The organism is Undibacterium sp. Ji49W, assembly GCF_049340205.1.
Lineage (GTDB): Bacteria > Pseudomonadota > Gammaproteobacteria > Burkholderiales > Burkholderiaceae_D > Undibacterium.
Window position 1 is genome coordinate 57,672 of sequence record NZ_JBMPOW010000014.1, and the last position, 115,343, is coordinate 173,014.

Consider the following 115,343-nt stretch of genomic DNA (forward strand, 5'->3'; position numbering starts at 1 on the left):
GGAAACAATCAAGAAATTGACTGCTGGCTGTGGAAACAGGAAAAATCTCCGGCATGACCGGAGATTTCTGCATAGCTTTCCCTCGTCAGGCTTACAGCATGTCCAAAGCATCAAAAGCAAATGCCGGACTCAGGTAAGTGGTGCCGCTGGAACCGGATACCACACTGATAGTCATGGTATTGGTGCCAGTCACAAAAGCACTGGCGGGAACACTGAAGCTGTACATGGTGTTGTTACCCCGGTAGCTGCCTGTCGTCAGGCTGCGTGAATTAGGCTGGGTGGATGCGCCCTGTGCCGTTGCTGTCCATGCGTTGATCTTGATATTCGGCCGTCCACCAGCGTAGGCTCCTGTTATACCTATCCTGACGGTATGATTTGCCACCTGGGCAGCGCTGAGGTTGAAGGTGACGGTAGTCGGGCTGTTCAGGTCTTTCCATTGCGCAGCCGGAAAGCTATTGGTTGCCGCACCGATGTTGTAGGTGACAGGCCCCCAACTGGCGTTACGTACGTCGGAAGGATGACGCACATTAAATGTCTGACCGTTTTTCAACTCTCTTGGTGTGCCGTCCCAGTCACCGATGCGCCATACCGCCGTATCTGCCGAAGGATCGCCCTGTATGGTGCGGGTATTCAGGGTGGTAGTGCCGCCAGCGCTGACAGCTACTGTTTCTGTATACACAGCCAATTCGCCCTTGTAGACAGACATGGTGTAGGTGCCGGGTTTCATGCCCGACCGGACAAAGTTGCCGTTAGTCGTGCTGGCCGCTGTCCAGTATTGTGCGGTGGCATTCGCAAAGCCTACGGTGTACGCATAATTGCCATCCATGCCTGCCAGTCCGTTGCCGACCACTTTGCCGCGTCCGCTGGCGTCGATCCAACCAGACAGGTTATAACTGCCCATCCAGCTCATGTCGGGTATGGCTGGTGTCGCCCCGGTCGTGAACATGACAGCATAGGGGCCGTGGAAACCCATGCGGTCGGCTTCTGTCTGGTTGTGGCCAGAGTTCATGTAATTGTAGACTTCGGTATCGCCACCGGTCTGGTTTTGAATGTCGCGATAGAACGGGCCGCCGGAGCTGCTCTCACGATTGCCGTAGACCATGAAGATGCCAATATTTGACCCCGTCACACCCCGTATAGACAGGTCAATGGCACGCTGATTGCCATAATATTTCGAACGGGTTTCACCGTTCGCCAGTCCAAAGATATCGGTACTTTCTATGGCGCCGGTGTTGTCAGCAATTCTTGATTCCGTTGGTACATTGGTCAGCACCGTGGAATTCAGGCGGGTGATCCAGCGTAATTCACCTACGCTGGGTTCGGCGGTGACATACGTTCCCATGTAGATATTGTTTTCATTCGCACGCACCAGCAGATAGTGGATCAGGGTAGACGTAGTCAGCGTGATTTTTGCCACCGAACCCGATACCGAGTAAGACACCGTGGCACCCAGGCCAGATGCAATATGCGAGCCCTTGGTCTGCGACTGTAATTCCGGGCCGTCATTGTATTTGATGGACGTGATGTTGCCGCCGTTTTCATCCACTTTAAATACCAGACCCGCACCGCTGGTTACGGTCAAAAAACCGCCACTATCGGTAACCCCAAAAGCTGCAGGCGGCGGGCTGCCACCGGCACTTATTTTTCCTGCCAGGCTATTGCCGGCGTTTGCACTATCCTGTGAACCGCCGCCGCATGCGCTGGTCAGCATCGTTACCGCAAGGCTGACCAGAATGGTCCGCCAGTTGAATACACTCATGCTATCTCCTTGATATTGTTGTGAGAGGCCGCTGTAAATAGAAACTGACTTGATACTGACTCGATGCTGCTCTGACAGACACGTCATGTGATGCATAGTAATGACACAGTAATGAAGTAGCTGATGGAACGATGCACCATTCTGTTTTCTTATAGCGGCTTGTGGGCTCAGGCGTTATGTATCGCCACTGACATCATAGATACCACTTTTTTTCATTCCATATCATTTGTATAAGTATGATCAAATAATCATTTTCCTGCTTGATTCAGGAAGGCATCAATTTTGATTGAAAATTGCTGGATTTCAGAGGGGAAAATACCAAAAATGGACAGCGATACCGATGATGGGCGTCGAGTTGACGCTGGTCGTTGATGGCGCTAGCATTTATCCGTTGCCCATTGTTCAAATACCAGTCGCAGTTTGCTAGTGCGATGGGCGATGTGTGCTTTCCTCTGCACCACAGTTTTGACAGGTTTGGTTTGCACGCTGCAAACCTATGATTTGCAAATACCTGAGTGTTGTTCACAGTCCACCAATTCCCTTTTTTCGGGATAGGCATGACGGCGATGTGATCAGGCATCTGCTTCATTGACAGCACAATTCTTCATGCTCCAAAGACGGAGCATATGGCCTTTCCCTATGCAGATAGACGGGAAGAGGGCGGATTTTTTTCATCACTTTTACTTCAAGAAGACGGATGTGATTTCCCGTTTTTTTGTTATCGCTCAGCTATTTGATTGCTATATGAAAACAACATACGTCCAGCGAGAAAATCTATATAAATGAATTTTTTAAATCAAATAAGATCATCTTAAGCACTCAATATCGGGCGCAAAAAAATGCAATGACCAACAAATTGCATACTTAGAATAATCCAGGAGATAGCATGAAAACCGTATACAAGAAGGGTATAGGGCAAGACTTGTCGCGTACGTCGGACGCGACCGGAGTTGCTGCAAATGAGGTAGCAACTGAGTCCGTAAATAAGGTAGCAAATAAAGTAGCAAGAGAGGCCGCAACTGAAGGTCTGAAACTGAAACGTCTGAGCTATGCCATCGCACTTGCCATGACTTCCATGATGGCCAATGATCTCGCCTTAGCGCAAGACAGCAAGCCGGCAACTACTCAGGGCAGCAAGGCAGCAGAACCTGCGACACCAGCGGCACCAGCGGCACCAGCGGCACCAGCTGCGCCAGCCAAGCCAGGCGAAAAATCCACAGACAATGAAGTATCCACCATTGTGGTGGTGGGTACACGTGCATCACAACAATCGGCCATCGATAGAAAGAAACATGCGACTACCGCACTGGATTCCATCGTTGCCGAAGATGTGGGTGCTTTCCCGGACAGGAATATAGGCGAGGCCATTTCCCGCATCTCAGGCATCTCGCTGGATCGTGGTGATTTTGGTGAAGGCGTCAGTGTGACCGTGCGTGGTAACGGGCCGGACCTGACCCGCGTGGAAATTGATGGACAGGCCGTGCAATCTGCCGGTGGTTCAGACATGAATGGCGGTGGCTTTGGCCGTGCGGTCGAGTTTCGCCAATTATCGTCCGACTTGATCAAGAGCGTGGACGTGGTCAAGGGATCGACTGCCGACATGACCGAAGGTGCTTTGGGCGGCGGTATCATCATCACCACACGTACCGGCCTGGATTTCAAGAAACCCTATGCGTCCCTGCGTCTGGCCACGACGCAAAATTCCATTAACAAGGAATGGACGCCAGACATGAATCTGGTACTGGCCAATAAATATCTGGACGGTCGCCTGGGCGTCTTGCTGAATGTGTCTGCCTCCAGAATCACCAATGATGGCCATTCATCACAGATATCCACGACTGGCATCGCAGGTTATGCGCGTTCCCTGGATTTTGATAATTCGCCTAACAAGACTTTCGCGTTTAACCCCAGCACCGTATCGACTACTGACCTGGCCGCAACCACGCCTATCGTGGCATCGCCATTGACTGCTGGTGGGGTCTTCAATTCAGAAACACCAATGAGCCTGGTCAACAAGTCTGCTGCGGCCAAGACCAAGGCGGACTGTTATGCGGCTTTCCCTGCGCTGACCAGTGCACAGTCTGCAGCGGTTAATGGAACCACCGCCAGAAACGCGGCCATTACGCAACGTACGTCCGAGCTGGAAACCTGTCTGAACCAGTGGAATGACTACACCCCATCACTGGTGCGTTTCATCGAAAAACGTCAGAAAGAAGAACGTAAGTCCTTTGACCTGCGCTTCGATTTCAAGGTCGACAATAATCTGTCTTTGTATGTCAAGGGCAGTGGTAACAGCCGCAAGGTAGAAGACAATTTCCTGACTTATGGTCTTGGCGGCTTGAACATCAATACAGCCAGCGTATTGTCACCGACCTATCAGGGCGTCAGTTTTGTCGATTCGGCGACGGGTGTCCGTACTGCCGTGCCGGGTTCTGGCTACTACGTGTATGACAATATCAGTGGCCGTACCGGTTTGCCAGCGGCAGCGGGTGCTGTAGCCAATGTCATCCCTGGCTCTGTTGTTGTGGATGCCAACCATCACGTGACAAAATTCACGATCACGGATGGATCTGCCAGTACTGATCAGATACAAAACACCATGGAAACCAAGTCTACTTACCTGCAGGGTGGTGGACTGTATAAAAACGACCGGTTCAAGGCAGAGTTTTTTATTGCCGATGCCAGATCAGATTTTTCTCGTGCAGACAAACGCACCAGCTGGACTACGCCTTATGGCGAAGCAACGCTGAGTGTTTTGCCTAACGGTCTCTGGACATATGCTTTCCCGGCGACATCGACTTTTAATCAGGCCAATCCTGCACAGTATTCCAATCTGAATGCGGCGACCTCGGCACGTGCAGCAGTGGCCGCGACGATCAATAATCCTACCATACCAGCGTACACGATTGCACAGCAGCCTTTGCTGACGCAGGCACCACAAATATCGTATTCTCCAAAACTGATAGAAACCGGCGAGAAAACCGCCAAGCTGGATCTGACCTATAACACCACCGACAAATTGCCGTGGCTGACACAGATCAAGACAGGTTTCAACCTGCGCGACAGCAATGCATCCAGCTGGGGTGGCGGTGGCGCGACGATTCAATCGGCAATCGGTACATTTGGTACAGCCGGTTATGTGCCACCGGTTGTCTTGCCTACCAATAATCTGCGCGGCAGTTTTGTCGGCTGCGAAAATACACCAGGCTCCCTGGGTGCAGGCGGTGCGCCATGTAATTACGGTTATGTTCCAAATACCAATTTGTCGAACACCCAGTATGGAACAACAACACTGACCCAGGCCCAGTTTCTGGATGTAATTACGCAATCCATGATACCGGCATCTTCGCAGTTTATGGCTGGTCTGCCAGATCGCCCTGCCAACCTGATCAATGGCTGGCGGCAGATTGATGTTGCCAAGGCTTTCGACTTGCTTGGTGTACCTAACATGAACTTCAATTGCATGAAGTCCTGCAAGGCCAGCGACGGCAAGGTGTACGCTCAGCCAGTGAGCCAGAACAGTGAAAAGACCAAATCAGGTTATTTCATGCTGGACTTTGAAAAGGATGAACTGCCTTTCGGCATGGAATTTGCAGCCAATTTTGGTGTACGTTATGTGAACACTGAAATTCATGCAACTGGCCAAATGTTCTTTACATCGATTACCAAGACAGCTTCATTTGACCCGGCTAATCCAACGGTTGCCACCGGTGTACAGAGCAGTACCCTGATGAAGAATACTTCACTCGACAGTAACACGACGGATATCCTGCCGATTTCCAATCTGTCGCTGTGGGTTATTCCGAATAAATTTGTGGTTCGGTACAATCATGCCAAAACAGTGGCACGTCCACCTATCGCCCGCCTGTTGCCAACAGGTACATGTACCTATGATGAACGTCGCGTAGGCAGCTTCGATCCTGACGGATCAGGTGCAGATATGGGTTGTACCGGCACTATTGGTAACCCGAACCTGAAGGCACAATCAAACATCAATCAGAACCTGAGTGCAGAATGGTATCCGAACAAGGATACGATGCTGAGTATCGGCGCCTTCAAGCAAACCGGCAAGATCGGTCCTGCGATTGCTGTTGGTAAATCGAACGTTGCCCTGTTCTCGGGTACCAGCGATATCGATCCTGTCACCGGCAAGAAACTGTCTGATTTTGAGTTTGGTTATTCCACCTGGGAAAATGGTCCGGCAACGACACGCAAGGGGATAGAGATAGGCGGCAAGCTGGCCTTTACTTTCCTGCCATGGTACTTCAAGTACACCGGTGTCGATTTCAACTATTCCAAATTGAAATCCTCTGATTCGATTTCCGTACGTGAACTGATCAGTGGTGATTCTCTGCCACCAACCCTGGAATCCAGCTACACCACCAATCTGTCCCTGTGGTATGACGATGGTGCTTTGAGTGCGCGTATTGCCTACCAGGCACGGGCCAATTACTTCACCTGTATCGCAGGTTGCGGTAATAATATTGCATCGACTTATACTTACCCGAACGATGGCGGTGGTTTCTACCGCACACCGTATAACCCGGGTGCACCAAACTTCAAGGATGCGACTGCATTTATTGATGCCAAGATCGGCTATCGCTTCAAGAATGGTCTGGAATTGTTTGCAGAAGCCCGTAATCTGGGTCTGGCAACCACGACCAGCAGCCAGGCGCAATATGCTTCCTTTGCCAACGGTATCCCAAGTCTGAATGACTATGCATATGCTGGTCGCAGGATCATGGTGGGTATCAATATGAGAAACTAAACCAGTACTGGTGTCGACAATGCAGGCTGGCTGTGTGTATGAAATCAGCCAGCCTGCATTCCTGTTATTGCAATCTATATGTGCGGTTATTTTAATCAGCACAACGTTCGGGAACCTATGAAAATCACCATCAGATTGTGTTTGAGTGCCGCCATGCTGGGCTTGCCTGGTTTGTCCATGGCGCAGATACCGACGCAACAGATAGAGCCGACTTTTGTTCCCGATACGCCGATTACAGCGGTCACCATATTTGGCAGCCTGCCCAAGCGCCCTGGTACTACAGTAAGGCGTCTTGACCGTAATTCGGCGGGTTCCTGTGCTTTCAGCTTTACGTCGTATCAAGACCAGATCATCGATGATTATCTTGACCATTTCGAAGGCCGTGGCCGTAGCACTGACAATACCAATATGGGTGCAGATGCACCTCCGGGCCTTGGCGACCGCACTGAAGGTTTTCTCGACAGCAGCCCGTATGGTTCGGCGGCTGGTGGTGAACGGCTGGTAACTCCGGCAGAAGACAGTACGCAGACCAGCGCTGGCTGTTCTCAGGCGGATAGAAATTTTGCTGCTGGCCGCAATTATATTGCCCGCAAGGACAAAACCCTGGACCTGGCGTTTGCGGCTTATGATGCAGGTGATTTTCCCAAGGCACTGGAAGCTTTCAAGACTTCGTATTCCGCAATTGGCTATGACGAAGCAGCCCTGATGCTGGGGAATATGTATTTCTATGGGCAAGGCACACCGCGCGACACACGTCAGGCCATCACCTGGTATGACAGGCTGGCGGACTCCCGTCTGAATCCGTCACAATACAGTCCATTTGATCCCAAAGACCCGGAACGGGCATCGTTGCGGGTGCAGGCCCAGTTGCGGCTGGCGCGTATTTATATGTCCGGGTATGAGGTACCTAAAGATCCTGCCAAAGCCAGACAATGGTACAAGGCAGCGGCAGAGTTGAATTTTGTCCCGGCCCGTTACGTACTGGCACGTTTTTATCAAAGCGGTTATGGCGGCAGCAAAGACATCCAGGAAGCGGTCAAGCTTTACACCAATGCCGCAGAATATGCGTATGTACCGGCACAACTGTCCCTGGCCAATCTTTATTACTATGGTGATGAAGTCAAACAGGATTTGCCGAGAGCATTTGCCTGGTACCAGCAGGCGGCCAAACAAAAAAAACCACAAGCCCTGTATGCATTGGCCCTGATGTTTGACCAGGGCCAAGGTGTTGCTGCTGACCCGGCTAAAGCCCTGGCCTTTTATAAGGAAGCTGCCGTTGCCGGACATCCTGATGCACAAAATTCTCTGGCAACCTATTTTTATACAGGTCAGATCGTCAGCAAGGATTTGCGGATAGCACGCAATCTGTTTCAAAGTGCTGCCATGCAGAGCCAGCCGGATGCCATGGTGAATCTGGCGGCGATGTTACTCAAGGGCGAAGGTGCCGCAGCTGACAAACCCCGCAACAGTGATGACGATACTGTCAAAGCCTATGTCTGGTTGAAACTGGCTGCCAAACTGGGCCGTGCACCGGCTGCAAGTGCTGCCGAGAAGCTGGAGACACGTCTGTCAGATGCACAGAAGGCCCAGGCCAAACGCATCCTGACACCCTGATATTGATTCGCCTGGACGAATCCCGATTTTTATACGGCATGGAGACTCCTCCCTCCATGTCGTGTATCCCACGGCTTGTTATTGACAAGCCGTTTTTTCTTTTGACACCCACATCATCACTGATGTCGGGTGTTTCTGCATTTTTCAACTATGTAAAACTGAAAAGCTTCCTTGTGGTTTGCGGACACAGTTTTTATGATCAATGCAGATGAGATAAGTTCTGACCAACATAATAAGGATAGTTAGATGAAACTGGAAACCATCGCCGTTCACGGCGGCTACACCCCCGACCCGACCACCCGCGCTGTTGCCGTGCCCATCTACCAGACGGTCGCGTATGCGTTTGATAATACCCAGCATGGTGCAGACCTGTTTGACCTGAAGGTGCAGGGAAATATTTATTCGCGCATCATGAACCCTACCAATGATGTACTGGAAAAACGTGTGGCTGAACTGGAAGGCGGGATAGCCGGCCTCGCGCTGGCGTCCGGTCAGGCGGCGATTACCTATGCCATACAGACTATCGCCGAAGCGGGTGACAATATTGTTTCTGCTTCCACGCTATATGGTGGCACCTACAATCTGTTTGCCCATACCTTGCCGCAGTTTGGCATAGAAACCCGTTTTGCCGATTACCGTGACCCTGAATCTTTTGCCAGTCTCATCGATGAAAAAACCAAGGCGGTATTTGTTGAATCCATCGGCAACCCCCTGGGCAATATCACCGATATCGAAGCGATTGCCGCAGTGGCACACCGTCATGGTGTGCCGCTGATTGTCGACAATACCGTGCCTTCTCCTTATCTGCTGCGCCCTATCGAGTTTGGCGCGGATATCGTCGTGCATTCCCTGACCAAGTATCTGGGTGGACATGGCAATTCCATAGGCGGCATCATCGTCGATTCCGGCAAGTTCCCGTGGGCGGAACACAAGCAACGTTTCAAACGCCTGAATGAACCCGATGTGTCTTATCACGGCGTGGTGTATACCGAAGCACTGGGTCCGGCAGCCTATATCGGCCGGGCCCGTGTGGTGCCGCTGCGCAATACCGGTGCTGCGCTGTCACCTTTCAATGCCTTCCTGATTTTGCAGGGAATAGAAACCCTGGCCCTGCGCCTGGACAGGATTACGGAAAACACCATCAAAATTGCGCGCTATCTTGACCAGCACGCCAAGGTGAAATGGGTCAACTATGCCGGTTTGCCTGAACACCGGGATCACGCCCTGGCGCAAAAATACCTGGGTGGAAAACCGTCCGGCATCCTGACTTTTGGTCTCGATGGTGGCAGGGAAGCCGGTGGCCGCTTCCAGGATGCATTGCAGTTATTTACCCGTCTGGTGAATATTGGTGATGCCAAGTCGCTGGCCTGCCATCCTGCCAGCACCACGCACAGGCAGTTGAATCCGGAAGAACTGGCAAAAGCCGGTGTGACTGAAGATACCGTTCGCCTGTCCATCGGTATTGAGCACGTGGATGATCTGATCGCCGATCTGGAACAGGCACTGGCAAGTGCCTGATCTTTGTGCTCAGGCAGTTTGAGAATGCATTTCAGCCGCTGAAATGCATTCTGCCAGTTTAGTTGTTGTCGTTCGCCACTGGTGCTGGCACCAGTGGCAGTTCGAAGAAGAATTTGCTGCCTACATCGATCGTTGATTCAAAGCCGATGCTGCCGCCCATTTTCTCTATGATGGTCTTGCAAATATTTAAACCCAAGCCAGTGCCGCCTTTTTTGCGGGTATTGGAACTGTCCACCTGGCTGAATTTCTGGAATATCTTGCTGTGGAAATGACTGGGAATGCCGCTGCCATAGTCAGTGACAATAACCTTTACCTTGTCTGCCGTTTTTTCTACCGATACGACCACTTCGCCGCCCTTGTGAGAAAACTTGATGGCGTTTGACAGCAGGTTTGCCAGTACCTGTGCATAGCGGTCACGGTCAACATTCACATACAGTTCTGCATTATCACCGATGGCGCGCATACTGACGCCATACTGGTCTGAATACGACATATTGCCGCTGATGGCATCCTGTATCAGGGGCTGCAGGGCGCTGACCTTGAAATCGAATTCCATCTTGCCTGAAGCGATTTTTTCCAGGTCCAGTATGTCATTGATCAGGTGTAGCAGACGGTCTGCATTGCGCATGGCCACTGTGGTCAGTTCCTTGGCCTTGTCCGGGATTTCACCTGCCACGCCGGCGGCCACCAGACGCAAGGCACCGTTGATCGAGGTCAGTGGCGTACGCAATTCATGGCTGACCATGGACACAAATTCATTCATCATCATTTCCACCCGCTTGCGGTCGGCAATGTCAAAGCTGATGGCATAAAAGCCTTCAACTTCATCGCGGTCATTCACCGCAGGTACGTACACGGACTGGTAATAATAAGTGCGTTTATTGAGTTCGCCTGTTCCTTCAAAACTGGCACGTTGCCCTGCCAATACATTTTTCACATAGCCAGCCATAGGCTTATAAAACTCTTCCCCTACAACTTCACGCAGGGTCTTGCCTATCAGTTGCTCTGGCCTGACCCCGAATTCTGATGTGATGAATGCGTTCACAAACACATATCTTTCTTCCAGATCCATGAAGGTGATGATGCAGGGCAGGTTATCGGTGATGGCCTGCAGACGGCTTTGGACATTGCGTTGCTGTTGCAATGCCAGTTCCAGTTCGCTGGCCTTTTGTTTGATTTCATGCGTGCGTTCGGCGACGGTGGTTTCCAGACTCTGGTTGGCGCTTTCCATATCAGCCAGGTGGCGTTCTTCTTTTTCCACCATGTCGGCCAGGGTAACTGATAAAAGATGTGCCTCATGGTAGGCATTGACGATAGGAATAGACGTCGTGACAGCAGTACCGCCACGCTTGAGCGAACGCTGTTCAATCGCGGTACTGAGTCTGATCAGTGATGCCGATGCCCGGCGTGCCAGCAATGCTGCTACCAAGGCCAGTATCAGCCCCAGCAAGCCACAGAACAAGAGAATTTCTTTTTCCAGATTATGCAGGGCGGCCATGGCAATGTCTTTGGGCTGGCGTACCAGAATGCTCCATTGCAGGGCCGGGTAGTTGCGTGCCTGCCCGGTCAGGGCATAGCCGGTCAGGTAGAGTTTGCCGTCTTCAAATGTTTCTTCGACTGTTCCAGTTTTACCCGAGCGCGATTGTGTCAGGCTGCTGGACTTGATTTTCTTTTCTTCCATGCCCTTGGGGCCAAGCAGTACCGTGCCGTCATCACGGACTATCATGATGTCAACATTGTATTGCTGATCTGCCGGGGCCAGTATGGTCTGCGCCAGCTTGCGCGCCCAATTCCAGCTCAGGTGTACACCCAGTACCCCACGCAGGCTGCCGTCAGCACGACGGACAGGGATGGCAACATCCACAAAACGCCATGGGTCGGCGCTATACGGCAATAACTTTTGCAACAGCAGGGCCGGATGGTAGTCGCCAGCGTACAGCGCCTTTTTACCCTGCTGGAACCAGGGGCGCTGGCTGACATCCTGTCCCTCCAGCAAGCCCTTGCTGGATGCCAGAACCTTGCCGTCGGGGCTGGCCAGGCCTATCCAGGCATAATCGGTGAAATTGTTTTGCAGGCTGTCGAGGATGCGGCGTATTTCAGATGGGTCCTGCGCATCCCTGATCTGGCTTAGTTGCGACAGCAATTGCACATCGCCTACGGATTTTTGCATGACCAGATCAATCTGGTCGCGCATTTGCCAGGAAAGCTGTTGCAGCCTTTGTTCAGCTTCTTTTTGCGCATAATTATTGGCAAAATGATCGACCAGCAGCAGGGCTGACAAGACGGTACACAAGACGACGGCACTGACGCCAAGTGTCAGCAGGGTGGCAAGCCGCGGGCGGGAAGTCGGTTTTAGTAAAGACATAAATGGGCACTTTATCTTGGGGCGTATCGCTGGAACGCATGCCATCCCTGTTTTGGCAATGAGTTCCTTCTGTTCGGGGCAGTCATTGTCATAAATTTAATAACCAGACTGACCTGTTGGATTTCCGTTTATTGCTCAGATGATACTCTCAAAATTTCTGCATTTGCTGGGCTTGTATGAAAACAAGCCAGTGTTTTCGTCGGCGATGGCAGTTTCCACAGTGATTCTTGATATCTGTTTTTCAGATAAATAACAACATTTTTATTCGTTTTGCGCCTTAGATAAATTCGGTACATTGAAACTCTGTTACGAACCAAATTCGTTTTTGTTGTTAGCCAGAGTATTTCATGACCGATTCTACATTTGCATCTATAGAGTTATCGTCTGCCAGCCAGGTGGACGAAACATCATCTTCGGGTAGCGAAGACCACGCACTGGCGAATGCCAGATCAGTTGCGCAGACAGCAGGCCTGGTGTTTTCCGGCAGCGTTGCACCAACTGACGCCTGGCGTCTGGTACAGAATAACCAGGCCATTCTGGTCGACGTGCGAACGGCGGAAGAACGCAAGTTTGTTGGCTACGTGGCCGACGCCGTCCACGTACCCTGGGCCACCGGCACAGCCCTGACCCGTAACCCAAGATTCGTCAAGGAACTGGAAACCAAAGTCAAGGACAAGTCCAGGGTCATCCTGCTGCTGTGTCGTAGCGGAAAACGCTCGACAGCCGCTGCCGAGGCCGCGGCCAAAGCAGGTTTCAGCAACATTTTCAATGTGGCTGAAGGCTTTGAAGGTGATTTGAATCCAGAGCAGCAACGCGGCCAGCTTGGTGGCTGGCGTTTTCACCAGTTACCGTGGATACAGGATTAAAGCGATGTCATCCGCTTCATTGTTATAAGAGAAGAAAGGTAAAGGCAGATGGTCAGCTTTACAGAAGAGACACCCGTACAGTCAGTAACGCCAGTCAGGGATCAGCGTGGTTCACTGTTTGGTATCGAGCAGGTAGTCAGTGAACTGGCCGCCGTCAGGCACGCATGGCGGCGCCGTCAGCAACGTTCATCCGAACCTGGGGGGCGTGAATTGCCATCCCGTGATGCACTGGCAAAAATTATTTCCGATCTGCGTGGGGCATTGTTTCCCATGCGTCTGGGGCCGCCCGAATTGCGTCAGGAAAGCGAAGATTTCTATGTCGGCCATACGCTGGACACGGCACTGCATTCAATGCTGAGCCAGGTCAGGCTTGAACTCAGCTACACCTCGCGCTATTACGAGCAGGAAGATCTGCATATCGAAGATCGCGCCCTGCATATCGTGCGTGAATTCTCGCGCGCATTGCCAGCGATTCGTTCACTGCTGGATAGTGACGTGATCTCGGCTTACCAGGGTGACCCGGCAGCCCGTACTGTGGATGAAGTATTGCTCTGCTACCCCGGCATCCTGGCCATGATCCATCATCGCATTGCTCATCAGTTATACCAGTCTGGCGTGCCTTTGCTGGCGCGCATCGTGGCAGAAATAGCCCATGCACAAACCGGCATAGACATTCACCCTGGCGCCAGCATAGGTGCGGGGTTTTTCATCGACCATGGCACCGGTGTGGTGATAGGCGAAACCGCCATCATCGGCCAGCGCGTGCGTATTTACCAGGCGGTGACCCTGGGTGCCAAACGCTTCCCTACCGATGATGAAGGCAAATTGCAAAAAGGCTTGCCACGACACCCGGTAGTGGAGGACGACGTGGTCATTTATGCCGGAGCCACCGTACTGGGGCGGGTGACACTGGGTCGCGGCGCCATCATCGGCGGCAATGTCTGGGTGACAAATGATGTGGCTGCCGGTTCCCACGTCAGTCAGGCCAGCCTGCGACATGAACATGGGGCACTGCCATCCCCGGCCTTGTAAGCAGACCAGGCAGATCAGTCAGGCAGATTTTTTAATGACAGGCGTCAACCTGTTTTTTTGATGTTCTTGAAATTTTTATTCTTGAAGTTTTCATTTGTTCCGATTCACCGCATTTTTTAATGGAGTAAGCAATGACCGATGTGTCTCCCAGTAATTTCGCACTCAGTGACAACGCCGCCAGGCAGTTGGCGAATGCAACCAAAACCGTTCCTCAGTTATCCACCATTTCACCACGCTGGCTGGTGCATTTGCTGCAATGGCTGCCGGTAGAGGCAGGTATTTATCGACTTAACAAAGTCAAAAACCCTAAAGATGTCCGGGTGGCCTGTTCCCAGCGTGACGAGTCAGAACTGCCACAAACTTTTGTGGATTATGACGAACAGCCACGTGAATACTTCCTCAATGCGGTGGCAACCGTGCTGGATGTACATACCCGTATTTCTGATCTGTACAGCAGCCCGCATGACCAGATCAAGGAACAACTGCGCCTGACGGTAGAAACCATCAAGGAACGTCAGGAAAGCGAACTCATCAACAATCCTGATTACGGCCTGTTGGCGAACGTGCATGATGATCAGCGTATTTCCACGCTGACCGGTGCGCCTACTCCTGATGATCTGGATGATCTGTTGACTAAAGTCTGGAAAGAGCCTGGCTTCTTCCTGGCCCATCCGCTGGCGATTGCTGCCTTTGGCCGTGAATGCACACGCCGTGGCGTGCCACCACCAACGGTGAGTTTGTTTGGTTCCCAATTCCTGACCTGGCGCGGTGTACCACTGGTACCTTCCGACAAACTGCCTATCGAAGATGGCAAAACCAAGATCATCCTGCTGCGCGTGGGTGAAAAACGTCAGGGTGTGGTTGGCCTGTTCCAGCCTGGTCTGGCTGGTGAACAAAGCCCTGGCCTGTCGGTACGTTTCATGGGCATCAACCGCAATGCGATTGCCTCATATCTGATTTCCCTGTACTGCTCGCTGGCAGTCTTGACGGATGATGCGGTTGCTGTTCTGGATGACGTAGAGATCGGTAAGTACCATGACTATCCTGACACCTACAAGTAATACCGGCGCGGCAAATGCGGGTTTGCCGGATGAAGCCTTGCTGAATCGTATGGCATCAGAGTTTTTTGCTCTGGTGCCGGGGGCAGCGCAAGCTGCTGCGCAATTCCTGCCGGGTTTTTCGGAAGCGAGCAGTGCGCCTGTAGCACCTGTATCTGCACCAGGCCGTCTGTCGTCTGTCAGCGAATCTGGCAATCATTCCGGCAGTAATGCCAGTGCAACAGCGCATACGCAGCCCTCCATTTATGCCAGCGCCATTCCACAGAATGGTGGCAGCAGTGTCGCACCGTCACGTCCACAGGCGGGTGGTGCGCCTCTCTCAACACCGGCAGCATCGACGACGCCTTATTATTTTATTGGCGCCGACAACGGTTATCCGGTAGCCGATGGCAATCTGGATGGTCTCGCTGCGCAGGGAACAGGCCGGCAGGCAGATCAGACACTGGCACGCTCTTTTGGTTTGCCAGGGCAGGATCAATTGCAGCAACTGCTGGGTGAGCTGTATCCGGCTAATACCCCAGCAGCTCCGGCGACGGGGGCAGGTGCAGATGCGCGTCCTGCGTATTATTTTCAGCAGGGCGAGCAGGATTACTGGGATACCGCACCCCGGGCGGCCAACCCCGCACTGGCAGCACCGTTTGATATCAATGCCGTGCGCCGCGATTTTCCCATCCTGGCAGAACGGGTGAATGGCAAGCAACTGGTCTGGTTCGACAATGCAGCGACGACCCAAAAACCACAGTCGGTGATAGACAGGCTCAGCTATTTTTACGAGCATGAAAATTCCAACATCCACCGCGCAGCGCATGAACTGGCAGCACGGGCTACCGACGCTTATGAAGGTGCACGCAGCAAGGTTGCAAAGTTTTTGGGCGCGGCATCGGTAGATGAAATCATCTTCGTGCGCGGCGCGACAGAAGCGATCAATCTGGTTGCCAATACCTTTGGTAAAAAGTTTATCGGTGCTGGTGATGAAATCATCGTGTCGCAGCTGGAACACCATGCCAACATCGTGCCATGGCAGCAACTGGCAGCCGAGAAGGGGGCTGTCATCCGCGTTATTCCTGTGGATGGCAGTGGTCAGATCATTTTGGATGAATATCGCAAGCTGCTCAACAGCAAAACGCGACTGGTCGCAGTGACACAGGTCTCGAATGCTTTGGGCACGATCACACCGGTGCAGGAAATCATTGCACTGGCACATAGTGCCGGTGCTCGTGTGCTGATTGACGGCGCTCAGGCAGTGTCACACCTGCGTGTGAATGTACAGGCACTGGATGCCGATTTTTATGTGTTTTCAGGGCACAAGGTATTTGGTCCTACCGGCATAGGCGTGGTGTATGGCAAGAAAGCATTGCTGGATCAGTTGCCGCCGTGGCAGGGCGGTGGCAACATGATTGCTGACGTGACGTTTGAGCGTACGCAATATCAACCGGCACCGGCACGCTTTGAAGCCGGTACCGGCAATATTGCCGATGCAGTCGGCCTGGGTGCAGCGATTGATTATGTCGAACGCCTGGGGCTGGAAAATATTGCTCTGTATGAACATGCCTTGCTGGAATACGCAACGCATGGTCTAAAGAGCATACCCGGTGTACGCCTGATAGGCACGGCCCATGAAAAGGCCAGTGTTGCTTCGTTTGTACTGGAAGGCTATCAGACCGAAGAAGTAGGCAAGGCACTCAATGAAGAGGGTATTGCTGTGCGTTCTGGCCACCACTGTGCGCAACCCATATTGCGTCGTTTTGGTGTCGAGGCTACGGTACGTCCTTCTTTTGCGTTCTACAATACCTGCGAAGAAATTGATCGCCTGCTGGCAGTGGTACGTCGTCTGGCAAATCAAAAAAAGAATTGAAGCAAGGCAATTTGATACGCTGGTCATGCCAGGCCTAAAAGCCCTGGTATGTCAGCGTTTTTTTTCGGACCGACAACGAGTACTTGCTGCAAGGTGTTTGAAATTCCGCAGTGCAGCGCATATTCATATCTGAATTAATTCGCTTACTTTTTATCGCGCGCACGGTATATTGAAGCTGTCTTTACCCCTAGAGGAATTTCAGGCTCGCGCAGTATGGCGAGCCATTTTTTAGAGACATTCAACTTCAGTATGAATAATGACAGGATAAAAGCTGGCTTTCATATGGCAATGATATTGCTGGTTTCTGCCGCTTGTTATTTGCTGTGGCCTAGCCTGGCGGCTGCTGCGCCACGTCAGGAATCTGCATCAGGTATCGAGCAGCGGGTACAAAAACTCGCAAAGGAATTACATTGCCTGGTGTGGCAGAATCAGACGCTGGCAGATTCACATGCAGAACTGGCAGTCATTCTGAAACAACAAATTCGCGAAAAAATTCAGCAAGGCCAGGATGAGAAACAGATCACTGATTTTCTGCTGACACGTTATGGCGATGTCGTGCGTTACCGGCCATCACTGAATGCACAAACTCTGTTGCTATGGAGCGGACCTTATCTATTGCTGCTGACCGGCCTGATCTGGCTGTTTGCAAAATTTAAATCCACGCGTTATTTTGATGATGAGCAAGAACCTGTTGCCACCGAAGCACGGCACTATTCCCTACCCTTGCTGTGATCTAGTTTGTAATGCATCCCACGAATTCCATCGAGATACTTTTCTGTTTGACGCACACAAGCTCTTACGATCATCAGTGCAGCCGTCAGAAATCAGGATTATGATGATGGATGCTGAAAGGTGGATGCTGAAAGGGTGCTGGCAGCCCTCAGCATTGCCAAAGCCTGTAGTGCCTGCCACGACAGCTAGCATCCATTCAAATAAATCGATAATTCAGGAGAACAAGATGACACGTCAGACAGCAAATGATTTCAAGCCGGAAGTGCTGCGTTTATTTGATCAGTATGTACATGGCGTCATTGATCGCCGTGCTTTCTTGCAGTCAGCCAGCAAATATGCGGTTGGTGTGGTGACGGCTGAAACATTGTTGCAACAGCTTAGCCCAAATTTTGCCCAGGCCCAGCAAGTGCCAAAGACCGATGCACGGATACAGGCTAAATATGTTGAATATCCTTCACCTCAGGGTTCGGGCACCCTGCGTGGCTATCTGGTCACTCCTGCTGAAATCAAGGGAAAACTGCCGGCAGTGCTGGTGGTGCATGAAAACCGTGGCCTGAATCCGCATATCGAGGATATAGCACGCCGCCTGGCGCTGGATGGTTTCATTGCCTTTGCCCCGGATGCGCTGGCATCACTGGGTGGTTACCCTGGTGATGAAGAAAAGGCCCGTGAACTGTTCCCCAAACTGGATCAGAACAAGATACGTGCAGATTTTATTGAAGCCGCTGCAATACTAAAAAAATTGCCTGAAGCCAATGGCAAGGTAGGCGTGGTCGGCTTTTGTTATGGCGGTGGCATTGCCAACTTCCTGGCAACCAGAATCCCTGATCTGGCTGCTGCCGTACCTTACTATGGTGGCCAGCCAGGTGAAGAAGATGCGGCAAAAATCAAGGCGCCACTCTTGATCCATTATGCCGGTACGGATGAACGCATCAATGCCGGATGGCCAAAATATGAAGCTGCGCTCACGAGGGCCGGTGTCAAGTATCAGGCATATGTCTACGCCGGTACCCAGCATGGTTTTAATAATGATACGACGCCACGCTATGACCAGGCTGCCGCAACATTGTCTTGGCAGCGTACAGTCGAGTTTTTCAAAGCCAATCTGCGTGCCTGATAGTCTGCCAGACTGGCAGTCGCTTTAAGCCGATAGTCGTCTTAAACCGATTTCAGGATGAAATTGCTGGTGTCACGCAGTACAGCCTTCGTTTTTGCCGGGCTGTCCATCATGCGTGACAGCAGCAGGCCGCCTATCATTGATGCCAGCACGGCGTGCGCCTTGGCTTCCACTTCATCATTGTCAACGCCTTCACGTTGCAACTGCGTGCTGATCAGGGCCAGCAGATTGTTCACACCCTGCTGTATGGTTTCCTTACCTATGCCGTCTTGGCGTATGGCTTCCGGCCCCAGGGTGGCGATGGTGCAGCCCAGGCCTGGGTTGTCGCTGTGGGCCTTGCTCAGATAAGTGTGTACCAGGGTGCTCAATGCCTCATCGTCGGGGGCGGCGGCGATTTTACGTCGCAGTTCAGTCTTGGTGGCTTCCAGTGCCGCTGCGCAGGCTTCGGCGATTAATGCTTCCTTGGATTCAAAGTGCTTGTAAAAGCCGCCATGGGTCAGGCCTGCTTCATTCATCAGATCCGCCACACCTATGCCATTGATGCCGCGTTCGCGATACAGACGGGCCGCTGTCTCGACGATGCGCTCTCTGGTTTGCGCAGCTTGTTCACGTGAAGTTCTCATGGCTTTATTCCGGTTGCGCGATCATGGTCCGCGGGCTGTATTGATGTCATTATCTAGAACTCATTTCATAAATAGGGATGAGTGCGAGCAAGGCGATTCGGGATGCAGTGCAAGGCGTGTCGCGTAGCTAAGGCTGGTGCCTTAGCAAGCGCAATGTCACCACCTCGCGCTGCAATGCGCCCGAATCGCCCGCTCCCGAAGGGTTTGCCTCATAACGTGTGCTGGACTGCGTTGGACTCGTTGTCAATAGACCCGCTATTGACTGCCTCGTCCGCCTTGCCAGCCCACGTTATGAGGCAAACGCATCTCACCCCTATTTATGAAATGAGTTCTAGGCATGTCGCTGTATTTGACACAGGTTTCTATTTTAGATGATAATCGGCATCTATGAGATTATGTTTGTCATCTAATTGAGGGAATTGGTATGAATGAGCCGACAATGAAACAAAATGATGCCTCATCAGCAATGTCGGCATCTGCACCGCCATCGCAAGCACCCGCCAGGCCGACTATGGAAGCAGTGTTGCACGCCCTGATCACACCGCGAAGGCCGGCCACCAGTGATGATGACAGAATAGCATTGTCAGCCGCCAGACGTTTTGACATTGACCATGCCGGCCAGGTGCTGGTGGCCTGGCGCTGGGGGCCAGATACTGCCCCTGCCGTGTTATTGCTGCATGGCTGGGAAAGCCGGGCCAGCCACATGGCAGCTTTTGTAGCACCGCTGTTACAGGCTGGTTATGGCGTCATTGCGCTTGATGGCCCTGCACATGGCGAGTCACAGGGTGAACTTACCCATGTAGTCGATTATGGCAAGGCCGTGTTGGCGCTAGCTGCCCAGGTCGGGCCGTTGGCCGCCGTCATTGGCCACTCTGCCGGATCAGCCGCCAGCCTGTATGCCTATGCCCATGGCTTGCGCGTCGCCGCCAGCGTGCAGTTATGTGGCCCGGCTTCGCTTACCCGCGTGGTACAACGTACCGCCCGCATGGCAGGTCTGAATGCGGAAGAGGCGTATGCACTGGAACAGCAAATGGCGGCACATGTCGGTGTGCCGCTTGACAGTGTGGATCTGTCTCAGCTGCAATCCGGTTTTCAACATCCCGTGCTGATCCTGCACGACCCAGAAGACCGCGAAATGCCATATGAAGAAAGTATTGCCCTGGCTGCCGCCTGGCCAAAGGCGAGATTACAGCCGGTGGCAGGGACAGGGCACAGACGCATCTTGCGTACACCTGCCGTGGTGGAGGCTGCTATCAGTTTCATTGTTGAACACGGTGCAACGACGGCATAGATGCATTTTTCTCGCACCGGGCTTGCATAGCCGGTCGCGGCTGGCTATGCTTGGGTGAGTTTACACTTCCAAATCAGGTATGCATGATGGGAATGTCATTACCCCTGGTTCAACTGGCTTTCCTGGATCAGCTAAAAGGCTTTGTAGCAGTCGGCAGGCGCATGAGTATCACGCATGCAGCAGCCGACTTATGCCTGACGCAATCGGCAGTCAGTCGCCAGATACTGACACTGGAACAGCATTTGGGTGTGAAGCTGCTGACAAGAGGGCATCGTTCCATTGCCTTTACTGTCGAAGGCGAACGTCTGTTCCGCAGCGCTGATGCTGCCATCCGTCAGTTGCAGGACGTCATGGGTGAAATTGGCGCTGGCACCCAATCCAGGGCTGTGACCATCAGCGCCAGCATAGGCGTGACCGGTTTGTGGCTGCTGCCCAGACTGAATGCATTTCAAAAACTGCATCCGGGCATCGATATACGGCTCAGCGCCAGCAACAGGGTGGGAGATATCAACAAGGAAGGCATTGATCTGGCGATACGCTACACCAATGCCAAACTTGCACCAGATAAGGCCGTGCGTCTGTTTGAAGAATCCATTGCACCGGTTGCTCATCCTTCTCTGGCGATCAAGCCCAAAAAATCCGGCAAAATGACCGTGAAATGGCCCTTGCTGGAATTCGATGAAAGCCAAAAATCCTGGCTGTCCTGGCATGACTGGCTGGACAAGGACGATATGCAGAACGCCAAAACCCACGGCATCCTGCGTTTTAATCAGTACGATCAGGTGATACAGGCCGCTATGGCCGGACAGGGTATTGCGCTGGGTCGGCTGGAACTGATACAGAATCTGCTGGATGACGGCAGGTTACAACAGTTGATGCCGGCCAGGACACAGGGCCTGGCCGGACATGCATACTGGCTATTGCAAGCGCATGAAACACCAGGCACCGAATGCCAGCAGGTCATGCAATGGCTGATGGCCGAAGCCAGTAAAACCAGGGAGTGGGTATTGCCTGTTACTTAAAATAACTCGCCAATTGAATTGGCTGAACCAGGCATTTAATCTAGCCATGATGTGCCGGCAGCCTGCGTGCGATTAGCAAAGCGTAATCGCACGCATGTTGCACCCGGCAATAACAATGCCCCTTCAAATTGCCTTGTCTTTTATCATACCGAAAGGACTTCACCGCTTTGTATTTTTATCAAAAAATCAGCAGTTGAAGGTAGCAAGCCGTGACTCACATTCGTACGATTACGCTTTGCTAATCGTATCTACCCACTGAATTAGCTGAACTAGCCAGGCATGTAATCTAGCCACTTTGTGCCCGGCAGAACAATAGAGCGTCATCCAAGCGGTCATTCCCCCAAAACATCTCGTCACCCACAAAAAAGCTTGGCGCGCCGAATATGCCTTTGGTCATGGCGATTTCTGTCTGGCGGCGCAGTTTCAGTTTGTTTTCGTCAGAGAGCGCCTGCTTCAGGATATCTGCCGCCGGTAGCTTCATGGCGACCAGTACCTCCGTCACTAATGCTGCATTATCGATATCGCGATCCTGCGCAAAATTCATTTGCATCATGCGCCGGCAATACTCGGCCATCCAGGGTTCTTCTGCACCGAGTACAGCCACCCGCAAGGGTAATATGGCAGAGCGCGGAAAATTGCCCGGCTTTTTCCACGGCAAGCCGTATTTAAGGCATAGCCTTTCCATATCCCGCCACACGTATTCGCCCTTGGTTTTTTGCAGCACAAAAGGTGAGGTTGTCCAGCCAAATGACTGAAACACGGGGCCAAGCAGAAAGGGGTGCCAGCGTACCCTGACGCCTGCTTTTTCTGCTTCCTGCGCTATCCGCATGACACTCAGATAACTGTAATTGCTGCCAAACTCAAACCAGAAATCAATGACAGGTAAAGGGGAAATCGCTATATCCATGTCGCACCTGTCAGTAAGTAACCAGGCAGCGTAGTTCTATACTTTCGCGTGGCCTGGCGTGTGCTGGAATATGCGGATGATCAAATGCAGCGTGTGGGGTGAAACGGCTACAGCCACTGAATTGCGAGTCATATTGTTTGAAGACCAGTGCTTCATGCGGTTCCATGCGTGAGAAATAAGACCAGCGGTGACGCGTCGCAAAATTGACCAGATAGATTTCCCCCGTCCGGTTAGGATACCTGACATCGCAGGACACCAAGTCTTTTGGTTCTATCGTACGCGCATCACAGACCGCCAGCGGTGTGTCCAGCACTGTATTGCGAATGGGGCGCCAGATATTCACGATACTGTAACGGCGTACCTGTGCAAGTTCTTTCACATCCTGAATCACCATGCCCAGGCGTTTCTTGCCAGAGGCTTCGGTATAGTCATTATGGATGCGGCCATTTGCCGCAGCCATGCCATTTGCTGCTCTTTTACCAAAAGACAGCGGCGTGTCCGATGCTTCGCGCTTGCGCAACAGATGGTCGAAGACATAGGCTTTTCTGGCACCAGTGGCAGCCAGGGCCAGTTCCCGCGCTTCGTGGTAATACACAGAGCGAATTTCATTCAGATCCAAAAAGTCCTTCACAGAAGTCGCGGCATCCCACAATTCAAACCCTTCGCGTTCCAGTTGCGGCGCACTATCTGCCTGGCGGGCATCATGAATGCTGATGGGGCGCAAGTCATAGTCGGCACTTTCCCAGGGAATTCCTGGTGGTGGCTGGAAAGTGTAGCTACATGGGCGTGTGTCTGACGGAATGACATAACTCATGCGGGCAATAACCGGGGCATCATCTGGCGATGATTCACCCCGGAACTGATACAAGTCTTGTGCTGTCTGGATAGACATGGAACCTCCAATAGTGGGAACATGAATGAAATACTTTCGGCTGGTACGGCCTCGTATTTCTTCAGCGACTATTGAATCCCAGGTTTGGGGTGTACACAAACGACATTTCTGCATCTCTTGCATTCGTATAGGGAATGTGACGATGTAATTTTCTACCAGATTGAAGTGTAAACTTCCTCGTGAGGAATGATGAGTTTTTCAAGTAGCTGTACATGCTGACGCTGTTGTTCGACAAAGGCAGTGATATCTGTAATTTCCAGCATTTCTTCACGGCCATATCTGCGCAGTGCATCGCCCCGCAAGCCAAGTTGCACGGCGCGGCGCTCAACGCACAAACCGGCTGGGTCATGATCAGGATCCCATTGCAAACGCACGTCAGAATCCTGCACGGCCTGTTGCCAGGCCGTGTGTGTAGGGTAAGTGTTCAAGTCCAGACTTGAGCTGACGGCGCTTTTCAGCAACTCGTCAAAAAATGGTCGCTTGATGCGCAGGGCCAGTATGCGTTCTTGACCCGGTTTTTGCGCCCAACCGGAGCGGAACATCATCCACAGAAAGTTTGGTTTTATCCAACTCATACGGTTGTAGCTGAATGGACCGCCAAAGTATTGATGCTGAACCGCGAAATCTGCGATTTCATGTCGGTAAGCCTGATAGACAATGATAGACGTGTCATCGAATTGCGCCATGACATGCTTGCCTGACTCTGGCCATGACGGGATTTGTTCAAGATAGTTTTTAAATTTCATTATTGAGTGATATGTCTTTCGGTAAGCAGCTTTTGCCTGACTTCCATCAAAGCGAAGCCCAGTAAATTAAGCCCCTGCCATAGCTGCGGGTCTTTGCTGTCGGCATGATCCTGTGCCAGACCTATTCCCCAGATACGGTCTACAGGACTGGCTTCTACAAGAATACTGTCGCCAGTACCCAGCAGAAATTTCGCCAGGGCAGGGTGTTGCGAGAATTTTGCATGGTTTGCCTCTACAACAACCTGAAAACGATGCTGCACCCAAGTATTTTCGTCATAGCCTGAGATTTTCCTGCCCAGATGTTTGGCTGCATCTGCTTGATCTGTGGTCAGTATTTTTTCCAGGATGGCGTGGTCGTTGAACAGTCTCGCCTTGCTTGCCATCATGTAATGTTCGGCTGTTGGATAGTGAATTCCGTCTATGTGAAAGCTGGCAGGAAACCATTGGCTAAAACAGGATTTGTCTGGTCCCGTACCCTTTTCCCTGTGGCCCCAAAAGTAAAGATAATCAAATTGTTTGCCGTCCTTCAGTTGCTGCAATAATTCTTCCAGGGTGTGGATATTCATTTTTATTCCTTGTGTATATTCCAGTGCTCCTGTTCTCCAACTCATTACCCAGGTGAGTTGTTCTGGCGTCTCTGGTGTTCTTGGCCAGCGATTTTTCTTTTCCATCTGTTGCCACAACAAATTCAGTTCTTTCAGTGCTGCACAGTTATCTTTTCTGGCTTGTGCCAGATAGCACGCGATGACCATGCCGGTACGGCCTATCCCACCATAGCAATGCACATAGACTGCCCCCTGTTTTTCCAGTGCCTTGTTCAGGCTGTATAGAATAGTGTGCATCTGCTTTGATGATGCCGGTATACTTTTGTCGGGAATGGCAAAGCGTTCGTGCCTTACTTGCAAACCACGCTGGTCTGCCAATGCCATGAGCTGATCAAGATAAGGGGCTAATTCATCCGATTCGGTCAAATCAATGAAGTGCCTAATGCCACAATCCAGGAAATTTTCCAGCTTGTGTGCACTGATCACGGGGTCGATGGCGCCAGGGTATTCACCTGCAAGCAAGTGTCCTGCTTGTACCCAGTAGGTATTCTCGTTTGGCCGCCTATTCATGGTCTGTGTTTCTTGTCAGGTATTGCGGCGGTACCGTATCGCATAGCCATACGCCATTGGCAGACAAGAAAAATGTATGTCCCGCATCATGCATGTCTTTTGCGCGTACGGTCAGTATGACCGGCACACCATGACGAGTGCCTACCGTTCTTGCCGTCTCCTGCTTCGCTGACAAATGTACATGATGCCTTGAACCCGGCCGCAGGCCCTCTTTCATAATAGAGGCGATAAAACGGCTTGCCGTACCATGAAATAGAATTTCTGGCGGTGCCACTTCAGGCAAGGCCAGGTCAACCTTGACGGAATGTCCTTGATTTGCACGAATTTTCTGCCCGTCTTCGCTGATGGCAAAGCGTTGCTTGTCTGAGGTTTTCACGGCTTCTTCTATATCGTCCAGCTTGATGGACTTTCCATGCAAGCGAGCCTGTTCAATCAACTTGCTGATACTTGTCCAGCCCTGTTCATCCAGTTCAATACCTATGGTCTCCGGCTGATGACGTAAAATAAAGCTGAGAAATTTGCTGAGGTCTTTTGTTGTAGTTTTCATTTTTATTGTCTATCTTGTTTTAGTTTGGTATATCCGTATATCCAAATTCATTAGATATGCATCACTATAAAAAACTTAGTTGCATAATTCAACTAAGAAAGTTGTAAATAAACACTAAGAATCGTTACGCGCTATAATAAAAGGCTATAACACCGGGATGAATAAAATGGCCGTATCAAAAAAAGACAGTGAAGAGCAGGAATTTCTTCGTCAATACAATATCCATGATTACGACATTCCTCTGACGAGTGTGGATCTGGTCATTTTTACGATCAGGGATAATCTCTTGCAGGTATTGCTGGTCAAGCGTGGCGATCATCCGTACAAAGGCAAATGGGCCTTGCCAGGTGGTTTTATCGATGTGCAGCGTGATACCAATCTGGATGCGACTGCCTTGAGAAAACTCAGGGAAAAGACGGGGGTGGAAGCACCTTATCTGGAACAGTTGCAAGGTTTTGGCAGTAAAGACCGTGACCCGCGCGGCTGGTCCAGCACCTTTGTGTATTTTGCCCTGATCTCGTCTGAAACTGTGGAATTGCGTCATGGTGCAGGGGCGGATGAAGCCGTCTGGTATCCGCTGGAGGGCCAGAATGCGCAGAAGCCAGTAGTGAAACTGGCATTTGATCACTCGGCCATTTTGGAGCTTGCCTTGCAACGCCTGCGCGGTAAGGTTGAATATACCTCGCTTCCCGCCTATCTGCTACCGGCTGAATTTACGCTTTCTGAATTGCAGCAAGTGTACGAAATCATTCTCGGCCGCCCGCTGGATAAAAGCTCTTTCAGAAAACGCATCAAGGAAGGTGATTTCCTGGATGAATTGCCTGGCCGGCAAAGGCTGGGCAGCAACCGGCCTGCGCAATTGTTTGCCGTACGTGCAGGGCTGGCATCTGCCAGTTTTAATCCTTTGAGCAGAGCCTGAACTTCTTACCGGGGATAAAAGAAAATGCATAAAAGACATAATTTTTTCTTCCTCTCTGCCAACAGTGCATAGACTCAGGCTATACTTACCTTGCGTTTCATGGTGGAAGCAAGGCAGATGGATTGCAGCGGTGCTGACTCTTGAGTTCAGCCTGGCACAGCGAACCCTGTTCGTTTGTGTACCGCAACCGGATGCTCTTCATGGGTTCGATTCCTATACTACGCACCACGCTCGGTAGAGCAACAGACTTGTAATCTGACGTTGTAAATCTGTAGTATCTGGTAGTAATCCTTGAGATAACCGCTTTCCTGTCCTTGCGCTGATTTTTTCTTCATTGAAAATTGATGGGCCGGGACAACGCAGCATGGCTTTGCATGATTGTTACCGTGTCTGTGTCCCCGTTTTTAATTCAAAGTATGAATGTTGTCCTGACAGGACCAGTGTCTTGTTTTCTGTTTCGGCATCAGGAGTATCAGAAGCAAAAATGCGGCACCAGGCGCGCGCAGTTGTCCGTCATGAAGCGGGGATGGTTCTCTCAAGGCTGTTCCTTTCAAGGCTGTTCCCGGCAAAATCTGCCTATCCTTCCGGCCACTGAGATGTATCCGGCATAGTTTAAAAAAACTGATGTGAGACTGCGCATGTTCAAACGTATCATCATTCAAGACCACCAAATTGGGTTTCTGCATGGCCGCAATGGCTTTGAAAAGATGCTGGCTACAGGTAATTATTACCTGTCTTCCTCCAAAAAAGTGAGCCTGTACAATTTGACAGACTTTCCTGCCAACATCCCGAATCTGGAATGGATGGCTACCCATCATCAGGCGAGTATAAGTGATGATCTGGAAGTGATCAGGACTGCGCATGATGAAGTCGTGCTGGTACGCAGCGGGCAACAATTTTTATGTGTCATGCCGAATTCCCTGCAAGCTTTCTGGAAGCTTGGATTAGGTGTGCAAACTACCAAGGCTACGATTCCTGCCGATTTAAAAGTGCCTGATGAATGGCTGCATCATTTGCCGATAGGGGTATCGGTCGGATGCGTCAAGCAGGTGAACATACCGGCGGGCGCTTATGGCCTGTTATTTGCAGAAGAGAATTTTTGCAACTTCCTGCTACCAGGCAGGCATGCTTATTTTGAAGTGCTACCCAAAACCAAGCTGACTATCTGCCGGCAGTCACAGGTGCTGGATGCAAAAGACGTGGTGCAGGCAATCTTGGCCAGCAGGCATCCACTCTTGCAGGAACGTTTCAAGCAAATCGAAACCAGCGATCAGCAACTGGCTGTATGGTGGGACAAAAGCGAACTGGTACATGTAACGGGCCAGGCAACACCAGCTTTGGCCAGCAGCGACCTGAATCTGGAATTGATCGCTCTGGAACAGGCACCACGCCTGCTTGAATCACATATTGTGCTGGCGATGCGCGCCAATGCCAATGCTGCCCGTTTGCTGGCTACCCATGTCAGCAGCTATGAAGTGCCGTCCGAACATGTGGGCATGCTGTATATCGATGGCGTGCTCCATGCATCCCTGACACCCGGATTTTACGCATACTGGCATGGTGGTCACAGGCTGAGTCTGACGACCATCGATACCCGTCTGACGACACTGGAAATCACCGGGCAGGAAATGCTGACTCAGGATAAAGTACCTCTGCGTGTTAACGTGACAGCAGGTTACAAGATCGTGGATGCGCCATTGGTGCTTGCCAGCCTGAATGACTACAAGGATTTTATTTACAAGGAAATTCAGTTTGCGCTGCGTGCTGCAATTGGCAGCAAGACGCTGGACGGATTGCTTGAAAATAAGAATGAAACAGATGAGCAGATACTGGGCTACGTCAGCCAGAAAGCCATGGCCCAGGGGATAGAAATCATCAGCATGGGTATCAAGGACCTGATCTTGCCGGGCGAGATCAAGACCATGCTGGGTAAAGTGGTGGAAGCAGAAAAGGCGGCCCAGGCCAATGTGATACGGCGACGTGAAGAAACAGCGGCTACCCGGTCCTTGATGAATACCTCGCGTGTCATGGAAGACAATCCGGTTGCCTTGCGTTTGAAGGAACTGGAGACGCTGGAAAAAATGACAGAAAAAATCGACAAGATCAGCGTCTATGGCGGTTTGGAAAGCCTGCTCAAACAGGTTGCTGCATTTAAACCGGCAATTGAAAAATAGCCTGTACGAAGACAGATACGGTGTTGCAACGAGACAGCCGTATCTGTCACTGCCTGCTCGCCTGCACATCCGCCCACCCAACTGCCCATCCGAACCGCCCGCCATATCTTCCCCGCTTTTCTGTCCCAAAACCCGGAATGCCGATGGCTTGCCCATCGCTATGTCCGCCACTATGCCCACCACTATCCCGTTCTGAGGGCATAATGCCTGGATAGTCATGGAAAATCCCCAGGCACAAGGCTTTATCAACGCAAATTCTCCATAGTATTTTTACTTAGTTGCAAAATGAAACTAAGTGTTCTACAATGAACTTAGTTTCAGAAGAAAGGAACCTGTCATGAAACGTAATTTGCAACTTCTGGTCATTGATCCACAAAACGATTTCTGTGATTTGCCTCCGGCTTACCTGCCGTCTGCTGCGCAAGGGGGCGCAAGTGTGGTGCCTGCCTTGCCCGTACCCGGTGCCCATGCCGACATGTTGCGTGTCGCAGGATTGATACGCACAGGTGCTGAGGGTTTGACGGGTATCAGCATTACCATGGACGCGCATCATCGCTATGATATTGCTCACCCTACATTCTGGATGACGGCACAAGGTGGGGATGTGGCTCCTTTTACCTCTATCTCTGCGGCAGCGGTACGTGCTGCCGAATTCCAGCCACGTCAGCCCGCTGCCTTGCCGCGCGCACTTGCCTATCTGGATGCGCTGGAAAGTGAAGGGCGCTATCAGTTGATGATCTGGCCCGTGCATTGCGAAATCGGCACATGGGGGCAGAATGTGCATGCGGATGTGCGTGCAGCCTATAATGCCTGGGAAGAAAAGACGCTGTCGGTCGTGAACAAGATCAGCAAGGGTTCCAATCCATGGACTGAGCATTATTCGGCAATCAGGGCAGAAGTGCCGGATGCCGGTGATCCGGATACGCAATTGAATCAGTCATTGATCCGCGATCTGAGCAAGGCTGACCGCGTATATATCTGCGGCGAGGCAGGCAGCCATTGTGTGAAAGCGACCACAGAACATCTGGTCGAAAATTTTGCAGCGGCTGATTTGCATAAACTGGTCTTGCTGACAGATTGCATGAGCGCCGTCAGTGGCTTTGATGCCCAGTTTAAAGGCTTTGTGCGCGACATGGCTGCCAAAGGTGTGCAGATTGCCAAAATGGCTGATGTATTGCCCGAACTGTTGGAGAACGCATCTGCCTGATTTGCAGGCGCTGCAAGGTGCAAGGTAGACGACCGCGCCGCCAAAGACGATATTGAGATAGAGAAGAATATGAAACCCGTAGTACAGAGCTTGCTTGAAACGGACTTGTATAAATTCACCATGTGGCAGGCTTTATTGCATAGCCATCCCAATGCACAGACAGAATATGCTTTCGTCTGCCGCAACACACCCGCTTATCCGCTGGCAGAGTTAAAGGCTGATGTGGAGCGTGAACTGGATCATTTGTGCGCATTGAATTTTAATGAAGATGAACTCGATTATCTGCGCTCACTGCGGTTCATCAAAAGTGATTTTACTGACTTCCTGACGGTATTTCATTTCCAGCGAAAATTCATACGCGTCAGCATACTGGGCGATACGCTGGAGATTGTAGCTACCGGCCCGCAGGTGCATGTCATGGGGTTCGAAATTTATGTACTGCATATCGTCAATGAACTGTATTTCCGCCGTTTGCAGACTGAACAGACCCTGACCGAAGCCAGAAGCAGGCTGGCAGCCAAGGTAGAGCAATTGCGTAGCTTTGGCAAAGAAGCAGCCAGGACCCATCCTTTTGAATTTTTTGATTTCGGTTTGCGCCGGCGTTTTTCTGGTGCATGGCATGATGAAGTGGTGGCCACGCTGGCACGTGAAGTACCTGAATTTTTCAAAGGCACGTCGAATGTCTATCTGGCCAAGAAGTACAAGCTGGTACCGATAGGGACAATGGCGCATGAGTATTTGCAGTCTTACCAGTCCTTTGGTGTGCGCCTGCGTGATTTTCAAAAAGCCGCGCTGGAAGACTGGGTACAGGAATACCGTGGCGATCTTGGCACCGCCTTGACGGATGTGGTCGGTATGGATGCCTTCCTGGCGGACTTTGATCTGTACTTTGCCAAATTGTTTGATGGCCTGCGCCACGACTCTGGTGATCCGGTCGTTTGGGGTGAAAAGGCACTGGCACATTATGCCAAACTGCGTATCGACGCTCATACCAAGCGCCTGGTTTTTTCCGACGGGCTGGATCTGGCAACTGCCTTCAAGTTGTACCGGCACTTTGCGGACCGCACCATGACAGGTTTTGGCATAGGTACCAATCTGACGAATGACACCGGCATCAAGGCCCTGAATATCGTCATGAAGCTGAAATCCTGCAACGGACAGCCGGTCGCCAAGTTATCCGATTCGGCTGGCAAGACTTTGTGTACGGATGAGACCTTTCTTGCCTATCTGCGTCAGGTTTTTCATCATCCCCTTATTTGAAGCAAGTTGAGTTCAGGATTATCACCATGTTGAAACTGGCAATTGCACAATTGAATTATACGGTGGGCGATTTCTCGGGTAATACCGCTGCCATCATCAGCCACATGCAACAGGCGGCGGTGGGTAATGCCGATATCGCTGTATTCAGCGAACTCTGCGTCTGTGGTTATTACCCGGGCGACTTGCTGGAAGACAGTGCTTTTTTGCTCAGGGCCGAACAGGCACTCAACAATATCATGCAGGCTTCCAGAGATTATCCTGCGCTGGTCAGCGTGATAGGTACGGTACGCAAAAACCAGGGGCGTGGCAAAGCGCTGCACAACGCCTTGCTGGCGATACGCAATGGTGAAATCGTTGCGGAATACTATAAACAGTTGTTGCCTACTTACGGTATTTTTGATGAACGCCGCCATTTTGAACCAGGTCAGGAAGTCGCCTGCACACTGGATGTTGCAGGCCACAAGCTGGGTTTCATGGTCTGTGAAGATGGCTGGAATGATGATGAACAGGATTATCAGGTCAACCCCTTCAATGCCCTGACGGCAGCAAAAGTTGATCTGGTGATCAGCATCAATGCCAGTCCGTCTGACATAGGCAAGCGTCAGCAAAGACATGCCATGTTTGCCAGGGCAGCAGCACATCATGCCTTGCCTTTGCTGTATGTGAACCAGGTTGGTGGGCAAGATCAACTGGTATTCGACGGCGCCTCATTTGCGCTTACGCCAGAGCAGGGTCTGGTTTTTGAAGCGGCACGCTTCGAAGAAGATTTTCAGTTGCTGGGATTTGAAGCAGATCAATTTACCCGCATTGATGGCAAGGCCGTGGATAAGCCCGACAGTACAGGTTTGTCCGTGCCGGAATTCACCCGCCGCCAGATTGTCCTGGGTTTGCAGGACTATGCGCGTCGCTGTGGTTTCAAACAGGTCGTAGTGGGATCATCCGGCGGTATTGATTCTGCGCTGACGATTGCTTTGGCCGTGCAGGCACTGGGCGCAGAAAATGTGATTGCCATTACCATGCCTTCTGCTTATTCAAGCACGGGTTCGGTCTCGGATTCTGTCAAGCTATGCGACAACCTGCAAGTCAAATTACTGACGCATCCGATACTGAGTCTGGTCGATCAATATGCCCAGGGTTTTGAGCAGGCATTTGCTACGCCTTTGAAAGGCTTGACGCAAGAAAATCTGCAGGCGCGCATACGTGGCACCATACTGATGGAATACTCGAATGCCTTTGGCGCGCTCTTGCTGACTACTGGTAACAAGAGTGAAATATCGGTTGGTTACTGTACCTTGTATGGAGATACCAATGGCGGCCTGGGTTTGATTGGTGACCTGTACAAGACCGAAGTATATGCCCTGTCACAGCATATCAATCAGGCAGCGGGGCGCGAAATTATTCCGCAGGATGTATTGACCAAGCCGCCATCAGCTGAACTGGCACCGGATCAACTGGATACTGACAGCTTGCCGCCTTATGAAGAACTGGATGAAATGTTGAAATGGCATATCGAAGGCAAGCGCCTGCCCGCGCATGAATTTGCTCGCGCCCAGAGTTTTGTAGAACAATTGCAGCAGACAGAGGCAGGCGTGAAAAGCATCAGCCGCATACTGGGCATGGTCGCACGCAATGAATACAAGCGTCGGCAAGCACCGCCCATCATACGCGTGCGTGCCAGGGCGTTTGGCAGTGGCCGTCAGATGCCGATTGCCGCCAAATACAGCAATTAAGAACTACAGCAATTAAGATCAACCAGAACCGTATTTAAAAAAGTTAACCATGCAAATCGATGTTGCGGTATTGATAGGACGCTTTCAGCCCTTCCATAACGGGCATGCCACGCTCTTGCAACTGGCACTGGAAACCGCGGAAGAAGTGGTGATCGTACTTGGGTCATCCTTCCATGCGCGCAGTACCAAGAACCCTTTCACCTGGCAGGAAAGGGCGGACATGATCAATGCCACTCTGTCCCCGTCTGAGCGTGACAGGGTGTCGTATATTGCAGTGCGTGATTACTATGATGACGTGCGCTGGGCCGCGGCGGTCAGGGGCAAAGTGGAACAGCACTATCCCCATGCAAAACGGGTGGCGCTGATAGGGCATTTCAAGGATGCATCCAGTTATTACCTGAATCGTTTCCCACAATGGCAACTGGTCGCGGCAGAACAATTGCTGGCGATTGATGCCACCGTTATACGGCGCGTACTGTTTGAAGCTGAAGACATGCGAATATCTCTGGATGTGATTGCTCACTACCTGCCATTGAGCATACGTCAGTATCTGAAAGCCTGGAGTATTTTGCCGCATTATGCCGCACTGGTTAAAGAGCACGCGCAGTTAGTTGCCTATCAGGCAGCCTGGAAGACGGCACCTTATGCACCCATGTTTGTTACCTTGGATGCGGTAGTCAAGGCTGCCAGGCATATCTTGCTGGTGCAGCGTGGCGGTTTTCCCGGCAAAGGCTTGTGGGCATTGCCGGGTGGTTTTCTTGATCAGAATGAACGCCTGTTTCAGGGCGCGATACGGGAACTGTTTGAAGAAACCAATCTGGCAGTACTGGCATCCACACTGGAACATTCTTTGGTCGATGTCAAAGTGTTTGATCATCCGGGCCGCAGTCTGCGTGGCCGTACCATCACCCATGCGCATTTCTTTGATTTGCAGACCGAACATCTGCCAGATATCCGCGCAGCCGATGATGCTGCCCAGGCCGTCTGGGTTGCCATTGATAAGCTGGAGGGGATGGAAGAATTATTCTTCGACGACCACTTCCACATTCTCGACCAGTTTTTGCTGTTGACGGCCAAATAAAAAAAGGCAGGATAAACCTGCCTGAACTGTTTAACTGGTGCGTCCTGCGTGTCTGGCTTATTTGTATTGTGGGCCAGTCAGTAAAAACCCACCACCCTGATAAATGGTGGTGATGTCATCTGCTGGCGGATACTCACCGGTTTCCGGGAACAGGTGGTTAAACTGGGTTGAATTGTCTTTGGCCTTGTAGCCAAGATGGGCTGCTTTTCTGTTATCCCACCATTTGCCTGGATTATCCGATACGCCAAAGCTGATGGTATGGCCTACACGTTGTGCGAATACCGAGCAGCGCAGCATTTCAAACAAATCATCGTAACTGAAATAGGTCACCAGCATACGGCGTGTGGTTGGAACCGGGAAGGATGAGCCTATGCGTATGCAGACGGTTTCTATACCAAAGCGGTCGTAGTAATAACGGGACAGCGATTCGCCAAAACATTTGCTGATACCGTACATGCCATCCGGCCTGGTAGGCATGTCGGCATCGATATGGTCAGTGGTGCGATAGAAACCGACAGCATGATTGGAGCTGGCAAAAATCACGCGCTTGACCTTGCACTTGTGCACGGCTTCGTAAATATTATAGGTGCCCTGGATATTGGCATGCATGATGGATTCGAAATTCGCCTCGGTGGAAATGCCACCGAAATGCAGGACTACATCCACATCCTGCATCAGTGCCAGCACGGCAGCTTTATCCGCCAGGTCGCAACGTACGATTTCTTCGCCTTCTCTGGCTTCGCCCATGTCGCTGATATCGCTAAGACGTACTACATTGGCCCAGGCCTTGATCCTGTCCCGCAATACCTGGCCCAGTCCACCAGCTGCGCCGGTCAGCAAGATGCGGTTAAATGGCTTTTCCGAGGATGTAGAATTCATGAAACTTCCTTCAAATTTTCAAAAAATAATCTGTAGTGCAGAGCTGTGATGCAAAAGCTGTATGCAAACCTGTATCGCTAGACTTCATTAAGTATACAAGGAATGCGTGTGCGATCAGGTAATCGGTGCCGGGTTGAACAGGACCAGTGCATTATGTAACTTCCAGTGCTCTGCCCAGGTTTTTTTACCACTGGCAACGTCTAGCATCATTTGAAATAATTCCCAGCCTACCTGTTCTATGGTGGCTTCGCCGCTGGCAATCTTGCCGGCGTTGATGTCCATCAGATCATGCCAGCGTCGCGCCAGGTCATCACGTGTCGCGACCTTGATGACCGGCACTTCTGCCAGGCCATAAGGTGTGCCACGACCAGTGGTAAATATGTGCAGGTTCATACCAGCAGCCACTTGCAGGGTGCCGCAGATAAAGTCGCTGGCTGGTGTTGCGGCGTAAATCAGGCCTTTTTGCTTGAGTTTTTCGCCGGGCGACAAAACACCGGATATCGCGGCTGTGCCAGACTTGACGATGGAACCCATGGCTTTTTCAACGATGTTCGACAAGCCGCCTTTTTTATTGCCCGGTGTGGTGTTGGCGCTGCGGTCAACCCCGCCACGCCTCAGGTATTCGTCATACCATTCCATTTCCCTGATCATGGCGGCTGCGACGTCGGCGTTGGCGGCACGCGAAGTCAGTTGGTCAATACCGTCGCGCACTTCGGTGACTTCAGAAAACATGACGCTGGCACCGGCTCTGACCAGCAGATCCGTCGCAAAGCCGACCGCCGGATTGGCAGTCACGCCAGAAAATGCATCACTGCCACCACATTGCACACCTACTACCAGGTCGGCAGCAGGGCAGGGTTCACGGCGACGTTTATTCAGTTCGGTCAGTTGTGTTTCCGCAGTCGTCATGATGGATGCGATCATGCTCTGGAAGCCGACATGCACCTGGTCTTGCAGGCAGACCAGCGCCGGTTCACCACCATTATTGTTGCTTTGTATGGGGATACTGCCCTTGGGGAAAAGTCTGGTAGGTTGCAGCTTTTCGCAACCCAGGCTGACTACCATTGCCTGGCCACCAAAATTCGGGTTCAGGCTGATATTGCGTACGGTGCGGATAGGGATGGCGGCATTCGGTGCATCAATCGCCACGCCACAGCCATAGGTATGTTCAAGGCCGACAACGTCATCTACGTTCGGAAACTTTGGCAGCAGTTCCTCCTTGATGCGTTTGACGGCATGCTCAACCACGCCAGCTACACATTGTACGGTGGTGGTAATCGCCAGGATATTGCGGGTGCCTACACTGCCATCAGCATTTTTGTAACCCAGGAAGGTATAGCCTTCCAGTGGTTCGGTTTTGGGGGCAGGGCGGTTGGCGATAGGCAAATCCACCAGTTGCCGGGCGTCTGGCATGCGTATCAGTGATTCTTCAACCCAGCTACCTTTTGGTATGGCTTTTACCGCAAACCCGATAGTGACGTTGTAGCGCAGTATGGGTTGGCCTTCAGCCATATCCGTCAGTGCCACTTTATGGCCTTGCGGTACATTGTCAAGAAGTGTCAGGCCGTCAGGGAAAACCGTGTTGGCAAGTAATCCGCCGTCATTGGCAACAATGGCAACGTTGTCGTTGTCATGCATGCGTATATATAGCGGTGGCTTGGGGGTGGATGTACTCATTTTTTTCCCTTCTTACTGCTTTTAGTCTTATAGGTGTTACGCAAAACCGTCCCGGTTGCCTTGCAACTGCTGGCCTTACTGTCTTCATTGCCGGGCTTTGGCACGACAAATATGCGTCAGTTTCGTCTTGTTTTTGCAAATGCTCTTTAGTTAAAAATCATTTTTGCAACATTTGGTCTAACCAAAATACGACAATCCTGATCTTTTCTTTGCCCTGTTCCCTGTCATCTCACATTGCGTTTTCGTTTGCCTTAACACCACATTTCACCTATGAAAACATAGTGAAGATGCGCTTCTTTTCGAGCTGTAAAAATACAAGATGGCCACGGTTTTTACACTGGCAACTGTGGCGAGTATGCCACCAAATAAAAATTTTGGCTAGTCCACATTGCATATTTGGTCTGACCACATTAGAATGGCCTGACCGAATTGCTTTTTCATAGGCTGTTCATATTTTCCTGATTCAGACGAGATGAAAAAAAATTATTCGCACGGAGAATCTGTACCCCACGAACCGCGTTTGTATCGCCTGGTGGCTGACCGGATTCAAGTGTTGATTGCAGAGGAAAATATTTTTCCCGGAGAGCGCCTGCCTTCAGAGCGTGACCTGGCAACAAAATTAAGTGTCAGCCGTGCATCTTTGCGGGAAGCCCTGATCGCACTTGAGTTGGGCGGGGTAATCGAAGTACGTGGCGGTTCTGGTGTGTATGTCAGTGAATTGCCTGAAGAAAAGCCGGATTTGCCCGAAGTAGGTCCGGGTCCGTTTGAAGTGCTGTCGGCACGCAGGTTGATTGAAGCTGAGATTGCAGCCATTGCAGCACGGGTGGCAACAGATGCAGCGATAGACGATATTTTGAAGGCGGTGCTGGAAATGGAAAAGCACCATGCCAATTATTCGAGCAATGAAAACGCGGACAGGAATTTTCACCTGTCCATAGCCAGGGCGACCGGCAATAGTGCGCTGGTCGGGACGATTGAATACCTGTGGGGTCAACGGGGCCGGCTGTGGCACAAATTAAAGGAGCATTTTCAAACAGAAGAATTACGCCTGCAAACGCTGACAGATCACAGAAATATTCTGGAAGCAATTGCTTCGCATGATCCTGCAGCAGCCAGAAAGGCAATGCGGGCGCATTTAGAGAGAGTGACACGAACTTTCTCACGCGGATAACAGCTAAAGCAAAGACCAACATTTGCGACTGTTGCCGAGGTAGTAAGAATTTTTGACCGGCTGTGACCTCGATGGTGCCTTGCGCCCATCTTCGTTGTAGTGGCACGGGGCACGCGAGGTGTTCCATGTATTGTCCCACGCATGACGTGGGGGCAAGAATTTTATGTAAAAATCCGGAGGAGACTAGATAATGAAAGACGTTAAGAAAAATCACAGGCCAGTATTTGTTTTGTCATCCATCGCCATGGCGGTGTTGACAATGGTCAGCCAGGCACATGCCGAAGATGTGCAAAGGGTGGAGGTAACAGGTTCATCCATCAAGCGCCTGGCATCAGAAGCATCCCTGCCGGTCACTATGGTGACGGGTGAAGAATTAGAAAAACGTGGTATGACCACACTGGCAGACTTGATGATGTCTCTGCCAGAATCGAGCTCACTGGCACCTTCCAATGCCGGTTCAGGTACCAATATCAATTTGCGCGGTCTGGGTGTCAATCGTACGCTGGTACTGTTGAACGGTCGTCGTCTGGCCAATGAAGCGATTGCTGACGGTTACGCCAATCTGGACGTGATACCTATGAGTGCGATCGCCAGGGTAGAGATCCTGCGTGATGGCGCATCCTCCATCTATGGTTCCGATGCGATTGGTGGCGTGGTCAACTTCATCACGAAACGTACTGTTGTTGGCAATTCTGTATCTGCTCAATATGTCAAACCGCAACAAAGCGGTGGTGGCGATGAGCAACGTCTGAGTGCTACTGTTGGTGTTGGTGATCTGCAAAAAGACGGCTGGAATCTGTACGCAACAGTGGATGCGCATCGCCGCAGCCGCCTGCTGGCTTCTGACCGTGCAGACCTCAGCACGACAGAAATCCTGACCAGCATAGGCCGTGCGCCTACACTGGGTAGCGGTGGCTATGCCATGCCCGCCAACTTTACGACAGCGACCAACAAGACTGCTGCCAACCCTTACTATGCTAGTGGTTGCCAGGGGCCGTACACCATTCAGGGCGCAAAAAACACCTGTATCCTGAATGCTGCCTATTATGGTACAGCGCTGTATGGCAATGAACAGGTTACCTTCTATGCCAAGGGCACCAAGAAATTCACTGATGACCATATCCTGACGGTAGATTACATGCGTGGTCAGGAATATATTCTGGGCACAAAAAATCCAACCACCAGCCTGGCAGCCAACGGCGTTAGCGCCTTGTTGCCTTCCACCAGCAAATGGTACCCAGGCGGTAGTGGCGGTGTACCTGCTGTCGCTGGCCTGAAAGGTGAGCCACTGACAGTGACCTGGAGTGTCGCCGACCTGGCAGAAGCCGTGACCAAAGACGTGCAGGTCAATCAACGCGTCAGCGTGAATGACGAAGGCCGTATCGGCAACTGGGACTACAAACTCGGTTTCGTCTATGGCAATAGCCAACGTGACAATTATTATGATTCCGGCTATGTGAATGGTCCTGGCCTGTTGACTGGCCTCGCCAATGGCACGCTGAACCCTTTCGGTTTGCAGGATGCTGCCGGTAAAGCTTACCTGAAAAGCATTTCGGTTGATGGCGCATTGAATCGTCATTCCATCAGTACCTACACAGGTGTTGATCTGACAGCGTCTACTGAGTTGATGACACTGGCTGGTGGTCCTTTGACACTGGCTCTTGGTACTGATTTCCATCGTGATACCACTGAAGATACCAAGACTGACATCACCTCTCTGGTTACTTATGCTGCTTCCGGCCCTTCCCATGGTCAGGGCGCACGTAACGTAGCGGCGGCATATGCAGAGATGGAAATCCCTGTTACCAAAGAATTGAACTTCAATCTGGCGGTACGTGACGATCATTTCAGTGATTTCGGCAACACCATCAATCCTAAGGCCAGCTTCCGCTATCAGCCTATGAAGAACCTGATGTTCCGTGGTTCTGCCAATACCGGTTTCCGTGCTCCGACATTGTTTGACCGTTATGGCTATCGCGTAGCAGGTGCAAATACCACTACTGCAGCGAAATGGGATGATCCGGTGCAATGTCCTGGCGGCACTCCTGGCGTAGCTGGTACAGGTAAGGCCTTGCCTGGCCTGGTAGCGTCTGCTGTCTGTAATGTGGCCTTGCCACGTCAGACTGGTAGCAACCCTGATTTGATCCCGGAAAAATCCCGTGGTTTCACTCTGGGTGTTGTGACAGAACCAGTACAGAACCTGACTGTGTCTGCCGATTACTGGCATATCGAAATGAAGGACATGCTGGCTAACTTGCCAGAACAAGTGTACTTCCTGAACCCAACCAAATATGCTGATCTGTTTGTACGTAACCCAGATGGTTCCCTGGCTTACATCAAAAACATCACCATGAATCTGGGTGGCCAAAAAGCTTCCGGTATTGATCTTGGCCTGGCCTATTCGATTCCTAAAACTGCAGTCGGTAACTTCAAGTTTGAACTGAATGGTACTTACCTGACCCAGTTTGATAACCAACTGGAAAAAGACAGTGCGTATATTTCCAATATTGGTCGTTTCGGTGTGGCCAGCAATGGTACAACCAGCAGCTTGCCTATCATTACTTTCCGCTGGAAACACACGCTGACCATGTCCTGGAGCCAAGGTAACTGGACTTCACAACTGACTCAGAACTACAACACTGGTTACCATGATCAAAACCTGGTTGCAGCTGAATATTTCCGTGATATCGAGCCGTACCAGGTATGGAACTGGACAGCAAGCTACCGTGGTTTCAAAAATCTGACATTGTCAGCTGGTATCACCAATCTGGCCAATGCAAGACCACCGATCACTAACCACAGCGGTTACACCTATGGTTACCTGAGCAGTGCTGCTAGCCCAATAGGTCGCGCGTTCAATGCACGCATGACTTATAACTTCTAAAAAAGAGTTCCCCCCCACGCTAGCGCGTGGGGGGTGTGGAGCGATAATGCGAAACACCCGTTTGAACAACGCGTTCTGTCTGACACCGATACAGCGCAGTCAGTTTTTACCAGCAGTAGCTACGACCACAGTCCTACCCTTGAGTAGCCTGGACAGCAGTGCCCTGGCAGTGAACAGCAAATTCAATACCCGCTCCTGCATCTGCCCCTGCCCCTGCCGCATTCAGCAGTTTTTCCAGCCTTTGCGATCCCGCAAGCAAAAATTCCAGAATTTCCCATTGATTAAAAAAGCATCGTGCGGCCCTGTGTCCACAACGACCAGACACGACTTGCTCCACTGATCCGATACGGATAACAGGGGGTGCTTGCAGCCCCTGTTTTTTTGACTTTACCGACATAGAGAATGACATGAAACTGTTTTCCCGTTCCTTCATATTGACCGCGATCAGTGCCCTGGTATTTGGCGCATACAGTACTGCCGCCAGCGCAGATAGCGCCGACACCAACAAACCGGTGCGTATCATCCTGGTTGGTGATTCCACCATGGCACCGAATAGCGGCTACGGCGACGCTTTTTGCAAACGCTTCAAACCGGAAGTTACCTGTCTGAACCTTGCCAAAGGCGGACGCAGTTCCAGCAGTTACCGCGCAGAAGGATCATGGGACATCGTGCAGAATTTATTGAAGAACCGCGAACAGTTTAGCCAGACTTACGTGCTGATACAGTTTGGGCATAACGACCAGCCAGGCAAACCTGGCCGCTCTACCGATCTGGCGACAGAGTTCCCGGTCAATATCGCTCGCTATGTGGATGATTTACAGGCTGCCGGTGCGCAAGCCATCCTGGTGACGCCGCTGACACGCCGTACTTTCAAAGGCACTCAATTACAAAACGACCTCAGGCCATGGGCAGAAGCCAGCATGGCCGTAGCCGCCAACAAACATGTGCCGCTGCTGGACCTGAATGCAGACAGCTATCGTTCAGTGCAAGCCATGGGACAGGCCGAGGCCGATACCCTGGCAATGGCACCGCCACCACCAGCTACCACTGATACACCTGCGCCTGCATCAGTATCCGCACCTTTACCTGTATCTGCATCTGCGTCCACATCTGCACCCGCATCGGCGAGCGCTCCCAGTGCCGACATCGTCAAAACCGAACGTGCCGGTGCTGCGCGTCCTTTGTTTGATCGTACCCATCTGGGTAGCAAAGGTGCGGCACATTTTTCTGCCATCGTCCTGACTGAGCTGCTGCAAGCCGTGCCGGTACTGGATGCCAAAGTCAGCAAGGAAGCCCGTCCATGAAATTTTTAAAAACCCTGCCGGTAGTATCCGCTGCCCTGATGCTGCATGCCACACCTGCCAGTGCCCAGGACAGTCGCCAGGTCAAGGAACCGCAGACCCCGGCTATTTGTAGCGTACTGCCAGCCCAGCTTGAATCCGGCAAGGCAGAATCGACCGACGCCCGGGCACCGGACACCCGTCGCCTGCAAGCTGCGATTGATGCCTGCCAGTCGGGCCAGGCTGTCAGACTGATTAGCCGCAATGGCAAAACTGCCTTCCTGTCTGGTGCTTTGCAATTGCGCAGTGGAGTTTCCATTGTGCTGGACGCCGGTGTCACTGTATATACGTCGACCAATCCCAAAGATTTTGACCGGGGTAACGGCGCTTGCGGTACCAATGATGACAAGGGCAAGGGATGCAAGCCGTTTATCACCGCCGACCGTACGCAGGGCAGCGGTATTTATGGAGATGGCGTAATTGATGGACAGGGCGGTGAACGCATACTGGGCAAGGACGAATCCTGGTGGCAGATCGCCCGTCGTGCGCAAAAAGAAAACAATCGTCAGAATGTGCCCAGGCTGCTGGAAGTGACCCAGTCAGACAATTTCACCCTGCATCGCATCACGCTCAGGAATTCGCCTAATTTCCATGTGACATTAAATCAGGTGAATGGTTTTACTGCCTGGGGTGTGCGTATTGACACACCCGCCAATGCCAGGAATACGGATGGCATAGACCCGATTTCTTCGCGCAACATCACCATCGCCAACACCTATATCCGCACCGGTGACGATAATGTTGCCATCAAGGCTGGCAACAATGGCCCAACAGAAAACATCACCATACGCAACAGCCATTTTTATTCCGGCCACGGCATGTCCATAGGCAGTGAAACCAATGGCGGCGTCAGCAATGTGCTGGTGGATAATCTGAGCATGGATGGCACGACGTCCGGCTTGCGCATCAAGAGCGATGTCTCGCGCGGTGGACTGGTGCAGAATATCAACTATCGCAATGTCTGCATACGCAACGTCAAGGCCCCGATAGATTTTGATACCCACTATGGCAAAGACGCCAAAGGGTCGCAGATACCGCAATACCGCGACATTAAACTGGAGCATGTGCAGGTGCTGACGTCGGGCCGTATCATCCTGCAAGGCTATGATGCAAGCCACCCCATAACTGTGCGCCTGCAAGATGTCGTGATTGATGCCAGCAGTGCCATACAGCGTGAACACCTGCAGTTGTTGGGTGATGCGAGTGCTACAGCGGGCAAGATTGCCGATGCTGCACAATCTGGTTTCAATACAGAACCGGCCAACCCAAAGCAATGCGATCAGGCATTTGCCGCCTTTCCTGACAACGTGGTAACGCTTAAAAGACCACAACTGGATGCAGTAGCAGCCCAACAGTTTTCTTATGCCGAAGTATTGAAATATGCCGGCATGCCGGGCAATGAAAAGGCTGATCCCTGGGACCCCTTGTCGGCACCGATTGCTGCCAATCCTGATCTGCTTCCTGATTACATCGTTGATGCCGGCATTAAGGCAGATGACGTACATACCTTCAATCGCGTACAGGATGCCGTCAGCCGTGCGATTGCCGATGCGGAAAAGAAAGCGGACAAGAGCAAGCGCATTTATATTCTCGTCAAACCCGGCACATACCGTGAGCTGGTCTATGTCCCTGCCGTCGATAGCCCTATCACCCTTTATGGTACGGATGCGACAAAGACCAAAATCAGCGCCAATCTGGATGCCGCTGTGACCGGCAGTGACTATCAGTCACGTTTTGCCAGCCAGTTCAACAAGACCCATGCCAGCATTACCGCCATGTATGAAAGCCTGAAAGACCGGCCTGCACTGGGCACGTTTGGTACTGGTGTATTGTGGGTCAAGAGCCGGAACTTTGAAGCAAAGAACCTGACCATAGAAAACGCCTATAACAAAGATGTGGGCAATGCACGGGCTGACTGCCCGGCCGGTGCCTGCCCTGACGCAGGTGTGTATGCGCAGACTAAAATGGTGCATCACCAGGCGCTGGCAGTCATGCTCGATGGTGCGGATAAAACGCATTTTGACGGCGTGCGCATGCTGGGTTTCCAGGATACTCTGTACATGAGATCAGGTGCCAATGGCGAGACTGCCCGTTACTTTTTCAATCATGCCTATGTGGAAGGCGATGTTGATTTCATTTTCGGTGATGCGACCGCCTATTTCTACCAGTCTGAAATCAAGGCGCTGGGGGATCGTGGTAACGCCTACATGGCCGCACCCAGCACCAATATCAATTCCAGATATGGCTTTGTCTTTGACCATTGTCGCTTTACTCATGACGGTAGCACCAATTCCCTGGCGGGTAAATTTTATCTGGCACGCCAATGGTTCCATAACGAGCGTTGCACGCCATATGGTGTAGTGCCGGTTCCTGGTTATGACTGTCAGTTGGGGCAGGTCGATGTATATGCAGCGCCCAATGGCACCATCACCAAAAAGACCCTGGAATCGGTCGGCAAAATGGTGGTCATGAATTCTGTCATTGGTGCCCATATCCATCCATTGCAACCCTGGTCTGACTGGAACAAGTATGGCACTTTGCCCTATCGCCCCGCTCAGTATTCTTCAGACGACTATTGGGCCAACCTGAAGGCCAGCAAGATTGATCCGGTCAAACAACTGGGATATCCGGGACCGATGGCACCGATGCGTGTTTTCCTCGCAGAATTGAATAATACCGATGAATGAGTCTGGTGAGTACAGCAGGCCAAGATACTGGACAACTTAATGAACAGAGACACTATAATGAAAAAACACGCAACACAAACTGAAGGCACATCATCCCCGCGTCGGGATTTCATGAAGAAAATGTCATTGACAGGATTGTCGCTTGGCGCCGGTGCAGCCCTGCCGGTTGGACAGGCTCTGGCTGCACCCTTGATAGAAGACCCTTGGCTGAAAGCCCAGGCGATTGTTGATCGCCTGTCCGTGCCGCTCAAATTCCGTCAGGCTGATTACCGGATTACCGATTTTGGTGCTGTTACCTGTGAATTGAAAACCGTGAAAGCCTGGATTTCATTTGAAGCGCAGGATAATCTGCCGACACCAGTGGCAAATTCCAAAGATATTTACCCCGCCATCACCGAAGCGATTGCCACCTGCCATAAGGCTGGCGGTGGCCGTGTCATTGTGCCGTCTGGTAACTGGTTTTGCGCTGGCCCTATCGTCTTGCTGTCGAATGTGAATGTGCATTTGCAGTCTGGCGCGCATATCTACTTCAGCAATAATCCGGAAGATTACGCCAAATACGGCAATTTCGATTGCGGTCTGAATGGCAAGCTGACGATTTCACGCTGGCAAAGCAATGATTGCCTGAACTTCTCCCCCATGGTGTATGCCTATGCGCAAGACCATATCGCATTGACCGGTGATGACTGGACCAGCATACTCGATGGCCAGGGTGGCGTTCCCTTCGATGAAAGCGGTGATTGCTGGTGGACCTGGAAAGGCAAGCAAAAGACCATCAATTCGATAGGACAAGGTTCCACACCAAATTACAAGAGTGGCAAGCGTTCTGAAAATACACCGAATGAACTGAATGCTGCGTCTCTTGAGAAACTGGCACCGCAACTGGATGAAAAACAGCGCTTGCGTATCCAGGGGGAAGGCGATAAATGGCGCGCTGACGGCAGCTATTTGCCAGCCCTGTCCGAAGCCGGCGTGCCCCTGGGCAAGCGCATCTTTGGCCTGGGCCATAATCTGCGCCCACCGATGATACAGTTCATTGGCTGCACCAATGTGCTGATGCAGGGTTACCAGGTCAACAATACGCCATTCTGGCAGCATCACCCTGTGCATTGCCGTAACGTTGTCATCCGCAATGTCAAGGCGAAAAGCCATGGTCCCAACAGTGATGGTTTTGATCCGGAAGCCTGCGACCACGTATTGATCGAATCCTGTACCTTTGATTCGGGTGATGACTGCATCGCCATCAAGGCTGGCAAAAACCTCGATACCCAGTACGGACCTTCGCAAAATATCGTGATCCAGAATTGCACCATGCAAAGCGGCCACGGTGCGGTGACGCTGGGCAGTGAAATGGCGGGTGGCATACAGAATGTCTATGCACAAAACCTGTTGTTTGAAAACATACACTGGGATACGGATCCACTTAATACTGCGATTCGCCTGAAAACCAATATGAACCGTGGCGGCTACCTGAAGAATTTCTTTGTCCGCAATATCTCGATTCCGAACGGTGTGCAGACCAGCCCGTCGTTCTACACATCTCTGCCAAATTCACCTATCCATTCAAAAACCGTGGCAACGGCGGCGGGTGCGGTCATTACCTTTGACTGTGACTATGCGCCGGTTAGCGACAATGTCAGGACCCGCGCCCCGGTTGTGGACAATGTGCATATCTCGAATGTCACGGTTGGCAATGTCGCGACCAAGAAAGGCAAGTTTTCCTGTTACCAGGCGATCGTGATTCTTGGCCCGGTGGCGTCGGATTACAACGGTGACGAGAAGAATCCGCTGGTGTTCCCGGTAACCAATGTCACCATCAGCGATTGCCAGTTTGGTACGCCGGTGAATGCCGACAACCCGCTGTATTTGTACAACGTCAAGGGTCTGGAACTGAAGAATGTGAAGATAGGCGACAAGCTGCATAACAGCATCCTGTCCGTCTAGATAAAAAAATGCCGCCGGGCGGTTATCTGCACGGCGGCATTCAAACGCTAAGGGCGTACTGCAACAGGCGGTATCGCTATCTATGATCCGGCCTGATATGCAAAAATTCAGTTCAGGGTAGTTGCAAAAGGGGTTTCCGGTACGCCGCACACACCCGGGCGCACCAGTATCAGGCTGCCGGCCCATTGATCATGCTCGGCCTTGCCGGCACCAATGGATGTCACCAGCAGGGTATCCATATTTGTACCGCCAAATGTACACATCGATGGTTTCGCCATCGGCAAGGGAATGGTTCTGTCCAGCCTGCCTGTTGGTGTGAAGCGCAACAGGCAACCACCATCATTACCGCATATCCAGTAACAGCCATCGACATCCATGGCTGCGCCATCGGGGCGTCCGGCTAATGGCTTCATATCCATGAACACACGTTGCCCATGCGGCACACCGTCGTCCACATCGTAATCAAATGTCCAGATGGTCTGGCTGACCGGATGCGAATCCGACAGGTACATGGTCTTGCCGTCCGGTGACCAGGCCAGGCCGTTTTGCGTCAGCAAATTGCTGACGAAAGGCGTGGACAAGCCTTGTTGCTGTGAATAACGATACAGCAGGCCGATTGCTTTGGCAGCAGCCATGTCCATGAACATGGTGCCACTCCAGAACCGGCCCTGACGGTCGCAACGGCCATCATTGAAACGCATGCCTGTGCCCAGTGTATCTGGTGCGGCCAGGTGGGTTTGCAGTGCTGCTGAGCCTGTACCCAGATGCAGATTGAAAATGCCGCTTTCCATGCCGGCGATAAAATCACCATCGTCTTTCAGCGCGATGCTGGCGACCATTTCAGTCGTCTGCCATGACCGCAGTTCACCAGAACCCGCATCCAGCTTCCAGATGGTTTTTGCCGGGATATCCACCCAGTACCAGGCCGCCTGTTGTGCATGCCACATCGGGCTTTCACCGACGGTGCAACTGACCGCCGGTATCGCTTCCAGATCCGGAAACGGAGATGTGAGTTGAGCTGAATGCTGAGTCATGAGGCGCGATGTTATAAGTCAGTGATTTCTTTGTAGGTAGGCACCAGGAACTTCATCATGCTCCACGCCAGCAGATAAGCCACCGCGCAGAATGTAAACATGATGGTGTAACCGGTTTGGATATGGCCAAGACTACCGTAGTAATCAAACAGCCAGCCGCCGATTTTTGAAACCAGCACGCCACCGATACCGCCGGCCATACCGCCAATACCGACAATGGAAGCAACCGATTTTTTCGGGAACATATCAGACACGGTAGTGAAAATATTTGCCGACCAGGCCTGGTGCGCAGACGTACCTACACCGATCAACAGTACAGGTATCCATGGTCCCAGATAGCCCAGTGGTTGTGCCAGCAATACTACCAGCGGGAACAGGGCAATCACCAGCATCGCACGCATGCGGCCATCATAGGCACTATAACCACGCTTCATGAAATAGCTGGGGAACCAGCCGCCACCAATACTGCCTATCATGGTCATACTGTACAACACAGCCAACGGTATGACGATGTCGGTTTTATGCATCTGGTACTGCGCTTCCAGATATTTCGGCAGCCAGAACAGGAAGAACCACCAGATACCGTCCGTCATGAACTTGCCGATGACGAATGCCCAGGTCTGTTTATACGACAACAGCTTCATCCATGAGATTTTCTTGCCTGGTGTTTCTTCAGTCGCGACTGGTTCAGGATTCTGTGTGTCGCCGCTATTGATATACGCCAGCTCGGCAGCGGACAGGTATTTCTGTTTTTCTGGTCTTTCATAGAACATGTTCCAGAAAATCATCCAGATAAAACCGATGGCACCGATGACGATGAAGGCTGTTTCCCAACCCCAGGTTGCTGCGATCCAAGGTACGGTCAGTGGTGCCAGGATGGCGCCGATATTCGCGCCGGAATTGAAAATACCGGTGGCAAACGAACGTTCCTGTTTAGGGAAATACTCTGCCGTTGCCTTGATGGCAGCCGGGAAGTTACCCGCCTCACCAAAGGCCAGTACTGCGCGTGAAATCATGAAACCGGCTACAGACACCGGTACCGCAGCCAGACCCAATGCTGCAAAGGTGTTGGCAACAGCCTGGCCTACAAAGATGGAATAGGCATGCATGATCGCACCCAGCGACCAGACCGCAATCGCCAGCAGGTAGGCTTTCTTGGTACCTATCTTGTCGATCAGGCGACCGGCAAACAGCATGGAAATCGCATACACGAACTGGAATGCGGCAGTAATATTGGCATAGTCGGTATTCGTCCAGCCAAACTCTTTGGACAGATCAGGTGCCAGCAGGCTGAGTACCTGACGATCAAGATAATTTACAGTGGTGGCGAAAAATAGCAGGGCACATATGGTCCACCGGTATTTGCCTACGGATTGCTGGCTCATCTGAGCGTCTCCTTGTAGTTGTTCATGATTGGCACATCTTGTTCGTGTGCTCACTCTGTACTTGCTTGCTGCTTATTTGTCACTCATTTGTCACTTATTTGTCACTGACTGACCGGGCTGGACTGCAATCTGGCCTGCAATGCGAAAGCAGGACCAGCCCGGTCTGGCATCATGCCAGGGTCAGTTTTCCATCGATCAAACGAGCCAGTTGCAGCGGATTGTTATCCTGCAATGCTGCCGGCAACAGGTCGGCAGGAATTGCTTGATAACACACAGGGCGCAAGAAGCGATCTATGGCCTTTGCGCCAACCGAGGTGCTGCGGCTGTCGGATGTGGCAGGGAACGGTCCGCCGTGTACCATGGCATGCGCCACTTCAACACCGGTAGGGAAGCCATTGAACAAAATGCGGCCCGCTTTTCTTTCCAGCCCTGGCAACAGTTTCTTCGCCAGTGCATGGTCTGCTGCAGTCGCATGTACGGTAGCCGTCAATTGGCCTTCCAGCGATTCCAGCACTTGCAGGACTTCATTGAAGTCTTTGCACAGGATGGCGATCGATGATGGACCAAAGACTTCCTCCTGCAATGCTGCTGTCGTCAGGAAAGTACTGCCGCTGCAAACTGACAACACAGCTTGTGCCGCACATGGGGATTCTGCTGGCTGGCCTTTGCCGACCAGTGTCAGGTCAGCGATTTCTGCCAGATGGCTGCTGCCTTTGACATATGCCTGGTGGATGCCAGGTGTCAACATGGTCGAAGCCTGTTTTTTCTCCAGCGCTTGTCCGGCCAGTTCCAGGAAGCTGCGTGCAGCGTCGCTGTCAATGGCAATTACCAGACCAGGGTTGGTACAGAACTGACCGGCACCGAGTGTCAGTGAATCGACAAAGTTTTGTGCCAGCTGTGCTGTTTGTGTTTTCAAGGCATCATCCAGCAAGAAAACCGGATTGATACTGCTCATCTCTGCATATACAGGGATAGGCTCTTTTCTTTGACCGGCAGTACGTACCAAAGCCAGACCACCCGAGCGTGAACCAGTAAAGCCGACTGCCTTGATGGCAGGGTGACCAACCAGTTGCTGACCAACCTGGCTACCGGCACCGACCAGCATGGAGAATACGCCTTCAGGCAGGCCGCAATCAGCGACTGCTTTTTGTATGACGCGGCCAACCAGTTCAGCGGTACCCAAATGGGCATTATGGGCCTTGACGACGACCGGGCAACCTGCAGCCAGTGCCGATGCGGTATCGCCGCCAGCAACGGAAAATGCCAGCGGGAAATTGCTGGCACCAAATACAGCAACCGGACCCAGCGCAATTTTGCGCAGGCGCAGATCTGGCCTTGGCGGTGCACGCTCTGGCAGAGCGGAATCAATGGTCGCATCGAGGAAGTAACCGTCGCGTACCACTTTGGCAAACAGGCGCAGTTGATTGACTGTGCGACCGCGTTCGCCTTCCAGACGTGCTACCGGCAGGCCGGTTTCTTGCGCTGCACGCTCGATCAGGACAGGGCCCAGATCCATGATGCCAGTCGCAATGGTTTCCAGGAAGCTGGCACGTTGTTCCAGACTGGTTTCGCGATAGGTATCAAATGCCTGACCTGCCAGATCGCAAGCTTGTTGAACATCGTCAGCGGTGGCGAAGCCGAAAACGGGTTCGATTTGCTGGTTGGTGGATGGGTCGATGGCATTGATGTTGCCAGCCAGGCCAAACACCGAATTTTTACCGATAAGCATTTTGCCGGTAATCTGCATTATGTTCTCCTTCTTTCCTGCATCAGATGCAGGGATGACAGCATGGTGTTAATGATGAGTTTTGTAAAACGCAAAGACGAAGCTGCGACAGCACAGGCTGCGCAGCTTCGTCTTTATACAGCTTATTGTGGACCTTGTTTCAGAATCAGTTTGAGCAGCATTTCATCTTCTGCTGCTGTCAGGTCTGTCAATGGTGCACGGACTGGACCAGCACTATGACCAACCAGACGCGCACCAGCCTTGACGATACTCACAGCATAACCGGATTTGCGATTGCGGATCTCCAGATAAGGCAGGAAGAAGTCATCAATCAGGCGATTGACTGTAGTGCTGTCGTCCGCTGCAACTGCGTGGTAGAAGTCCATTGCCAGTTTTGGCATGAAGTTGAATACAGCGGAAGAATAGACTGGAACACCCAGTGCCTTGTAAGCGGCTGCATAGACTTCAGCAGTAGGCAAACCACCCAGGTAGCTGAAACGGTCGCCCATACGACGCCAGATGGAAACCATCAGTTCAATATCACCGATACCGTCTTTGAAACCGATCAGGTTAGGGCAACGTGCTGCCAGTATTTCCAGGGAATCAGCAGTCAGACGGCAAATACCGCGGTTATAGACCACGACGCCAAAATCCACGGATGCACAGACTTCTTCCACGTGACGGATCAGGCCGTCCTGGCTGGCTTCAGTCAGGTAATGTGGCAACAACAGGATACCGTGGGCACCAAGGCGCTGTGCTTCTTGCGCATAAGCGATTGCCTGACGGGTTGGGCCACCGGCACCAGCCAGGATAGGCACTTTGCCACGGCAGGTATCGACAGCAGTGCGGATCACGTCCGAATATTCGTTGGCTGTCAAAGAAAAGAATTCGCCTGTGCCGCCAGCAGCAAACAGGGCGCTGGCACCGTAAGGAGCCAGCCATTCCAGGCGCTCTGCATAGGTTTTTGCATTGAAATCGCCCGCCGCATCAAAGTCGGTCAGTGGGAAAGAGAGCAGGCCAGAGGAAAGTATCTGCTTCAGATCTTGTGGGTTCATGATGTCTCCTGAGAGTAAGTGTAGATAAGTGAAATAAGGATGAAAATCGGTTTGTAGAGTATTCGTCTTGCTTAATCTTTGGGTGATACTTGTTAGGATGTACGTCATCGTACAACTTAAAATCAAAGACTGCAAGCATCGTTTTTATTTATTGTGCTTTATTTTATTTGCTGTCCTGAGTCGCTTTTCAGTGCTCAGGGGCAGGTGGGAGAATGCTGGCCGGATTTGCGGTAACTACGCTAATTACGATGCAGTTAACGTAGTTACGGCCCAGCAGTCATGTGTTGATGTTGCTTATTTAAGCTTTTGACGATGCAGGCATCAGGTAGCCTGATTTTCAGCCTGTCCAGAAGTTGCTTCTTCTTCCATGCGCAGTTGTGCCTGGCGCAGTCTTTCCCTGCTATTGCTCAGGTGGGTACGCATGGCGGCGCGGGCTGCTTCCGGGTCTTTGCGCAGGATGGCGCTATAGATATCCTCATGTTCGTGATTGACTTTATCTATATAGCTACTGGTGGTGCCCAGATTCAGCGCCGCAGAATTCAGCCTCGCACGAGGGATGATGGTGGTGCCCAGATCACTGAGGATGTCGACAAAATAGCGGTTCCCCGTTGCCTGGGCGATCAGCAGGTGAAAGCGTACATCGGCATTCACCGATTCCGTATCCCTGGTTTTTTTGGTCAGGATATCGTTCAGAGCGCTTGCCAGTTCGGCCAACTGCTCTTCCGTGCGGCGAGATGCTGCCAGCCAGGCGGCTTCGGTTTCCAGGCTGATCCTCAGTTCCAATATGTCGAGCACGTCCCTGACCGTGATAATGGCTTCACGCGAAATACCCAGAGTACTGCTGACTGGCTCCAGGATGAAGGTACCTATGCCATGTCGTGTCTGTACCAGCCCCGCTGCCTGCAAATGCGAGATCGCTTCACGCACCACGGTACGGCTGACGCCGTACAATTGCATGATGGCGGATTCGGTCGGAAGTTTTTCACCGGGTTTGAATACGGCATTTTTGATATTGTTCGTAATGTTCTCAACCAGCCCTTGGGACAGACTCTTGTGACGCCTTACGCTAGGGGGGGAATTGGCTATTTGCTGAGTTTCCATTGTGTCAAGCTAGACCTTACGAAGATGCACTGATTTTACATCAAGTCGTCATCATGATGTTGTATGATGACGTATCACTTATTTAAAATGCACTATTTGTGGCTTATCTGCATTGTTTCCACTCTGAGCCAGCATGTGCATCATTGCGCGATGACTTCCGCCACCAGGTCGCTTTTCAATATCAGGCTGGATAATTCACCCTGGCCCAGCAAGAATACTCCGCGACCATTGGAATACACAATGCTGCCGTCGGGTCGCATATCATAAGACACGACATTACGGGCCAGTACCGTCTCTTGCCCCTGCCGGTCGCGGCTAATCAATTGCCAGGATGAGGGCACCAGTGATGGGATGCCGTTAATACGGTTTTCCTTGCGCAAGGCTTTTTCTGCATCAATACGTTTGCCCTTGAGTATGATTTCCTTCAGGTCTGCCTGCATGGCTGGCCCTGATGCACTGGTCAGTGGCTTGCGGCTATACATGAGGGAAAAGAAATTAAGGTAATGGAATACTGCCCGTAACAGGCGGAAGGGAAACAGCAGCAAATCCTGCAAAGCCATGCCGGTGGCGTAGCGCGGTGGTTCATACGGGCGGCGGATAAAATGCAGATTTCCTTGCGGACAGACACGCGGATGCAGGAAATCAAATTGCGGATCATCCAGGATGGGGCTAATGGAGCCGCTCTTCATGTCCAGCATTTGTATGCTGGCATTGCCCTCGGCCAGCATCAGGCCGCTTTTATCACGGGCTATTCCTGTGGATTGATATAGAAGCTGCTTTTCTGCACCAGGTATCCAGGCCGGCGAGGTGTCAAGGGTGTCGCCCGCCGTCAATTCGCGGTACTGCTCGCCATCGGAATTGAGCATGACCAGGTTGGCACTACCGGCCTTGCTTATGGCCGAAGCCAGTATCTTGCCGCTGCCGGTATCCAGATTCAGGTCAGCCAGGTTCAGGTTCTGCTTGTGCAGTATGCGCTTTTCAACGCCAGTTTCCGGGTTGAATGAAAACAGACCACCCATGACCTCATCCTTGAGGAAATAGAGCATGTTCTGCTCCTGATCAAACTGCATTGAGGTGGCAATGATCTGCGCCTTTTCATCATTGAAGCGACGCATGCCGCCAGAGGCAGAGACGCCAAAGCTGGTACCCTGTTTCCAGGCATGTCTTTCCTGGTGCTTTTCCATCTTGTCTATCATTTCCTGCACATAGGGACTGTGCAGTTGTTTCACTTCGCCGTGGCCAGCGCGATAAAACAGCTTGCCCTCGGAAATGAATGCAACGGCCATGCCTGCCGCATTCCGGTCCAGATGCGCTTGCTGTACGTGATTTTGTGGGTGTTGTGTCCCGGTTTCCTGATTGCCTGCGGCGTTTTTCTGTTGCATCAGCAGATTGACGACATAGGCCAAAGCCAGTAACAACACAATAATGATAAGGACATGCACCTGATATCTCCCGCTTGATTTCACTGATTCTGACTAGATGGTGACCAATTCCTGCACTGACAACGACGCTGACAGCTTGCCGCAGTCAGCCGAAACCAGCCTATGCTGCCATGAAAGAAATGACAAAGCAATCACGCGCTTCGTGGCAGGGCCTTTCCGCCCGGAGCAAAGCATGCCCAAAGCTTGACTACAGGTGACATTTGTCACCCGCAATTGCTGACAGTTTGCTCTGATGTCGGCTACAAGCTTTGATCATACTGTTGCTTAAGCGTGCAGATTACCTCTGCATCACATTCACTTGGCGGCCACAGGAAAATCCGGCAACGCCTCAACATTGATTGGGAAATAGTATGTCTTTCAATTCCAGCCCCGCTGCCACAGTTTTTGCCAATCGCCTCAAAGGTGCCATGGTGTATGCCGTTTTTGGCAGTTTCTGGCTGGTTTTATGGAATCAGCGTGCCTTCGCGGGCAACAGCGTCGTCAATCTCATCATCGCTGCTGGTGGCCTGTTTATCTTCATGCTGGCGATGACCAGATACCGTGGCTTCAGACATGCACTTGAAGCCGGGAATGCAGAGCAAAAACAGAAGAGGGCACGCCGTTTTTATATCGTCAATGCGGTGCAGTGGGGCGCACTTTTGGTGATCATCAATGTATTGAATAATGTCGGCTTGTCGGCATGGGTGACACCGGCGGCCATAATGGTGATTGGCCTGCATTTCTTTCCGCTGGCGACGATATTTCAAAATCCCGGACATAAGTTGATGGGGACAGTCATCTGCCTGTTTGCATGTGTCTTTCCGTTTGTATTGTCTGGTGGCCCGGCTGATCCCTATGCCTGTGCCGGCATGGCCCTGATCTTGTGGACAGGGGCGATACGTAACATAAGCAAGACTTTTCATGTTGCACAGGCCGTATCGCCATAACATGCGGATGCGCAGTTGCCAGCGCAGGGCATAAGTGAGGCTAGACCCATAGAATATGGGCCAGAAAATTGTCTGAACTACGTCTGACAGAGGCTCGTGATCAAGCCTCGCAGCGTTGCAGTGCCTGCACAGTTTAGCGCAGCCTGCCTATATAGGTCTGGTCGACCATGGCGTTATGATCAGGTGGTGGCATCGGTACCTGCATGATACTGTCGTCTTCCAGACTAGGCGCTTTGGGACGCAATTTCTGGGTGGCAGACAGTCTTGCCAGCAAAGGCCCTGCTGGCGGTGGCGCAACAAACAGGCCATCTTCACCAAAGTAGATGTCTTCCAGCTTCAGGCAGATTTCATGCAGGTCGTCGTTTGGCAAGCCCATCGACAGATCCAGCATCGCCCGGCAATAGGCCGGGTTGACGCGCATGTATTCAATGTCTGTCACGCGCCCAATTTGTCGCCGCAATATCACGTGCAGACGTGCCATGAGGGAAAATGCAAGATTGTCTGACATGGCATTCTGGACTAAGGTACTGGTGCTCATAAGATATGCTCCCCGTGAAGTTCAAGATCAAGCCCTTCTCTTTCCTGCTCTTTAGTGACGCGCAAACCAATGGTGATTTTGACCAGCCATAGAATGACGGCAGTCACAGCACCCGAATAAATCACCGTGACGATGACGCCAAACGCCTGAGTGGCCAGGCTGCCATCGGCACCGCCTATGCTCTTTAATGCAAAGACCCCAGTCAACAGCGCGCCGACAATACCGCCTATGGCATGCACGCCAAATACATCGAGCGAATCATCGTAGCCGCCCATGGATTTGAGCGAAGTAGCACCCCAGTAGCAGGCGACACCGGCAACGGCACCAATGACCAGCGCACCAGTCAGGTCGACAAAGCCTGAAGCAGGGGTGATCGCCACCAAGCCAGCGACCGCACCGGAAACAATACCCAGTACCGATGGTTTACCACGACGCAACCACTCCACAAACATCCAGGCCAGTGCAGAAACTGCGGTAGCCACCTGTGTCACCAGCATGGCCAGCCCGGCGCGGCCATCTGCTGCGCCGGCAGAACCGGCATTGAAGCCAAACCAGCCCACCCACAGCAGGGATGCGCCTATGGCTGTCAGCAATAAATTATGGGGTGGCATCGGTTCCTTGCCAAACCCCAGGCGCGGCCCGACGATCAGTGCTGCCACCAGGCCAGACACACCGGCATTGATATGCACTACCGTGCCGCCGGCAAAGTCCAGCACGCCACGCGCCGCCAGCCAGCCTGCCGGTTCCCATACCCAGTGGGCAACCGGCACATACACCAGCAGTGACCACAGGGTAATGAATAGCAGCAGGGCAGAAAATTTCATGCGTTCGGCAAAGGCACCCGTGATCAGGGCAGGGGTGATGATGGCGAATGTCATCTGGAACATCAGAAATACGCTTTCCGGTATTGTCGGTGCCAGTTGATGCACGCTTAGCTGACCAGCTTCTTTCAAAAAGCTCACACCATGCAGCATGAACCTGTCCAGGCCGCCCATATATGGTGAGCCCGCCGTGAACACCAGACTGTAACCCAGCACCACCCACAAGACGGTGACGATGCAGGTAGTTGCCAGGCTATGCGCCATCGTGCCCAGCGCATTCTTCTTGCGCACCATGCCGGTATAAAACAGAGCCAGGCCAGGAATGGTCATCAGTAATACCAGCGCAGTTGAGGTCAGCATCCAGGCCGTGTCACCAGCGCTGATCTTGTCGGCCGAGATCATGCCTGGTTTGGTCATTGCGGGTGGGGCTACATTGGGAACTGGCGCAGTGGGAGCAGTGGGGGCAATTACGGGTGCGGCCGCTGTAGTGACCGAAGCCGCAACAGGAGGCTCGGCCTGTGCATTACAGGTGCCACCGTACAGACACAGACTGAGAGACAAGGAAAGCAGCAAGCTGGAGAGTACGCGTATTTTCATCAAACTAGCCTTTTCAAAAAACATCGTCAATGACACACAGTATTGTTTGCGATGCAGCACTTTTCATGCCAAGGCTGATACCAGTGAATTTGCGCTTGCTGAAGGCTATTTCAGGGAATTGCATGACCGGTGATACCAGTGAAGGCGCATGCATGCACCAAAATGTAAGCAAATATTACCGTGCGGCATAACTTTGCACATACAAAGTGCTGATGCCTGTTTGAGGGATTAATACGTCTTGTTATTCCATTTTAAGGAATAATGAATTCAATATTTTAACTATTCTATACATTGATGAACTGTCTTACAGTGCCTGTCATTCGCTGTGCACTAGCAAAGCGAAAACCAAATCCTGTTTCAACCATTCAGAGGAACACAATATGACACGCACATCCAGCAGTCTGGCAGCTAACCTGGTTACCAACCTCGTCAGCAAATTTAAGCGCATTTTCCTGTCGGCGGTGGCTATTTTGTCGTTGGCAGCAGTACCCGGCATCAGTGCAGCGGATACAGTTGCCAACAGCGTCATCGGTGCCCGTGGTTATGATCTCACCACCTTTTTTACCAGCGAAAAACCGGCTCATGGCACTGGCCACCATGTGGCGACTGTGGAGGGTGTGGATTATCTGTTCACCAGCGAAGAAAACAAAAAAACTTTCCTGGCGAATCCGGAAAAGTATCTGCCTGCATTCGGTGGCTACTGTGCTTATGGCGCATCCATAGGCAAGAAATTTGTTGCTGATCCGGATGTCTACGACATCGTTGACAACAAACTCTACTTCAATCTCGATACCAAAATCCGTGCGATATGGTCCAAGGATATTGCTGGCAATATCGAGCTGGCAAAAACTAACTGGAAAACCATCGCCAGCAAGAAGCCATCTGAACTCTGAACCAGAACTCATCTCACCCCTATTGATGAAATGGTTTCTGGCACCCATGAAAAAAGCCGCTTTGCCCGGAGGCCAAAGCGGCGTTTTTCATTCAGCGCAGCGACTTATTTCTGTAACTTATTTTTTTACTTATGCAGGCAAGGCAATCTGGTGATCCACACTGAATTGATAATCGCGGAACACATGTTCCGCACTCAGTAATTCGTAAGTGCCATCCGGCAGTTTGCGGGTAGTGTCTTTCAGACGATATGTCATTTGCCCACAAGTCCAGCAATTGAAATTGCGCATATGCGTGCACAGGCAAGTCTTGTCCATGACAGAGATTTTCTTGGCATCAGGATGTGCTGCCACTTCACGGTTATAGGACGTGATGTAGGCGCAGTTGCCATTGCCGTCCAGCAAGTAGCCGTATGATTCACAGCCAGGGCGTATGCCATCGCCAATCGCTGGCGTGTTTTTCAGCATGCGCATGGGGTAGCCGGTAGGCGAGATATTGTTGACTTCGATATCGTTTTCACTGGCCTTGAAGTATTCCTGCTTGACGCTGGCAGGCAAGCCGCATTCATTGGTGACGGTAAAGCGGGTCGCCACCTGCACGCCGGCAGCGCCGTTTTCCATGAAAGACACGGCATCGCTGCCGGTGAAAATACCGCCAGCCGCAATTAACGGGATATCCAGATTTTCTGCCTTCAGATACTGGACGATTTCGGTAATGATGGTTTGCAGATCATATTCAGCCCAGTCCATGCCAAAGCCCAGATGGCCGCCAGCCAGTGGGCCTTCAACGATGACATAGTCCGGCAGACGGTTCAGGCGGGAATTCTTGCGCAGGAATAATTGCAATGCACGTACCGAAGAAACGATGATGCCCAGTTTGGCATCGCGAAAGCGCGGATGATCAGCGATCAGGCCAAAGGAGCTCAGATGCAGACCGGCACTCATGGTGATGCCATCGATACCGGCATCCAGTGAAGATTCCAGGCGTACCTTCAGGGTTTCGCGTGGACCATTCATGGTCAGCTTTTCCATGCAGTTGACAAAGATCATGCCTGTGCCCTGCTTGGCTTCCATGGTCTTGCCTATATGCAGGCGTGTGGCTTCGGCCAGTTGATCCAGGTTGAACTTGATGTCGGTTTTGTCGGAGTTGTTGATATTGTATTTGTAGAACTTGGTCTTTTCCTTGACAAAGCTGGTATCGAAACGACGATCAGAGACATCCTGCACCATGGCATCAGAAATATGGCCAATACCACCGAGACGTGCAGCAACCAGAGCCAGTTCAGCAGTGGAAATATCGACACCCATGCCACCGATCATGATAGGAACCAGCTCATCTTTGCCCAGCTTCAGGCGGAAATCATCTACACGTTTCATTGTTATCCTTGACACATTTTGCTCAAAAGTAAATCACGCGACGCACATACTGCCCAACCAGATTGCTTATTTATTGCTTATTTCTGGATTGCTTAGTGTCGCAATCCGGAAGACGAACGAGATTGTAAGCCAGCCCTTGCCCGCACAGGTAAAATTATATTCTGTACAGCGTTTAATTTCTTCAGCCTGCCATTTATTTCTTGTTATTTGACCAACGTAATTTGGCCCAGGCTGCATGTTGACTGGTGTTCAGGAAGGTCCAGGCGACCAGGCGGCTTTCTTTATTTCCCTGGCTCATGATAATGGTTTTCTGATCACTGACCTTGACCTGCTTCAAGGCCGCGTTGATTGCGGGCAAATTGGCTGACTTGGATACCAGGCTGGAAAACCATAAAATTTTTGTGGGTATAGTCGCGCTTTCTACGATCATTTTCTTGATAAACGCCAGTTCCCCGCCTTCACACCAGAGTTCAGCATCGTGACCGCTGAAGTTCAAAACAGGCCCGGTCTGATCCGGATTACCGGTTTTCTTCAGGTTTTCCCACTTGCGCATGCTGCCAGCCTGCGCTTCTGCCGCAGAGCTATGAAAGGGCGGATTACACAGACTGACATCAAACCATTCATCATCCGCAACCATGTTTTTGAACAGGGATTGCGCATTTGTCTGATGACGCAGTTGTATCTGTGCGCCCAGGCCGGGATTACGGTCGAGTATGGCCTGGGCATTGGCCAGTGAGCCTGCATTGATATCGCTGGCACAAAATGACCAGCCATATTCACTGTTGCCTAATAATGGGTAAATGCAACTGGCACCCGTGCCTATATCCAAAGCAGATACCTGCCTGCCTTTGGGAATGCGTCCCTGATTGCTGCCAGCCAGCAAGTCGGCCAGATAATGCAGATAATCGGCCCTGCCTGGCACTGGCGGGCAAAGATTTTCTGGTGGAATGTCCCAGTCACGCACGCCATAGTTGCTGCGCAGTAAAGCCTTGTTGAGTAATTTGACTGCCAGCGGATCGGCAAAATCGACCGTGGTCTCGCCCGCCGGATTATGTGTCAGGCACGGCGCCAATGCCGGTTCTGCCTTGATCAGCTCAGCAAAGTCATAGCGGCCCTGATGGCGATTGCGCGGATGCAGCAATTGCCCGGCAGCCTGATTCCTTTTTTCTTTGCTGTTCTTGTCACTCATGAAGCCTGATCCATCCATTCACAATGCTAGCCGGTACTCAGGCAGGATGCCCGACCCGTATTGTCCCATGAAGGCACTATGCCTGTTCACTACAAAACGAAGTTTATACGGAGCAATGATTGCCAGCCATATTTAAGTTAAGGGACTTGCATGCGACCGTGAGGTTGTAAAATTCCGTAAGTGTTTTATTTATTTTGAAACACTATTGTTAAAATCTGCCCACAGAAAATTGGGTCCGCCGCAGGTGATGAGCCAGTGCGCCTGATGAGGGTATGTGCATACGAACGCCTGATGCAGTGCCAAACCCGGGGGGTATCAGGCATTTGCTGTCGCTTGCGGTGATTGAGTGCCTTGAACATCTTATTGAAAGGTATAAAAAAATGAAAAAAATCGCTCTTGTCGGTAGCCTGTCTGCCATTGCTGTCCTGTCCGCCTGTTCGACCGCACCCGTCAAACATACAGCGGCACCTGTCGCTCCGGTAACGCAGGTAGTCAGCGTACCCGTCAACCTGAAAGCACCAGCCGGTGAAGTGTTGGCATTTCAAATGGCCGCAACAGGCGTACAGATCTATGAATGCAAGGCGAATAAGGGCGGCCCCAAAAAATTTGAATGGGTATTCCGCGCACCTTTGGCAGAGTTATATGCCAGTCACGATGCAAACAGCGTGAAGCTGGGTAAGCACTATGAAGGCCCAACCTGGGAAGCGAATGACGGCAGTAAAGTCGTGGCAGAGGTCGTCGCCAAAAGTGAAAGCATGGATACCAATGCCATCCCCTGGTTATTGCTGAAAGCCAAATCCAGCTCAGACAGCGGCACGTTTTCCGGCATCACCAGCGTGCAGCGCGTGGTAACTGTAGGCGGCAAGGCGCCACTGACCGGTTGTTCGGATTTCCAGCTGGGGGCAGAATCACGCACACCGTACAAAGCCACTTACTATTTTTTCAAGGCAAACTGATTGCCGGTTAGTGGACTGCTACAGCCTGCTAAGACAATCCACTAAGGCAATTCAAAACGGTAGCCCACGCCATACACAGAGTGCAGGCATTCATTGCCCGGTAGCCTGCCCTGTATTTTTTTGCGTATGTTCTTGATATGCGTATCTACGGTTCTATCATTGATATCACGCTGGTCTTCATGCGCAAAATCCAGCAATTGCTGGCGTGAAAATACCCGCTCAGGGTGGCTGATGAATTCGGACAGCAGGCGAAATTCCACCGGTGTCAGGTTCAAAGGCTGGGCATCCACCAGTATGCGCAATTGCTGTTTGTCGATGAAGAAGCGGGATTGCCCGGCAGCAGACAGACTAGCCATACTGCGGCGCAAATGCACTCTGACGCGCGCCACCACTTCACGTGGACTGAAGGGTTTGCATACATAATCATCCGCGCCCGTATCCAGGCCCAGCAGGCGGTCTACTTCTTCCACCCTGGCGGTCAGCATGATGATGGGTAGCTGGCTGAACTGGCGTACTTCCCGGCAGATGCTGATGCCATCGACTTCAGGCAACATCAGGTCGAGCAAGATCAGGTCGGGTTGCGATAGTCTGAGTTGTTCCAGCGCCAGCCTGCCATTTGCTTCATGGCTGACCTGATACCCGGCGGCCAGCAAATAATCCTTAAGCAGGGCAGCGATCTTCAGATCATCTTCAACGATGAGTATGCGGGTGCCGCTGTCCATATTTATTTCCTTGTTGATTTCCTTGCTTATTTCTTTGTTTATGTCCTATGCGTTCCTGGGACTGATGCAGGGTAATTGCAGGCTTATTTTTACTCCCCCCAGTAATGATGCTGCGGCATGGATACGTCCCCCATGTGCTTCAACAATCACTTTGCAAATCGCCAGCCCCAGACCACTGCCGCCACTGCTGCGGTTGCGTGCACTGTCTGCGCGGTATAGGCGATCAAACAGCAAGGCATGGCTGCTGTCCGGTACACCCGGGGCGCTGTCTTCCAAGCTCAGTTCCAGCATCGCACCGTTACGTGCCAGTGTACACAAAATTATGCCACCGCTATCGGTATAACGTATGCTGTTTTCCAGCAAATTGCCCAGCACCTGGGTCAGACGGCTACCGTCGGCATTCACCCAGACTGGCAGCTCACCCAGATGACTTTCCAGGCGCAAGCCAGCCTGTTCCATGCGCAATGCAAAGCGTTGCAACATGTCTTGCAACAAAGGGCGCAAATCCATGGCCTGGAATTGATAATGCAAATCACCGGCATCGGCCAGGGTCAGCTGCCGTATATCATCCACCAGCTTGTTCAGATGGCGCACTTCGGCGTGCAGGGATTCCAGTGCCGCCGGCGAGATATTGCGTATGCCATCGATCAGGGCTTCTATCTCACCCTGTATCACCGTCAGTGGAGTGCGCAGTTCATGCGAGATGTCGGCCAGCATGCGGCTTCTTTGTGCTTCATTTCTTTCCAGGTTTTGCGCCATGATATTGATATCCTGCGCCAGATCACCCAGCTCATCCTGGCTGATGATGTCGGCCCTGGCCTGAAACTGACCCTTGGAAATGCGTGCCGTTACTGCATGCAGGGATTTCAGTGGCCTTAACAGATGCCTGGCCAGCCATAATGAAAACCCGACCGCAACCAGTATCAGTGCACCTGCCAGCAGCAAGGTATGACGTACCTGCACACTGACAAAGTCGATGGCGCTGGCATTGGATAGCTGCCGCAACGGTGCCAGCCGCAGGGTGCCTACTCTTTCCGGACCCAGCATGATGGCCTGCACACTGCCAGGTGCATCGGCAGGGCCAATCAGCGCATGGCCATTTTTATCTATGAGTGAAAGGCGTTGTCCAAACCGCATGGGATCAACCGGTGGTCTTTGCTCTGGTGGCGCGCCGGTATCCCGTGTCGGTGGTGGCGGCGGTGGTGTTTCTCCGAACCTGACTGGCGGTGGTGGAGGCGGTCTATCATCATCTTCAACTGCCTGACGCCGTCTGGGTGGAGGAGACTGTGGGTCTTCATTATCAGGGCGCGGCTTGCTGCGCAACTGATCCAGCAAGTCCCGCATGGGGCGGCGATCCGCCTGGAAACGGTCAAAATTGCCGTATTGCCGGTAGTCTTCGGCCAGCATGGTGCTAAGCCTGACCAGATCCTGTTTTTCCAGATCGCTCAGATAGGCAATGAAGCCGCTCTTCAGATTCTGACTGGTCACCCAGGCCAGCGTACCTATGCTGATGATCACGATGGCCGTAATGGCCAAGGCTAATTTGCGGGCTATGGTGAGACGCATGCGGTAAGAACCTTGCTGAGAATGGTATCAATTTGCCATATTGCCAGCCAATTATGGAGCAATCGTGGAGTAAACATGGTGTTCCGCGAATAAATATTTGATGTGGTTTTATTGTTTCCTGCGCTTGAAAAAGTCTCGTTATCTTCATTTTTTCTCCATATTCGGCCTTCATCCTGTACCCAGTCTCAGAACTTCGTGCAGAGAATGCCAGGCTTCTTGAGTAAAAAAAATTAAACTCGAAGGAGGATTTCAAATGAGATCAAGTACAGTATCAAACAACTCTGTAAGCCTGTATGGCATCCGTCGCAGAACGCAGTTGCCCATTGCCCTGCTGATGGTGCTGAGTCTCGGCGCATGCGGTGGCGATACCGGTACTGCCAGCACGGGGACGGCTAACAGCCCGCAAGCCGTTCCGCCAAACAGTAGCGCAGCCGCATTGCTTGCACCAGCACCAGTTGCTCCAGCAGCACCAGCCGAGCAGCCTTCGCTGGTATCTCTTGCCAATGGCGAAGGGGCAGCCTTGACGGTATCGACTACCGGCAGCATAGACAAGGGCAATGCCTTCTTCAAAGCCTTTGGTAATGGCCGCAGTTGCGCCAGTTGTCATCAGGAAAGCCAGGGCTGGAGCATACGTCCGGATAATCTGCAGGACAGATTTACGCAAACCAATGGCAGCGATCCGGTTTTTGCCTTGAATGACGGTGCCAATTCTCCCAATGCCCTAACCGCTACCATAGATCAGAAACGCCTTGCCTATAGCATGTTGTTGACCAAGGGGCTTATCAGGGTAGGGCTGGCTGTTCCTGCCGATGCAGAATTTACCCTGGTCAAAGTCGACGATCCCTATGGTTATGCCAGCACCAAAGAGCTGTCGCTATTCCGTCGTCCCATGCCAACCACCAATCTGAAGTTTCTCAGTACCGTGATGTGGGATGCGCGTGAAACCTTTGCCGATGCGCGATCAAATCTGTGCATACGCAATAGCCGCCCCCTGCAATGTTTTGCCACTACCGACCTTGACCTGCTGCATCAGTCCAATAGCGCAGTGACTGGCCATGCACAAGCTGCACAGGGGCTGACTGCTGCCGAACAGCGCAGCATCGTTGATTTTGAAAAAACCTTGTTCACGGCACAGATCACCAGCCTGACCGCTGGTAATCTGACCGATGCCGGTGCCAAAGGTGGTCCGCTGGAACTGGCAAAGAACAATTTTTATTTCGGCATCAACGACATCGACGTGGGTGACTACGTGAGCGGTGCGCCATTTGACCGCAATGTCATGGCCATGTTTAGCACATGGCGCGGGCTTGACCGGCCAACCCCACCTATCCCGCCAGCTCAGGGCCGACCCGGGCAGCCAGGCCAACCACCTTCGGCTATCAACATTGCCAGGGCATCTGTCGCCAGGGGCGAGCAGATTTTCAATAACAAACCCTTCAATGTCAGCGGTGTTGCCGGCTTCAATGGTGAATTGCGTGTGGCTTTGCAAAGGGCGACCTGCACCAGTTGCCATAGTGTAGGCAATGTCGGTTCGCATTCAGTGCCACGGCTGTTCAACACCGGCGTATCCGATGCCAGCCTGCGCACACCAGATATGCCCCTGTACACGCTAAGGAATAAACTGACTGGTGAGGTCATGGAAACTACCGATCCCGGCAGGGCCATGAACACTGGCAAATGGCAGGACATCGGTCGCTTCAAGGTGCCCAGCCTGCGCGCCATCGAAGCACGTTCACCTTACTTCCATAACGGCGGCATGGTTGAGCTGACTGATGTCGTAAAGTTCTATGACAAGCGTTTCAATATAGGATTGACTCCACAGGAAATTATCGATCTGACAGAGTTCCTGAAGGTACTTTGAAACAGTTTTCCAGATGTAAAAAGAGCAGACCCTGAGTCTGCTCTTTTGTCTTGAAGGCAGAAGCTGCACGGCCCCTGCATCCTCGTGTGCAAGTTCTGAATTAAGCAGCGTAAAAGCAGCGCCCACATACATGCTGATAACGCTCATTGCCACCGATATCAATCTGCTCGCCGGTTTTCATGCGTTTGCCGTTGGCATCGACGCGAATATTCATCGTCGCTTTTTTCCCGCAGCCACAGATATTTTTTAGTTCTTCTATATCGTCAGCCAGTGCCAGCAGATAAGCCGAGCCGGTAAAAGGCTCGCCCAAGAAATCACTGCGCAAGCCATAACAGATCACAGGCACACCACGTACCTGTGCCAGTTGATGTAGTTGCCTGACCTGGTCGGCGGACAAAAATTGTGCTTCATCCACCAGTACACAACTGACCTTCGGTGCTTCCGCCAGAAAATCAAAATGCGTATCGAAAACTTCAGCCTGTCTTTGTGGCCCCAGGCGTGAAGTGACTTTGCCGGCGCCATAACGGTTGTCTATGGCAGCAGTGTACAGACGGACTTTTTGCCCCTGTTCTTCATAGTTGTGGGCTACCTGTAAAAGTGCTGTGGATTTTCCTGCGTTCATTGCTGAATATCTGAAGTAGAGCTTGGCCATGCATGTTTCCTGTTGGTTCCTTAAAACTGTTACAAGTGTTGCCGGTGAGAACAGTCGGTTTGTTGTTGATTTTATTGAAGCAAAAAAATTTCAAAAAAAATTTGATCTCAGGGTCTTGAAACTATTTGGCTAAGCGCCATTTTCTACTCAGCAGATGCTCGAACATGAGGTTTGCTACCGCAGTCCAGAAGTAACCGTTTTAAAAAATAGTTTCCAAACATTTAATTTATATCGCTTCAATTTAAAAGGATATTATCATGCGCAATTTTGACTTCGCTCCCCTGTATCGTTCCGCTATCGGTTTTGACCGTCTGGCCCAGTTATTTGATGATGCTCAACGTGCTGAAACAGCACCCAGCTACCCCCCTTACAATATCGAACTGATTGCGGAAGATAAATATGCAATCACCATGGCAGTTGCAGGTTTTGACCGTAGTGAAATCGATATCGAATCTGAACGCGATACCCTGAAAATCGTCGGTCGCCGTCAAAAAGCCGAAGGCACACGCAACTTCCTGCACCGTGGCATTGCCTCGCGTGATTTCGAACACCGTTTCCGTCTCGCCGATCACGTCAAAGTCATCAGTGCCCGTCTGGACAATGGCTTGCTGAATATCGAACTGGTGCGTGAAATTCCAGAAGCCCACAAACCACGCCGCATCCTGATTGATGCCGATAATCTGCAACTGGTCGAGTCACAAAATCAGGTGCAAAACCAATTGCAACGTCAGGTCGCTTAAGCATTAAATTAAGCAATAAATTAAGCAATAAATTGGGCTCATGCATGCATGGGCCCAGTCGCCGGAAATGAAATTAAAAAGCATGGGCAAGCCCATGCTTTCATGTTTTCGTTTGCCTGCAATACAAACGCATTATTTCAATGCGCTATTTCATCTGATAAGCCGTACTTTGCTGTAGTTTGATTCTGGCAATCGCCAGGGTGGCTTCTGCCTGTAGATAAGCTTGATAAATTTCATCAGCATTGCGCTGGGCATTCAAGAGTTCAAGCATGGACGCCGCCCCTTTGCGATAGCTGGTGCGCACGCTCTGTAGTAAGCGATCGGAATCATCCAATACGTGCTCCTTGTAGTTTTTGATATTTTGCAAGGCAGCCTGATATTGCAGATAGCTGCTCCTCACTTCGGTTTCTGCCTTCATCAGGGTTGAACGCAATTGCAGCTGCGCCTGCGTCAGTGCCGATTGTGCCTGGCTTAGCTCACCGCTTTGCATGCGTGAAAAAGGAATAGGAATCGTGACGGTCAGGCTCAGTGGATTCGAGCGTTCTGCCGGAGAGTTCGTCACCGTACCGCTGGCATTTTGTATCGCATTCACCCTGGGGGTGTTCTTGATACCAAGATTGACTACCGGATCTATCCAGCGATTGGCTTTGGCCAGTTCTATATTGTCCTTCGCATTCTCGCTGGCTGAGCGCGCCACTTGTATGTCTTCCCGTTTTTCCAGTGCTTGCCGTGTCAGCGTTGCCAGATCTGCTATCACATCGTCCTGCTGATAGCTACAATCCAATTTTCTGTCTGCAAAAATATCTTGATAGTTCTTTCCAAGGAAATTCGATAATTGTGCTTCAGCATTGATGGTATCAGCACGGGCGCTGGTGACATCCATGGCAAAACGATCGGCTTCGACTTTTGACTGCACCAACTCCAGCTTGCCTATATCACCGGTTTTAAAGCGTGTTTCATTCATCTTCACAATATCGCGCATGGCATTCAGGCTGTTGTCCCGGCGTGCCAGCGACATCGCAGAACGGCAGGCTTCCGTAAAAGCATTGGAGGCGTCGCTCAATAGCTGCCGCCGGTAGGCCGAGACACCGGCTTCGGTCAGGCGTACATTGCTTTCTGCCGCCTGTATCCTTGCACCTCTCTTGTTGGCGGTTTCCAGGGTAATGGCGATGCCTGCGATGGAGGTGGTGGCGGTATTGGGCTTGTTCGGGCCATACAATTCCTTGGAATCAATACCAGCCGTCAATTGCGGATCTGGCCGTACACCGGCGACGGAAATGCCAGCCCTGGCACTTGCTATAAGTTCTTGCTGCGCCTGCAAATCGAGGCTATTGTTTTCTACGGCAGCCAGGTATTGCTGCATGCTGACCGTTGCTGTCGGCGCAGTGACCTGTGCATTGACTTGTGCATGAGCAGGCAACTGCAGCAATAGTGGTAACAGTGGCAGCAGACCGCATATCAGCTGGAGGGCACGAGATTTTTGCTTCTTGATTTTTTGCATGATGATTCCTTATACTGCATCCGCGACGCTGGCATCATGGTGCGCGGCAGCTTTATTGTTTTTGTTTTCCATATATTTTTCTATCAGATAGTAGAGACCTGGCAGCCATACCAGCGTCAGCCCGGTTGCCGTGATCAAACCACCCACCACAACCGTGGCCAGCGGGCGCTGCACATCACTGCCCAGGCCGTGGGCGATGGCGGCGGGCAGCAAGCCCAGCGCAGCAACGCTGGCGGTCATCAGTACTGGTCGGAAACGCTCGCGTGCGCCTTGCAGTACCACATCCTGCAATGACAATTTGCCTTCGGCACGTATACGATTCAGGTTCGACACCATCAAAATCCCATCCATCACGGCAACCCCAAACAGGGCGATAAAACCCACCGCGCTGGATACATTCAGCGTCATGCCGCGCAAATGCAGAGCGCACAAACCACCGATAGCGCCCAGTGGCACGGCCATCAATATCAACGCCGGTTGGCGCAGGTTCCTGAATTGTCCAAACAGCAGGATGAACATCAAGGCCACCACGACAGGTAAAATCACAGCCAGTCTGGCCTGGGCACGTTGCTGATTTTCAAACTGGCCACCCCAGGTAATCTGGAATTTGGAATGATCGTAGTTGACTTTGGCTTCCACCTGTTCCTTGGCGTCATCGAGGAAAGAAGCCAGATCACGCCCTTTCAGCCCCAGACCGACAGTCAGGTGACGCTTGCCCATTTCCCGCGTGATGGTGCTTTCACCATCATCCAGACGTATGCTGGCTACCTGTGCCAACGGGATCCGGGCACCGCTGGATGAGGTCAGCATCAGGTTGCCCAGGGCATCCGGGGTATTGCGGGATTCCTTGCTGAAGCGTACGCCTATGTCATAGTGACGTTCATCAATAAACAACTGGGCTATCGGTTTGCCACCTATGCCTGTGCCTATCAGGTCGGTGATATCAGCAACGTTGACGCCATACCTGGCAGATGCCGCACGATCGACTTCGATGCGTATCTGCGGCAAGGGTGGTTCCTGTTCGATAATGACATTTTCTGCACCGGGTACGGCTTTCAGCGTGTTTTCCACTTCTTTGGCTATGCGGCGCGATTCCTTGAAATCATTACCGTACACTTTGGCTACCAGGTCACTGTGGGCACCGGCAAGCTTGTCCAGTACACCATCTATCATGGGTTGCGTGAAGCCGACATGGGTACCGGGCAGTTTCTCAAAGCGTTGCGCCATTTTTTCTATGAGTTCCTGTTTGCTCCAGCCAGATTTCCAGGTGTCATACGGATGCAGGGTGACGCTGACCTCGATGTGAGAAGGCGTCCATGGGTCCGTGCCTTCATCGTTGCGCCCCAGTTGCGTGACGATGGCAGACACTTCCTTGAACTCCATCGTAGCTTTCCTCAGTTCATCAGACATGCTGCCAGCTTTTTCCAGCGAGATACCTGGTGGCAAAGTGACCTGCAGCCAGATCGAACCCTCATCCAGGGTAGGCAAAAAATCACGGCCTATGCTGGCGCCTAGGCCCACGACGGCGGCAAAGGCAAATACAAATGCCGCAATCGTCAGGCGGGGTGAGTTGACGACTTTTTCCAGGACGGGTTTATAGATGGAAGCAAATTTTTCCAGCACCGGGTTATGGAATACCTTGCGCGGCTTTTTATACGCTTCATAGGCCAGGCCGGGTATCAGTACCAGCGACACCACCAGTGCACCGAACAGGGCAAAGCCTATTGCAAATGCCATTGGTGAAAACAATTTGTACTCTATGCGCTGGAACATGAACAGCGGCAGGTAGGCAGTGATAATCACGACCATGCCGAAAAAGATGGGTTTGCTGACCTGCAAGGCGGCTGCCATCACATCTTTGGCCGTCAGGGGTTTGCCGCCATCTTCTTCAAACTTGCGCAGTATCTGCTCCATGACCACAATCGCACCATCTACCACGATACCGAAATCGATGGAACCCAGCGACAGCAAATTGGCCGGTATCTTGAAGTGGTGCATGAAGATGAATGCCGTCAGCAAAGACATGGGTATCGTCACTGCAACAATCAGCGCAGCACGCGGGCTACCAAGGAAAAGCAGCAACACCAGCGTCACCAGAACCATGCCTTCGAGCAGGGTTCTGCCTACCGTGTGCAGGGTGGCCTCCACCAGCATGGTGCGGTCCAGGTAAGGCACGACCTTGACATCCTTGGGCAAGACATTTTCATTCAAGTCCTTGACTGCGGCATGCACACCTTCCAGTACCTTGGATGGATTTTGACCTTTCAGCAGCAAAGTGATGCCCTCTACCGTGTCAGGATTTTCATTCTTGCCGAGTATGCCACTGCGTTCCTGATTGCCGAGCTTGACTTCGCCCAGATCTTTCAGCAAGACCGGCACGCCATTTTTTTGCGTGATCATGATATTGCCCAGATCATCAAGGCCGCTGATCAGGCCTATGCCACGCACGACAAAACCTTGCTGTCCACGTGTCAGTATGCTGCCGCCAGCACTGGCGTTATTGGCATTGATGGCCTGCGTGATTTGCGCCAGGCTCAGGTTATATTTGCTGAGTTTTTCAGGCTCAAATTCCAGCTGGAACTGGGTGGTGATGCCACCAAAATTGGTGACATCGGCCACACCCGCCACCTGTTTCAGACGCGGGATTACTTTCCAGAACTGGAGTTCGGACAATTCACGCAGGTCACGGCTTTTGGATTCCAGCGTGTAGCGATATATCTCGCCTATGGGTGATGTCAGCGGATCAAGGCCGGGCTGCGCACCATAGGGCAGGGTAACGGCGCTGATACGCTCCTGCAAACGCTGGCGTGACCAGTAATCTTCCGTACCATCCTGGAACACGACGGTGATCAGGGACAGGCCGAAAGTGCTCTTGGAGCGCATCACGTGCATGCCCGGCGTACCCATGATTTCGCGTTCCAGCGGTATCGTGATCTGCTTTTCAACTTCTTCAGCCGCCAGGCCACTGACCTGTGTCACTACCTGCGAAGTGGTATCGGCGATATCCGGATACGCTTCCAGCGGCAACTGATTCCAGCAGTAGATGCCATACATGGCGACCAGGATAAAGACCAGCCAGACGATGCCGCGCCGGGCGAAACTGACTTTGACGATATGTTCAATCATTGAGGAGCACTCCCTCTTTGACGACGATGCGTTCACCCACTTTCAGGCCAGACAGGATTTCCAGTTTGTCGCCCACTTGCGCGCCAGTCTTGACGATGCGTGGTTCAAACACCCAGGGTGTTTTTTCTACAAACACACGGGTATTGAAACCATTCTGTACCACGGCTGACGCAGGAATGGCCGGTGCCTGATGGGCTTGACCGCTGAGATTGACCTTGGCATACATGCCAGGTTTGAAACGTCCCGACTTGTTGTCAATGGCAATCCTGACCTTGACGCTGCGGGTATCGGCATCAATGACATCACCGACATAGCGTATCTTGCCTTCAAAGACTTCATTGTCATAGGCATTCAGGGTGATTTTGGCGGCCTGCCCGGCAAACACCAGTGGCAAGTCTTTCTCGGCGACACTGGCGGTCATCCAGACAGTGGACAAGTCAGCCACAGTCATCAGAGGTGCATTGGTGTCATTCCAGAAACCGCCCTGTGCGGCGCTTAATTCAATGACACGTCCGGCTATTGGCGAACGTAACTGGTAGTGGTGACCGGCACCAGCATCCTGGCTGACACCAAGTTGTGTCAGACGCGCTTTGGTGCGGCCCACTTCCGAGCTGGCCTGGGAATAATCTGCTTCTGCCTGTTCATAATCTTTACGTGCGGCAATCTCTGCATCCACCAGATCTTTCTGGCGCTGCAAGTTGCGTTTTGCCAATAAAAGCGCACTTTGTGCCTTGCTGGCATCGCTGTAGGCCGTGGCAATATCGGCAGAATCTATGGAAAACAGTACGTCGCCTGCGTTGACTTTGTCGCCCAGACGTTTGTTCAACTGCAGTATGCGCCCGGCTACCGGGGGCACCACCTTGATGGACGTTGCCGCATCCAGCTCAATCGTGCCGGGAATGATGATGGCGCGTTCTACCGTTTGTTCAGTCACGGCAGCAACAGCGATCGATTTCCGTAGCGGCGATGTCTCAGGCAGGCGTATCCCTGCCGCTTCCCGGATCAGGGGTAGTTTGGCTTCGTCCGCAGCTTCTTTTTTGGATGCTGGTACCTCTGCTTTGTTGCAGCCAGACAGCAACATGCCCAGACAGACGGGGGCGAGCAGTACGCCCAGCGTATGCAAACTGATATTGTTCTTATTCATTTTCACCTCAAGGGAATGCACCTGACAGCAAAGCAAACTAAGGCCGCCAGGTGTTTGCCGCAGCAAATAGTCAATTACAAATTTCCGGGCAGGATAGCAAGGCATTCTGTCGTCAACATGACAGGAGGCTGACAATAAGCTGACAATGAAAAATAGCGTGGAAGAGGTATGGAGCAGGGGCAAAAGAGTAAAATACGCGAGTTGTTCATATGCTCATCTGGATATTCTATGCATGTCTTGTTGGTTGAAGATGACACCGTGATTGCGGATGGCATCTCCAAAAATCTCAAAGCGCACGGTATGGTGATTGACGTCGTCCACAATGGTCACGATGCACTGGCGGCATTGCAACGCTCAGAAATTTCCGTGATGGTGCTCGATATTGGTATTCCAGGTATTGATGGCTTTGAGGTTGTCAGGCGTTTGCGTAGCCAGAATGCCAATTTGCCGGTATTGCTGCTGACGGCAAGAGATTCCATCCAGGACCGTGTGCATGGGCTGGAGCTGGGTGCCGATGATTACCTGGTCAAACCCTTCGCTACGCCAGAACTGGTGGCGCGTATCAAGGCGCTGGTCAGGCGCAGTGCGCCAGAAGCAACAGCCCTGCAACTGGCTGGATTGACTCTGGACCAGACTGCCAAACGCGCACGTGTGAATGGTCAGACAATTGAATTGTCGGTACGTGAATGGGCTGTGCTGGAATACCTGATGCAGCAGGTTGCCCGTGTGGTGTCCAAGCAGCAAATCATTGATGCCATCCTGCCCTGGGGGGAAGACATCACGCTGAATGCGGTTGAAGTCTATGTTTCAAGGATACGTAGCAAGATCCTTGATGCCGGTGTCACCATCAGGACCATCAGGGGCTTTGGCTACATGCTGGAGAAAGCCAGTTGATGAATGCCAGCATACGCCTGCGCCTGCTGAAATGGCTGATTGCCCCCTTGTTGGTCACCAACATCCTTGGTGCCATCCTGATTTATCGCCTGGCCTGGGAGCCAGCCAATGCTGCCTTTGATGAAGGTCTGACCGACACCGCCTGGGCACTGGTGCCGAGGTTGAAACTGGCCAGTGCCGATGTCGCCATCGATTTACCGCCGCAAGCTGAACAAGTATTACGGGTTGGTCATTTTGACCCTATCTATTTCATCGTCAGGAATGCTGCCGGGAAAACCATCGCCGGTGATGCCGATTTCCCATCCTTGCGTACATCTGAACAATTGAATGACCCCCTGGCTTACGACAGCATGATGCGCGGTGGCGGGATACGCGTTATTTCTCTTAAAGCCATGGTCGATGGCAAGCCGGTTTTCATCGGTGTAGGTGAGACCCTGAGGCGCAGGAACAATATCCGCTCTGAAATCTTTACGACCCTGTTGCTGATGGAAGGCTTGCTGGCAGTCATGTCCATCCTCATCGTCTGGTTTGCGGTGTCAAAAGGCTTGTTGCCCTTGAAGAAAATGCGTGCAGACCTGGATTCGCGCAGCTATGATGATTTGTCCCTGATTGACGTTGAGCATAACGCGCTGGAATTACGGCCTCTGGTCATGGCACTTAATGATTTACTGAGCAAAGTACAGGTAGGTGCTGCTGCACAGCGTGATTTTGTCGCGAATGTGGCGCATCAGTTGAGGACCCCACTGGCCGGCCTGAAAATGCAGATCGAATGGCTACAGCAGCGCTATATGGCCGATGAAGAAACCAGTCGCTCCATAGAATTGATGCTGTCCTCCAGCGAGCGCTTGATACGACAGACGAATCAGTTCCTGTCACTGGCCAGGGCTGAACCCAGCCAGTTTGTTGAAGCCTATCTGGAGAAAGTGTCGCTGGACAAGCTGGTGGAAGAAGCGATACAGCATTTTATTGAAGAAGCCGACAAGAAAAATATCGATCTGGGCTTTGATTTGTCCCCTGGCGATATCATGGGGAATCGCTTTTTGTTGCGCGACCTGATTGATAACCTGATCGACAATGCGATTCGTTATACTCCTGCACGCGGGACCATTACCGTCAGTTGCCTGAGCCTGGAAGATATGGTGATATTGAAGGTCGATGATTCCGGCCCCGGCATCGCACCTTCAGATCAGGAATTGATATTCAACCGTTTTTATCGCATCAGCGATCAGTCAAACGGCAGTGGCCTGGGGTTGGCCATTGTCAGGGATATTGCAACAGACCATAAGGCCGAGATCAAGGTATTGACTGGCAGTCAGGGGCAGGGAACCCTGTTTGAGGTGATATTCCCCCGGTATAAGAACTGAAGCGTGCAGCCAGGCAACACTGGCACGCACGCTTCAGTTTTGTTCTTGTCCGTATTCCTGCCTTTGTTGTTTTCCCTGTTGCTTCCGACCTTGGCCTAAGTCCGGATAATGTTCGAAGTATTCACTTCACGAATATCCTTGGTACCGGTCAATGCCATGCTGACATCCAGCTCTTTCTGCAAGATTTCCAGCATCTTGGTGACGCCAGCTTCGCCCATGGCACCCAGTCCATACAAAAAGGCGCGGCCTACCATGCTGCCCTTGGCACCCAGTGCCGTGGCTTTCAATATGTCTTGCCCGGTGCGTATGCCGCCGTCAAACCAGACTTCAGTCTGATGACCTACGGCGTCGACAATTGCTGGCAGAGCCTGTATCGACGACATCGCACCATCCAGCTGACGACCACCATGATTGCTGACGACGATGGCATCGGCACCGGCAGCTACTGCCAGTCTGGCATCCTCCACATCCAGTATGCCTTTCAGTATCAGTTTGCCGCCCCATTCCTTCTTGATCCAGGCCACGTCATCCCAGCTCAGGGTAGGGTCGAACTGGCTGGCCGTCCATTGGCTCAGCGTCAGTATGCCGTCGCCACCTTTGACATGGCCGACCAGGTTGCCAAAAGTCTTGCGGCCTGACAGAGCACGCAAGGCCCAGGCGGGTTTGGTGGCCAGGTCAAGAATGTTGGCCAGCGTCAGTTTCGGCGGTACCGACATGCCGTTCTTCAAGTCTTTATGGCGTTGTCCCAAAATCTGCAAATCCAGCGTCAATACCAGGGCTGAACATTTGGCGTCTTTGGCGCGCTGTATCATCTCTTTCACAAAACCACGGTCACGCATGACATACAGCTGGAACCAGAAAGGTTTGGTGGTCACACTGGCCACATCTTCTATCGAGCATATGCTCATGGTCGACAGCGTGAAAGGCACGCCGAATTTTTCGGCTGCAATGGCACCCAGCATTTCACCATTGGCCCATTGCATGCCCGTCAGACCGGTGGGCGCTATTGCTACCGGCATGCTGACTTCCTGGCCTATCATGGTGGTGCGGGTTGAGCGGTGTTCCACATTGATGGCGACGCGCTGCCTTAATTTGATGGCAGCCAGGTCGCTGGTATTGGCTTTGTAAGTGGATTCTGTGTAAGAACCGCTGTCGGCGTAATCATAAAAAGCTTTTGGTACGCGCTTTTTGGCGAGCAGGCGCAGGTCTTCTACACAGGTAATGACAGGCATGGGGGTTACTCCGGCTAAAATATTTAACAGGGCAAGTGTAGATGATAAGTAACTTGCCATGGCGGAAAAGCTTTCAGACTTATGATGAAGGATTTTCAGCATCATTCATGATATACGCCCGAAAACTGTCCATTTACTCAAGAAAATGATCAGATATCAGACTACGCATCCATTGGTTGCCTGCATCCTGGTTGTAGCGGCGGTGCCAGAACATATTGGTTTGCAGGGCAGGTAAACGCAAAGGGGACTTGACATAGCGCAAGCCAAAGGGGGCGGCAGCACGTTCGGCCAGTTTTTGCGGCACGGTTACCAGTAAATCATTGCAACTGACTATATATGGAACGGCAACAAAATGCGGGACACGCAAATGACTGGCTGCGCTGATGCCGGCTTTCTCCAGACTTTGATTGACTTTGGCATACGGGTTTTCTTTGGATGCAACAATCAAATGACGTGCTGCCAGAAAATCCTTCATGTCCAGCCTGTCTGCCGCCAGCGGGTGGCTTTGCCGGAACAGGCAGACATAATTTTGCCGGAACAGACGTCGCTGATACCATGCATCAGACAAATGATCAAAGGCCCCAATGGCCAGATCAACCCGACCAGATTCCATTTCCGTCTTCAAATCGATATCACTGGCGCGCACGGTGGACAATTGCACGTGTGGTGCCTGGGTATACAGGTGTTCCGCCAGGATGGGCATGAAATATACTTCACCGACATCGGTCATGGCGATGGTGAAATGACGCTTGCTGCTGGCAGGGTCGAAGTTTTCCTGTCGGTTCAGGGCCTGGGTGATGTGCGTCAGCGCCAGCGCCACGGGTTCAGCCAGTTGTTCTGCCAGTGCCGTGGGTTGCATTCCTGTTGCTGTACGTACAAATAATTCATCATCAAAACAGCGCCGCAACCTGGCAAGGGCATTGCTGACCGCAGGCTGCGACAGGTTCAGCTTGCGGGCGACAGAGGATATCTGACGATCTTGATACACTTCCTGAAACACCACCAGCAGGTTCAAGTCTATGTCTTTGGGTTCCAGCATAAAATTCCAGTATTATTGATTCTGTGAATGTAGTACATTTTTGTATTTATATCGTAAAACAGCAAGCTTTGCATTAAAGTCAGGTTCTGATTACATACACATGGCAGGAATTGACATGAGCAAGCACGCTGCACAAGAAGGCCAGCTTCATCGCCAGCCTCATAACCAGCCTCATAACCAGCTTCAATACCAGACTGGTCTGGGTAATGAATTCGCCACCGAAGCATTGCCTGGGGCCTTGCCTGAGAGCCAGAATTCCCCGCAGAAATGCGCTTATGGCCTGTATGCCGAACAAATCTCTGGCACCGCGTTTACCGCGCCGCGCCATGTGAATCGTCGTTCCTGGTTTTACCGCATACGTCCTGCGGCCATGCACCAACCCTTCCAGCAAGCCAGCAATGGCCGCATGACGAATGACTTTGGCGCAACACCAAGCACACCGAATCAACTGCGCTGGGACCCCATGCCCATGTCGGCTGAGGCAACTGATTTCATAGCTGGCTGGCTGACCATGGCTGGCAATGGCTCGGCTGACGCGCAAAATGGTTGTGCCATCCATATCTATACGGCTAACCGTGACATGACCACGCGTTTCTTTTATAACGCCGATGCTGAATTACTTATCATTCCCCAACAAGGCCGTCTGCATATCCGTACTGAAATGGGTTTGCTGGACATAGAACCACAAGAAATCGCCGTCATTCCGCGTGGCATACGCTTCCAGGTCCATCTGCCGGATGGCGAAGCGCGTGGTTATGTGTGTGAGAACTTCGGTTCCATACTGAAGTTGCCTGACCTGGGCGTCATCGGTTCCAACGGCCTGGCCAATCCGCGTGATTTCCAGACACCTGTTGCCTGGTATGAAGACCGGGAAGGTGATTTTGAATTGCTGGCCAAGTTCAGCGGTAATCTGTGGTCGGCAAAAATAGGCCATTCACCGCTGGATGTGGTGGCCTGGCATGGCAATTTTGCGCCTTACAAATATGACTTGCGTCACTTTAACACCATAGGTTCCATCAGTTATGATCATCCTGATCCTTCGATCTTCCTGGTCTTGCAGGCAGCCAGCGACACCCCGGGGGTGGATACCATCGATTTTGTGATCTTCCCGCCGCGCTGGCTGGTAGCAGAAAATACCTTCCGTCCGCCATGGTTCCATCGCAATATCGCCAGTGAATTCATGGGCCTTATCCATGGTCAGTATGATGCCAAGTCGACGGGCTTCCGTCCCGGTGGGGCCAGTTTGCATAATTGCATGAGCGGTCATGGCCCGGATGCCCCGACCTTTGACAAGGCATCCGCCGCTGATACCAGCAAGCCACATAAAGTCGATGATACGATGGCCTTCATGATAGAAACGCGTACTATCATCAAACCTACCCGTGCGGCGATGGAATCTGCGCAATTGCAGGCTGACTATTACCAGTGCTGGCAAGGCATCAAGAAAAATTTTAATCCGGAGCAAAAATAAATGACGGTACAACTTAACGAAACCCATGACGTCGCCTTGCGCAGCTGGGTCGCTTCGGCCAACCAGGCTGACACGGATTTCCCTCTGCAAAACTTGCCGTATGGCGTGTTTCGTCGCCAGGGTAGCAGCCAGTCTTATCGTATCGGTATTGCCATCGGTGACCAGATACTTGATCTGGCCGCCGCCCACGCCGCCCATGCTTTTGCCGGTTATACCGAATTGCAGGGCGGGCATTTCACCAATGCCGTTAATGCCAGCAACCTGAATGCCCTGATGGGTCTGGGCGCACCAGTGTGGTCGGCACTGCGCCTGGCGTTGTCGCGTGTTTTGCGTGAAGGTGCAAGCCTGCAAGGTGCATTGCAAGCCTGCCTGCTGGCGCAAAGCGCGGCAGAATTTGCCTTGCCGGCGCACATTGGGGACTACACCGACTTTTATACATCCGTCCATCATGCAACGGCAGTCGGTAAATTGTTCCGTCCGGATAATCCTTTACTGCCGAATTACAAATGGGTGCCTATCGGCTACCATGGCCGTGCATCTTCCATCGGCGTCTCTGGCCAGCAATTCCGTCGCCCTGTTGGTCAGACCAAGCCACCTGCATCTGATACTCCGGTGTTTGGCCCTGCCAAACGCATGGACTATGAAATGGAAATCGGCATTTTCGTCGGCCCCGGCAATGCCCTTGGTGACGTCATCAATATGGACAAGGCAGAATCGCATATCTTTGGCCTGTGTCTGTTGAATGACTGGTCGGCCCGCGATGTGCAGGCATGGGAATACCAGCCGCTTGGCCCTTTCCTTGCAAAGAATTTCGCCTCAACCATTTCCCCGTGGGTGGTGACGCTGGAAGCGCTGGCACCTTACCGCCATGCCTGGACACGCGATGCCGAAGACCCGCAGCCCATGGCGTATCTGGATGCACCTGGTTTGCGCGACAGCGGTGCTTTCGATATACAACTGGAAGTCTTGTTGCAGACAGAAAAAATGCGTGCCGCTGGCGCGCCTGCCGAGCGCTTGTCGCTATCGAATTTCCGTCATTCATACTGGACAATTGCGCAACTGATCACACATCATACTGTCAACGGCTGCAATCTCAATCCGGGTGATTTGCTGGGGTCGGGTACGCAATCTGGTCCTTTGGCAGGAGAAGCTGGTTCCTTGCTGGAGTTGACCGAAGGCGGCAAGAAGGCACTGACTTTGACAAATGGTGAGCAGCGTATTTTCATGGAAGATGGAGATGCCATCGTCATGCGCGGTTGGGCGCAGAAAGAGGGATGTGCGCGTATCGGATTTGGTGAGGTGGTGGGGACTTTGTTGCCAGCCAGGGTTTAATGCCGTGTTCTAGTTATTGCCGGTCCGATTTCTGTCGCTGTATGCCGGGTTTTGATTAAAAGCTTTTCCTTCGTAGAACCAAGTCGGGTTTGATGTAATAAACGGCAATCATCATATTGTCGCTCCAGCGAAGGCTGGGGCCTAGTGTCTTTGCTTGCATACTTGAGTCGTTATTAAAGCGATTATCCTTGGTGGACGCAAGTCGGTTTCGGTCAATTAACGGCAATCATAATTTCGTCGCTCCAGCGAAGGCTGGAGCCTAGCGGCGTTGCTTGTGTGCCGTACTTTGATTAAAAGATTGCTCTCCGTTGATACAAGCGGGGTCTCGGCCCGGCGGCCGAATCCCTTTCTTTGCTTCGCCAAAGAAAGGAATCAAAGAAAGGCGACCGCAGACTCGCTCCCTGCGGGAGTGCCCATTTATGTAGCGCAAAAAATGGGAAGGTCCGCAACTCGCTTCCCTTGCAGGGCGCACAATCGCTTGCAAGCGATTGCCGTTACGCAGGCGTGGTGCATGCACCACGAAACCCCTGCTACTCCTCAAACGTCGGACCTTCTTTTTCCATTTTCTGCACTACACAAATGGCTTCGTCCCAAGCGGATTAAGATCAAAAGCAGCTGCAACTTCAAAAACAATGGCAACCCCCACACCATCGTTAATTGACGGCATTCAAATAAATATGAATGAGGTTGTGTTGACGTAGGGTTTGGGTTTGACTTTGGGGTTGCTTTTGAAGTTGTTGTTGATCTTCAACCGCTTGGGACGATGTAATTTGTGTGTCACAGAAAATGGAAAAAGAAGATCCGATGTTTGAGCGAAGCGAGTTGCGGATCTTCCCATTTTTTGTGATGCACAAATTATGCTGAAGCGTAGCGTAAGCACCCGAAGGGCGAGTCTGCGGTCGCCTTTCTTTGAATACGTTCTTTGGCGAAGCAAAGAAAGTATTTCGGCCGCCGGGCCGAGACCCGGCTTGTGTCCACGAAGGGCAATCATTTAATCAAAGTACGGTATGCAACGAAAGCCGCTGGAGCGCCAGTCCGGTAGCCTCCAGCCTGCGCTGGAGCGACGATACTATCATTGCCGTTGATTATCTAAAACCCGATTGGTGTCCACGAAGGGCAATCTTTTAATAAAAGTACGGCATGCAACGAACGCCGCTAGGCTCCAGCCTGCGCTGGAGAGACGAATTTATGATTGCCGTTGATTACTCCAAACCCGGCTTGGTTCTACGAAGGATAATCGTTTTAATTAACGACGAAGGTGTACAACAAACGCCACTGTAGGCGCCAGCCCGGTAGCCTCCAACCTACGGCTGGAGCACCGGTATGCTGGCGCCCCCGCTCCTAAATCTGCACCCAGTTACCCTTGAATATAATCGGCCCAGACGGTTTTTCAGGATTACCCGAACCACCTTTTGGTTCCAGCGTAACTGCCAGCAAAGGCACGCTGTCGGCAGTCATGTTGGCAGGCATGGGCAGGGTGATGATGCCCTTGTCTGCGACCAGACCCAGGGACTTGACCTTGCCATCCTTGCCTACTGCCCACAGTTCCAGGCTCTTGTCGGCGGCGATGTTTTGCGCGGTGACCATGCGGATCTGCAACTGGCCGCGTTTGCTGTCACCGGTAATAACGGCAATAGCCTGCGCCTTATCATCCGACAGGGTCGCCACATAATTATTTTGCGGCGCAGCTGGCTGGTCTACCTGTTTGTTGAGCATGACAGAAATCAGGACCACTGCAACCGTGGTCGAAAACATGCCCAGGCCACGCCAGAATGCCAGGTCTTCCCGCAGATTGCGCCAGTACGCCCAGCGATCTTCAGTTGGCTTTAGCTTCAGGCGTTTCTCCAATGCAGGCCAGATGCTGGCTGGTGCTGCCACGGCCTGTGTAAATTCAGCCATGGGTACCAGATGGGCTTCCCATCGGCCAACTACCTGACGCAGGGCAGCATCCTGTTTCATCCATGCTTCAAAGCGGCGACGTGCGCCGCCCTTCAGGGTTCCCAGCACATACTCGGAAGCCAGTTTTTCTTGCAGGGCAAGGTTATTTTTTATCTGGAGTAAATTCATTATGCCTCCAGACGAGTGAGGCAGGTACGCAACTTGTCGAGGCCGCGTCTGATCCAGGTTTTCACTGTGCCTATAGGCAATTTCATATGTTCTGCCACTTCGCTATGTGACAGATCATGGAAAAATGCCATCGCCATCGCCTGCCTGTGCAATCCTTCCAGACGTGACATGCAGGACGCCAGTGCTTTGGCATCCTGTGTCAGTTCCAGCGTCTGTGCTGGTGTCGGTTCACTGCTTTCCATGGCTTGCATGATTCCCATATCAAAATTATCAGCATCAATTTCCACATCGTGATCTACACGACGCAAGAGATCGAAAGCACGATTGCGTACGATAGTTGTCATCCAGGTCATGGGCGCTGCCAGACCGGCCTGATAACTGCCTGCGTTATTCCAGATGTTGACAAAACTCTCTTGTAAAACCTCTTCTGCCAACTCACGCTTAACTAATATACGCAGCGCGAAGCCAAACAGTTTCGCTGAAGTGGCGTCATACAGAAATTTAAATGCCTGCGCGTCTTTGCGGGCGACGGCGGCTAGCCAGTTTTGTAGCTGGCTGGTATCCAGAGCGGCAGTGGGCAATTGCGTATCCAATCTTGGCTGTCGTGTTGTGTGCTAAGCATCTGTGAGGCAGATGCGCCGATTTTAGTCGATTTCCTGACGATGCACTCACACCGTATCAGGACTTGTTGCTTTCTGCATGCATAAACAGGGAAGGATGCTGTTCTGAAAATTCCCGTAACAGGTTCCATACCACACGTACTCTTTGCAGGCGATACAGGTCACTCGGTGCCGCCAGCCAGTAAGAACGTTCGGTAAAGAATGTGTCTTGCAACACCGGCACCAGCGTACCGCTGGCGGGAATGGCATACGGTGGTGCCATGATCAGGCCCAGGCCAGCGGCAGCAGCTTCACATTGCGCCATCATGCCGGTGCAACACAGGCGTCGTCGCGGTGTAAAGCCTAGTTGGTCGAGAAAATTCAACTCATTGCTGGCCAGCCTGTCCTGTACATAGTCTACAAAATCATGCTGGACCAGATCAGCTTTGCTGCGTATGGGGGCATGGCGCGCCAGATAATCCGGTGATGCATACAGGTTCAGGCGAAATGTTGCCAGGCGGGTAAAGATATAGCGGCCGGTATTTGGCGGGTCAAGCATCACTCCCAGATCGGCTTCGCGATTTGCCAGATTGGCAAAGCGTGGCTGTACCAGCAAATCGATACTGAGATCTGGATGATCTTTTAATAAGCCTGCCAGCAATGGCGCAATCACGAGAGTGCCAAACATTTCCGGCACACCCAGGCGCACGACGCCATGGGCAGATACGCTGGCAGCACCGAGTTGATCGGTTGCAGTCAGGGCGGCGCTTTCCATTGCTTCGGCGTGGGGTAGCAGGGCATGACCCATTTCAGTCAGTTCATAACCCTCACGACTGCGGTCAAACAAGGTGGAGCCCAACTGCGTTTCCAGCCGGTCTATGCGCCGTGCGACGGTGGTGTGTTCTACACCCAGACGACGTGATGCCCCGGACAGTGTGCCAGCTCGGGCAAGTTCCAGGAAATAACGCAGGTCGGTCCATTCAGGCATGCTATTCATGCGCTAATTGTGCACCAATTGTGCGACAAAGCACATATGCCAGCAAAGTTTAATCCATTTCCACTTTGCAATACGGAAAGAAATGGGGGTTTTGCACAACAACTGGGCAGTTTTATTGACACTTTCTATACTCTGATGTGCATTAATGCACAAAGGGTGGGCGTGCATGCGCTTTCTAGGTTTTTCCTTTCCGTGCACACTGCCTGCCATGCGCCATACACCATGTATAGAGCGCACATAAAAAAATATACAGGAGACAGAGATGAACCAGAGCAAGAGAAAGCAGAAATTGTTACGCCGGTCCGCCGCAGCATTGATTGCCTTGTCGGGCGGGGGCCTGGCTCAGGCACAAACGGCCAGCCCGGGTAATGAAACGGCGACATCAGCCGAACCAACCACCGTGCTGGTGACGGCCCGCCGCCGCGAAGAATCCTTGCAGGATGTGCCAGTATCCGTGACCGCTTTCTCTGCTGATCAGCTTTCCAAAACGGCCGTACCCGACATCGTCGGCCTGGTACAGACTTTGCCGAATACCACGATGAAAGCTTCGCGCGCGACAAATTCCACGCTGACCGCCTTTATTCGTGGTGTGGGGCAGCAAGATCCGCTGGCCGGGTTTGAGGCAGGTGTCGGTATTTATCTGGATGACGTGTACATTGCACGTCCACAAGGCGCTGTCGCCGATATTTATGATGTCGAACGCATAGAGGTCTTGCGTGGCCCTCAGGGTACTTTGTATGGCCGTAATACCATAGGCGGTGCCGTCAAATATGTGACACGCAAATTGCAGCCCGAAACCGATGTGCGTCTGAAGGCAACGGTAGGTACTTATGGTCAGACTGATGCGGTACTGACGGCAAGTACGCCTGTGTCTGATACGGTAAGAGTTGGCGCATCGCTGGCAAAATTCAAGCGCAATGGCTTTGGTAAAAACTTGCTGACCGGCGCTGAAAATTATGACAAGGATGTGGCTGCCGCCCGTCTGAGCGCAGAATTCACGCCTAATTCCAACCTGTTCATCCGCGTATCAGCAGATACCAGTCAGGATGATTCCAGCCCCAAGAATGGCTATCGCCTGACGGTCGGCAATGCCAGCAAGGCACCGGTACTCGATAATGTATTCGATACCCGAGCCAATCTGACCACTGCGCTTGGCCATTTGCAGCAAGTCAGGCAAAGTGGCGGTTCCGCCCTGGTCGAATGGCAGATCAATAATGAACTGACGCTCAAATCCATTACCGCCAGCCGCCGTGACACCTCGTATGCGCCTATCGATTTCGACTCTTTGCCGACAGTAGATCTGGAAGCACCTGCACTGTACAAGAACCGCCAGTTCAGCCAGGAGCTGCAACTCAGCTATAACGGCAAGACTATACAGGGTGTGGCCGGTGTGTATTACATAGACGCCAATGCCTATAATAAATTCGATACATTGCTGAATGGCGCGTTGCCCCTGTCGGTCTACACCATGGGTGACGTTGATACCAAGGCCTGGGCCGTGTTTGCCGATGGCAGCATGAATCTTTCCGACAGCATCAGCGTCTCGGCTGGCGGCCGCTACACTTCAGATACGCGTCAGGCAGCAGTCCTGCGTCAATTGTATTTAGGTACCAAGGGCTCGCCAGAAATGGGGAACCCGGGTGCGGTATTGTTCCGTACCGACACCAATCTCGGCAAGACTGATCTGGACCGCACCGATACCAAGTTTACCCCGCGCCTGTCATTGAACTGGAAAGCAAATGCCGACAACAACGTGTATGCATCCTGGTCACAAGGTTTCAAGGGTGGCGGCTTTGATCCTCGCCTGAATGTGGTTGGCACCAAGATCAGTCTGGCAAAAGCAAAAAGCGGTTATGAACCAGAAGAAATAGAGACCGTGGAACTGGGTCTGAAGTCACAATTTGACAAGGGCCGCATCATGACCAACGCGGCATTGTTCTTCAGCAATTACAAAAACGTGCAGATACCTGGTTCGGTTGCAGTGGATACCGATGGTGACGGCAAGGACGATAATTTTGCCGGCGTGACGACCAATGCAGGCAAGGCCCGTATCAAGGGTTTTGAACTGGAAGCGACAGCACGTGTCACCGATGCCTTCCGTCTTTCCGGCATGTTCAGCTATATCGACGCCAAGTACACGCAGTTCCTTGTTGCTGGTGTGGATGTCGCCAGCCAGAAGGTATTTCAGAATACACCCAAGCAATCCGCGAACCTGACTGCCAGCTATGACTGGCCGCTGAATATGATGGGCAAGAACGGTGCATTGTCGTTGATAGGCAGCTATTCCTACCGCGGCGCGACCAATCAGTTTGAAACACCAAATGCACTGCTGGATCAGGATGCGTATTCGCTGTGGGATGCCAGTCTGGTCTGGACCAGCAGCGACAAGCGCCTGCGTGCTGGTCTGCATGGCAAGAACCTCAGTAACACCAAATACAAGGTAGCTGGTTACCTGTTCCCAACGCTGGGTCTGGAAGGCAGTACGACAGCCTTCTATGGCAATCCAAGGACAGTCTCGGCCACGGTGGAATACCGTTTCTAATCCGGTGACAGCGAGAGGACATTGCGTGACTACTTTCACTGACATCAGCTTTACCAGTAGCGATGGCCTGCAATTGTATGCGCGGGATTATCCTTCGCAAGGTGGGCAGGCCAAATGTGCAGTCATCTGCATCCATGGCCTGACCCGCAACTCTGGCGATTTTGAAGAGCTGGCACCGTGGATAGCAGCGCAGGGGCGGCGTGTCATTGCGGTGGACGTCAGGGGGCGTGGCCGTTCCCAGCATGATGCCGACCCTGATCATTACAATTCGGTCGTGTATGCCAATGATGTCATCAAACTCGCCCGTGACCTGGGTATAGGCCGGGCGGTGTTTATTGGTACCTCCATGGGGGGGCTCATTACCATGACGGTGGCAGCGCGCAAATTGAACCTGATTACCGCCGCCATCCTTAATGATGTCGGGCCTGCCTTGTCTGCGAAGGGCCTGGGACGCATAGCCGGGTTTGCCGGCAAGGGAGTAGAAGTCAACGACTGGGAAGCGGCCACTCACTACATACGCCAGCTTAACCTGTCAGCTTTCCCCGATAACAGTATGGAAGAATGGGGCAAGTGGGCCAGGCGGGCTTTTGCTGAAAATATCGGTGGCAAGCTGGTGCTGCAATATGATCCGAATATTGCTCGCCCCTTGCAAACCGGTCAGTTAAAAAGTAAATCCTGGGTCGCCAATTTTGCTTTCCGCCGCCTTGCGAGAAACCGCCCCACGCTGCTGATACGCGGCGACCTGTCAGATCTGATCGAGCCTGAGCAACTCGCCTACATGCAGGGTCTGGCACCGGATATGCACTATGCTGAAGTGAATGGCGTAGGTCATGCTCCCATGCTGATGGAAGCGCAGGCACAAAAAGCCATCAGGGAATTTTTAGCTGTAGTGGATTAAGTAAATTGCAGTATGCTTATATGCATAGTCAAAAAAGAGCATGGCAAATGCCGTTGACAACATCTGCGCAATACCACATTGACCACATTGACCACAGTGACCACAACGTAAAATTAGCAGGAGACAAAATGCAAGCAAGAAAACACGTCAAACTCGCCACTCTGGCACTGGCTTTGGTTGCTGCCTTCGCCAGCGCCAGCAGCCCGGCACAGGATCTGAAAATTGCCCTTATCGCAGGCAAGACCGGTGCACTGGAAGCCTATGCCAAGGAAACCGAAACCGGCTTCATGATGGGCCTGGAATACCTGACTGGCGGCAAGATGGAAATCAATGGCCGCAAGATCAAGGTCATCGTCAAGGATGATCAAAGCAAGCCTGACCTGGGTCGCACCGCATTGGCCGAAGCCTTTGGTGACGACAAGGCCGATATCGCAGTCGGTACCAGTTCTTCCGGCTCTGCCATTGCCATGTTGCCCGTGGCAGAAGAATACAAAAAGGTGCTCATTGTTGAACCAGCGGTCGCTGATGCAATTACCGGTGAAAAATGGAATCGCTACATCTTTCGCACCAGCCGCAATTCCATGCAAGATGGTCTGGCCGCTGCCAGCACCATCAAGTCCGGTGGCAGTATCGCCTTCCTGGCGCAGGACTATGCTTTTGGTCGTGACGGTGTAAAGGCCGCGAAGGAAGCATTGACGGCAGTTGGTGCCAAGGCCAAGATTATTCATGAAGAATATGCGGCACAAAACACCACGGACTTTACCGCAGCGGCGCAACGCATTTTTGATGCGCTCAAAGACAAGCCAGAACCGCGTGTCCTGCAAATCATCTGGGCTGGCCCCAATCCCATGAACAAGCTGGCCGACATGAAGCCGGAGCGTTTTGGTATTACCCTGGCCCCCGGCGGTAATATTCTGCCCGTCATGAAAAACTGGAAAACCTATGCCGGCACTCAGGGCACAATTTACTACTACTACGACTTCCCCAAAAATAAGATGAATGACTGGCTGGTGGCCGAGCATACCAAGCGTTTCAAGGCACCGCCTGATTTCTTTACAGCTGGTGGTTTTTCTGCGGCCAGTGCCGTGTACACGGCGATTAACAAGGCCAAATCCACAGACACTGAAAAACTCATCGCAGCAATGGAAGGCATGGAATTTGACACGCCTAAAGGCAAGATGAATTTCCGCAAGGAAGATCACCAGGCCATGCAAGCCATGTACCATTTCAAGATCAAGAAAGACCAGAAAAATGAATGGGATTTACTGGAGCTGGTCAGGGAAATACCGGCCAGTGAATTGCCAGTCCCGGTCAAGAACAAGCGCTGATGATGGCAGGCGTACAGATGAGTGGCGCCCCCTCGCTATCAACGCGTGATCTCAGCATACGGTTTGGCGGCCATGTGGCCGTCAATCAGGTAACGGCAGACTTTTATCCCGGCACCCTTACCGTCATCGTTGGCCCCAATGGTGCAGGTAAAACCACTTACTTTAATTTGATGTCAGGTCAGTTGTCTGCCACTGCGGGCAGCGTACATTTATTTGGTGTGGACATCACGAGCAAGGGTGCGGCAGAACGCACGCGCAGAGGAATAGGCCGGGCTTTTCAACTCACCAATCTTTTTCCTAATTTGTCCGTCATTGAAAATGTACGTCTGGCTGTACAAAGCAAGGCAGGTCTGGGTTTGAACATTTTTTCCTTGTGGTCTGCTCATACCGGATTGATGCAGAGGGCAACGCATTACCTGGAAAAAGTCGCACTGGCAGATAGACAATCATCCAAAGTGTCAGCCCTGTCACATGGTGACAAGCGCAAACTTGAAGTCGCTATCCTGCTGGCGCTGGAACCGGACATCATGATGTTTGATGAGCCCACGGCAGGCATGAGTGTCGATGAAGTGCCTGTGGTGCTTGACTTGATTCATCAGGTCAAGGCAGAGCGCAAGAAAACCATTTTGCTGGTGGAGCATAAAATGGACGTGGTGCGTTCACTGGCAGACCGTATCATCGTCCTGCATAACGGTGCGCTGGTGGCCGATGGTGAACCGGTCAGCGTCATGGCATCTGCTATCGTGCAAGAGGCCTATCTGGGTGTTGCCCCTGAAACCAAGGAAGAGTAGCATGTCTGAAGCCATACTGACACTGGCCGGTGTGCATACCCATATCGGCGAATACCATATCCTGCAAGGCGTGGACATGCAGGTTCCGCGTGGCGGCCTCGCTGTTTTGCTGGGCCGCAACGGCGCTGGTAAAACCACCACCTTGCGTACCATCATGGGCCTGTGGAAAGCCAGTCAGGGCAAGATACACTTTGATGGTCGCGATATCACTGCCATGGCAACGCCAGACATTGCCCAGTTAGGCATCGCCTATGTGCCAGAGACCATGGCGATATTTTCTGACCTGACAGTCAAAGAAAACCTGGTGCTGGCGGCGCGCAATGGCCCTCTCGATAGCAACCGGGTCGAATGGATATGCGGCTTTTTCCCTGCACTGAAAAAATTCTGGAACTACCCGGCAGGTAATCTGTCCGGTGGCCAGAAGCAGATGGTCGCCATCGCCCGCGCCATCGTTGAACCACGCAAACTGATACTGGTGGATGAACCAACCAAAGGGCTGGCTCCTGCCATCATCCTTAGCCTCATGGCTGCTTTCAATGAGTTGAAAGCCAGCGACACCACCATCTTGCTGGTTGAACAGAACTTCAATTTCGTGCGCAAGCTAGGGGATACGGTGGCCGTCATGGATGATGGCCGTGTCGTCCATACCGGCGGCATGCAGGCACTGGCTGATGACAATGACTTGCAACAGCATTTGCTGGGCTTGTCACTGGCTGCGCATCAATAAAGCAAGAGGAAGAATAATGACAGATACTGTTCTGGACAAGACTGCCAAGCCAGAAGTCGCCAGCCTGCCGACGGCACCACGCGACATCTGGCCGCTGGTACTGGTGCCAGCGCTGGCTTTGCTGATGCTGCCGCTGATTGGCAGCTTTCCGACCTGGATCACACTGACCGTCGCCGGTCTGGCCATGGGTATGATGATCTTCATCATGGCCAGTGGCCTGACCCTGATTTTTGGCTTGATGGATGTATTGAATTTTGGTCATGGTGCTTTTGTATCCGTCGGTGCCTTTGTCGCCACCCTGGTTTTGCTGCCTATGCATGGCTGGATGGAAGCCGATTCCTTGCTCATGAACCTGGCAGCACTGGGCCTGGCTATCCTGTTGGCAATGCTGGCAACCGGCTTGCTGGGCTGGGCCTTCGAGCGTGTCATCATCATGCCCGTATATGGTCAGCATCTGAAGCAGATCCTCATCACTATGGGCGGCATGATCGTGGCTGAACAGATGATCAATGTCATCTGGGGTGCAGAGCAAATCCCGCTACCGCTGCCGACCAGTCTGCGTGGCAGCATACTGCTGGGTGACGCCGCCATAGAAAAATACCGCCTGATCGCCGTCGTGGTTGGCTTGCTGGTATTTATTGCCATGTTCCTGGTACTGAACCGCAGCAAACTGGGTTTGCTGATACGTGCCGGTGTAGAAAATGGCGAGATGGTGGAAGCACTTGGTTACCGCATACGTAGGCTGTTCGTGCTGGTGTTTGCTGCCGGTTCGGCACTGGCTGGCCTCGGTGGCGTCATGTGGGGCTTATATAAAGAAAGCCTGACCGCAGCCATGGGCGGCGACATCATGGTCATGGTGTTTATCGTCATCATCATAGGTGGCCTGGGTTCTGTGGGCGGCTGTTTTATCGGTGCCTTGCTGATGGCGCTGGTGGCCAATTACGCCGGTTTCCTGGTGCCCAAGCTGGCGCTGGTGTCGAATATCTTGCTGATGATCGCCGTGTTGCTCTGGCGTCCGACTGGCCTGTACACCGTGGTAAGGCGTTAAGACATGAATGCAATGAAACAAATCCTGTCGGATGATTTTCCGCGTAACCGCTGGCTGGCACTTATCTTGGTAGCGATATTTTTCGGGCTGGCTTTTGCCCCTTTCATCACCAGCGGTGCGCGACCTTTGAACACTGCTGCCACCATTTGTGTCTATATCGTGCTGGTTGCATCGTATGACTTGTTGCTCGGTTATACCGGCATAGTCTCGTTTGCCCACACCATGTTTTTTGGTATAGGCGCATACGGTATAGGTCTGGCTTTGGCCAGTGGCACGCCATCATGGGGACTGGCTGCTTTCGGCTTGCTGGCAGCATTGCTGGTGACGCTGGTACTGGCTCTGATCGTCGGCTTGTTTGCCTTGCGTGTGCGGGCGATTTTCTACGCCATGATCACGCTGGCGGTGGCTTCATCTTTTGCCGTGCTGGCATCGCAATTGTCGGATTTTACCGGCGGTGAAGATGGTAAGACCTTCAGTGTACCTGCTATTTTTTCACCTGCTTATCGCCTGTTTGACGCGGAGATATTTGGCCGTGTTGTGGATGGCAAGGTGATCACTTATTACATCGTATTCGTAGGCTGCGCTCTGCTATTCCTGTTCTTGCTGCGCGTCGTCAATTCTCCTTTTGGCCGGGTCTTGCAGGCCATACGCGAAAATGATTTCCGTGCCGAAGCACTGGGTTACCGCACCGTGTATTACCGCATCCTGGCGAATTGCATTGCGGCGCTGATTGCTGCCATAGCAGGCGCCTTGATGGCCTTGTGGTTGCGTTATGTGGGGCCCAAGACCATGCTGAGTTTTGAAGTCATGACAGATATTTTATTGATTGTCGTGATAGGTGGCATGGGGACCATGTATGGGGCTGTCGTTGGTGCCACGCTGTTTATATTGGCGCAGAATTATTTGAAGAGTTTGATGGGCATGGCCTCGTCGTCTTTGGCTGACGTGCCCTTGCTGGCGAGTGCTTTGCATCCGGACCGGTGGATGCTGTGGCTGGGGGTATTGTTTGTGGTGTCGATTTATTTTTTTCCGGTGGGGATAGTGGGGAAGTTGAGGGGTAATGGAAAGAAGGATTAATTGGCGACATGGCTTGATGAAGTGCCGTGCAGGTAAATTCGTCGTTCCAGCGTGCTTTTAGCTGGAACCCAGTGGCGTTCATTGCATACTTGTGTTGTGTGTAAAACGATTGCCCTTCGTGGACGCAAGCCGGGTCTCGGCCCGGCGGCCGAATCCCTTTCTTTGCTTCGCCAAAGAAAGGAATCAAAGAAAGGCGACCGCAGACTCGCTCCCTACGGGAGTGCCCATTTATGTAGCGCAAAAAATGGGAAGGTCCGCAACTCGCCTGCGGCTCAAACATCGGCCCTTCTTTTTCCATTTTTTGCACTACACAAATGGCTTCGTCCCAAGCGGATTAGATTCAACAGCAACAACAACAACAACAACAACAACAGCAACAGCAACAGCAACAGCAACAGCAACAGCAACAGCAACAGCAACAGCAACAGCAACAGCAACAGCAACAGCAACGTCAAACCCAACAGCGACACCACCGCTCTACGTAATTTTATGTCTTGGTTTTTTGCAACCGGCAGGCCATCTGCGTACTCCCCATACAAAGCCTGGCCTGTCGTTCTTGCAAATCAGCGGACATCCTGTTTCGAACCAAACTCCCTGTCCAGCAAGGAATAGCATTTAAGATCAACATAGCGCCCATGTTTGAATTCACATTCGCGTAACACACCTTCGAGCCGGAAACCCAGTTTTTCTATTAAGCGCCAGCTTGCAATATTCTCTGGCTCAACCATGGCTTGCAAGCGGTGCAGGCCGAGGTGTTCAAAGCAGTGAGTGATGATGACGTTCATACATTCAGGTATGACCGCCTTGCCCCAGTGGTCAGGTGAGAGCCAGAAGCCGGTTTCGGCGCAATGGTGTTCCTGTTCCCATTCATGCAGGCCGCATGTGCCTATCAACTGGTCTGGTGCTGCTTGACTGCAAATGCCCCACCACAGACCTGTGCCATCCAGCCAGACTTGTTCATACCAGTCCATCTGTTCCTGACTTGACGCCAGGGTGTCATAGCTGATGCCATAATATTCAGTGACACGCGGATCGGATAAACCACGAAAAATTGCTGGCATATCAGTAGCGACTATGCGGCGCAGTTGATAGTTGGTGGTCTCCAGTACGGGGAAGGCTTTGGTTTCAGGCATATAAGCTTTGTAATAACAGGTAACAATCAGACATTCTAGAACTCATTTCATAAATAGGGGTGAGATGCGTTTGTCTCATAAAGCGGGCTGGCAAGGCGGACGAGGCAGTCAATAGCGGGTCTATTGACAACGAGTCCAACGCAGTCCAGCACGCGTTATGAGGCAAACCCTTCGGGAACTGGCGATTCGGGCGCATTGCAGCGCGAGGTGGTGACATTGCGCTTGCTAAGGCACCAGCCTTAGCAGCGCGTCACGCCTTGCACTGCATCCCGAATCGCCTTGCTCGCACTCATCCCTATTTATGAAATGAGTTCTAATGCCTGTAGAGGCATGGAGTTGCGCTGTCCTGTAACTCCTTAATAGCGCAAAATCTGGGATAATCCGTTTGCTCGTTATTAGCGAGTGAATTGATTAACAATATTGAAGAAATAATGAGCCCTGAGCAACGCAAAGAAGCTTCCGAACTGGAATTGCATAAACGTGGTATCCGCATCAATGTGCAATTGCATGTGATTGAGTCTGATGAAGAAGTGGAATTGCGCACGCCTGAAGAACTGATGCGGCGTATGCTGGCCTTGTGGGTGGTGACTGCGGTAGCTGCTGGGGGTGATGCCGCACACTACCGTTCCTATCTGGAAACCCATGGTCTGAAGGCCTGTTTGTCAGCACAGGAACAGGCATTTTTGTTTGCTGATGACATCACGGAAGAATTGCGTGCACCATTTTTAAAAAGGCAGGAAGCCCTGTATTTCCTGGCATGGGCTGCGGGTTTGACCGACAAACTGGCTGTACCTACGCAAGTCGCAAACCTCAAACAAATCCTGAAACTCTTCCCGCATGCGCTGGAAGCACCTGAGCGTTTGCAGGCAGCCTTGAAGCCGCGCCGCAAAGGGCAGGTGCTGGATTGGTCGGATTTATTGTATCGCCTGCACTGGGCCGTTCGTCACGCGCATATTACCGGGCGCGATGCACCTGGTAATTTGAATGCCGATGCAGTGCGTGAATGGCATCAGGCGGCCAACTGGTTGTGTCAGTACGAAGAAGAAAATGACTGGGATAAGGTCAGCACTGAGACTTGATGCCGCCAAAAGCAGTTGCAATCAAAGCGCCTTTGAGGTCCGGCGTTCCGTTTTACAGGTATTGACCTGATCCTGCATTTTCAGGCAGCGTGGGCCAGAGAATTCAGCCTGTAGAGCATCCAGGAAAACGCGGGTGCGTGCAGGCATCAGGCGACGACCGGGGAAGACTGCCCAAACATTCACATCCGGTAACTTCCAGTCTTCCAGGACAGGTGTCAGGGCACCGCTGCGTACATGGTGACCTGCAAAATGATCAGCCAGCATGATGATGCCCTTTCCACGTACTGCCAGCCGTGTCAGCAATTCGGGTGAATTGGCGCTGGCCCGTCCGGGTGGTATGCCTTCCCAGGCAGCGCCGTCTTTTTCCATCCGCCATACTGCCAACTCGCCATTGCGTGCGGTCAGGCGCAGACAATCATGTTCCATCAGGGCTTCTGGTTCTGCTGGCATGCCATGCACTTGCAAATAGCTGGGTGCGGCATACATCCCTATGCTGAAACGTACCAATCCCCGCGCTGCCAGCGACGCATCATCAGGTAAGTCGCCAACGCGGATGGCGACATCGAAATTCTCGCCTATCAAATCTACCCGTCGTGGTGATAAATCCAGTTCCAGATTGACCGATGGGTATTTGCTGATGAAGTCCGACAATAACTCACTCATCTCATGATTGGCAAAATCGGCAGGCATGGATACCTTCAGTTTGCCATTCGGGTCGGCCTGCCTGTGTTGCGTCAGCGCCAGCGTGGCATTCACTTCTTCCTGCACATGTTGTGCATGTAGTAAGACATTTTGCCCCAGGTCAGTCACCGTCAGCTTGCGCGTAGTGCGCAGGATCAGGCGTTCGCCTAACTGGGCTTCCAGCGCAGAAATCCGGCGTGACAAGGTGGACTTGGGCACTCCCAGTCTTTCTGCTGCCTTGCTGAAACTGCCTTCTTCGACCACACGGGCAAATAGCAAAAGGTCATTGGCTTCCAGAGTCATGATCGCATCCTCATTCTAATCCTCTATTTTCCTATTTTTGGAACAATGATATCCATTTTAACGTCTTCCGGATTATTTTTGGAACGATTAAAGTACGTCCATCAACTCTTTTTCTGAAAGGAATACAAAATGAACATCCTGCAAATCAACTCCAGCGCCCGTGCCCAGGCTTCTCACTCTACGCAATTGGCGAACAGCCTGGTTGAGGCTTTATTGGAAACATCTTCTGGTGCCACAGTGAATGTGCGTGACCTTGGCAGCAATCCTCATCCCATACTTGATGAAACAGCATTACAAGCCCTGTTCACTCCGGCAGACCAGCGCACCGCAGAACAACAAGCCCGCGTTGCTCTGGATGACGCATTGATCGCAGAAATCCAGGCCGCAGACGTGGTCGTGCTGGGCGCACCGATGTATAACTTCGGTATCTCAGCCCAATTGAAAAACTGGATCGATGCCGTGTCCCGTGCCCAGGTCACTTTCCGCTATACCGCCAACGGCCCTGAAGGTTTGTTGACGGGCAAGAAAGTATATGTCGTACTGACACGTGGCGGCCTGTATCGCAATACCCCAAACGATACGCAAATGCCTTACCTGAAAAATTTCTTTGGCTTCCTGGGCATGACCGATATAGAGTTTATCTATGCAGAAGGTCTGGCCATGGGCCCGGATGCAGAAAAAGCATCACTGGCTTCAGCACACCAGCAAATTAATGATTTACTGCCTGCATAATCAAAGCGTGCAAAGCGTAGGCAGATATAGATAAGGACGATGAATCATGGAAACGACAGATGTAGTTGTAAGCAACACAGTTCAACAAGCGGAAAACGTCACACATTCACGCGTGGTGGAGCAACTGGTCGCAGGGCAGCCTACTTCAGATGGTGCCGGTGTCAAACTGACACGGGTATTGACGCAGCCGTTGCAATACCGGCTGGATCCTTTCCTCATGCTGGATGCGTTCGGCAGTGATGAGGCAGGCGACTACATCGCCGGTTTCCCCAGCCATCCGCACCGTGGTTTTGAAACAATCACCTATATGCTGGCTGGCCGTATGCGCCACCGCGACAGTGCCGGTAATGAAGGCTTGCTGCAAAACGGCGGTGTGCAATGGATGACAGCCGGTCGTGGCGTGATTCATTCAGAAATGCCGGAACAGGAAGAAGGCCGCATGGCAGGCTTTCAGCTTTGGCTGAATCTGCCAGCGAAAGACAAGATGATCGCGCCCTGGTACCGCGACATCCAAAGCGACACCATCCCTGAATTGCTGACGGCAGCCGGTGTCAAAGTGCGCATCATTGCTGGCAGCAGCCACGGCGTGGCAGGTGCCGTGCAACGTGAAGTCACCCAGCCGTTGTATCTGGATATACACATGCCAGCCGGTAGCAGTTTCAGTCACAGTCTGCCTGCCAGTTTCAATGCCTTTGTGTATGTGTATGAAGGTGAAGTGCAGATAACTGAGCGCGATGTACCCGTGCAGCGTATGGCGATATTGAAAAAATCGCCGGATGCAGATGGTGTGGTGATTGATGCCAAAGTCGATAGCCGCTTGTTGCTGATTGCTGGTCAGCCGCTCGGTGAAACCATCGTCCAGTATGGGCCGTTTGTGATGAATAGTCAGGCGGAGATTTTTAAAGCGATCAGTGATTTTCGCGAGGGCAAACTAGCGGAAGTTGTTTGATAAGAGTACAGATACTCCTTCCCCTTGAAGGGGATGTAGTCGGGGTTTCACAAAGCATGCTTTGTGCCGACAGAATCTAAGCCGCTTGCAAGCGGCGCAGTGGACGAGCCGGGATGGGGCTCTGTAGCTTCGTAGCTTCGTAGGTTGGGCTACGGGTTATCAGCCCAACACTGGGCCTCTGCAAACGTATACGTCATATAAACGCCGAGTGTTGGGCTGGTAAACCGTAGCCCAACCTACGAAGCCAGTCTCTCACTACCGATAATTAAAATCTACATGTAAGGAAAACAAAATGAAACAAACAGAAACGATAGGACCTGTCTTCGGCTCCTTCATCGCCCGCGTGTTGATCGCCCTGATTTTCGTGGCATCCGGTGCAGGCAAGATATCCGGTTTTGAACAGACTGTCGGCTACATTGCCAGCAAGGGTTTGCCTTTGCCTGCCTTGGGAGCGATAGCTGCCATAGTGGTGGAACTGGGTGGCGGCATCATGGTCATCCTGGGCTGGCGTGCACGCTGGGCCGCGGCGGCAATGATTTTGTTCACGCTGGCGGCGGCTTTCATCTTCCATAATTTCTGGGGCGTGCCTGCCGATGCGGCGCAAAATCAGATGATCCACTTCATGAAAAATATCTCCATGGCTGGTGGCCTGTTGTATGTGTTGATACATGGCAGTGGTGGCTGGAGCCTGGATGGCCGTAAAGCCTGAGCAAGAATGAGTTAATTTCCCCTTCCCTCGAGGGTTCCTTCAGCAGCAGATTTGCCACACGGTAATCTGCTGTTTTTTTTATTCTCCGAACTGTCGTCGTTTCATCATCCTGTAATCTTGCTTTCACACGCTTGACATATTCTTGTCCAATACTCCCGTGGATTAGCTTAATTGTCCAGCCGGAGCAGATGCGATGAAGATAGAAATCAACGGGATTTCCAAGACCTTTAAAGGCGGCTATCAGGCGCTCGACAATATAGCGCTGACATTTGCGCCGGGTGAAATGGTGGCGCTGATTGGTGCCTCCGGTTCTGGCAAGTCGACTTTATTGCGACATATCTCTGGCCTCATCACGGCCAATGCAGACAAGAATGATATCCGCCTAGGTGATCAGGTATTGCAGGCGAATGGCGTGATTGGCCGGCAGATACGGCATTTGCGTTCGCAGATCGGTTTTGTGTTCCAGCAATTCAATCTGGTCGGGCGTTTGCCTGTATTGACCAATGTGCTGACCGGCGGCATTGCCCGTATTCCTTTGTGGCGTAGTTGTTTCCGTATCTTTACCAAAGAAGAAAAAGCCCTGGGTCTGGCTGCACTGGCAAGGGTGGGTATCGCGGAACATGCTTACAAACGCGCATCTGCTTTGTCTGGCGGTCAACAACAACGCGCAGCGATTGCCCGCACCATAGTGCAACAGGCCAGGGTCATACTGGCCGATGAACCGATTGCCTCGCTGGATCCGGAATCTGCACGCCGCGTCATGCAGACTCTGGCCGACCTGAATCGTCAGGATGGCACGACCGTCGTGGTGTCCCTGCACCAGGTGGATGTGGCCCTGCGCTTTTGTCCGCGCACGGTTGCCCTGTCACGTGGACGCGTCGTTTATGACGGCCCTTCCAGTGAACTCACCATCCCCATGCTGCGTGATTTATATGGTGCAGAAGCCGAAGAATTGCTGAGCCCTGCACCTGTCAAGGCCGTCAGCGATGTGCCTGCTGGCATAGAAATTTCCCTACCCACTCTTGCGGCTGCCGCCTGAGTTTTCTTTCCCCATCAGGAGTATCTCCATGTTTCGTAAATTCGTGCGCAGTTTCACGTTAGGCCTGGCCATGGCAGCATCCGCTTCCATCGTCATGGCAGAAGATGCCGTCAAGACCTTGAACTTTGGCATCATTTCGACTGAATCTTCACAAAACCTGAAGCAGGACTGGCAGCCTGTGCTGGACGATATGAGCAAAAAATTAGGCATCAAGATCACTGCCTTTTTCGCTCCTGACTATGCCGGTGTCATAGAAGGCATGCGTTTCAATAAAGTGCAGTTTGCCTGGCTGGGTAATAAGTCTGCGATCGAGGCCGTAGACCGCGCCAACGCTGAAGTGTTTGCACAAATGGTCAATGCTGATGGGACCGTGGGCTACTACAGCATGATCAGTGTACACAAGGACAGCCCTTATCAAACGGTAGAAGATGTATTGAAAAACGCCAAGAATCTGAATTTTGGCATTGGTGACCCCAACTCCACATCCGGCTTCCTGGTACCTAGTTATTACGTGTTTGCACAAAACAATGTCAACCCGAAGTCAGCCTTCAAGACCGTGCGCAGTGCCAACCATGAAACCAATATTCTGGCCGTGGCCAACAAGCAGGTCGATGCAGCAGTCCACAGCTCGGATGTGCTGGACAGAATCACTGCGCGCCAGCCAGAAACAGCTGCCCAATTACGGCAGGTATGGAAATCACCGCTGATCGCTGCTGATCCTATCGTCTGGCGCAAGGATTTGCCAGCAGATGTCAAAAACAAGATCAAGGATTTCTTTGTTGGCTATGGCAAGACCGGACCTGATGCAGCGCGTGAGAAAGCACAGTTGAATAAATTGACACTGGGTGGTTTCCAGGTGTCCAGTAATGCACAGTTGAAACCTGTGCGTCAGTTGGAACTGTTCAAGGAAAAAATCAAGATTGAAGCCGATGTTGCCATGACAGCTGACGAGAAAAAACTCAAGTTGGACGACATCAATCGCAAGCTGACTGACATCGCCAAATCCTGATCGCATGACTACATCACCATCCATGCGCACGCAGACAACGGCTACCGTGCCGGCAGCACCCAAACAGGATTTCATCAAGCTGCTGGTCTGGGGCGTTGTCCTGGCCTTACTGGCAATGTCCTGGGAAGGTGCTGACATGCGGCCGCTGGAACTGATACGCGACAGCGGCAATATGGTGACGTATGTAGCCAGTTTTTTTCCGCCAGATTTTCATGAATGGCGTATTTACCTGCAAGAATTGCTGGTAACCCTGCAAATTGCCGTCTGGGGTACGGTATTGGCAGTCATATGTGCCGTGCCCCTGGGTTTGCTGAGTTCTTCCAACATCGCCCCGGCCTGGATCAGCCAGCCGGTGCGTCGTCTGATGGATGCTGCCCGTGCCATCAATGAAATGGTGTTTGCCATGTTGTTTGTGGTGGCCGTCGGTCTTGGTCCTTTTGCCGGTGTGCTGGCCCTGTTTGTGCATACCACAGGTATTTTGTCCAAGCTGTTTTCCGAAGCGGTGGAAGCCATAGATCCGCAACCGGTAGAGGGCATACGCGCTACCGGCGCCCATGCCCTGGAAGAAATCGTGTACGGCGTGTTGCCCCAAGTCATGCCTCTGTGGATATCGTTTGCCCTGTATCGTTTTGAATCGAATGTGCGCTCTGCCACCGTGGTTGGCATGGTAGGGGCTGGTGGCATAGGCGTTATTTTGTGGGAAGTCATCCGTGCCTTTCAGTATGCACAAACCTGTGCCGTACTGCTGATGATCGTATTGACAGTCAGCCTGATCGATGTGGTGTCATCCCGGTTGAGGAAAATTTTCATTTAAGAAATTTCGTCAAAAAATCTCCGTTAATCCCCATGAATATGAAACCACGTCAGGCCCAGCCTATAGATTTCGCCACTCTGGTCACCTGGTTGCAGCAACGTGCCGATGGATTATGTGGTGGCGAAGCCGTCACCCAGCTCGAACACGCCTTGCAATGTGCCAGTCAGGCGCAGCGGGAAGGGGCGACGGATGCACTGGTCGTTGCGGCCCTGCTACATGACATCGCCCATCTGGCTGACAATGAAACGGATGAGACTTTCCCGCACGGCGAATTGGCAGCGCAACTATTATCCGAGCTGTTTCATGCAGACGTGACCGAACCCATACGCCTGCATGTGGAAGCCAAGCGTTATCTTTGTGCTGCCGATCCCTTGTACTGGTCTGGCCTGTCACCAGCGTCCCAGCGCAGTCTGATCTGGCAGGGCGGGCCTTATTCTGTTGCGCAGGCAACAGAATTCATGAACATGCCTTATGCCGAAGATGCCGTGCGCCTGCGGCTATGGGATGATGCCGCCAAAGTGATTGATGCCGCTACACCGGATCTGGACCATTTCATCGCCCTGATGGAAGAAGTTCGTTTGCCACAGCAAGTGATCCAGCTTCAGGCGGCAACAGTCTGAAGCTGCTCTGGCCGTCTCAGTTATGGTGGCCAGCGCCCAGAATATCGAGTAACTGCTGACCAGCCAGCTCAATCGAGCCGCTGTTGTCGATGCGGATGATATCGTTTTCTTCTGGCATGGCAAACCTGCTGCCACGATCAAGACGGTTCAGCAGGGCGGCACCGGATTCGCGCTGGCGTTTCTCCACCCTTTGCCTGATCAGGTCCGGGTCCGCCGCTATCCAGACAATTTTTGCGTCAGGAAAAAGCTGCCTGACTTGTGGCAGATATTCGCGTGAACCGTTGACCACGACATCCTGGCCACATCTGAGCTGGACTTCAATATTCCTGCGTATGCCATAGCAAAGTCCATTGGCCTGCCATTGCAGGCAGAAATGGCCGGCTGCAGCCGCCTGCCAATAGGCTTCCTGGCTCATGGCTTCATGTTGTTCGCTGTCATGCTGTGGACGGGTAATCACCCTTTGGGCAAACACCAGGTCAGCGCTGGCTGACGCCTGGTTTTTTACCCATTGCAACAGCGTGTCCTTGCCGGCACCAGAGGGGCCAACGACATAAAACAGTTGCCCTGTGCGTGGCAGGGCTTTTTGCTGAAATACTGCCTGGAAGGGAAAGCGTCGCCAGAAAGTCAACGGCGCACCAGGGTGTTCTTCCCTGAATATCGTCAAGGCATCAATGGCGAGCGGTTGTGTATCCAGCAGGCGAGCGAAATGCTCTTCGGCGGCCTTGCGTAGGGCATACTGGGCATCAGCATCAAGTTCGCCCAGGGTATCGCTGAGGCTGATATGGAAACGGTATTCTTCTTCCGTATAGGGATAGCCCCATTGCTGCAACAAGGCTTCCTGTCTGGCACTTAAACCTGCATGCCGGCGCTTGGCCAGATAGGCAGCATCCGGTGCGCTGCGCAAGACATCAAAAAAACTGACACAACGCATGGCCAGCGCATTGATTTCTGCCGTATTGCCGGATGGACGCAAGGCCAGAAAATCTCCCATCATGCCGACCTGTAGCTTATCCAGCCTGATGCTGTGCTGCACCTTGGAAAATGCACTGGCCATGGCAATCAGTTCACTTTCCTGAAAACCTTCCAGCAGGCTGAAAGGTGCTTTCAGTGTCGCGTGAAAGCCGTAACGACTGGGCGCGCTGGTCATCTTCTCCAGCATGATGTCAGGCAGGCCCGGGATATGATTTTGTGCCATCCGGCCAATCTGCATGGCATCCCGTCCCAGCCAGCGTGAACCGGCTTCCCACCAGGCAGAATCCGGCACAGGACAAAAATACAGGGCGTAGCGCATCACGCTGCCAGTTCCAGCGAACGCTGATGTGACAGGCGCTGTGGTTCGGCGCAAAATACCAGCTTGCCGGCGGCGATGGTGGCTATCAGGCGTGGGCTGCCATCTGCCTGCCTTTCCACCAGCAACAGGTCGGCACGTTGCTGTTCTGCGATGTGTCCGCGTTCATGCAGGCCCAGCACCCTGGCAGGATTGCGTGATACCAGTTGCCATGCCTGTTCCAGGCTGCATGCACCGTCCTGCTCAAGACGGAATGGAGCGTGCAGCAGGGCAGGGTAGTAATAGTCAGATGCCAGGATATCGCACAGGCCTCGGCGGATCGCCTCTGTAGCTGACAGACCGCCGCAATGGCTGCCACCCAGCAAGACATTCGGTGCGCCCATGATGACGTGGTTATTCAATGTGTGGGCAAGTTGCAATGCTTCTTCGGTTTTCGGAAACTCGCTGATCTCTGCGCCCAGTGCCTGGAAACGTTCACGGTCCTGCCTGCATTCATCATCATGCGATGCCATGGGTATGCCATGTTCACGGCAGGCCGTTGCAAGCTGCTGTATGGTCTGCGCGACACGGGTGGAGCGCGATTGTGCCTTGTGCAGGCGTTCCAGAAAAGCCGGGACATCACAGCGCGCACGTTCGGCGTAGGTCTGCAATTTTTCTGGTGAAGCAGATTTTTTCAGGATAGACGGCAGGTGTTCATTGAAGGCAAAGAATGCCACCATGCCTGCGTTGATCCATTCCAGCGCATCATGCAGGCCATCTGCATGGTGATTTTCAAAACGCAGATGAATGCGATGGTCGGCATGCACATGGCTGCGTTGCGCAGCCACCTGATCAAGGGTTGCCATGGCAGCATCGCGGCCACGCAAGCCACCTTCCCACGAAAAGGTGACACCATGGCAGGCCGTAGTGATGCCATTGGTAATCAATTGCCTGTCGGTATCGGCAAACGCAATATCATAGGCAAAGCTGGTAGCCGGGCGCGGTTGCAACTGTCGCTCAAAGGCATCACCATGAATATCTACAAGGCCGGGCAAGATCAGCAGGTCGCTGGCATCAAGCACAGGTAAGCCGGCATGGCTGCTGAAGCCGGATGTGCCGATACGGGCAATCTGCGTGCCGCTCAGATACAGGCTGGCATTACTCCAGCCATGCTGGTCGTCAGCACCGTGCAGGTAACTGCCACCTTGTATCGATAAATGCGCATTCATTGTCGGCTTTCTTTATCTTGGTACCTCATCATAAACAGAAAATATGACTGGAAATTGACAAATTTAAACTTGCTGATTTTTCCTTGGCAAGCACATTTTTTGATAGTGGGTATGTCATCAAGACTTCATTTAATGGTGATGTAATAAGTCCCCATGAAAACTGATCCGCATATCAATCTGACACAGCAGGACAGGGCGCACTGGATGTCTGTCCTGGCCAGGGCGCCGACAGACAGGCTGGCACAGGCAGTCACACAGTTTGGTGAACTGCCGTCCTATCTATGGCTCAGGAAACCGGAAGCAGGCCTGGCCATGGTGCGGGCCAGAACTGGTGGCAGTGGTGCCCAGTTCAATCTGGGTGAAATGTCCGTGATACGTTGCGCCTTGCGCTTGAGTAGTGGTGAAACCGGCATTGCCTATGTGGCTGGGCGTAACCGCCACCATGCCGAATGGGCTGCCCTGTTTGATGCCTTGCTGCAGACCGATGCCAGGGCTGCCGTGCAGGCAAAGGTGATTGCACCGCTGGAACAGTGGCTGCAAGAAAAGCGCGCCCGTGCAGTGGCCGAAGCAAAGGCCAGCAAGGTCGAATTCATGACCATGGTACGTGGAGAAGATGCATGAATACAGCAACAAGCCAGGGTTTGCTGCCCGCCTGGAATGATAGCGTGCATGACGCCCAGTCGGCATTTCGCAGCCTGTTGACCGCACTGGCAGAGCCGGGCCGCATACAGCAACTGACGATCCGGTTCGAGACCCCCGGACCCTTGCATCTGGCAACTGCCGCCGCCTGCCTGGTATTGATGGATTTTGAAACACCAGTCTGGCTGGCCCCCGTATTTGATACCGATACGCTCAAGTCCTACCTGCGCTTTCATTGCGGTCTGCCGCTGGTGGCTGATCCGGCGCAAGCTCACTTTGCAGTATTGGATACGGCACCTGAACATTTGGACCTGACCCGCTATGCCCAGGGCAGTACCAGCTATCCGGATAAATCGGCTACTTTGCTGATACAGGTCAGCGACCTGGAAGACGGACCGGCACGCTATCTGACCGGCCCCGGTATACAAAGCCACGCCAATTTCCGCGTCAGTGGTTTGCCGGATGATTTTGTCAGCCGCTGGAACCAGAATCACGCTTCTTTCCCGCAAGGGGTGGATATCCTGTTTTGCTGTGGCAATGCGGTATTGGGTTTGCCACGTACCAGCCGTATTCACGATGGGGACATGCCATGTACGTCGCAGTAAAAGGTGGCGAAAAGGCCATTGCCCAGTCCTATATAGCACTGGAAAAATTGCGCCGTGGTGATACGGCTGTACCAGAACTCAGCATCGCCCAGATTCGCGAACAGATGTCGCTGGCCGTGGCCAGGGTGATGACAGAAGCCTCTTTGTATGACAAGGATCTGGCCGCGCTAGCCATCAAACAGGCCAGCGGTGATCTGATAGAGGCCATCTTCCTGCTGCGTGCCTACCGCACCACCTTGCCGCGCCTGCTGGCAACCGTGCCTGTCGATACCTCGGCCATGCTGATACAAAGACGTATTTCAGCCACCTTCAAGGACGTGCCTGGCGGGCAGGTACTGGGTGCTACCTATGACTATACCCAGCGTCTGCTGGATTTTTCGCTGGCGGCAGAATCCCTGGCTGGGGCAGATCAGGCAACAGAAACAGTATTGCCTGAAGCGAAGGCAGAAGCGGAAGCCGAGGCCTGCCCACGTGTACTGGATTTTTTGAATCAGGAAGGCCTGATCGAAGCCGATGACATGCCTGACGGCGATCCCGAACCATCCGACCTGACGCGTGAACCTTTGCAGTTTCCGGCTTCGCGCGCACTGCGCTTGCAAAGCCTGGCGCGGGGTGACGAAGGTTTCTTGCTGGCGCTGGCATATTCCACCCAGCGCGGCTATGCCCGCAATCATCCGTTTGCCGGTGAGATACGTCATGGCATTGTTGATGTGCAGGTGATACCGGAAGAACTGGGTTTTGCCATCGATATCGGTGAAATTGAAATTACCGAATGCCAGATGGTGAACCAGTTTGCCGGCTCGCATACCGAAGCGCCACGATTCACACGCGGCTATGGCCTCAGTTTTGGGTATGGTGAACGCAAAGCCATGGCAATGGCCCTGGTTGATCGTGCAATGCGTGCCGAAGAACTCAAGGAAGAAATTACGGCACCCGCACAAATGCAGGAATTTGTTTTATACCACGCCGACAATGTAGAAGCTTCCGGTTTTGTCCAGCATTTGAAATTGCCCCATTACGTTGATTTTCAGTCTGAACTGAACCTGCTGCGCAGCCTGCGGCAAGCGATACAGAAAAACCAGCAGGAGCAGGCCGCCACGATAGAAGATGAAGTTAGTACAGCAGATGATCCAGAAAACAAATCAGGTCAGAAAGCCGCATGATGACTAGCCTATTTTCACAAAGTGCTGAGGCCAGCGAAGTGGACGCATGCGATCCAGCGCATGCAACACAGCAGCCAGGTTCAGGCCGTAATGTGTCAGAAGCTGGTTATAACTTTGCCTACCTGGATGAACAAACCAAGCGCATGATACGCCGCGCCATCCTGAAGGCTGTCGCCATACCGGGTTATCAAGTGCCTTTCGGGGGCCGTGAAATGCCCTTGCCATATGGCTGGGGTACCGGTGGCATACAGGTGACAGCCGCCATCATCGGCCAGGACGATGTCTTGAAAGTCATCGACCAGGGTTCGGACGATACCACCAATGCTGTCAATATCCGTCGCTTCTTCAAGCGCACCACGGGTGTTGCCACGACAGAAAAAACCACTGAGGCAAGCGTCATACAGACACGCCACCGGATACCGGAAACGCCACTGGTTGCCGGGCAGATCATGGTCTACCAGGTGCCGATTCCCGAGCCGCTGCGCTGGCTGGAACCAAGTGAAACCGAAACACGGAAGTATCATGCCATGGCTGATTATGGGCTGATGAGCGTCAAGCTGTATGAAGACATCGCCCGTTTGGGAAAGATTGAAACGTCCTACGATTATCCGGTCATCGTCAATGGTCGTTACCTGATGCGTCCTTCACCCATTCCTAAATTTGATAATCCAAAAATGCATCAGAATCCGGCCTTGCAACTGTTTGGAGCCGGGCGTGAAAAACGCATTTTTGCAGTACCGCCGTATACCGATGTCAAAAGCCTGGACTTCGAAGACTATCCCTTTGAAATCGAACGCTGGGAACACCGTTGCGCCATGTGCGACGCTGATGACAGTTTTCTGGATGAAGTGATCGTCGATGACCAGGGTGTGCGCATGTTTGTATGCAGCGACACGGACTATTGCCGTACACGTCGTGAAACCCAGGGCAAGGCAGAGGCATGATGCAAGTGATTGAAGAAAGCAAACATCCGCTGTTGCAGGCGATCGATGTCAGCAAGTTTTATGCGGGCAAACTGGCTTGCGGACCGGTCAGTCTGGACCTGTATCCGGGTGAAGTACTGGGTATAGTTGGTGAATCAGGTTCAGGCAAATCGACTCTTTTGAATTGCCTTGCCGGCCAACTGGCACCGGAACAGGGACAGGTGCTGTTTCATACGCGTGACGAAGGTGTGGTTGAACTGTTTTCCATCAGCGAAGCCAGGCGACGCCTGCTGTCACGCACCGACTGGGGCTTTGTGCACCAGAGCGCCCGGGATGGTTTGCGCGTCGAAGTATCTGCCGGTGCGAATGTCGGTGAACGCCTGATGGCAGTCGGCGCCCGGCACTACGGCAAGATTCGTGCTGAAGCCACGGACTGGCTGCAAAGAGTGGAAATCGATGTGTCACGCATCGATGATTTGCCGCGTGATTTTTCTGGTGGCATGCAACAGCGCCTGCAGATTGCCCGCAATCTGGTGACCAAACCGCGTTTGATCTTCATGGATGAACCGACTGCCAGCCTGGATGTGTCCGTGCAGGCGCGCCTGCTGGATCTGTTGCGGCAACTGGTGTCGCAATTGCAGGTTGCTGCCGTCATCGTGACCCATGACCTGGCCGTGGCACGCCTGCTGGCCCACCGCCTGATGGTGATGCGTCAGGGGCAGGTGGTGGAACAGGGACTGACAGATCAGGTGCTTGATGATCCGCAACATCCCTACACCCAGCTACTGGTTTCTTCCGTCCTGCAGGCATGAGGAAAGCATATGTCACGTCGAATTGAAGTAAAGGGCCTGAGCAAGGATTTTACCCTGCATTTGCAGGGCGGCCAGCAGATGTCCATCCTGTCTGGCATAGACATGCAGGTGGATGCCGGTGAATGTGTGGTGATCCATGCACCGTCCGGTGCCGGCAAGAGTACCTTGCTGCGCAGCCTGTATGCCAATTATCGCGCCAGCAGCGGCCAGGTCAATATCTGGCATGACGGTGCATGGGTGGATGTGCAGTCCGCCCCGGCAAGACAGGTGCTGGCTGTGCGGCATCATACCCTGGGTTTTGTCACCCAGTTCCTGCGCGTGATACCCCGCATTGCCACACTGGATTTGGTGGCCGAACCTCTGATTAATCGCGGCGTGGAAAAACAGGCTGCGCATGAACAGGCGGAAGAATTATTGTCGCGCCTGCGCATACCCAAGCGCTTGTGGCACATCCCGCCAGCCACTTTTTCTGGCGGTGAGCAACAGCGGGTAAATATTGCGCGCACCATGATTTGTGATTATCCGATTTTATTGCTGGACGAACCCACTGCCTCACTGGATGAAGCAAATCGTGGCACAGTGATAGACATGATCAATGCAGCGCGTGAACGCGGTGTGGCTGTCGTCGGCATTTTCCATGATGAAGCAGTGCGTCAGGCCCTGGCGACCCGGATTTTTTCCATACCCGCAGCACAAGCCGTTTCTTTGGTGGCCGCATGATGAATAGAATATGAACAGAATAGAAAACGCACAAATCGTCCTGGCTGACGAAATCATGCTTGGCATGATGGTGACAGAGCAGGGCAGGATAAGCGATCTGGCAGAAGCCGCCCGTATGTCTGCTGTAACGGCAACCGAAGACTGGCAAGGCGATTATCTGCTGCCCGGCATGGTAGAACTGCATACCGATAATCTGGAAAAACATTTGATGCCCCGGCCCAAGGTCCGGTGGCCCACGCTGCCCGCTATTCTTGCGCATGATGTCCAGGTTGCCGCATCCGGCATCACCACTGTGCTGGATGCCATTTCAGTCGGTGATATCGACACCGACAGCATGCGCAATGATAGCTTGCAGGCCGCTACCGAGGGCTTGCGCATGGCGGCAGATGCCGGTATTTTGCGTGCCGATCATTTCCTGCACATGCGTCTGGAACTGGCAGAAGAAAATTTGCTGGACATGTTCGCCCCCTACCTGAATGACGACAGATTGAAACTGGTTTCGCTGATGGACCATACGCCTGGTCAAAGGCAATGGACAGATCTGAGCCATTACCGCACTTATGTATCCGGCAAACGTGGCTGGAGCGAGGATAAGGTCGAATCCATGCTTGAACATCTGTTCATTCGTCAGCAAGCCTATGCTGCATCCAATCGTCGCAGCATAGTCAGCAGTTGTCGCGCTCTGGATAATCCCGTGCCTCTGGCGACCCATGATGACACGACGGTAGAGCATGTAGCCGAAGGCGTCGACGATGGTGTCACGATTTCCGAATTCCCGACCACCGTGGCTGCTGCCAAGGCTGCGCGTGAACAAGGCCTGGGCATCATCATGGGGGCACCAAATGTGGTGCGTGGCGGATCGCATTCAGGCAATGTATCTGCTGCTGAACTCGCCAGACTTGATTTACTGGATGTGCTGTCGTCTGATTATGTTCCAGCCAGCCTGCTGCATGCGGCTTTCCTGTTGCAGGATGAAGGCTTCAGCCTGCCCAAGGCCGTGGCAACCGTGACGCGTAATCCGGCCCGCATGATAGGTCTGCATGACAGGGGAGAAATTGCCGTGGGCTTGCGTGCCGACTATTTGCGCGTGCGCGTGGTGCAGGGTATACCTGTGGTGATGGGTGTGTGGAAGGCGGGACGACAGATCGCTTGATTTCAGCGCTAAGTGAGAACAAAGGCAGCTTGCAAGCTGCCTTGTTTTGCCGGGTGCAGTTTAATCCTGATCCAGATGCAGGGAAATCACACCTGTAGCGGGTGTCGCACAAGGTTCATCGTCAAAGGCGATGTCGCCGTTGGGGTTCGCCTCACCATCGATTTTCAGGTCAGTGAAATTGAACAGTTTCTTGTCCATCAGATGGGAAGGGGCGACGGTAGACAGTGACGCAAAAATATTGTCCACGCGGCCAGGGAATTTCTTGTCCCACTCACGCATCAAACCCTTGATCTGCTTGCGTTGCAGGTTTTCTTGCGAGCCGCACAGGTCGCAGGGGATGATGGGGAAGTTTTTGACTTCGGCATAGCGTTCAGTGTCAGATTCTTTCACATAGGCCAGCGGGCGGATGACGATGTGCTTGCCGTCATCGGATTGCAGCTTGGCCGGCATGCCTTTCAGCTTGCCACCGAAGAACATATTCAAGAAAAAAGTCTCAAGGATATCGTCTCGGTGATGGCCGAGCGCAATTTTGGTTGCACCCAGCTCATCCGCCACACGGTACAAAATACCGCGACGCAGGCGTGAACACAGCGAGCAGGTGGTTTTACCTTCTGGTATCAGGCGCTTGACGATGCTATAGGTATCCTGGTTTTCGATATGGTAAGGGATGCCCAGTTTTTCCAGATAGGCCGGCAGGATATGATCAGGGAAGTTGGGTTGCTTCTGATCCAGGTTGACGGCGACGATGTCGAAATTGATGGGCGCACGTTCACGCAGGGTCATCAGGATATCCAGCAGGGCATAGCTATCCTTGCCGCCGGACAGGCAGACCATGACCTTGTCGCCTTCTTCTATCATATTGAAATCACCAATTGCCTGGCCAACCAGGCGACACAAGCGCTTGTGCAGTTTATTGTTTTCGTAGGTGATTTTTTCTTGCGATTTGGCCGTGGTTTTTACTTCCACCTCGGCTTCCATCAATGTTTCAGTCAGAGCTTGCATGATAGGTTTTAATTAAGGCTTAAATGTCGGTTTTGATCTGGAATACTTCCACGCCTACGCCTTCGCAGTCAGGATAGACGTCGGGTTTCATGGTGGAGATGCGTACCGCACGTACACGTGGGTGTGCCAGCATGATTTTGGCGACATCGTCACACAGGGTTTCCTGCAAGTGTACATGACCCTTGGCAATGCGGTCAGCAATCGTGCAGCGCATGAAATCATAGTCTACAACTTCTTCCAACTGGTCGTTTTTGGGTGTGGACAAGGCCAGTGGAATATACAGATCCACATTGAAGAGCACACGTTGTTCGCCTTTTTTCTCGAACTCATGCACACCGATATTGATGGAAATTTCATAATCGCGCAAAAACAGGCGACGGCAATCGGCTAACTGGGGATGGTGCAGGATAGATAACATAATGGTCCTGATGATTAAGTTGGAATAGGGTTGTTGGCAGTCGCCAGAAACATGACGTCGCGCTGTAAGGGAATCAGGTGCTGGCCCCCGTCCACCAGTACCGTGGTACCGGTGATGGCCGGGCTGTCCGCCAGAAAACAGATGGTACGGGCAATATCTTCTGGTGTGCTTGACTGACCCAGTGGCGTGACTTGATGCGCCTGCTGGAAATCGGCCGCACTCTGGTGGCCGGATACCATGGTAATGCCAGGTGCCACACCGACCACCCGCACGGTCGGTGCCAACGCTTGCGCCAGCGTCGTGGTCGCGCATTGCAGCGCGGCTTTGGACAGGGTGTAAGACAAGAAATCGGGATTGAGGTTATACAGTTTCTGATCCAGCAGGTTGATGACGCAGGCCTGTGTGTCGCTCGCAGTTGCTGCATGCAACGCCTGTGCCAGTATCACCGGAGCTGCCAGATTCGCGTGCATATGCCGGTCCAGACTCAATTGGCTGAAACTGTGAACATCATCTTCTGCAAATAACGAGGCATTGTTGACGATGCAGTCTATTTTGCCCATTGCAGCGATTGCTGCCGGTAACAGCGCGCGCGTCGCCGCTTCATCGGCAAGGTCTGCCTGCAAGGCATGGGCACGACGACCCAGTGCCTTGATTTCTGTGACCAGTGTCTGCGCCTCTTCCGCCGAATTGCCATAATGGACAGCAATATCCCAGCCCCTGTGCGCCATGTACAGGGCGATATGCCTCCCTATGCGTTTGGCAGCACCGGTGATCAGCGCCGTGCGGGCAGTGTGATTATTGCTGCTTATATTACTCATGGAAATTCTTAACAAGGATTAAGGCGTTTTTAATACAATGCGGCTATGCATAAATTATCTCTACCTGTGCCGGGCAATGATGCGCTGGCTGCTTCATCTGCTTTGCAACAACTGATTATCGACGACATCTGCCAACATCAGGGCTGGATACCATTTTCGCGTTACATGGAACTGGCACTGTATGCGCCGGATCTGGGTTATTACAGCGGTGGTGCCACCAAACTGGGCAAAGACGGTGATTTTACAACTGCACCGGAAATGTCATCCTTGTTTGGTGCTGCGCTGGCTACACTGGCGAGCCACATTTTTACCCAGACCCGGGCCGAAATCATGGAGTTCGGTGCTGGTACAGGTAAGCTCGCGCTTGATTTTTTGTCGGAATGTCAATTGTCTGGAATAGCGATAGACCGCTATTTTATCGTGGAATTGTCCGGTGAGCTGCGTGCACGGCAGGAAGAATTGTTGAAAAGCTTCCCCCAAGTGACATGGTTGCAAGAAATGCCAGATTCTTTTTCTGGCCTGGTGCTGGGGAATGAGGTACTGGATGCAATGCCGGTTGACCTGGTCATCAAGACTGCGGATGGCTGGCGTGAGGTCGGTGTTGCCGTTGTTGATGAAGACAGCAGCCCCAGGTTGATTTACCGGGAACTGGCCGGGCAGCTTTGTCATCCGGACAAGATTGCACAAATCCCGGATGCCGATGCGCTGCCGGTAGGTTACCTGACCGAAGTGCATGCCGTCGCCAGTGGTTTCATGCGCAGTATTGCCAGGATGCTGCTGAAAAGCCAGGAGACCACGGCTGCCATTTTCATTGATTATGGTTTTCCGGCGGCAGAGTATTATCATCCGCAACGCCTGCAAGGCAGCCTGATGTGCCATTACCGGCATCATGCCCATCCTGATCCGTTTTACCTGCCCGGCTTGCAGGACATTACTGCGCACGTTGATTTTACTGCCATGGCCAGGGCTGCTCTGGATGAGGGGCTGGAGCTGTTGAGCTATAGCAGCCAGGCCGGGTTTTTAATGGCCGCCGGCATCGCCGGTTTGCTGACACGGACCCCGACAGACCAGGTCATGCAGTATCTGCCACAGGCAAATGCGCTGCAAAAACTGGTGTCGCCAGCAGAAATGGGCGAGTTGTTCAAGGTGTTGATTGTGGGGCAGAAGCTGGAACTGCCAGAAAATTTACTGCGACTGGATCGCAGCCATCGCTTATGATGAGGGCGGTCAGAAGTCGCCCTGAATAAATGTCTAATAAATTACCAAATGGCAATGTTTCAACTGACTGATATACCAATTTGATCTGGAGTTCCCTTTGCTGCGCTGGGTTGTGACCATCTTTATTGTCGTTGTTGTGTTTTCCAGCTTATTGCCATGGCTGGAAAAATTCGGCATAGGTCGCCTGCCGGGCGATCTGCGTTTTCGGCTGTTTGGCCGGACTTTCTCTTTCCCTTTTGCCTCGACCATCCTGATATCTCTATTGGTTTTGCTGCTGGCGAAGATATTCAAATAAGAAGCTGTTGCAAAAGCGCGCCTGGTACCCCCAAAACTATTAAATATGTTAAAGCCTTGCAACAATGTTGCTGCTTGGGGGTAAAGTTTCCATATGAATGCGCCGTCACTTTAATATAATGAAATAGACTTTTTTCTATTTTGAGGCCGTGCTGACTCTCGGGGGAGAGGGGACAGCATGCCTGACAGCGATATAAATAATAATTAAACAATAATTACGCTAAAGGTTGAAATGAGCGAACTCAGCGACATTCGGGCATTGCTCATTGAGCCGCATTCAGGCATGCGGGTCAGTTTGCACAATATGTTGAATCTGTGCGGCATCACCAAGATAGAACATGGATTGTCCGCCGGTATGGCAGTGCGCGCGATTCAGGCCAAAGTCTTTGATCTGATACTGTGCGAGTACGATCTTGGCGTCGGCCAGGATGGTCAGCAACTGCTGGAAGACATGCGCCACCACAAGCTGGCCCCTTTATCCACGATTTTCATCATGGTGACGGCAGAGCGTTCTTATGCCAAGGTCGTCAGCGCCGCCGAACTGGCACCCTCTGACTATTTGCTCAAACCCTTTACCGCCGACATGCTGCTTGAGCGCGTGATCCGTGCGCTGGAAAAACGCAAGGCCTTCGTCGAGGTGCATAACCTGATGGAACAGGGGTCTATCCCGGAAGCCATCGTGGCCTGCCATCACGGCGAGCGCGATCATCCCAAATATGCAATTGACTTCATGCGCCTGCGCGCCGAATTGCATGTCATACAGGGAGAAGCAGCGGAAGCTGAGGAATTGTATAAACATTTATTTGAACTCAAAGCCGTTGCCTGGGCCCGGCTGGGTCTGGCAAAAACCTTGTTCATGCAGGGCAAATATCAGGAAGCCGAAGATATACTGAAAAACCTGGTGGCTGAAAATAGCAAGTACATGGATGCCTATGACTGGCTGGCCAAAACCCATGAAATGGCGGGTGAGTTGCCTGAAGCCAAGGAAGTTCTGGACATTGCTGTCGGTGTCTCTCCCCATGCGGTCAGGCGTTTGCGTAAGCTGGGCCGGATAGCGCTGGAAACCGGCGACATAGAAACGGCTGAAAATGTCTTGAAAAAAGTTGTCAGCAAGGCCAAATTTTCTGAATTCCGCGACCCCGAAGACCATATGAACCTGGTCAACGCCCTGGTCAAGAAAGGCGATACCGAGCAGGCCAAGTCGGTCATCCGCGATCTGGAAAAGAATATGTCGGGCCTGAAGAAAACTGCCGCAGTAAGAGCAATTTCTGCCGCCATGGTGCATGCCAAAACCGGTGACGCAAGACTGGCGGAAGAATTGGGTGCTGCGGTTGTCGCTTCGCGGGAAGACATTGGTCTCTCCACGGATGCCAAGCTGGGCCTGGCAAAAAGTTGCCTGGAAAATGATCAGGAAGACAATGCATCCGAGATCATCCTGGATGTGATGAAAAACGCCAGCGACCAAAACGTCATGTCGCG

At 52.3% G+C, this 115,343-nt stretch carries 94 protein-coding genes (1 of these 94 only partly in view); 56 read left to right on the forward strand and 38 right to left on the reverse strand.

Annotated features, from left to right (window positions below):
* Positions 1-91: 91 nt before the first annotated feature.
* On the reverse strand, positions 92-1,759 hold the full coding sequence (locus tag ACO0LK_RS17600; protein WP_422977274.1) for a rhamnogalacturonan lyase B N-terminal domain-containing protein: 1,668 nt from the start codon (positions 1,757-1,759) through the stop codon (positions 92-94).
* Between the two features lie 886 nt (positions 1,760-2,645).
* On the opposite strand from ACO0LK_RS17600, the gene ACO0LK_RS17605 reads away from it, so the two are divergent.
* From ACO0LK_RS17605 to ACO0LK_RS17615, 3 genes are all read left to right on the forward strand, one after another.
* Entirely contained in the window at positions 2,646-6,527 is a 3,882-nt protein-coding gene (locus ACO0LK_RS17605; protein WP_422977276.1) for a TonB-dependent receptor, read from the forward strand.
* A 117-nt stretch (positions 6,528-6,644) separates the two neighbouring features.
* Positions 6,645-8,141 carry an SEL1-like repeat protein gene (locus ACO0LK_RS17610; protein WP_422977278.1) on the forward strand — a complete coding sequence of 499 codons (1,497 nt, stop codon included), beginning with the start codon at positions 6,645-6,647 and terminating at the stop codon, positions 8,139-8,141.
* 246 nt (positions 8,142-8,387) lie between these two features.
* Positions 8,388-9,659: an O-acetylhomoserine aminocarboxypropyltransferase/cysteine synthase family protein gene (locus ACO0LK_RS17615; protein WP_422977280.1), complete on the forward strand. Its 1,272-nt coding sequence runs from the start codon at positions 8,388-8,390 to the stop codon at positions 9,657-9,659.
* Positions 9,660-9,717: 58 nt separating this feature from the next.
* Here ACO0LK_RS17615 and ACO0LK_RS17620 read toward each other — a convergent pair whose 3' ends face one another.
* Positions 9,718-12,024, reverse strand: coding sequence for a sensor histidine kinase (locus tag ACO0LK_RS17620; protein WP_422977282.1), 2,307 nt, complete (start codon positions 12,022-12,024; stop codon positions 9,718-9,720).
* 347 nt (positions 12,025-12,371) lie between these two features.
* Between ACO0LK_RS17620 and ACO0LK_RS17625 the strand changes: the two genes are divergently transcribed.
* The 6 genes from ACO0LK_RS17625 (at position 12,372) to ACO0LK_RS17650 (ending at position 18,684) form a co-directional block, all read left to right on the forward strand.
* Positions 12,372-12,890, forward strand: a complete 519-nt coding sequence (locus ACO0LK_RS17625; RefSeq protein ID WP_422977284.1) for a rhodanese-like domain-containing protein — start codon at positions 12,372-12,374, stop codon at positions 12,888-12,890.
* A gap of 48 nt (positions 12,891-12,938) precedes the next feature.
* Positions 12,939-13,922 carry a serine O-acetyltransferase EpsC gene (epsC, locus tag ACO0LK_RS17630; RefSeq protein ID WP_186946198.1) on the forward strand — a complete coding sequence of 328 codons (984 nt, stop codon included), beginning with the start codon at positions 12,939-12,941 and terminating at the stop codon, positions 13,920-13,922.
* Between the two features lie 131 nt (positions 13,923-14,053).
* Positions 14,054-14,983 carry a family 2A encapsulin nanocompartment shell protein gene (locus tag ACO0LK_RS17635; RefSeq protein ID WP_186946199.1) on the forward strand — a complete coding sequence of 310 codons (930 nt, stop codon included), beginning with the start codon at positions 14,054-14,056 and terminating at the stop codon, positions 14,981-14,983.
* Positions 14,958-16,835 carry a family 2A encapsulin nanocompartment cargo protein cysteine desulfurase gene (locus tag ACO0LK_RS17640; RefSeq protein ID WP_422977287.1) on the forward strand — a complete coding sequence of 626 codons (1,878 nt, stop codon included), beginning with the start codon at positions 14,958-14,960 and terminating at the stop codon, positions 16,833-16,835. Before ACO0LK_RS17635 ends, ACO0LK_RS17640 begins: the two co-directional genes overlap by 26 nt.
* A 282-nt stretch (positions 16,836-17,117) precedes the next feature.
* On the forward strand, positions 17,118-17,567 hold the full coding sequence (locus ACO0LK_RS17645; protein WP_422977289.1) for a cytochrome c-type biogenesis protein: 450 nt from the start codon (positions 17,118-17,120) through the stop codon (positions 17,565-17,567).
* Between the two features lie 226 nt (positions 17,568-17,793).
* Positions 17,794-18,684 carry a dienelactone hydrolase family protein gene (locus ACO0LK_RS17650; RefSeq protein WP_422977291.1) on the forward strand — a complete coding sequence of 297 codons (891 nt, stop codon included), beginning with the start codon at positions 17,794-17,796 and terminating at the stop codon, positions 18,682-18,684.
* 41 nt (positions 18,685-18,725) lie between these two features.
* Here the strand turns inward: ACO0LK_RS17650 and ACO0LK_RS17655 are convergent, their stop codons facing one another.
* A complete protein-coding gene (locus ACO0LK_RS17655) occupies positions 18,726-19,307 on the reverse strand; it encodes a TetR/AcrR family transcriptional regulator (RefSeq protein ID WP_422977293.1) in 582 nt (193 codons plus the stop codon).
* A 424-nt stretch (positions 19,308-19,731) separates the two neighbouring features.
* Between ACO0LK_RS17655 and ACO0LK_RS17660 the strand changes: the two genes are divergently transcribed.
* Both ACO0LK_RS17660 and ACO0LK_RS17665 read left to right on the forward strand, forming a co-directional pair.
* Entirely contained in the window at positions 19,732-20,598 is an 867-nt protein-coding gene (locus ACO0LK_RS17660; protein WP_422977295.1) for an alpha/beta hydrolase, read from the forward strand.
* Between the two features lie 92 nt (positions 20,599-20,690).
* The gene (locus ACO0LK_RS17665; protein WP_422977457.1) at positions 20,691-21,620 is read left to right on the forward strand and encodes a LysR substrate-binding domain-containing protein; all 930 of its coding nucleotides are present in this window, start codon (positions 20,691-20,693) and stop codon (positions 21,618-21,620) included.
* A 286-nt stretch (positions 21,621-21,906) separates the two neighbouring features.
* On the opposite strand, the gene ACO0LK_RS17670 is transcribed toward ACO0LK_RS17665, so the two are convergent.
* From ACO0LK_RS17670 to ACO0LK_RS17690, 5 genes are all read right to left on the reverse strand, one after another.
* Positions 21,907-22,527: a 2-hydroxychromene-2-carboxylate isomerase gene (locus tag ACO0LK_RS17670; protein ID WP_422977297.1), complete on the reverse strand. Its 621-nt coding sequence runs from the start codon at positions 22,525-22,527 to the stop codon at positions 21,907-21,909.
* A gap of 10 nt (positions 22,528-22,537) precedes the next feature.
* Positions 22,538-23,419 carry a CmcJ/NvfI family oxidoreductase gene (locus ACO0LK_RS17675; RefSeq protein ID WP_422977299.1) on the reverse strand — a complete coding sequence of 294 codons (882 nt, stop codon included), beginning with the start codon at positions 23,417-23,419 and terminating at the stop codon, positions 22,538-22,540.
* A gap of 152 nt (positions 23,420-23,571) precedes the next feature.
* Entirely contained in the window at positions 23,572-24,165 is a 594-nt protein-coding gene (locus ACO0LK_RS17680) for a DUF4291 domain-containing protein (RefSeq protein WP_422977301.1), read from the reverse strand.
* The gene (locus ACO0LK_RS17685) at positions 24,165-25,280 is read right to left on the reverse strand and encodes an NADAR domain-containing protein (RefSeq protein WP_422977303.1); all 1,116 of its coding nucleotides are present in this window, start codon (positions 25,278-25,280) and stop codon (positions 24,165-24,167) included. The genes ACO0LK_RS17680 and ACO0LK_RS17685 overlap by 1 nt, the downstream gene beginning before the upstream one ends.
* Complete coding sequence (locus ACO0LK_RS17690; RefSeq protein ID WP_422977305.1) at positions 25,273-25,827, reverse strand: RNA 2'-phosphotransferase; 555 nt, start codon at positions 25,825-25,827, stop codon at positions 25,273-25,275. Before ACO0LK_RS17690 ends, ACO0LK_RS17685 begins: the two co-directional genes overlap by 8 nt.
* 166 nt (positions 25,828-25,993) lie before the next feature.
* Here ACO0LK_RS17690 and ACO0LK_RS17695 point away from each other — a divergent pair, with 166 nt between their 5' ends.
* The 6 genes from ACO0LK_RS17695 (at position 25,994) to ACO0LK_RS17720 (ending at position 34,198) form a co-directional block, all read left to right on the forward strand.
* Positions 25,994-26,746 (forward strand): NUDIX hydrolase, encoded by a 753-nt coding sequence (locus tag ACO0LK_RS17695; RefSeq protein ID WP_422977307.1) that lies wholly within the window; start codon positions 25,994-25,996, stop codon positions 26,744-26,746.
* Between the two features lie 638 nt (positions 26,747-27,384).
* On the forward strand, positions 27,385-28,920 hold the full coding sequence (locus tag ACO0LK_RS17700; RefSeq protein ID WP_422977309.1) for a slipin family protein: 1,536 nt from the start codon (positions 27,385-27,387) through the stop codon (positions 28,918-28,920).
* Between the two features lie 337 nt (positions 28,921-29,257).
* The gene (locus ACO0LK_RS17705; RefSeq protein ID WP_422977311.1) at positions 29,258-30,127 is read left to right on the forward strand and encodes a cysteine hydrolase; all 870 of its coding nucleotides are present in this window, start codon (positions 29,258-29,260) and stop codon (positions 30,125-30,127) included.
* Positions 30,128-30,196: 69 nt separating this feature from the next.
* On the forward strand, positions 30,197-31,387 hold the full coding sequence (gene pncB / locus ACO0LK_RS17710; RefSeq protein ID WP_422977313.1) for a nicotinate phosphoribosyltransferase: 1,191 nt from the start codon (positions 30,197-30,199) through the stop codon (positions 31,385-31,387).
* 26 nt (positions 31,388-31,413) lie between these two features.
* The gene (locus ACO0LK_RS17715; RefSeq protein ID WP_422977315.1) at positions 31,414-33,117 is read left to right on the forward strand and encodes an NAD+ synthase; all 1,704 of its coding nucleotides are present in this window, start codon (positions 31,414-31,416) and stop codon (positions 33,115-33,117) included.
* 49 nt (positions 33,118-33,166) lie between these two features.
* Complete coding sequence (locus tag ACO0LK_RS17720) at positions 33,167-34,198, forward strand: bifunctional nicotinamide-nucleotide adenylyltransferase/Nudix hydroxylase (RefSeq protein WP_422977317.1); 1,032 nt, start codon at positions 33,167-33,169, stop codon at positions 34,196-34,198.
* Positions 34,199-34,255: 57 nt separating this feature from the next.
* Here ACO0LK_RS17720 and ACO0LK_RS17725 read toward each other — a convergent pair whose 3' ends face one another.
* Positions 34,256-35,077, reverse strand: a complete 822-nt coding sequence (locus ACO0LK_RS17725; protein WP_422977319.1) for an NAD-dependent epimerase/dehydratase family protein — start codon at positions 35,075-35,077, stop codon at positions 34,256-34,258.
* Between the two features lie 114 nt (positions 35,078-35,191).
* Positions 35,192-36,754, reverse strand: a complete 1,563-nt coding sequence (garD, locus tag ACO0LK_RS17730) for a galactarate dehydratase (RefSeq protein ID WP_422977321.1) — start codon at positions 36,752-36,754, stop codon at positions 35,192-35,194.
* A 472-nt stretch (positions 36,755-37,226) separates the two neighbouring features.
* On the opposite strand from garD, the gene ACO0LK_RS17735 reads away from it, so the two are divergent.
* From ACO0LK_RS17735 to ACO0LK_RS17755, 5 genes are all read left to right on the forward strand, one after another.
* On the forward strand, positions 37,227-37,925 hold the full coding sequence (locus tag ACO0LK_RS17735) for a FadR/GntR family transcriptional regulator (protein ID WP_422977322.1): 699 nt from the start codon (positions 37,227-37,229) through the stop codon (positions 37,923-37,925).
* Between the two features lie 190 nt (positions 37,926-38,115).
* Positions 38,116-40,809: a TonB-dependent receptor plug domain-containing protein gene (locus tag ACO0LK_RS17740; RefSeq protein ID WP_422977324.1), complete on the forward strand. Its 2,694-nt coding sequence runs from the start codon at positions 38,116-38,118 to the stop codon at positions 40,807-40,809.
* Between the two features lie 407 nt (positions 40,810-41,216).
* Positions 41,217-42,113: a rhamnogalacturonan acetylesterase gene (locus tag ACO0LK_RS17745; protein ID WP_422977326.1), complete on the forward strand. Its 897-nt coding sequence runs from the start codon at positions 41,217-41,219 to the stop codon at positions 42,111-42,113.
* Positions 42,110-44,836, forward strand: coding sequence for a pectinesterase family protein (locus ACO0LK_RS17750; protein WP_422977328.1), 2,727 nt, complete (start codon positions 42,110-42,112; stop codon positions 44,834-44,836). Before ACO0LK_RS17745 ends, ACO0LK_RS17750 begins: the two co-directional genes overlap by 4 nt.
* Before the next feature lie 57 nt (positions 44,837-44,893).
* Entirely contained in the window at positions 44,894-46,780 is a 1,887-nt protein-coding gene (locus ACO0LK_RS17755; RefSeq protein WP_422977330.1) for a glycoside hydrolase family 28 protein, read from the forward strand.
* A gap of 107 nt (positions 46,781-46,887) precedes the next feature.
* Here ACO0LK_RS17755 and ACO0LK_RS17760 read toward each other — a convergent pair whose 3' ends face one another.
* From ACO0LK_RS17760 to ACO0LK_RS17785, 6 genes are all read right to left on the reverse strand, one after another.
* Entirely contained in the window at positions 46,888-47,814 is a 927-nt protein-coding gene (locus ACO0LK_RS17760) for an SMP-30/gluconolactonase/LRE family protein (RefSeq protein WP_422977332.1), read from the reverse strand.
* Between the two features lie 11 nt (positions 47,815-47,825).
* Entirely contained in the window at positions 47,826-49,199 is a 1,374-nt protein-coding gene (locus ACO0LK_RS17765) for an MFS transporter (protein WP_422977334.1), read from the reverse strand.
* Positions 49,200-49,368: 169 nt separating this feature from the next.
* On the reverse strand, positions 49,369-50,946 hold the full coding sequence (locus ACO0LK_RS17770; RefSeq protein ID WP_422977336.1) for an aldehyde dehydrogenase (NADP(+)): 1,578 nt from the start codon (positions 50,944-50,946) through the stop codon (positions 49,369-49,371).
* Positions 50,947-51,068: 122 nt separating this feature from the next.
* Positions 51,069-51,980, reverse strand: a complete 912-nt coding sequence (kdgD, locus tag ACO0LK_RS17775; protein WP_186946225.1) for a 5-dehydro-4-deoxyglucarate dehydratase — start codon at positions 51,978-51,980, stop codon at positions 51,069-51,071.
* A gap of 321 nt (positions 51,981-52,301) precedes the next feature.
* Positions 52,302-53,081: a FadR/GntR family transcriptional regulator gene (locus ACO0LK_RS17780; RefSeq protein WP_422977338.1), complete on the reverse strand. Its 780-nt coding sequence runs from the start codon at positions 53,079-53,081 to the stop codon at positions 52,302-52,304.
* A gap of 140 nt (positions 53,082-53,221) precedes the next feature.
* Positions 53,222-54,523 (reverse strand): hypothetical protein, encoded by a 1,302-nt coding sequence (locus tag ACO0LK_RS17785; RefSeq protein ID WP_422977340.1) that lies wholly within the window; start codon positions 54,521-54,523, stop codon positions 53,222-53,224.
* 350 nt (positions 54,524-54,873) lie between these two features.
* Here ACO0LK_RS17785 and ACO0LK_RS17790 point away from each other — a divergent pair, with 350 nt between their 5' ends.
* Positions 54,874-55,449: a hypothetical protein gene (locus ACO0LK_RS17790; protein ID WP_422977342.1), complete on the forward strand. Its 576-nt coding sequence runs from the start codon at positions 54,874-54,876 to the stop codon at positions 55,447-55,449.
* Between the two features lie 133 nt (positions 55,450-55,582).
* On the opposite strand, the gene ACO0LK_RS17795 is transcribed toward ACO0LK_RS17790, so the two are convergent.
* On the reverse strand, positions 55,583-55,987 hold the full coding sequence (locus ACO0LK_RS17795; RefSeq protein ID WP_422977344.1) for a hypothetical protein: 405 nt from the start codon (positions 55,985-55,987) through the stop codon (positions 55,583-55,585).
* Positions 55,984-57,405 carry an ammonium transporter gene (locus tag ACO0LK_RS17800; protein WP_422977345.1) on the reverse strand — a complete coding sequence of 474 codons (1,422 nt, stop codon included), beginning with the start codon at positions 57,403-57,405 and terminating at the stop codon, positions 55,984-55,986. Before ACO0LK_RS17800 ends, ACO0LK_RS17795 begins: the two co-directional genes overlap by 4 nt.
* Positions 57,406-57,785: 380 nt before the next feature.
* Between ACO0LK_RS17800 and ACO0LK_RS17805 the strand changes: the two genes are divergently transcribed.
* Entirely contained in the window at positions 57,786-58,298 is a 513-nt protein-coding gene (locus tag ACO0LK_RS17805) for a YHS domain-containing (seleno)protein (RefSeq protein WP_422977347.1), read from the forward strand.
* Positions 58,299-58,427: 129 nt separating this feature from the next.
* Here the strand turns inward: ACO0LK_RS17805 and ACO0LK_RS17810 are convergent, their stop codons facing one another.
* A complete protein-coding gene (locus tag ACO0LK_RS17810) occupies positions 58,428-59,672 on the reverse strand; it encodes a nitronate monooxygenase (protein WP_422977349.1) in 1,245 nt (414 codons plus the stop codon).
* A gap of 193 nt (positions 59,673-59,865) precedes the next feature.
* Positions 59,866-60,861, reverse strand: a complete 996-nt coding sequence (gene rlmF, locus ACO0LK_RS17815) for a 23S rRNA (adenine(1618)-N(6))-methyltransferase RlmF (RefSeq protein WP_422977351.1) — start codon at positions 60,859-60,861, stop codon at positions 59,866-59,868.
* A 380-nt stretch (positions 60,862-61,241) separates the two neighbouring features.
* Between rlmF and ACO0LK_RS17820 the strand changes: the two genes are divergently transcribed.
* On the forward strand, positions 61,242-61,817 hold the full coding sequence (locus ACO0LK_RS17820) for a DUF3455 domain-containing protein (RefSeq protein WP_422977353.1): 576 nt from the start codon (positions 61,242-61,244) through the stop codon (positions 61,815-61,817).
* 41 nt (positions 61,818-61,858) lie between these two features.
* Here ACO0LK_RS17820 and ACO0LK_RS17825 read toward each other — a convergent pair whose 3' ends face one another.
* Together ACO0LK_RS17825 and ACO0LK_RS17830 are read right to left on the reverse strand one after the other, a co-directional pair.
* On the reverse strand, positions 61,859-62,539 hold the full coding sequence (locus tag ACO0LK_RS17825; RefSeq protein ID WP_422977355.1) for a response regulator: 681 nt from the start codon (positions 62,537-62,539) through the stop codon (positions 61,859-61,861).
* A 45-nt stretch (positions 62,540-62,584) separates the two neighbouring features.
* Positions 62,585-64,105, reverse strand: a complete 1,521-nt coding sequence (locus tag ACO0LK_RS17830; RefSeq protein WP_422977357.1) for an ATP-binding protein — start codon at positions 64,103-64,105, stop codon at positions 62,585-62,587.
* Positions 64,106-64,358: 253 nt separating this feature from the next.
* Here ACO0LK_RS17830 and ACO0LK_RS17835 point away from each other — a divergent pair, with 253 nt between their 5' ends.
* Positions 64,359-65,966: a cytochrome C gene (locus ACO0LK_RS17835; protein WP_422977359.1), complete on the forward strand. Its 1,608-nt coding sequence runs from the start codon at positions 64,359-64,361 to the stop codon at positions 65,964-65,966.
* Positions 65,967-66,066: 100 nt separating this feature from the next.
* Here ACO0LK_RS17835 and ACO0LK_RS17840 read toward each other — a convergent pair whose 3' ends face one another.
* A complete protein-coding gene (locus ACO0LK_RS17840) occupies positions 66,067-66,618 on the reverse strand; it encodes a thymidine kinase (RefSeq protein ID WP_422977361.1) in 552 nt (183 codons plus the stop codon).
* A gap of 257 nt (positions 66,619-66,875) precedes the next feature.
* Here ACO0LK_RS17840 and ACO0LK_RS17845 point away from each other — a divergent pair, with 257 nt between their 5' ends.
* On the forward strand, positions 66,876-67,358 hold the full coding sequence (locus ACO0LK_RS17845) for an Hsp20 family protein (RefSeq protein ID WP_422977363.1): 483 nt from the start codon (positions 66,876-66,878) through the stop codon (positions 67,356-67,358).
* 145 nt (positions 67,359-67,503) lie between these two features.
* Here ACO0LK_RS17845 and ACO0LK_RS17850 read toward each other — a convergent pair whose 3' ends face one another.
* From ACO0LK_RS17850 to ACO0LK_RS17860, 3 genes are read right to left on the reverse strand one after another with little or no spacing between them, the layout of a single operon-like run.
* Positions 67,504-68,859 carry a TolC family protein gene (locus tag ACO0LK_RS17850; protein ID WP_422977365.1) on the reverse strand — a complete coding sequence of 452 codons (1,356 nt, stop codon included), beginning with the start codon at positions 68,857-68,859 and terminating at the stop codon, positions 67,504-67,506.
* 9 nt (positions 68,860-68,868) lie between these two features.
* Positions 68,869-71,985, reverse strand: a complete 3,117-nt coding sequence (locus ACO0LK_RS17855) for an efflux RND transporter permease subunit (protein ID WP_422977367.1) — start codon at positions 71,983-71,985, stop codon at positions 68,869-68,871.
* Positions 71,978-73,129: an efflux RND transporter periplasmic adaptor subunit gene (locus tag ACO0LK_RS17860; protein ID WP_422977369.1), complete on the reverse strand. Its 1,152-nt coding sequence runs from the start codon at positions 73,127-73,129 to the stop codon at positions 71,978-71,980. Before ACO0LK_RS17860 ends, ACO0LK_RS17855 begins: the two co-directional genes overlap by 8 nt.
* Before the next feature lie 228 nt (positions 73,130-73,357).
* Between ACO0LK_RS17860 and ACO0LK_RS17865 the strand changes: the two genes are divergently transcribed.
* Together ACO0LK_RS17865 and ACO0LK_RS17870 are read left to right on the forward strand one after the other, a co-directional pair.
* Complete coding sequence (locus tag ACO0LK_RS17865; protein WP_422977371.1) at positions 73,358-74,023, forward strand: response regulator transcription factor; 666 nt, start codon at positions 73,358-73,360, stop codon at positions 74,021-74,023.
* The gene (locus ACO0LK_RS17870; protein WP_422977373.1) at positions 74,023-75,387 is read left to right on the forward strand and encodes a sensor histidine kinase N-terminal domain-containing protein; all 1,365 of its coding nucleotides are present in this window, start codon (positions 74,023-74,025) and stop codon (positions 75,385-75,387) included. The genes ACO0LK_RS17865 and ACO0LK_RS17870 overlap by 1 nt, the downstream gene beginning before the upstream one ends.
* Positions 75,388-75,482: 95 nt before the next feature.
* Here the strand turns inward: ACO0LK_RS17870 and ACO0LK_RS17875 are convergent, their stop codons facing one another.
* Both ACO0LK_RS17875 and ACO0LK_RS17880 read right to left on the reverse strand, forming a co-directional pair.
* Positions 75,483-76,619 (reverse strand): alpha-hydroxy acid oxidase, encoded by a 1,137-nt coding sequence (locus tag ACO0LK_RS17875; RefSeq protein WP_186946242.1) that lies wholly within the window; start codon positions 76,617-76,619, stop codon positions 75,483-75,485.
* Between the two features lie 133 nt (positions 76,620-76,752).
* On the reverse strand, positions 76,753-77,658 hold the full coding sequence (locus tag ACO0LK_RS17880) for a LysR family transcriptional regulator (protein WP_422977376.1): 906 nt from the start codon (positions 77,656-77,658) through the stop codon (positions 76,753-76,755).
* Positions 77,659-77,773: 115 nt separating this feature from the next.
* Here ACO0LK_RS17880 and hmgA point away from each other — a divergent pair, with 115 nt between their 5' ends.
* Positions 77,774-79,129 carry a homogentisate 1,2-dioxygenase gene (gene hmgA / locus ACO0LK_RS17885; protein WP_422977378.1) on the forward strand — a complete coding sequence of 452 codons (1,356 nt, stop codon included), beginning with the start codon at positions 77,774-77,776 and terminating at the stop codon, positions 79,127-79,129.
* On the forward strand, positions 79,130-80,461 hold the full coding sequence (fahA, locus tag ACO0LK_RS17890) for a fumarylacetoacetase (RefSeq protein ID WP_422977380.1): 1,332 nt from the start codon (positions 79,130-79,132) through the stop codon (positions 80,459-80,461).
* A 1,341-nt stretch (positions 80,462-81,802) separates the two neighbouring features.
* Here fahA and ACO0LK_RS17895 read toward each other — a convergent pair.
* The 3 genes from ACO0LK_RS17895 to ACO0LK_RS17905 form a co-directional block, all read right to left on the reverse strand.
* Positions 81,803-82,528, reverse strand: coding sequence for an anti-sigma factor (locus tag ACO0LK_RS17895; protein ID WP_422977382.1), 726 nt, complete (start codon positions 82,526-82,528; stop codon positions 81,803-81,805).
* Positions 82,528-83,109 (reverse strand): sigma-70 family RNA polymerase sigma factor, encoded by a 582-nt coding sequence (locus ACO0LK_RS17900; protein ID WP_422977384.1) that lies wholly within the window; start codon positions 83,107-83,109, stop codon positions 82,528-82,530. Before ACO0LK_RS17900 ends, ACO0LK_RS17895 begins: the two co-directional genes overlap by 1 nt.
* A gap of 97 nt (positions 83,110-83,206) precedes the next feature.
* Positions 83,207-84,124, reverse strand: a complete 918-nt coding sequence (locus ACO0LK_RS17905; protein WP_422977386.1) for a LysR family transcriptional regulator — start codon at positions 84,122-84,124, stop codon at positions 83,207-83,209.
* A 262-nt stretch (positions 84,125-84,386) separates the two neighbouring features.
* On the opposite strand from ACO0LK_RS17905, the gene ACO0LK_RS17910 reads away from it, so the two are divergent.
* The 7 genes from ACO0LK_RS17910 to ACO0LK_RS17940 all read left to right on the forward strand — a co-directional run bounded on the left by ACO0LK_RS17910 (position 84,387) and on the right by ACO0LK_RS17940 (position 92,535).
* Entirely contained in the window at positions 84,387-86,666 is a 2,280-nt protein-coding gene (locus ACO0LK_RS17910; protein ID WP_422977388.1) for a TonB-dependent receptor, read from the forward strand.
* A gap of 25 nt (positions 86,667-86,691) precedes the next feature.
* Positions 86,692-87,564, forward strand: coding sequence for an alpha/beta fold hydrolase (locus tag ACO0LK_RS17915; RefSeq protein WP_422977390.1), 873 nt, complete (start codon positions 86,692-86,694; stop codon positions 87,562-87,564).
* 128 nt (positions 87,565-87,692) lie between these two features.
* Complete coding sequence (locus ACO0LK_RS17920; RefSeq protein WP_422977392.1) at positions 87,693-88,892, forward strand: substrate-binding domain-containing protein; 1,200 nt, start codon at positions 87,693-87,695, stop codon at positions 88,890-88,892.
* Positions 88,893-88,909: 17 nt separating this feature from the next.
* Positions 88,910-89,683 carry an ABC transporter ATP-binding protein gene (locus tag ACO0LK_RS17925; RefSeq protein WP_422977394.1) on the forward strand — a complete coding sequence of 258 codons (774 nt, stop codon included), beginning with the start codon at positions 88,910-88,912 and terminating at the stop codon, positions 89,681-89,683.
* Position 89,684: 1 nt separating this feature from the next.
* Positions 89,685-90,410, forward strand: a complete 726-nt coding sequence (locus ACO0LK_RS17930; protein WP_422977396.1) for an ABC transporter ATP-binding protein — start codon at positions 89,685-89,687, stop codon at positions 90,408-90,410.
* Positions 90,411-90,426: 16 nt separating this feature from the next.
* Positions 90,427-91,458 carry a branched-chain amino acid ABC transporter permease gene (locus ACO0LK_RS17935; protein ID WP_422977398.1) on the forward strand — a complete coding sequence of 344 codons (1,032 nt, stop codon included), beginning with the start codon at positions 90,427-90,429 and terminating at the stop codon, positions 91,456-91,458.
* A 12-nt stretch (positions 91,459-91,470) separates the two neighbouring features.
* A complete protein-coding gene (locus ACO0LK_RS17940) occupies positions 91,471-92,535 on the forward strand; it encodes a branched-chain amino acid ABC transporter permease (protein WP_422977459.1) in 1,065 nt (354 codons plus the stop codon).
* Positions 92,536-93,098: 563 nt separating this feature from the next.
* Here ACO0LK_RS17940 and ACO0LK_RS17945 read toward each other — a convergent pair.
* A complete protein-coding gene (locus ACO0LK_RS17945) occupies positions 93,099-93,668 on the reverse strand; it encodes a GNAT family N-acetyltransferase (RefSeq protein WP_422977400.1) in 570 nt (189 codons plus the stop codon).
* 431 nt (positions 93,669-94,099) lie between these two features.
* On the opposite strand from ACO0LK_RS17945, the gene ACO0LK_RS17950 reads away from it, so the two are divergent.
* A complete protein-coding gene (locus tag ACO0LK_RS17950) occupies positions 94,100-94,747 on the forward strand; it encodes a DUF4272 domain-containing protein (RefSeq protein WP_422977402.1) in 648 nt (215 codons plus the stop codon).
* Positions 94,748-94,768: 21 nt separating this feature from the next.
* Here ACO0LK_RS17950 and ACO0LK_RS17955 read toward each other — a convergent pair whose 3' ends face one another.
* Positions 94,769-95,731, reverse strand: coding sequence for a LysR family transcriptional regulator (locus ACO0LK_RS17955; protein WP_422977404.1), 963 nt, complete (start codon positions 95,729-95,731; stop codon positions 94,769-94,771).
* 129 nt (positions 95,732-95,860) lie between these two features.
* On the opposite strand from ACO0LK_RS17955, the gene ACO0LK_RS17960 reads away from it, so the two are divergent.
* From ACO0LK_RS17960 to ACO0LK_RS17990, 7 genes are all read left to right on the forward strand, one after another.
* A complete protein-coding gene (locus ACO0LK_RS17960) occupies positions 95,861-96,463 on the forward strand; it encodes an FMN-dependent NADH-azoreductase (RefSeq protein ID WP_422977406.1) in 603 nt (200 codons plus the stop codon).
* 46 nt (positions 96,464-96,509) lie between these two features.
* Positions 96,510-97,412 (forward strand): pirin family protein, encoded by a 903-nt coding sequence (locus ACO0LK_RS17965; protein ID WP_422977408.1) that lies wholly within the window; start codon positions 96,510-96,512, stop codon positions 97,410-97,412.
* A 292-nt stretch (positions 97,413-97,704) separates the two neighbouring features.
* Positions 97,705-98,121 (forward strand): DoxX family protein, encoded by a 417-nt coding sequence (locus ACO0LK_RS17970; RefSeq protein ID WP_422977410.1) that lies wholly within the window; start codon positions 97,705-97,707, stop codon positions 98,119-98,121.
* 193 nt (positions 98,122-98,314) lie between these two features.
* Entirely contained in the window at positions 98,315-99,160 is an 846-nt protein-coding gene (gene phnC, locus ACO0LK_RS17975) for a phosphonate ABC transporter ATP-binding protein (RefSeq protein WP_422977412.1), read from the forward strand.
* Positions 99,161-99,188: 28 nt separating this feature from the next.
* Positions 99,189-100,169: a phosphonate ABC transporter substrate-binding protein gene (gene phnD, locus ACO0LK_RS17980; protein WP_422977414.1), complete on the forward strand. Its 981-nt coding sequence runs from the start codon at positions 99,189-99,191 to the stop codon at positions 100,167-100,169.
* A gap of 4 nt (positions 100,170-100,173) precedes the next feature.
* The gene (gene phnE, locus ACO0LK_RS17985; protein WP_422977416.1) at positions 100,174-100,983 is read left to right on the forward strand and encodes a phosphonate ABC transporter, permease protein PhnE; all 810 of its coding nucleotides are present in this window, start codon (positions 100,174-100,176) and stop codon (positions 100,981-100,983) included.
* A gap of 32 nt (positions 100,984-101,015) precedes the next feature.
* Positions 101,016-101,603 carry an HD domain-containing protein gene (locus ACO0LK_RS17990; protein ID WP_422977418.1) on the forward strand — a complete coding sequence of 196 codons (588 nt, stop codon included), beginning with the start codon at positions 101,016-101,018 and terminating at the stop codon, positions 101,601-101,603.
* Positions 101,604-101,619: 16 nt separating this feature from the next.
* Here ACO0LK_RS17990 and phnN read toward each other — a convergent pair whose 3' ends face one another.
* Both phnN and ACO0LK_RS18000 read right to left on the reverse strand, forming a co-directional pair.
* On the reverse strand, positions 101,620-102,894 hold the full coding sequence (gene phnN, locus ACO0LK_RS17995) for a phosphonate metabolism protein/1,5-bisphosphokinase (PRPP-forming) PhnN (RefSeq protein WP_422977461.1): 1,275 nt from the start codon (positions 102,892-102,894) through the stop codon (positions 101,620-101,622).
* Positions 102,894-104,099, reverse strand: coding sequence for an alpha-D-ribose 1-methylphosphonate 5-triphosphate diphosphatase (locus tag ACO0LK_RS18000; protein ID WP_422977420.1), 1,206 nt, complete (start codon positions 104,097-104,099; stop codon positions 102,894-102,896). Before ACO0LK_RS18000 ends, phnN begins: the two co-directional genes overlap by 1 nt.
* 153 nt (positions 104,100-104,252) lie before the next feature.
* Here ACO0LK_RS18000 and phnG point away from each other — a divergent pair, with 153 nt between their 5' ends.
* From phnG to ACO0LK_RS18035, 7 genes are read left to right on the forward strand one after another with little or no spacing between them, the layout of a single operon-like run.
* Positions 104,253-104,720 carry a phosphonate C-P lyase system protein PhnG gene (phnG, locus tag ACO0LK_RS18005; RefSeq protein ID WP_422977422.1) on the forward strand — a complete coding sequence of 156 codons (468 nt, stop codon included), beginning with the start codon at positions 104,253-104,255 and terminating at the stop codon, positions 104,718-104,720.
* Positions 104,717-105,343 carry a phosphonate C-P lyase system protein PhnH gene (phnH, locus tag ACO0LK_RS18010; RefSeq protein ID WP_422977424.1) on the forward strand — a complete coding sequence of 209 codons (627 nt, stop codon included), beginning with the start codon at positions 104,717-104,719 and terminating at the stop codon, positions 105,341-105,343. Before phnG ends, phnH begins: the two co-directional genes overlap by 4 nt.
* A complete protein-coding gene (locus ACO0LK_RS18015) occupies positions 105,328-106,506 on the forward strand; it encodes a carbon-phosphorus lyase complex subunit PhnI (protein ID WP_422977426.1) in 1,179 nt (392 codons plus the stop codon). Before phnH ends, ACO0LK_RS18015 begins: the two co-directional genes overlap by 16 nt.
* Entirely contained in the window at positions 106,506-107,450 is a 945-nt protein-coding gene (locus ACO0LK_RS18020; protein WP_422977428.1) for an alpha-D-ribose 1-methylphosphonate 5-phosphate C-P-lyase PhnJ, read from the forward strand. Before ACO0LK_RS18015 ends, ACO0LK_RS18020 begins: the two co-directional genes overlap by 1 nt.
* The gene (phnK, locus tag ACO0LK_RS18025; RefSeq protein ID WP_422977463.1) at positions 107,450-108,241 is read left to right on the forward strand and encodes a phosphonate C-P lyase system protein PhnK; all 792 of its coding nucleotides are present in this window, start codon (positions 107,450-107,452) and stop codon (positions 108,239-108,241) included. The genes ACO0LK_RS18020 and phnK overlap by 1 nt, the downstream gene beginning before the upstream one ends.
* A gap of 9 nt (positions 108,242-108,250) precedes the next feature.
* Positions 108,251-108,961, forward strand: coding sequence for a phosphonate C-P lyase system protein PhnL (gene phnL, locus ACO0LK_RS18030; RefSeq protein ID WP_422977430.1), 711 nt, complete (start codon positions 108,251-108,253; stop codon positions 108,959-108,961).
* A gap of 10 nt (positions 108,962-108,971) precedes the next feature.
* On the forward strand, positions 108,972-110,114 hold the full coding sequence (locus tag ACO0LK_RS18035) for an alpha-D-ribose 1-methylphosphonate 5-triphosphate diphosphatase (RefSeq protein ID WP_422977432.1): 1,143 nt from the start codon (positions 108,972-108,974) through the stop codon (positions 110,112-110,114).
* 60 nt (positions 110,115-110,174) lie between these two features.
* Here ACO0LK_RS18035 and ttcA read toward each other — a convergent pair whose 3' ends face one another.
* Genes ttcA through ACO0LK_RS18050 form a run of 3 tightly spaced genes read right to left on the reverse strand, consistent with a single transcriptional unit; the run spans position 110,175 to position 112,352 of the window.
* The gene (gene ttcA / locus ACO0LK_RS18040) at positions 110,175-111,116 is read right to left on the reverse strand and encodes a tRNA 2-thiocytidine(32) synthetase TtcA (RefSeq protein ID WP_408058816.1); all 942 of its coding nucleotides are present in this window, start codon (positions 111,114-111,116) and stop codon (positions 110,175-110,177) included.
* A 19-nt stretch (positions 111,117-111,135) separates the two neighbouring features.
* A complete protein-coding gene (locus ACO0LK_RS18045) occupies positions 111,136-111,534 on the reverse strand; it encodes a dihydroneopterin aldolase (RefSeq protein WP_422977435.1) in 399 nt (132 codons plus the stop codon).
* Between the two features lie 14 nt (positions 111,535-111,548).
* Complete coding sequence (locus ACO0LK_RS18050) at positions 111,549-112,352, reverse strand: SDR family oxidoreductase (protein ID WP_422977437.1); 804 nt, start codon at positions 112,350-112,352, stop codon at positions 111,549-111,551.
* Between the two features lie 45 nt (positions 112,353-112,397).
* Between ACO0LK_RS18050 and ACO0LK_RS18055 the strand changes: the two genes are divergently transcribed.
* From ACO0LK_RS18055 to ACO0LK_RS18065, 3 genes are all read left to right on the forward strand, one after another.
* Positions 112,398-113,570, forward strand: a complete 1,173-nt coding sequence (locus ACO0LK_RS18055; protein ID WP_422977438.1) for a class I SAM-dependent methyltransferase — start codon at positions 112,398-112,400, stop codon at positions 113,568-113,570.
* 97 nt (positions 113,571-113,667) lie between these two features.
* Positions 113,668-113,865 (forward strand): DUF2905 domain-containing protein, encoded by a 198-nt coding sequence (locus ACO0LK_RS18060; protein ID WP_186946268.1) that lies wholly within the window; start codon positions 113,668-113,670, stop codon positions 113,863-113,865.
* A gap of 231 nt (positions 113,866-114,096) precedes the next feature.
* Positions 114,097-115,343: the 5' portion of a tetratricopeptide repeat protein gene (locus ACO0LK_RS18065; protein ID WP_422977440.1), read on the forward strand. It continues 382 nt past the right edge of the window; only the first 1,247 of its 1,629 coding nucleotides appear in the window; it begins with the start codon at positions 114,097-114,099; its stop codon lies beyond the right edge, outside the window.

Coding starts and splice junctions, on each gene's coding strand:
- ACO0LK_RS17600 (WP_422977274.1), bottom strand. CDS start 1,759: ATGAGTGTATTCAACTGGCGGACCATTCTGGTCAGCCTTGCGGTAACG.
- ACO0LK_RS17605 (WP_422977276.1), top strand. CDS start 2,646: ATGAAAACCGTATACAAGAAGGGTATAGGGCAAGACTTGTCGCGTACG.
- ACO0LK_RS17610 (WP_422977278.1), top strand. CDS start 6,645: ATGAAAATCACCATCAGATTGTGTTTGAGTGCCGCCATGCTGGGCTTG.
- ACO0LK_RS17615 (WP_422977280.1), top strand. CDS start 8,388: ATGAAACTGGAAACCATCGCCGTTCACGGCGGCTACACCCCCGACCCG.
- ACO0LK_RS17620 (WP_422977282.1), bottom strand. CDS start 12,024: ATGTCTTTACTAAAACCGACTTCCCGCCCGCGGCTTGCCACCCTGCTG.
- ACO0LK_RS17625 (WP_422977284.1), top strand. CDS start 12,372: ATGACCGATTCTACATTTGCATCTATAGAGTTATCGTCTGCCAGCCAG.
- epsC (WP_186946198.1), top strand. CDS start 12,939: ATGGTCAGCTTTACAGAAGAGACACCCGTACAGTCAGTAACGCCAGTC.
- ACO0LK_RS17635 (WP_186946199.1), top strand. CDS start 14,054: ATGACCGATGTGTCTCCCAGTAATTTCGCACTCAGTGACAACGCCGCC.
- ACO0LK_RS17640 (WP_422977287.1), top strand. CDS start 14,958: ATGACTATCCTGACACCTACAAGTAATACCGGCGCGGCAAATGCGGGT.
- ACO0LK_RS17645 (WP_422977289.1), top strand. CDS start 17,118: ATGGCAATGATATTGCTGGTTTCTGCCGCTTGTTATTTGCTGTGGCCT.
- ACO0LK_RS17650 (WP_422977291.1), top strand. CDS start 17,794: ATGACACGTCAGACAGCAAATGATTTCAAGCCGGAAGTGCTGCGTTTA.
- ACO0LK_RS17655 (WP_422977293.1), bottom strand. CDS start 19,307: ATGAGAACTTCACGTGAACAAGCTGCGCAAACCAGAGAGCGCATCGTC.
- ACO0LK_RS17660 (WP_422977295.1), top strand. CDS start 19,732: ATGAATGAGCCGACAATGAAACAAAATGATGCCTCATCAGCAATGTCG.
- ACO0LK_RS17665 (WP_422977457.1), top strand. CDS start 20,691: ATGTCATTACCCCTGGTTCAACTGGCTTTCCTGGATCAGCTAAAAGGC.
- ACO0LK_RS17670 (WP_422977297.1), bottom strand. CDS start 22,527: ATGGATATAGCGATTTCCCCTTTACCTGTCATTGATTTCTGGTTTGAG.
- ACO0LK_RS17675 (WP_422977299.1), bottom strand. CDS start 23,419: ATGTCTATCCAGACAGCACAAGACTTGTATCAGTTCCGGGGTGAATCA.
- ACO0LK_RS17680 (WP_422977301.1), bottom strand. CDS start 24,165: ATGAAATTTAAAAACTATCTTGAACAAATCCCGTCATGGCCAGAGTCA.
- ACO0LK_RS17685 (WP_422977303.1), bottom strand. CDS start 25,280: ATGAATAGGCGGCCAAACGAGAATACCTACTGGGTACAAGCAGGACAC.
- ACO0LK_RS17690 (WP_422977305.1), bottom strand. CDS start 25,827: ATGAAAACTACAACAAAAGACCTCAGCAAATTTCTCAGCTTTATTTTA.
- ACO0LK_RS17695 (WP_422977307.1), top strand. CDS start 25,994: ATGGCCGTATCAAAAAAAGACAGTGAAGAGCAGGAATTTCTTCGTCAA.
- ACO0LK_RS17700 (WP_422977309.1), top strand. CDS start 27,385: ATGTTCAAACGTATCATCATTCAAGACCACCAAATTGGGTTTCTGCAT.
- ACO0LK_RS17705 (WP_422977311.1), top strand. CDS start 29,258: ATGAAACGTAATTTGCAACTTCTGGTCATTGATCCACAAAACGATTTC.
- pncB (WP_422977313.1), top strand. CDS start 30,197: ATGAAACCCGTAGTACAGAGCTTGCTTGAAACGGACTTGTATAAATTC.
- ACO0LK_RS17715 (WP_422977315.1), top strand. CDS start 31,414: ATGTTGAAACTGGCAATTGCACAATTGAATTATACGGTGGGCGATTTC.
- ACO0LK_RS17720 (WP_422977317.1), top strand. CDS start 33,167: ATGCAAATCGATGTTGCGGTATTGATAGGACGCTTTCAGCCCTTCCAT.
- ACO0LK_RS17725 (WP_422977319.1), bottom strand. CDS start 35,077: ATGAATTCTACATCCTCGGAAAAGCCATTTAACCGCATCTTGCTGACC.
- garD (WP_422977321.1), bottom strand. CDS start 36,754: ATGAGTACATCCACCCCCAAGCCACCGCTATATATACGCATGCATGAC.
- ACO0LK_RS17735 (WP_422977322.1), top strand. CDS start 37,227: ATGAAAAAAAATTATTCGCACGGAGAATCTGTACCCCACGAACCGCGT.
- ACO0LK_RS17740 (WP_422977324.1), top strand. CDS start 38,116: ATGAAAGACGTTAAGAAAAATCACAGGCCAGTATTTGTTTTGTCATCC.
- ACO0LK_RS17745 (WP_422977326.1), top strand. CDS start 41,217: ATGAAACTGTTTTCCCGTTCCTTCATATTGACCGCGATCAGTGCCCTG.
- ACO0LK_RS17750 (WP_422977328.1), top strand. CDS start 42,110: ATGAAATTTTTAAAAACCCTGCCGGTAGTATCCGCTGCCCTGATGCTG.
- ACO0LK_RS17755 (WP_422977330.1), top strand. CDS start 44,894: ATGAAAAAACACGCAACACAAACTGAAGGCACATCATCCCCGCGTCGG.
- ACO0LK_RS17760 (WP_422977332.1), bottom strand. CDS start 47,814: ATGACTCAGCATTCAGCTCAACTCACATCTCCGTTTCCGGATCTGGAA.
- ACO0LK_RS17765 (WP_422977334.1), bottom strand. CDS start 49,199: ATGAGCCAGCAATCCGTAGGCAAATACCGGTGGACCATATGTGCCCTG.
- ACO0LK_RS17770 (WP_422977336.1), bottom strand. CDS start 50,946: ATGCAGATTACCGGCAAAATGCTTATCGGTAAAAATTCGGTGTTTGGC.
- kdgD (WP_186946225.1), bottom strand. CDS start 51,980: ATGAACCCACAAGATCTGAAGCAGATACTTTCCTCTGGCCTGCTCTCT.
- ACO0LK_RS17780 (WP_422977338.1), bottom strand. CDS start 53,081: ATGGAAACTCAGCAAATAGCCAATTCCCCCCCTAGCGTAAGGCGTCAC.
- ACO0LK_RS17790 (WP_422977342.1), top strand. CDS start 54,874: ATGTCTTTCAATTCCAGCCCCGCTGCCACAGTTTTTGCCAATCGCCTC.
- ACO0LK_RS17795 (WP_422977344.1), bottom strand. CDS start 55,987: ATGAGCACCAGTACCTTAGTCCAGAATGCCATGTCAGACAATCTTGCA.
- ACO0LK_RS17800 (WP_422977345.1), bottom strand. CDS start 57,405: ATGAAAATACGCGTACTCTCCAGCTTGCTGCTTTCCTTGTCTCTCAGT.
- ACO0LK_RS17805 (WP_422977347.1), top strand. CDS start 57,786: ATGACACGCACATCCAGCAGTCTGGCAGCTAACCTGGTTACCAACCTC.
- ACO0LK_RS17810 (WP_422977349.1), bottom strand. CDS start 59,672: ATGAAACGTGTAGATGATTTCCGCCTGAAGCTGGGCAAAGATGAGCTG.
- rlmF (WP_422977351.1), bottom strand. CDS start 60,861: ATGAGTGACAAGAACAGCAAAGAAAAAAGGAATCAGGCTGCCGGGCAA.
- ACO0LK_RS17820 (WP_422977353.1), top strand. CDS start 61,242: ATGAAAAAAATCGCTCTTGTCGGTAGCCTGTCTGCCATTGCTGTCCTG.
- ACO0LK_RS17825 (WP_422977355.1), bottom strand. CDS start 62,539: ATGGACAGCGGCACCCGCATACTCATCGTTGAAGATGATCTGAAGATC.
- ACO0LK_RS17830 (WP_422977357.1), bottom strand. CDS start 64,105: ATGCGTCTCACCATAGCCCGCAAATTAGCCTTGGCCATTACGGCCATC.
- ACO0LK_RS17835 (WP_422977359.1), top strand. CDS start 64,359: ATGAGATCAAGTACAGTATCAAACAACTCTGTAAGCCTGTATGGCATC.
- ACO0LK_RS17840 (WP_422977361.1), bottom strand. CDS start 66,618: ATGGCCAAGCTCTACTTCAGATATTCAGCAATGAACGCAGGAAAATCC.
- ACO0LK_RS17845 (WP_422977363.1), top strand. CDS start 66,876: ATGCGCAATTTTGACTTCGCTCCCCTGTATCGTTCCGCTATCGGTTTT.
- ACO0LK_RS17850 (WP_422977365.1), bottom strand. CDS start 68,859: ATGCAAAAAATCAAGAAGCAAAAATCTCGTGCCCTCCAGCTGATATGC.
- ACO0LK_RS17855 (WP_422977367.1), bottom strand. CDS start 71,985: ATGATTGAACATATCGTCAAAGTCAGTTTCGCCCGGCGCGGCATCGTC.
- ACO0LK_RS17860 (WP_422977369.1), bottom strand. CDS start 73,129: ATGAATAAGAACAATATCAGTTTGCATACGCTGGGCGTACTGCTCGCC.
- ACO0LK_RS17865 (WP_422977371.1), top strand. CDS start 73,358: ATGCATGTCTTGTTGGTTGAAGATGACACCGTGATTGCGGATGGCATC.
- ACO0LK_RS17870 (WP_422977373.1), top strand. CDS start 74,023: ATGAATGCCAGCATACGCCTGCGCCTGCTGAAATGGCTGATTGCCCCC.
- ACO0LK_RS17875 (WP_186946242.1), bottom strand. CDS start 76,619: ATGCCTGTCATTACCTGTGTAGAAGACCTGCGCCTGCTCGCCAAAAAG.
- ACO0LK_RS17880 (WP_422977376.1), bottom strand. CDS start 77,658: ATGCTGGAACCCAAAGACATAGACTTGAACCTGCTGGTGGTGTTTCAG.
- hmgA (WP_422977378.1), top strand. CDS start 77,774: ATGAGCAAGCACGCTGCACAAGAAGGCCAGCTTCATCGCCAGCCTCAT.
- fahA (WP_422977380.1), top strand. CDS start 79,130: ATGACGGTACAACTTAACGAAACCCATGACGTCGCCTTGCGCAGCTGG.
- ACO0LK_RS17895 (WP_422977382.1), bottom strand. CDS start 82,528: ATGAATTTACTCCAGATAAAAAATAACCTTGCCCTGCAAGAAAAACTG.
- ACO0LK_RS17905 (WP_422977386.1), bottom strand. CDS start 84,124: ATGAATAGCATGCCTGAATGGACCGACCTGCGTTATTTCCTGGAACTT.
- ACO0LK_RS17910 (WP_422977388.1), top strand. CDS start 84,387: ATGAACCAGAGCAAGAGAAAGCAGAAATTGTTACGCCGGTCCGCCGCA.
- ACO0LK_RS17920 (WP_422977392.1), top strand. CDS start 87,693: ATGCAAGCAAGAAAACACGTCAAACTCGCCACTCTGGCACTGGCTTTG.
- ACO0LK_RS17925 (WP_422977394.1), top strand. CDS start 88,910: ATGAGTGGCGCCCCCTCGCTATCAACGCGTGATCTCAGCATACGGTTT.
- ACO0LK_RS17930 (WP_422977396.1), top strand. CDS start 89,685: ATGTCTGAAGCCATACTGACACTGGCCGGTGTGCATACCCATATCGGC.
- ACO0LK_RS17935 (WP_422977398.1), top strand. CDS start 90,427: ATGACAGATACTGTTCTGGACAAGACTGCCAAGCCAGAAGTCGCCAGC.
- ACO0LK_RS17940 (WP_422977459.1), top strand. CDS start 91,471: ATGAAACAAATCCTGTCGGATGATTTTCCGCGTAACCGCTGGCTGGCA.
- ACO0LK_RS17945 (WP_422977400.1), bottom strand. CDS start 93,668: ATGCCTGAAACCAAAGCCTTCCCCGTACTGGAGACCACCAACTATCAA.
- ACO0LK_RS17950 (WP_422977402.1), top strand. CDS start 94,100: ATGAGCCCTGAGCAACGCAAAGAAGCTTCCGAACTGGAATTGCATAAA.
- ACO0LK_RS17955 (WP_422977404.1), bottom strand. CDS start 95,731: ATGACTCTGGAAGCCAATGACCTTTTGCTATTTGCCCGTGTGGTCGAA.
- ACO0LK_RS17960 (WP_422977406.1), top strand. CDS start 95,861: ATGAACATCCTGCAAATCAACTCCAGCGCCCGTGCCCAGGCTTCTCAC.
- ACO0LK_RS17965 (WP_422977408.1), top strand. CDS start 96,510: ATGGAAACGACAGATGTAGTTGTAAGCAACACAGTTCAACAAGCGGAA.
- ACO0LK_RS17970 (WP_422977410.1), top strand. CDS start 97,705: ATGAAACAAACAGAAACGATAGGACCTGTCTTCGGCTCCTTCATCGCC.
- phnC (WP_422977412.1), top strand. CDS start 98,315: ATGAAGATAGAAATCAACGGGATTTCCAAGACCTTTAAAGGCGGCTAT.
- phnD (WP_422977414.1), top strand. CDS start 99,189: ATGTTTCGTAAATTCGTGCGCAGTTTCACGTTAGGCCTGGCCATGGCA.
- phnE (WP_422977416.1), top strand. CDS start 100,174: ATGACTACATCACCATCCATGCGCACGCAGACAACGGCTACCGTGCCG.
- ACO0LK_RS17990 (WP_422977418.1), top strand. CDS start 101,016: ATGAATATGAAACCACGTCAGGCCCAGCCTATAGATTTCGCCACTCTG.
- phnN (WP_422977461.1), bottom strand. CDS start 102,894: ATGCGCTACGCCCTGTATTTTTGTCCTGTGCCGGATTCTGCCTGGTGG.
- ACO0LK_RS18000 (WP_422977420.1), bottom strand. CDS start 104,099: ATGAATGCGCATTTATCGATACAAGGTGGCAGTTACCTGCACGGTGCT.
- phnG (WP_422977422.1), top strand. CDS start 104,253: ATGAAAACTGATCCGCATATCAATCTGACACAGCAGGACAGGGCGCAC.
- phnH (WP_422977424.1), top strand. CDS start 104,717: ATGAATACAGCAACAAGCCAGGGTTTGCTGCCCGCCTGGAATGATAGC.
- ACO0LK_RS18015 (WP_422977426.1), top strand. CDS start 105,328: ATGTACGTCGCAGTAAAAGGTGGCGAAAAGGCCATTGCCCAGTCCTAT.
- ACO0LK_RS18020 (WP_422977428.1), top strand. CDS start 106,506: ATGACTAGCCTATTTTCACAAAGTGCTGAGGCCAGCGAAGTGGACGCA.
- phnK (WP_422977463.1), top strand. CDS start 107,450: ATGCAAGTGATTGAAGAAAGCAAACATCCGCTGTTGCAGGCGATCGAT.
- phnL (WP_422977430.1), top strand. CDS start 108,251: ATGTCACGTCGAATTGAAGTAAAGGGCCTGAGCAAGGATTTTACCCTG.
- ACO0LK_RS18035 (WP_422977432.1), top strand. CDS start 108,972: ATGAACAGAATAGAAAACGCACAAATCGTCCTGGCTGACGAAATCATG.
- ttcA (WP_408058816.1), bottom strand. CDS start 111,116: ATGCAAGCTCTGACTGAAACATTGATGGAAGCCGAGGTGGAAGTAAAA.
- ACO0LK_RS18045 (WP_422977435.1), bottom strand. CDS start 111,534: ATGTTATCTATCCTGCACCATCCCCAGTTAGCCGATTGCCGTCGCCTG.
- ACO0LK_RS18050 (WP_422977437.1), bottom strand. CDS start 112,352: ATGAGTAATATAAGCAGCAATAATCACACTGCCCGCACGGCGCTGATC.
- ACO0LK_RS18055 (WP_422977438.1), top strand. CDS start 112,398: ATGCATAAATTATCTCTACCTGTGCCGGGCAATGATGCGCTGGCTGCT.